This is a genomic window from Halomonas halodenitrificans DSM 735, assembly GCF_000620045.1.
Lineage (GTDB): Bacteria > Pseudomonadota > Gammaproteobacteria > Pseudomonadales > Halomonadaceae > Halomonas > Halomonas halodenitrificans.
Genome location: NZ_JHVH01000017.1, coordinates 1 through 98,580, shown reverse-complemented (window position 1 = coordinate 98,580; position 98,580 = coordinate 1). Strand labels below are relative to the sequence as shown.

The window sequence follows — 98,580 nt, the reverse complement described above, 5'->3', positions numbered from 1 at the left end:
TTCCGTGGAAGCTGCCGGGTGACCGACACTCAGCGATACCGAAGCATCGAGAGGTTCGCCTGACGCCTCAATGAGGCCTCGTCACGAGTGGCGCACATTCTACCGAATCTGCCGCGACTGTCAACCGGTGATTTTCGACGCCTTCCGAAAAACCCATTGCAGAACAGTCACTTCTGCCACATTCACCGCCTGCAACGTTTGCCCGTTGCCGGCAGCGGATGCGTACTTTACGGCTTTCCCCTCGGGCCTGCAAGCCCTCGGCGTAAAAAAGTTTCAGAAACGGCGACGCCCGCGGATGGCGGGCGTCGAATGGCAGGCAACCAGGGCAATGCATCACCCCGACGACGGGACATGGCGCAGCTTGCGCATCACGGCCAGCGTCGGCCCCGAGGCAACGTAAGCACCGAACAGCAACAGCAGCATCACCGATGGCTCCAGGCTGATCACCACGAAGCCCAGCACGATGGCCAGCAACACCACGAAGGGTACCGGGCCCTTGAGATCGATATCCTTGAAGCTGTAGTAACGAATATTGCTGACCATGAGCACTCCGGCCGCCCCCACGATGACCAGCATCAGCAGCTTGTAGCCGAAGGCCTCGGCATCGAAGCTATGGAAGGTCCAGACACTCGCCGCCACCAGCGCCGCCGCCGAAGGGCTGGGAAGGCCGATAAACCACTTCTTGTCGACGCTGCCGATCTGCACATTGAAGCGCGCCAACCGCAGTGCGGCACAGGCCACATAGAGGAAGGCCACGACCCAGCCGGTCTTGCCGATATCCTGAAGTATCCAGGTAAAGGCCACCAGCGCCGGCGCCACCCCGAAGGAAAGCATGTCCGAGAGGCTATCGTACTCGGCACCGAAGGCGCTCTGGGTATTGGTCATGCGCGCCACCCGACCATCCAGGCCGTCGAGTACCATGGCGATGAATATCGCCACGGAGGCGGCCGTGAAGTCGCCGTTGATACCGGCAACGACGGCGAAGAAGCCGGCGAACAGCGCCGAGGTGGTAAAGAGGTTGGGCAACAGGTAGATGCCCTTGCGTCTGACGGTGCGCCCGTCTTCCTGTGCCTCCTCGATCACTTCGGTCTCACGCAGGAAGACCGACGCCAGGTCTTCATCCCGGGGGCGCTCCTCCTTCCGAGGCGCCTCCTCGTCATGTGGCGAGACATCGTGCTCGTTGCCGCGTGGTTCCTGACTCATCGTTTCATCCGTTGTCTGGAAGTGATGGTGGACATTCTTGCACGACCACCCCAAAGCGCAAAGCGGCGCCCCCTCGGAGAGAGAGCGCCCCACCACGGCGACCGACGCCCCAACGACCAGGGGCGCGGTTGCCCGCGCCCCTGGTCTTGCTGCATATACGGCGCCCCTGCAAGCAGGGGCGACGGATCAGTTCTTGGTCTTGTCGACCAGCTGATTGGCAGCGATCCACGGCATCATGCCGCGCAGCTTGGCCCCTACCTGCTCGACCTCGTGCTCGGCGTTCAGGCGACGACGCGCGGTCATCGAGGGATAGTTGCTGTTGCCCTCATTGATGAACATCTTGGCGTACTCGCCGGTCTGAATGCGCTTGAGCGCATTGCGCATGGCGGCACGCGACTGCTCGTTGATCACCTCGGTACCGGTCACGTACTCGCCATACTCCGCATTGTTGGAGATGGAGTAGTTCATGTTGGCGATACCGCCCTCGTACATCAGGTCGACGATCAGCTTGAGCTCGTGCAGGCACTCGAAGTAGGCCATCTCCGGTGCATAGCCCGCCTCGGTAAGCGTCTCGAAGCCGGCCTTGACCAGTTCCACGGCGCCGCCGCAGAGCACGGCCTGCTCGCCGAACAGGTCGGTCTCGGTCTCGTCCTTGAAGGTGGTCTCGATGATGCCGCTACGACCGCCGCCGATCGCCGCCGCATAGGAGAGAGACAGCTCCTTGGCATTACCGGTGGCGTCCTGATGCACGGCAATCAGGTCCGGAATGCCGCCGCCACGCACGAATTCGGAGCGCACGGTATGTCCCGGCGCCTTGGGGGCGATCATTACCACATCCAGGTCCTGGCGCGGCTCCACCTGGTTGTAGTGGATGTTGAAGCCGTGGGCGAAGGCCAGGGTGGCCCCCTGCTTCAGGTTGGGCTCGACCTGATTCTCGTAGATCGCCTTCTGGTTTTCGTCCGGCGCCAGGATCATCACCACATCGGCACTCTGGCACGCGTCCTCGACGGAAGCGACCTTGAGGCCGGCACCCTCGGCCTTGGCGGCGGAAGAGGAACCTTCGCGCAGGGCGACGGTAACATCGACGCCGGATTCCTTGAGGTTGTTGGCGTGGGCATGCCCCTGGGAGCCGTAGCCCACGATGGTGACCTTCTTGCTCTGGATGAGGGAGAGGTCGCAATCCTTATCGTAATAAACGTGCATGTCGTGCTCCTGAAGACGTGAGAATAACGAGCGTGTCAGCGCTGATGGCCACCCGCCCCGTCTATCGCGGGGCTGGGCTTGCGGCACCCGATGGCTCAACCATACGCCAGCCCTTCCGTTGCGTAAAACGCTATATTTGCAACAATACATCCCATTTCATGCAATAATCATCGCCATGGACATGCGCCCCCTACACCACTTCCTCGCCCTGGCCGATACCCTGCACTTCGGGCGCGCCAGCGAGGCGTGTCACGTCAGCACCTCCACCCTCTCGCGCTCTATCCGCCACCTGGAGGAAAGCCTCGGCGTTACCCTTTTCGAGCGCGACAACCGTCATGTAGGACTGACCCGGCAGGGCGAGACCTTCCAGCGTTATGCTCGCGAGACCCTGGAGCGCTGGGAGGAACTTCGCCACTCGCTGATGAGCGACGCCCGCCGACTGAACGGCGAGATCAGCGTCTACTGCTCGGTCACCGCCAGCTACAGCTTCCTCTATGAGTTACTCAGCGAATTCCGCAGCCATCATCCCGGTATCGAGCTCAAGCTGCATACGGGCGACCCTGCCGAGGCCATGAGCCGAGTGCTCGCCGGCGACGAGGACATGGCGATCACCCCCCGCCCCCGCCAGCCCCCGGAGGCCCTCGCCTTCAAGTCGCTGACCCGCGCGCCGCTGGTCTTTATCGCCCCCCGGGAGGCACCGGACTGGATCCCCACCACGCCCGAGACGCCCAGCGCCGAGCAGTGGCGTAGCGTGCCGATGATCCTCTCCGAGGCGGGCCTGTCGCGCAGCCATGCCGACACCTGGTTTCGAGCCCTGGGCGTGACGCCGAGGATCTATGCCCAGGTCGCCGGTCACGAGGCGATCGTCAGCATGGTGGGCCTGAGTTTCGGCATCGGCGTGGTACCCAAGATCGTGCTGGATAACAGCCCGCTGCGCGAACGCGTTCGCGTGCTGCCGGTAAAGCCGGAACTGCCCCACTATGACGTGGGCCTCTGCGTGCTCGAGCGGCGCCTGAAGAGCCCGTTGATACGCGCCCTCTGGGATGAAGTGATGGAGAGATAGACAAAGAGCTGGCGAAAGAACAGGCTCTTCACAGACTGGTGTGAAAGCGACATCGACCCAGGGGACAGGCTGGACAGAGAAACGGCGATCAATCAGGGAAGCGCTATTGCGGATCTACCGGGTGTCGGCGCTTATCCATCGAGAGGCTCATTGTGCGTTGATCAGCGCCTCCTGGGTAGCAAAGTCCTCCTCTGCGATCTGCTCGTCCAGGAAGTCGAGAAGCGCCCGGACCGCCGGCAGCAGCCCCCGCCGCGAGGGAAAGACGGCATGCAGGATCCCGCCCTGGGGCTCCCAACCCGGGAGGACGTCAACCAGCCGCCCGGTCTGGATATCCCGAGCGCCTACCAGTTGCCCAAGCTTGACCACGCCGAGTCCCTCCAGAGCGGCGGCATGCAGGGTCTCGGCGCTGTCGGTGACCAGCCGCGGTCGATGGGAGATCTGCGCGCTGGCTCCCTCTGGCCCCACCAGGTCCCAGCAGTGGCGATTGTCGTACTGTTCGAAGTCGAGGCTCGGCAGCCCGGCAAGGTCCGACGGGCTGCGGGGCCATGGCCGGTTGCTGAACAGGGCGGGGGCGGCCATCAGCCGCTGTGGACTCGAAGCGAGTACCTTCATGGTCAGCTCGCTGTCCTCGATCGGCGGGAAGCGCACGCGGATCGCCAGATCGAAGCCTTCCTTGATCACGTCCACCCGCCGGCTGGTGGCCTCCACCTGCACCTCCACCTTTGGACAGTACGCCATGAAACGCACTAGCAGCGGCGTGATCAGATAGTGCAGCACGCTGGGCGAGCAGCTCAGCCGTACCGTGCCCCGGGGTTCGTCATGATGGCGCTGGATCAGCTCCTCGGCGGCTTCCGCCTCTACCAGCATGGCCAGGCAGTGACGATAGTAGGCCTGCCCCAGCTCGGTGACCGAGAGATGGCGCGTCGAACGGTTGATCAGTCGCGTGGCGAGGCGCTTCTCCAGCTGGGTGATGCGCCGGCTCAGCTTCGACTTGGGAATGCCCAGAGCGCGCCCGGCCGGGGCGAAGCCTCCGTGGTCCACCACCTGAACGAAGTAGTAGAGGTCGTTGAGGTCCTGCATGCTTTCGTCCCATCAGTGAAACGCTGAGTGTCAATTTCAGCGTATACAAGCATTATTGTTCAAGTAGTAGGCTTCTTGCATCGGGAGGCAAACCTCCCTCGTCATGACAGGAGCCGAAGATGAAGGCGATACAGGCAGTATACGGTGCCCCACGCGGCCATTGGGTCGGCGACGGTTTTCCGGTGCGCTCCCTGCTCAGCTATGACCGCCTGGGGGCCGAGCACATCAGTCCGTTCCTGATGCTCGATCATGCTGGTCCGCACCGCTTTAGTCCGACTCGCTACCGCCGAGGGGTGGGAGCCCATCCCCACCGGGGCTTCGAGACGGTGACGCTGGTCTACCAGGGAGCTCTTGAACACCGCGACTCGGCGGGGCATGGCGGCCAGATCGGTGAGGGCGATGTCCAGTGGATGACCGCCGGCGCAGGCATCGTCCATGAGGAGTACCACGCTCCCGCATTCGCCGAAGATGGCGGCCTTCTGGAAATGGTGCAGCTGTGGGTCAATCTGCCGGCCCGGGACAAGTCCGCCTCGCCGGCCTACCAGACCCTTCTCGACAGCGAGATTCCCCGAGTCGACCTGCCGGGAAATGCCGGCCAGCTCAGAGTGGTGGCGGGCAGTTACCTTGATCGGCAAGGCCCCGCGCGCACCTTTACTCCCATCAACGTCTGGGATCTGCGCCTGATGGCCGGTGGCGATGTCCGGCTCGATGTGCCCGAGGGCCACACCACCCTGCTGGTCGTGCTGGAGGGCACGGTACTGGTCGACGGCGAGCGCACCGTCCGCGACGAGAGCGTCGTCACCTTCGAGCGCCGCGGTGAGACCCTTCACCTGGAGGCCAGCAGCGACGCCAAGCTGCTACTGCTGAGCGGTGAGCCCATCGACGAATCGGTGGCTGGCCAGGGCCCCTTCGTGATGAATCACGAGGCCGAGCTCCACCAGGCCTTTGCCGACTTCCAAGCCGGGAAGTACGGCAACCCGGGGGGCGCATGAGTCCCCACCCTTGCTCGGCGATCATCGCCGTGCAGCCCTCTGACTGCCAATGACAGCGAAAGGAGAACGACCATGTCCTTTACCTACAATCGACTCGACAAGAATGACGTGGCCCTGCTGATGGTGGACCACCAGGCCGGCCTGCTCTCCCTGGTGCGCGACTTCAGCCCGGACGACTTCAAGAACAATGTCCTGGCCCTGGCCGATATCGCCAAGTTCTTCGATATCCCCACCATCCTCACCACCAGTTTCGAGGATGGGCCCAACGGCCCCATGGTACCGGAGCTCAAGGAGATGTTCCCGCAGGCGCCTTATCTAGCCCGCCCGGGACAGATCAACGCCTGGGACAACGAGGAGTTCGTCGCCGCCATCGAGGCCACCGGCAAGAAGCAGCTGCTGATTGCCGGGGTGGTCACCGAAGTGTGCGTAGCCTTCCCGGCGCTTTCGGCCCTGGATGAGGGCTATGAGGTCTTCGTGGTTACCGACGCCTCCGGGACCTTCAACCAGACCACACGGGAGTCCGCCTGGGATCGTATGTCCCAGGCCGGCGCCCAGCTGATGACCTGGTTCAGCGTAGGCTGCGAGCTGCACCGTGACTGGCGTAACGATACCGAAGGCTTCGGCGGCCTGCTGGCCGGCCACCTGCCCGCCTACGCCAACCTGATGCAGAGTTATAATCAGCAAGGCCAGCCGGGCTAGGGCGACGACCCGGTACGAATTCATTAAAGCCGGAGCCGCCCCACTATGTCGTGGGCCTCTGCGTGCTCGAGCGGCGCCTGAAGAGCCCGTTGATACGCGTCCTCTGGGACGAAGTAGTAAAACGCCGAAAGCAGGAAGCCGCCCCGAAGGGCGGCTTCCCGATTCAACCACAAGGCGGCAAGGCGTCAGAGCGATAGCACCTTGTCGCCCCGGGCAATCCCGGATACCCCGGTGCGCGCCACCTCCAGTATCCCTACCGGCTCCATGGCCTGCAGGAAGGCATCGAGCTTGCCGGCGTCACCGGCGATCTGCACGGTGAACAGGCTCGGACTGACATCGACGATCTGCGCGCGAAAGATATCCGCGGTCCGCTTGACCTCGTCGCGATTGGTCCCCAGCGCCCTTACCTTCACCAGCATCAGCTCACGTTCGATATGGTTGCCTTCGGTAAGGTCGACCAGCTTGACCACGTCGATCAGCTTGTTGAGATGCTTGGTGATTTGCTCGATGACCCGGTCATCGCCCACCGTCGTGACCGTCAGGCGGGACAGGGTAGCGTCTTCGGTGGGCGCCACGTTCAGCGTCTCGATGTTGAAGTTGCGCTGAGAGAAGAGCCCCACCACACGAGACAGGGCGCCCGGTTCGTTTTCCATCAGAATCGAGATGATATGGCGCATCAGGTCCGCTCCGTCTTGGAAAGCAGCATGTCACGCATGGAGCCCAGGGGCACCTGCATCGGATAGACGTGCTCATGCGGGTCGACCGCAACATCGAGGAACACCAGCTCGTGAGTATCGGCGAAGGCACGCTCCAGTGCCGGCTCGAGCTCGTCGAGGGTCTCGACCTTCAGCGCGGTAAAGCCATAGGCCTCGATCAACTTCTGGAAGTCGGGCAGTGACTCCATATAGGAGTGGGCATGACGCGACTTGTAGTTGAGGTCCTGCCACTGACGCACCATGCCCAGCGACGCATTGTTCAGATTGACGATCTTCACCCCGCCACCGAACTGCTTACAGGTGGAGAGCTCCTGCATCATCATCTGAAAGCTGCCCTCGCCGGTCACGCAGATCACCTGCTCGTCGGGGAAGTTCTGCTTGACCCCCATGGCGGCGGGGAAGCCGAAGCCCATGGTGCCAAGCCCACCCGAGGTAATGAAACGGTTGGGCTTGTCGAACTTGTAATACTGGGCCGCGAACATCTGATGCTGACCGACATCGGTGGTCACATAGGCCTCGCCCCGAGTGATACGACAGAGCGCCTCGATCACTTCCTGGGGCTTGAGCGTCTCCCCTGGCCGGGACGGCTCATAAAGCCTGCCCACCCGCTCTTCGCGCCAGCCCTCGACCTTCTGCCACCACTCCTCCAGGGCCTCGGGATAAGTGATCTCCTTGCCCTGCACCAGGCTGATCATCTCGCTGATCACGCTGCCCGCCGGCCCCACGATGGGTACATCGGCACGCACGGTCTTGGACACCGAGCTCGGGTCGACATCCACGTGGATGACCTTCGCGGTGGGGCAGAACTTCGAGGTGTTGTTGGTCACGCGATCATCGAAGCGTGCCCCGATGGCGATCACCAGATCGGCATGGTGCATGGCCATGTTGGATTCATAGGAGCCATGCATGCCCAGCCAGCCCAGGCATTGGCGATCGCTCTGGGGGTAGGCACCAATGCCCATCAGCGTGGTGGTGATGGGAAAGCCGAGGCGCTTGACCAGGTCGGTCAGCCCCTCGCTGGCACGCCCCGTAACCACGCCACCGCCGGTATAGAACACCGGACGCTTGGCCTTGAGCATCAGTTCCACGGCCTTCTTGATCTGGCCACTATGGCCCCGGCTCACCGGGTTATACGAGCGCATCTTGACCTTCTTCGGATAGACGTACTCATAGCGCTCGGTAGGTGCGGTCATGTCCTTGGGAATATCCACCACGACCGGTCCCGGTCGACCAGTGGCAGCCAGATAATAGGCCTTCTTGAGGACTTCCGGAATTTCACTCGGGTGCTTGATCGCGAAGCTGTGCTTCACGATCGGTCGGGTCACGCCAACAATATCGGTTTCCTGAAAGGCATCGTCGCCGATCAGATGACTCATCACCTGACCGCACAGCACTACCATGGGGACCGAGTCCATGTAGGCGGTGGCGATGCCGGTGACGGCATTGGTCGCCCCCGGGCCGGAGGTTACCAGCACCGTGCCGGGCTTGCCGGAAGCTCGTGCATAACCGTCGGCCGCGTGAGTGGCGGCCTGCTCATGGCGAACCAGGATATGTTTCACCTTGTCCTGGCGGAACAGGGCGTCATAGATGTGCAACGCCGCGCCACCAGGATAACCATAAATATATTCGACGCCCTCATCCTGCAGGAAGCGGGCGATCATGTCCGCGCCGGAAAGCAATTCCACGTTTTTTCTCCCCTGGAGGTCTCGAGTGCGATCCGTCACCCCACGGGCAACGGTGTCGAGTGCGGCGGTATGCCGCTGCCGGCAACGCCGGCACCTGATGCCAAACCCTGGCAAGAAGCCCTGTTAGGGCCTGCACTCTCATCACGGCGGTTGGCCGCTTCGGGGCGTTGGCCGACCCGGGCGGTGAGCCCGCAGTCGGAAGTCCTTCGGCGGGTAGAGGCCACCGGCCTACCCTTCACACGGAAATGGGGGGTCGCCCGCTGGGCCCGTGTCCGTATCAGGAGCTTCCAAGATTCCATTAGCTCGACAACGGTGTCAACCGCGCAAAAGGCGTGAGCCCCGTAGCGGGCCCAGGCAGAAGACGTAAAAAGCCCGCCCACTCGCGGAGAGGAGGGGCGGGCAAGGAGGTTACAGGACGCAACCTGTCATTCAGTCTAGCCGGGAAATTCCGGGATGCGAGTATCGCCAGCCGCCTGTGGCGGCCGGCAACATTCGCTTCATGTCATGACTGCGCGGCGGCCTCGGCGGGCACCCGGTCGAACACCAGGCGTTCCTCCTCGGCATCCACCCGGATGGTATCGCCGGGTGAGAACTTTCCGGCCAGCAGATCCTGGGCCAGAGGATTCTCGATCCGCGCCTGGATGGCTCGCTTGAGCGGCCGCGCCCCGAAGACCGGATCGAACCCCACCACCGCGAGCTGTGCCATGGCCGCATCACTGACTTCAAGGGACAGCTCATGCTCCGCCAGGCGTGCACGCAGGCGCTCGAGCTGAATCCCGGCGATACTCTGGATCTGCTCCTGACCGAGCGCATGGAACACCACGACCTCATCGATGCGGTTGATCAGTTCGGGGCGGAAATGCATGCCGACCACGTCCATTACCGAGCTTTTCATCTGGTCGTAATCGGTATCACCGCCGCCCATGCGCTGGATGATGTCGGAGCCCATGTTGGAGGTCATCACGATCACCGTGTTGCGAAAGTCCACGGTGCGTCCCTGACCATCGGTGAGGCGACCATCCTCCAACACCTGCAGCAGGATATTGAAGACATCCGGATGGGCCTTCTCCACCTCGTCGAGCAGCAGCACCGAATAGGGCTTGCGGCGCACCGCCTCGGTCAGATAACCCCCCTCCTCGTAGCCGACATAGCCAGGGGGCGCACCGATCAGACGCGACACGGAGTGCTTCTCCATGAACTCCGACATGTCGATGCGCACCATCGCCTCCTCGGTATCGAAGAGGAAATGGGCCAGCGACTTGCACAGCTCCGTCTTGCCGACGCCGGTGGGGCCGAGAAACAGGAAGGAGCCACTGGGGCGGTTCGGGTCGGCGAGCCCCGCCCGAGAGCGACGCACGGCGTTGGCCACCGCGGTCACCGCCTCGTGCTGGCCAATCACCCGCTCATGCAGCGCCTCTTCCATACGCAGCAGCTTGTCGCGCTCCCCCTCGAGCATCTTGGCCACGGGGATGCCGGTCCAGCGCGAGACCACCTCGGCGATCTCCTCCTCGGTGACATTGGAGCGCAGCAGCTGATGACCGGAGGTGTCGGCCTCGGTATCCCCGGCCTCGGCGATCCTGTTCTCGAGCTCGGGAATCACCCCGTACTGGATCTCCGACATTCGCGCCAGGTCGCCCTGACGGCGGGCCTGCTCCAGTTCCACCCGGGCACGGTCGAGCTCGTCCCTGAACTGGGCCGCCCCCTGAATGCTGGCCTTCTCGGCCTTCCAGATCTCGTCGAGGTCGGCATACTCGCGCTCGAGTTCGCCAATCTCCTCCTCCAGTGTCTCCAGGCGCTTCTTCGAGGCCTCGTCGGTTTCCTTCTTGAGGTGCTCGCGCTCCATCTTGAGCTGAATCAGCCGGCGGTCGAGTCGATCCATCTCCTCGGGCTTGGAGTCGAGCTCCATGCGGATACGCGAGGAGGCCTCGTCGATCAGATCGATGGCCTTGTCGGGCAGCTTGCGGTCGGTGATATAGCGCGTGGAGAGCTTCGCCGCGGCGATGATGGCGCCATCGGTGATATCCACGCCGTGGTGCACTTCGTAGCGCTCCTTGAGACCACGCAGGATCGCCACGGTGTCTTCCTCCGAGGGCTCATCCACCACCACCTTCTGGAAGCGACGCTCCAGGGCGGCATCCTTCTCGATATACTGACGATATTCGTCGAGGGTGGTGGCCCCCACGCAGTGCAACTCGCCGCGAGCCAGGGCCGGCTTGAGCATATTACCGGCATCCATGGCCCCTTCGGCCTTGCCGGCACCCACCATGGTATGCAGCTCGTCGATAAACAGGATGACCCGGCCTTCTTCCTGGGCGAGCTCCTTGAGCACCGACTTGAGGCGCTCCTCGAATTCGCCACGGAACTTGGCCCCGGCCAGCAGCGCTCCCATGTCCAGCGACAGCACTCGCTTGTCCTTGAGACCCTCGGGCACCTCGCCATCGACGATGCGCTGGGCCAACCCCTCGACGATGGCGGTCTTGCCCACCCCGGGCTCGCCGATCAGCACCGGGTTGTTCTTGGTACGCCGCTGCAGGACCTGGATGGTGCGACGAATCTCGTCGTCACGCCCGATCACCGGGTCGACCTTGCCACTGGCCGCTCGCTCGTTGAGATCCAGGGTGTACTTCTCCAGCGCTTCGCGCTGGTCCTCGGCGTTGGGGTCATCGACCCTTTCCCCGCCCCGTACTCCATCAACCGCGGCCTCGAGTGCCTTTCGCGAGAGCCCGGCCTGGGTCAGCAGCTTGCCGACCGCGCCCCCCATCTCCAGCGCAGCGAGCAGAACCAGCTCGCTTGCGATGTACTGATCACCACGTTTCTGGGCTTCCCGGTCGGTCAGATTGAACAGCTTGATCAGGTCGCGGGAGGGCTGTACCTCGCCGTCGAACTGGGCGACCCTCGGCAGGTCGTCGAGGTGGCCGATCAACGCCTCGCGCAACCGGGCGGCATCGCCACCGGCCTTTTGCACCAGCGCCTTGGCACCGGTATCGGTGGCGTCGAACAGCGCCAGCAGCAGATGACCAGGCTCGAGCTGATTATGCCCACGCCCCACGGCCAATGATTGGGCGTCGGCCACGGCGTTCTGCAACTTGGCGGTAAACTTGTCGAAACGCATGTCACGTCCTCCATCGGGATGGCGAGACGGTCGGACGCCCCGCTTGACCCTGTTAATGTCTTGATATCGTAAATGGCGACACGTCGAGCGGGTTTCAAGTCAGCGGCCGGGAGGGGCGTATGACAAGTTGACGCAGATCAAGGCTGGAAGCCGTAAGCCGTAAGCCGTAAGCCGTAAGCCGTAAGCCGTAAGCCGTAAGCCGTAAGCCGTAAGCCGTAAGCCAGGATATTGCCATCAAGGCTCACGACAAGGGGTGCGTATCGCGTAAAGCGTATGGCTTACGGCTCTGTTCCCCGAACGGATCAGCGCAGCCAGATTACACTGGCCATTCTGCCCGTATGGCCATCATCACGGCGGTGGGAGTAGAAGCGCGATTCGCAGGCGGTGCAGAAGTGGCCGCCGCTGATATGGGAGACGCCCAGGCGTTCCAGGCGCAAACGCGCCAGGCGATAGAGATCGGCCATGTAGTGGTTCAGGCGATAGGGGCTGGGATCGAAGGCATCGACGGCCTCGGGGTGCACGCCCACGAAGGCCTGGTAGACCTCGGGCCCGACCTCGAACTGGGCATTGGAGATCGCCGGGCCCAGCCAGGCCAGCTGTTCCTCGGGGGGAACCCCCAGTGCCGCTACCGTGGCCTCGAGCACGCCGCCGGCCAACCCGCGCCAGCCGGCGTGGGCCACCGCCACGCGCTCACCTCGGCGGTCGCAGAAAAATACCGGCAGGCAGTCGGCGGTCAGCACCACACAGCCATGACTCCGATCGAAGGCCACCGCGGCATCGGCCTCGGGCGGCTCGGCGGCGTAGGTCTGCTGCACCCGGGCGCCATGCACCTGGTTGAGCCACAGCAGTGGTCGCTGCTCATCGACCTGCTTGTTCAGCAGGCGCCGGCACAGCGCCACATGGTCGACGTTGTCACCCACGTGGTCGGCCGGATTGAAACAGGCGAAATCCCCCTGGCTGGGTCCGGTCTCACGTGTGGTGACGAAGGCTCCCACTGAGGTGGGCGCCGGCCAGTCGGGCAGGATCAAGGTGGGCCGCAGATCGGGAGCATCGCTCATGGCAGTTTCCTCGGTGCAGCTGGGTTCAACGCATCGTCTGATGGTCATCGCGCAGGTAGTCGAGCAGCGTCAGCAAGTTATCCGGCAAAGCGGCCCGAAAGCCGACCCTTTCCCCGCTTTCCGGATGTACGAACGCCAGCCGGCGAGCGTGCAGTGCCTGGCGCGGAAACTCGCGCAGGATATCCTTGAGCGTATCCGAGGCACCGGCGGGTAGCTTCAGGCGACCGCCATAGACCGGATCGCCGACCAGTGGATAGCGCAGATGCGCGAGATGCACGCGGATCTGGTGGGTACGGCCGGTCTCCAACCGACAGCGCACATGGGTATGGGCACGAAAGCGTTCCACCACCCGGTAATGGGTCACCGCCGGCTTGCCGGAGGCGGTCACCGCCTGACGCTTGCGATCCTTGGGATGCCGCCCGATCGGTGCATCCACCGTACCGCCGGCAGTCATCACCCCGACGCTGATCGCATCGTACTCTCGAGACACCGTGCGCGCCTGCAGCTGCTCCACCAACGCCGTCTGGGCGGCCAGCGTTCTGGCCACCACCATCAGGCCACTGGTGTCCTTGTCCAGGCGATGGACGATGCCGGCCCGCGGCACCGAAGCCAGCGCCGGATCATGATGCAGCAGGGCATTGAGCAGGGTCCCGTCCGGGTTGCCCGCCGCCGGGTGCACCACCAGCCCCGGGGGCTTGTTGATCACCAGTACCTGGTCGTCCTCGTGCACCACATCCAGGGGGATGTCCTCGGGTTCGAAACGGGTATCGTCCTCGACCTCGGTACAGAGGCGTAGCCATTCGCCGCCATACACCTTGTCTCTGGGGCGGGCCTGCCGCTCGTTCAGGGTCAGGTCGCCGGCCTTGATCCAGGCCTTCAGGCGCTCTCGGGAGAAATCGGCGAAAAGCTCCGCCGCGGCCTGGTCGAGCCGCTGGCCGGCCATGGCATCGGGAACACGCTGCTGTGCTTCGAGTGTCTGGGACATGAAGAGAATGACCGTTTACGAGGATCGGGATCGAGGCGCCGCCAAGCACTGCGTTTTGCCACGCAGTGCTTTATAGTGTGCGGGTTCAGAGCCGATTCTAACACGGCCCGTCCGCGTTGTTTGACACGAGGATCACGATGCGCGTTTCCAATTCCCCTACCCGTTTCGCAGCCCTGCTTCTGGCCACCGGCCTGCTGACCGGCTGCTCCCTGTTCGGCGGCGGCCCCGATGACTCTGGCGACGAAGTGGGCAGTCCAGATGCTGCTTCCCAGCGGGTTGCGGATGAAGAGGTCGAATATGCCAACCTCGATGAGCGTGAACTCTACGAAGAGGCGCGCGAATCCCTGGACAGTGGCAGTTTCACCGCCGCCGTCTCCCGACTCGAGGCCCTCGACACCCGCTTCCCGTTCGGCGCTCATGCCGAACAGGCGCAGCTGGAACTGATCTACGCCTATTACGAAATCAGCGACTGGGAAGCCACTCGTGCGGCGGCCAACCGCTTTATCCGCCTTCACCCCAGCCATCCCCAGGCCGATTATGCGCTCTACATGCGCGGGCTGGCGGCCTGGCAGGCGGGCCGCTTCAGCCTCGAGCGCCTCAAGCTGATCGATATCTCCAAGCGTGACCTGGGCGCCTCCCGCGATGCCTACGGCGACTTCCGCGAACTTATTCGCCTCTATCCCGACAGCCAGTACGCACCGGACGCTCGCCAGCGCATCGTCTACCTGCGTAATCTGCTGTCACGCCATGAGCTGCACGTGGCCGACTATTACATGCGCCGTGGCGCCTATCTCGCCGCCGTGGAGCGTGGCCGCTGGGTGGTCGAGAACTACCCCAAAAGCGAAGCCACCCGCGACGCCCTGGCAATCATGGTCGAAGGCTATCTGGGCCTCGAGATGCGCGACCGTGCCCGGGAGTCACTCCGGGTGTTGATCGACAACGCGCCGGATCACGAGCAGCTGCGTGGCCGCACCTTCGAACCAGACCGCGTGAAGGCCGAACCGATCTCTGCCTGACACTCCCGGCCGGTTTTTCGAGCGTGTAAAAACATCGGCGCTGCCTCTGGCAGCGCCGATGTTTCTTCAAGCCTTCGCGTTCACGTTTCGCCCCTTACTCCCCCGGCTGCCAGCCGTTGACGATGGGATAGCGACGGTCGCGACCGAAGCCGCGGCGAGTAACCCGTACTCCCACCGGCGCCTGGCGACGCTTGTACTCGCAGCGATCCACCAGCTTGACCACCCGATAGACATCGTCACGGTCGAAGCCCGCCTCGATGATCGCCTCGGCACTCATGTCGCCCTCGATATAGCGGACCAGGATGGCGTCCAGGGTGTCGTAATCGGGCAGCGAGTCGCTGTCCTTCTGATCCGGCGCCAGCTCCGCCGAAGGCGGACGCTCGATCACCCGCTCGGGAATTGCCGACGACTGGGTATTGCGCCAGCGCGACAGACGATAGACCCAGGTCTTGTAGACATCCTTGATGGCATTGTAGCCACCCACCATATCCCCGTAGAGGGTAGAGTAGCCCACCGCCAGCTCGCTCTTGTTGCCGGTGGTCAGCACCATCAGGCCCTTCTTGTTGGAGATTGCCATCAACAGCACGCCGCGGCAGCGCGACTGCAGGTTCTCCTCGGTGGCATCCCGGGCCGTGCCCTCGAAGATGTCGGAAAGTGTCCCCATGAAGGCCTCCACCATCGGCTCGATGGGCATGACCTCGTAGTGAACGCCCAGCATCTCGGCCTGCTCGGCGGCATCCTGCCGGGAGATATCCGCGGTGTAGTGATAAGGCATCATGACCGCCTGCACCCGTTGCGGGCCCAGGGCATCCACGGCAATGGCCAGTGACAGGGCGGAGTCGATGCCTCCCGAAAGTCCCAGCACCACGCCCTCGAACCCGCTCTTGTTGACGTAGTCACGCAGGCCGGTCACCAGGGCGCAGTAGAGGTTCTCCTCCGGTTCCACGTCGGGTTCGGTCTCGCCGGCCTGGGGGACCCAGCCATCCTGCTGGAGGATAAACTGCACCGGCATCAGACCTACTCCCCAGTGCGGTGCCTGTACCCGCAACTCGCCGGCGGCGTCCACACAGGCCGAGCCACCATCGAATACCAGCTCGTCCTGGCCGCCAATCTGGTTGACATAGACGATAGGCAGTGACACCGCGGCGGCCCTCTCCTCAAGCAGGCGCAGACGCTCGGCGGGCTTGTCCTGGTGGAAGGGCGAGGCATTGAGGCTGACCAGAATCTCGGCACCGGCCGCCTTCGCCTGCCGCGCCGGCGCCTCTTCCCAGAGGTCCTCACAGATCAGCAGGCCCAGCTTCGCGCCTCGGTGCTCGAACACCAACGGTTCGCTGCCGCGGGCGAAATATCGCTGCTCGTCGAACACCTCATAGTTGGGCAATGCCTGCTTGGCATATTCCCCCAGCCATTCGCCATCGAAGAGCACCCCGGCCAGGTTCCAGAGCCGCCCTTCGCGACGGCCGGAGTAGCCGACGATCACCAGCACGTCGCGCACCACCTTCGCCGCCATATGGGCACGCGCCTCACGCAGGCGACTCTCCATCGAGGGGCGCAACAGCAGGTCCTCCGGCGGGTAGCCGGTCAGACAGAGTTCGGGCAGCACCACGATATCGGCGCCATGCTCGATGCGCGCCTCGCGCACCGCCTCGATGGCACGATCGGTATTGCCGGGAATGTCCCCTACCAGGGGGTCCAGCTGAGCCATCACCAGCGTCAAGTCTTGCATGGGCTTGGAAATCTCTCGAGAATCAGTGGATGCCTTCATTGTCCCGCATGGGCGGCCGACTGGCAAAGCCGACCACCCCACCTGGGAGCTACCCGGATGAACCTCTTGATAATACGCCTGATCATCTTCGCCGTGCTGTTCCTGGCCGGCCTCAAGCTGTACCGCATGTACCGGGAATGGAAACTGGGCCGTGAGGAACTCCTGGAAGGCGACCGCGACGCCTCCGGGGGCAACCAGATGGTGCGCTGTGCCTGGTGCCAGGTGCATGTACCGGAGAATGACGCGCAGCGTGCGACTGGCGAATGGTTCTGCTCCAGCGCCCATCGCGATCGCTATCTTCAGGAGCAGGAACAGCGCGACGCTCAGGACAGCGACGACAGCGGCCCGCGCGCCTGAGGCACCGACACCCTCGCCGCGATACGCGCCTGGCGCTGGGCGTTCGCCCTACCCCGCCTCCTCCGCCTTGCGATAACGCCCGACATAGTCGAAGAGTTTCTCGCGCACCTGCCAGTGGCGCCCTGCCTTGCGCCCCACCACGAAGTCGGGATGGCGCAGGCGCCCGCCGTCGGCGACCACTTCCTCGGGCGTCATGGGGTTGAACGCCACCCCCGGAGCGCGCAGGTGCTGACGAAGAAAAGCGGCGGCGAAGGCCCGCCGCTGGGCCGGGGTCTCCAGGGCAAACCACTCGGCTAGCGTCGTACCGTCCTCGTCATGGTAGATCACCTTGAGGCGGGGCAGGCCGCGGCCATTGACGGTGGCCTCCAACTGCATGCCGGCCACCCGCAGCACCCGGGCGTCACGCAGGCGCAGCGCCTCCTTGAGCTTGTCATCGGCGTCCACCAGCTGGACGCCGCAGCCATGGCAGCGCCGGGCGGCGATATCATTCTCGGCGCCGCAATCGCCACATACCTTGAAGCGAAAGCGGAACTCGCACTGCTTTTTAACAGCGCCCGACGCCGCGCTAAACGGCTTAACAGCGCCCGACGCCGCGCCAAACTGCTTACCGGCGCCCGATGCCGCGCCGCGCCGCTCCTGGAAGGCAGGAGTGGCCGAGGTGCCCTCCACCAGCCCCTGGCAGCGACGCCCGAAATGCTCGACCACCAGGTCGCCATCCCGCTTGCCCCAGAACAGGTTGGCATGGCCGCAGGCCGGACACGGCACCTGTACCGGCTCGCTGTCGGAATCGGGCCTCGGCGACCCCACCTCCGGCGCATACAGATCCCAGGGGTTGCCTGCGTAGTCGAGGATCAGGCAGTCGCGCTTGCCCGGCGAGAGGCGCAGCCCACGGCCGACGATCTGCTGGTAGAGGCTCACCGACTCGGTAGGGCGAAGGATCGCGATCAGATCCACGTGCGGGGCATCGAAGCCGGTCGTCAACACCGCCACGTTGACCAGGTACTTCAGCTCGCGCGTCTTGAAGGCAGCGATGATCCGCTCGCGCTCGGCGGAGGGCGTCTCGCCGGTAATCAGCGCCGCCTCGGCCGCCGGCAGATAGCCAAGGATCTCCTCGGCATGGGCCACGCTCGCGGCGAACAGCATCACGCCCCGGCGATCCCGGGCCCGCTCGATCACTTCGGCAATGATGCCCGGTGTGGCGCGATGGCTTGCCACCACCCGGTTGAGCTCCTCTTCTCGAAAGAGCCCGCTCGTGGTCGGCGTCAGTGTCGAGAAATCATAGCGTTCCACGGCGGCATCCACCCTCGCCGGCTCGGCCAGATAGCCCTGCTTGACCATCAGCCGCAGCGGCTGCTCGAAGACACAGGCCCGAAAGAAGCAGTCGGCCTCGCCCCGCACCATGCCGTGATGGTGGCGATGATAGATGAAGCCCTGACCGAGCCGATAAGGGGTAGCCGTCAGCCCCAGCACCTTGAGCCGCGGGTTGGCCTGGCGCAACTGCTCGATCACCCGCCGATAGCTGGCATCCTCCGCCGGGGAGACCCGGTGACACTCGTCGATCACCAGCAGGGTGAAGCCCCCCTGCTCCCGGGGCGGAGAAGTGAAGCGATCCAGGCTTCGCACCACCGATTGCACCGAACCGAACACCACCTGACGCTCGGCCTCCTTGCGTCCCAGGCCGGCACTGAAGATATCGGCCTCGAGGCCATAGGCCAGGTACTTGGCGTGATTCTGCTCCACGAGCTCACGCACATGGGCCAGCGCCAGCACCCGCCCGCGGGCCAGGCGGGCCAGCTCGGCGATCACCAGCGACTTGCCGCTGCCGGTAGGCAGCACTACTACCGCCGGGTCGTCGCTTTCACGAAAGTGCTCGATGACACGGCCCACCGCCTCCCGTTGATAGGGGCGCAGGCTTGGCGCAGGCATGTCGATCATCGGCCATCTCCCACACTGACGAGGGGCGCCAGTCTACCGGGCGACGGTAGCCGCGTCAGCCCGGCCCGCAAACACGGCAAGGGCACAGCGGACGAAACCACTCTCGCGTACCGCTCTCGGTGTCGGCCAGGCACTGAGACGGCCTCAAGCCGTCGTCGAGTGCCTTGTCTCATGATGCATCGAATAAGCGAATATTGGCCTATGCTGCTGGATGAGGACTCGACTCATCCCTGAACAAGGTCCACCTATGGCCGCGATATTGCGCACGTTGACCCTCACCCTGTTGCTGAGCGGCCTGCCCCTCGACGCTCAGCCCCAGGCCGCCGAGCCCCTGATCGAGGGCCTGGAGAGCGATCATTACTCTCTACGCCTTGAGCGCATCGCCTCGGGCCTGGCACACCCCTGGTCGCTGGCCTTCCTGCCCGGCGGGGACCTGCTGGTCAGCGAGCGCCCGGGACGCCTGGCCCGCATCGACCAGGCGGGGCGGGTGACGCACGTGGAGGGAATTCCCGAGGTGAGTGCTCGCGGCCAGGGCGGCCTGCTCGATCTCAGCCTTCATCCGCGCTTCGGCGATGGTGGGCACGACTGGCTCTACTTTACCTGGAGCCAGTCCGGTAACGGTGGCAGCGCCACCACTCTCTCCAGAGCACGGCTGGCCAACGATGCCCTGACCCATATCGAGACGCTGCTGGTGCAGGACCGTTTCTCCGCTCCCGGGCGCCACTACGGCTCGCGGCTCGCCTGGCTGCACGACGGTACTCTGCTGATGAGTATCGGTGACCGTGGCCGCACACCGCCCCGCGCCCAGGATGGCGGCGATCATGCAGGCAGTGTGCTGCGCCTGACCGAAACGGGCGGCGTACCGCCCGACAACCCCTTCGTTGACGATGCCGCGGTACTCGATGAATTGTTCACCCTGGGTAACCGCAACCCTCAGGGGCTCACGGTTACCGGCGCTGGCCTCCCCTGGTCCACAGAGCATGGTCCCCGCACCGGCGATGAGCTCAACCGCCTGATCGGCGGCGAAAACTATGGCTGGCCGGTGGTCAGCCGCGGCAATGACTACGCCACCAATCGGCCCATCGGACGTAATAGTGCGCCGGGCATGCGTGACCCGCTGCATGTCTTCGAAGGACGCTTCGCCCCCTCGGGACTCGCCGAGGTCACTGGCGACACCTTTTCCGCCTGGCAGGGACACTTCCTGGCCGGTGGCCTGGCCAGTGAGCGCCTGGTCCGCCTGGCCCTGGAAGCCGATGAGGTAGTGGAGCATGAAGTCCTGCTGGAAGGCGAGGTCGGCCGCATCCGCGATGTACGCCAAGCCCCCTCCGGCGCCATCTACCTGCTCGAGGATGCCGCCAGTGGCGCCATCTACCGGCTGACACCCATGGATTCGTCGCCCTAAGCGCCCCTGCCTCGACGATGTCAGCCGCCAGACAGGCCATTGTCGGCGGTTGAAAGTGAATGACTATTCATTTATTTTACCAGCCCTCTTCGGCCTCTCCCCTCCTGCCATGCGCCCTCGCGACCAGCACAAGCAAGCCGCCCTGATCGAAGCGACCCTTCATCAGGTAACCGAACACGGCTTCGGCGCCTCCTCGGTGGCTCGTATCGCCCGTCGGGCCGGCATCTCGCCCGGCACCGTCTATATCTACTACTGCGATAAGGAAACCCTGCTGGAGGCCGCCTTCCTCCATGTCAGCGATCGGCTGATCGAGACCGCGCTGACGGCCTTCGATCCCCGGCCGGGCCTGCGCGAGGCCCTGGGTGCGGTCTGGCGCGCCATGTTTGCCCTGGCCCTGGAGCAGCCTCGGCTGTTCCGCTTCCACGAGCAGTTCACCCACTCCTCACGCATGAACCCGGCGCTGCAGGAGCGCAACGAGGCACGGCTGTCACCCGTGCTCGAGGCCATCGAGCAGGGCCAGCGGGAGGGACGGATCAAGCCCGTGGGCCTCGAGCTGATCGAGGCCTTCCTGTTACGGCCGATCCACAGCCTGGTCCATGGCCACAGCTGCCGGCCCTTCACGCCGACGCCCGAGGCCATCGACAGCGCCTTCGCCATGACCTGGGATGCCATCGCCCTGCACCCCACAACGCCCCTTGACCAGAGTGACTCATGACCACCGCCCGCCATCGCCCTACCCTATGCCTCGCCCTGTTGCTGATCCTCAGCCTGGCACTCGCCGGCTGCAACGAGGCGCCGGCATCCCTCGCCAAGCAGCAGATACACCCGGTCAAGCTGGTGACCCTGGCCAAGGACCGGGCCGGCATGCTGCAACACTACCCGGCCGTGGTGCATGCCTCCGAGCGCTCCGACCTGGCCTTCCGGGTCGGTGGTGAACTCGAGGCGCTGCTGGTGCAGCCCGGCGAGCGAGTGAGCGCCGGCCAGCCGATCGCCCGCCTCGATGACCGGGACGCCCGCAGCCGTCTCGCCAGCGCCCAGTCGAGCTTCGACCTGGCCCAGGCCACCTTCGAGCGCATGCGTTATTCCGTGGAACGCGGCGCCATCAGCCAGGCGCGCTTCGACGAGGCCCGGGCCGAGCACCTCGCCGCCCGGGCGAGCCTCGAGCAGGCCCGCGACCGGCTCGACTACACCGAGCTCGACGCCCCCTTCTCGGGCGTCATTGCCAGCGTGCCGGTGGACAACTTCCAGGTGGTGAGTGCCCAGCAGACCATCGCCACCCTGCACAAGCCGGGCAGCATCGATGTCAGCTTCCAGCTCCCCGAGCAACAGGTACGGCGCATCAGCCGCGAGGCTCGCGAGGCCAGTCGAGAGAGCGCCACCCCGATGGCCTGGGTGCGCTTCGGCGCCGACGAGACCCGTTATCCGGCCCGCTACAAGGAGCATGACACCAGCGTCAGCACAGGCTCGCTGAGCTATGCGGTGACCCTGACCCTGCCCGAGCCCGATGACCTCACCGTGCTCTCCGGCATGAGCGCCACCGTGATACTGGACATGGCGCGCCTCACCGGCACGCCAGGCGACCGCTGGCGGGTGCCGGTCGGCGCCGTGGTGACCCGTGACAGCGCCCCCGACCAGCCGGTGGTATGGCGCTACGTGCCGGATGCCGAAGGCGGCGCAAGCCAGGACGGTGAACGGCTCGGCCGTGTCGAGGCGGTGCCCGTGGAGACCGGCCCCCTCGGCGAGACGGGACTGCTGGTCAGCGGAGCGCTTTCCGCCGGCGACCGGCTGGTCGCCGCCGGTGCCCAGCGCATGGATGCCGAGCGCCGGGTGCGGCCCTGGGTCCAGGAAGAGGGACTCTAAGATGGTCGACTATTTCCTGCGTAACCGGGTGATCAGCTGGATGGTCGCCCTCCTGCTCGCCATCGGCGGCCTGACGTCCTTCTTCGGCCTTGGCCAGCTGGAATTCCCCGAGTTCACCATCCGCAACGCCGTGGTCGGCACCGCTTACCCGGGCGCCACACCCCGCCAGGTCGAAGAGGAAGTGACCCTACCCCTGGAGAAGGCGATCCAGGAGATTCCCCATCTCAAGCGGGTCAGCTCGGTGAGCAGCGCCGGGCTCTCGCAGATCACCCTGGAGCTGGAAAGCAGCGTACGGGCCTCGGAGATGCCTCAGTACTGGGATCTGCTGCGCCGCAAGGTCAGCGACGCTCAGTCACGGCTGCCCCCCGGCGCCGGCGCCTCGGTGGTCAACGACGATTTCGGCGACGTCTTCGGGTTGCTCTACAACCTCACCGGCGAGGGCTACAGCCTGCACGACCTGGAGAACCATGCCGATCTGCTGCAACGGGAGCTGGCGCTGGTCGACGGCGTGCAGAAGATCAGCATTGCCGGCACCCGCGCCGAACGGATTGAGGTGGCCCTGGATCGGGAGCGCATGCAGGCACTGAACATCTCGCCCGACCAGCTGGCGGACCTGCTCAATGCCCAGAATCTGGTCGGCGATGCCGGCCGCGTGAGGCTCGACGGTCAGTCGCTGTCGCTGCAGCCCGGCGGCGAATTCGACAGCGTGACGGACCTGGAGCGGCTGGTGGTCGGGCGCCCCGGCGACGGCCTGATCCGACTCGGCGATATCGCCACGGTTCAACGCACCGTTACCGACAGCCCGAGCCGCCTCTATCACGCCAACGGCCAGCCGGCCCTGTCGCTGGGCATCGCCTTCGAGTCGGGCGTCAATGTGGTGAAGATCGGCGAAACGGTCAGCACCCGACTAGAGGCCCTCGCCGACAGGCTGCCGGTGGGCATGGAGCTGATCCCGGTCTACGAGCAGCCCAGGGTCGTCGATGATGCCGTCTCGGGCTTCCTGATCAACCTGGCCGAGGCGATCGGCATCGTCATCCTGGTGTTGCTGCTCTTCATGGGCCTGCGCAGCGGCCTCTTGATGGGCCTGGTGTTGCTGATCACCATCCTTGGCACCTTCGTGATGATGTCGGTGCACGGCCTGCAGCTGCAGAAGATATCGCTGGGGGCACTGATCATCGCGCTGGGCATGCTGGTGGACAACGCCATCGTGGTCACCGAGGGCATGCTGATCGGCCTCCACCGGGGCAGAAGCAAGCGCCAGGCGGCACTCGAGGTAGTCAACCAGAACCGCCTGCCCCTGCTCGGGGCTACCGCCATCGCTATCATGGCGTTCGCGCCGATCGGCCTGTCGCCGGACGCTACCGGCGAGTTCGTCGGCTCGCTGTTCTGGGTACTCTGCTACTCGTTGCTGCTGAGCTGGATCACCGCCCTGACCCTGACACCCTTCTTCTTCGACCTGTTCTTCCGCGAAGCGCCCGCCGCGCAGGAAGGCGACGACCAGGATCAGGACCCCTACCGCGGCCTGCTGTTCGTGGCCTTTCGCGGCCTGCTGGCCGGCGCCATCCGCCTGCGCTGGCTGACCCTGGTAGCGGCGGTGGTACTGCTCGTCACCGCCCTGGCGGGTTTCGGCCAGGTCAAGAACGCCTTCTTCCCCGACGCCACCACGCCGCTGTTCTTCGTCGATGTCTGGCTGCCCGAGGGCACCGACGTGCTGGAAACCGACGCCCAGGTGGCACGCCTGGAGCAGGCGGTGCTCGACATGGACGCGGTCGAGAACGTGACCAGCGTGATCGGCGGCGGGGCCCAGCGCTTCACCCTCACCTATGCCCCGGAAGACAGCTACGCGAGCTTCGGCCAGCTGATCGTCGAGACCACCGACCGCGACAGCCGCGAGGCGCGCATGGAGGAGGTGATCCGCCTGCTGCGCCGGGACTTCCCGCGCATCCAGTACAAGGTCAAGGCCCTGCAGGTCGGCCCCTCGTCCAAGGCGAGCCTGGAGGCGCGCCTCTATGGCCCGGACGCCGAGGTACTCAGGCGCCTCGCCGACCGGGTACAAGGCGTCTTCGAGGCCGAGCCACTGGTCGACAGCGTGCGACTCTCCTGGAGCAACCGGGTCAACGTGATCGAGCCCGCCTTCCTCGACGAGCAGGCCCGGCGTGTCGGCGTGACCCGCGCCGCCCTGCACCAGGCCCTGCTGATCAACAACGACGGCGAGCAGGTCGGCGTCTACCGCGAGGGCAGCGAGCTGATCCCCATCCTGCTGCGCGCCGAGGAAAGCCAGCGCCACGATCTGGATGACCTGCATGCCCTCAACGTCTGGAGCGACGAACAAGCCAGCTATGTCTCCGCCGGTACCGTGCTCGGCCCACTGGAGACCCACCCGCGGGACCCGCTGATCAAGCGACGCGACCGGCAGCGCATGCTGGCGATCTATGCCGAGCCGATGCCGCTGTCCGGCGAGACCGCTGCCAGCGTGCTCGCGCGCCTGCGTCCCGAGGTCGAGGCCATCGAGCTGCCACCCGGCTATCGACTGGAGTGGGGCGGCGAGTACCAGACGTCCGGGGAGGCAAAGCAGGCGCTGTTCTCATCGCTGCCGCTGGGGCTTCTGGGCATGTTCGTGATCACCGTGCTGCTGTTCGCCAGCCTGCGTCAGGCCCTGGCGATCTGGTCGATCGTGCCCCTGACCCTGGTCGGCATCGTCGCTGGTCTGCTGCTGTTAGGTGTTCCCTTCACCTTCATGGCCCTGCTCGGCACCCTGAGCCTGGTGGGCATGGTGCTCAAGAATGCCATCGTGCTGGTCGAGGAGATCAATGTGCAGATCCACCAGCGAGGCGATCGCTATCAGGCGGTGATGCAGGCCGCGGTAAGCCGGGTAAGGCCGGTGGCGATGGCCGCCATCACCACCATGCTGGGGATGATTCCGCTATTCTCGGACGCCTTCTTCTCGAGCATGGCCGTGGTGATCGTCTTCGGCCTCGGCGTGGCGACCCTGCTGACCCTGGTGGTGCTGCCGGTCGCCTACTGCACCCTGTTCGGCATCACCGCGCCGGCCCGCCGCGGCTGAGCCCAAACCGCCGTCTCCATGGCCGACACCCAAGGCGCCGGTCATGGAGGCGGCGCCGGGCCGTACGGCCCGAGGCGAGCATATCGGCCGCACGACCGCCCTTGCGTCGAGTGATAGTATGACTATCGCATCACCGTTGAGCCGATCCCGGCTCATTCCCCGCGAAAGAATGGAGTCTGCATGTCGCAAAAGTCCCTGGCCCTGATGGGCGCCTCGCTTCTGATTGTGTCTCTTGCCGGCTGTGCCGCTACCGGTAATGGCACGTCCAGCAACAACTCTGCCAGCCATGCTGCCAGCACCTCCAGCTCCATGATGGACGTGGCCAGCGGCATGCTGAGCCAACAATCCGGAGAATCCCTGCCGGCGGCCGATCTGATGTCCAGCCTGACCTCTCAACTGGGTGTGTCATCCACCCAGGCGCTGGGTGGCTCGGCGGCCATGCTGTCACTCGCCCGGTCTCAGCTCGGTTCCGACACGACCTCCGCGCTTGCCAGCGAAGTCCCGCAGCTGTCCAGCCTGACCAGCAGCAGCTCGCTGTCCACGCTTTCCAGCCTGGCGGGCCTGGGCGGCAACGATGACACCACTGCCCTGGCCAGCACCGTAAGCGGTGTCGACGACAGCGCTTCACTGGACAGCGCCTTCTCCATGCTGGGCATGGACAGCGACATGGTGTCCCAGTTTGCCCCGGTCCTGCTGAACTACATGGGCAGCGAGGGTGTCAGCTCCAATCTGCTGAGCTCGCTGTCCAGCGTGTGGGGCACCGGCTCCTGAGGGCCATGCCTGGCACACCACGACGACCACATCACGACGAAAAAGCGCCGCCCCTGGGGCGGCGCTTTGGTATCGGCCACTGGGCCTTGCGGCCCGGTCGCTGGGCCCCTAGCCGAGCCAGACGCGGGCATTGCGGAACAGGCGCAACCAGGCCCCGTCCCGGGTCCACTCGGTCGGGCGCCAGGAGTTGGTCACCGCACGCACCACCCGCTCCGGATGGGGCATCATGATGGTCACCCGACCATCCGGCGTGGTCAGGCCGGTGATACCGGAGGGTGAGCCATTGGGGTTGGCCGGGTAGCGCGTCGTGGCCTGGCCATAATTGTCCACGTAACGCAGGGCCACTTCGCCGCTGCCCTGCATCTTGCGCAGATGGGCGCTGTCGCGGAACTCGGCGCGCCCCTCGCCATGGGCCACGGCGATGGGCAGTCGCGAGCCCTGCATGCCGGCCAGCAGAATCGAGGGGGACGCCTCCACCTGGACCATGGCCACCCGGGCCTCGAACTGCTCGGACTCGTTGCGCACGAAGCGCGGCCACGCCTCGGCACCGGGGATCAGTTCCTTGAGCTGGGCCAGCATCTGGCAGCCGTTACACACCCCCAGCGAAAAGCTGTCATCGCGCTCGAAGAAGGCCGCGAACTGGTCCCGAGCCCGCGCATTGAATAGCGCCGACTTGGCCCAACCGCCGCCGGCACCCAGTACATCGCCATAGGAGAAGCCGCCGCAGGCTACCAGGCCCTTGAACTCCTCCAGCGATACCCGCCCCGCCAGGATATCGCTCATATGCACATCCACCGACTCGAAGCCGGCGCGGTCGAAGGCCCAGGCCATCTCCACCTGGCCGTTGACCCCCTGCTCGCGTAGCACCGCCACGGCCGGCCGCGCCAGGTTGAGGTAGGGCGCGGCGATATCCTCATCGACGTCGAAGCTGGGACTGGCGGAGAGCCCGGGGTCGCGGTCGTCGAGCAGGCCGTCGAACTCGCTCTTGGCGCATTCGTGGTTGTCGCGCAGCGCCTGCAGCCGATAGCTGGTCTCGGACCAGGTACGCTGGGCGCGCAGGCGGGTCGTCTCGAGCAACGGCTCCTCGAACAGGGTCACACGCACCTGGTCGTCGTAGCGCGGGCGCGCGATGACGCCGCAGGTCTCGAGGCCCGCCGCGGCAAACTGGGCCAACACCTCCTCGGTGTGTTCGCGGCCGACCTGGATCACCGCACCCAGTTCTTCGGCAAACAGGGCATTGAAGGCCTCCACCGGCTCGTCCACCAGCCAGTCGAGCTTGATCTCGAGGCCGGCATGGGCGGCGAACGCCATCTCCAGCAGGGTCACCAGCAGGCCGCCATCGCTGCGGTCATGGTAGGCCAGCAGCTTGCCCTCGGCGTTGAGCCCCTGGATCACCGCGAAGAACGCCTTGAGGTCTTCCGGGTCGTCCAGGTCCGGACATTCATTCCCCACCTGGCCATAGACCTGGGCCAGCGCCGAGCCGCCCAGGCGATTACGACCGCCGCCCAGGTCGACCAGGATCAGATCGGATTCGTCCTGCTCCAGGTTGATCTGGGGCGTCAGAGTACGCATGGCATCGGTCACCGGGGCGAAGCCGGTAATCACCAGCGACAGCGGCGAGGTCACGCTCTTCGCCTCGGCCTCTCCCCGGGCATTGTCCTCCTGCCAGGCGGTGCGCATGGACATGGAGTCCTTGCCCACCGGCACGGCGATGCCCAGCGCCGGGCACAGCTCCATGCCCACGGCGTGAACGGCATCATAGAGGGCCTGGTTCTCGCCGGGATGGTCGGCGGCACTCATCCAGTTGGCGGAGAGCTTGATATCGGACAGCTTCTCGATGGGCGCGGCGGCCAGGTTGGTGATCGCCTCGGCCACCGCCAGGCGGGCGCTGGACGCGGGGTCGATCAGCGCCACCGGCGGGCGCTCGCCCATGGCCATGGCCTCGCCGGCATGGGTGTCGAAGCTCGCCGTGGTGACCGCCACATCGGCCACCGGCACCTGCCAGGGACCGACCATCTGGTCCCGGGCCACCTGGCCGGTGATGGAACGGTCGCCGATGGTGATCAGGAAGCTCTTGGACGCCACGGCGGGCAAGCTCAGTACCCGATCCATGGCCTCGCGCAGATCGAGATTGTCGAGCATCACGCCCGGCAGGTCATTGGCCTGACGCTGGAAGTCGCGCGTCATCTTCGGCGGCTTGCCGAACAGGATGCTCATGGGCAGGTCGATGGGCTGGCTCTCGAAATGGCCATCCTTCACCGCCAGATGGTGAGCCTCGGTGGCTTCGCCCACCACGGCATAGGGGCAGCGCTCCCGGGCGCACAGGGCCTCGAAGGTCTCGAGATCCTCGGGGGCCACGGCCAGCACGTAACGCTCCTGGGCCTCGTTGCACCAGATCTCCAGCGGACTCATCCCCGGCTCGGCATTGGGCACCGCGCGCAGGTCGAACAGGCCACCGCGTTCGCCGTCCTTGACCAGCTCCGGCAGCGCATTGGAGAGGCCGCCGGCGCCGACGTCATGGATAAAGCGGATCGGGCTGTTCTCGCCCAGGGCCCAGCAGCGATCGATCACCTCCTGGGCGCGGCGTTCGATCTCGGGGTTGCCGCGCTGCACCGAGGCGAAGTCCAGGTCGGCGCTGGAGGCGCCGGAGGCCATGGAGGAGGCCGCCCCGCCGCCCAGGCCGATCAGCATGGCCGGCCCCCCCATCACGATCAGCTTGCCGCCGACCGGAATCTCGCCCTTCTGCACGTGGCCATCGCGGACGTTGCCGTACCCGCCGGCAATCATGATCGGCTTGTGGAAGCCGCGACGCTCGATGCCGTTGGCGCCCAGTGCTTCCTGCTCGTAGGTGCGGAAATAGCCGGTCAGGTTCGGCCGCCCGAATTCGTTATTGAAGGCCGCGCCACCGATGGGCCCCTCGAGCATGATCTCGAGCGCCGAGACGATGCGCTCGGGCTTGCCGTAGTCGAAGGCCTCCCAGGGCTGGACGAATTCCGGAATGCGCAGGTTGGAAACGGCGAAACCGCCGAGCCCCGCCTTGGGCTTGCCGCCGATACCGGTGGCCCCCTCGTCCCGGATCTCGCCGCCGGCGCCGGTGGCCGCCCCCGGATGCGGGGCGATGGCCGTCGGATGGTTATGGGTCTCCACCTTCATCAGGATCTGGATCGGCTCCTGATGGCCGGCGTAGGTGGCGCGCTCCCCGGCTCGGCCGGTCAGCGGTGCCGCGAAGAAGCGCGGCGCCTCGCTACCCCGGATCACCGCCGCGTTGTCGCTGTAGGCGGAAAGGATGTCATCCGGCGATGCCTGGTAGGTATTCTTGATCATCTTGAACAGCGAGTGCGTCTGGGCCTCACCGTCGATGATCCAGTCGGCATTGAAGATCTTGTGGCGGCAGTGCTCGGAATTGGCCTGGGCGAACATCATCAGCTCGACGTCCGTGGGATTGCGCGAAAGCTCCCGGAAGGCCTCGACCAGGTAGTCGATTTCGTCGCCCGCCAGGGCCAGACCCAGCTCGGCATTGGCGGTGACCAGCGCCTCGCGTCCCTCTTCCAGCAAATCGACGCGACCCAGCGGTGCCGGTTCATGGCGCTGGAACAGCTTGGCCGCATCACTGGCATCGGTCAGCACGGTTTCCGTCATGCGGTCATGCAGGGCGGCGATGATGCGCCCGAAGGCCTTCTCGGAGAACATGCCCTTGAGCTTGACCCGGTAGGCGATGCCACGCTCGATGCGCTTCACCTGGGTCAGCCCGCAGCTGTGTGCGATATCGGTGGCCTTGGAGGACCAGGGCGACTGGGTACCGATACGCGGGACCACCAGGAAGAGCTGGCCGTCACCGGCATTGGGAGCCTGGGATTCGGCTCCGTAGTCGAGCAGCTGCTCCAGCATGGCCAGGGCCTCGCTGGACAGCTCGCCCTCATGGTCGACGAAGTGCACATACTCCGCGCCAAGTGAGGCAATATCGCCCACGCCTTCGCGCAGGGTGGCCAGCAGCTTGGCATGACGGAAGGCGGAGAGGGCGGGGGCGCCGCGCAGTTCGAGCATATCCAGGAGCCTCTGAGAATCTTCACGATCGGGGGCCGCGGCCTGCGGCACAGAGCGCACATGATACTGGAAAGCCCGTGGCGGACGAAATCCGCGGGCGAATTCACGCGGATGACAGCTACGACCCGCCTGGGTATCGTGGAGTGCCTTGCTCCGGCCCGTTACCGCATGCCCCTGACCCCGAAAGCTTCTCCGAGGCATACCGTCATTTCCCTGCTGGCGATCCTCGCACTGTGGATGCTCCCCGAGCCCCCACGCTACGACGAGCAGGACCGTCTCGAGACGATCCTCGCCCGGGAGCTGCTCAGTGTGCATACCCGCAATACCCCCACCACCTACTACGAGGGGCGGGAAGGGCCCACCGGCTTCGAGTACGAACTGGTACGTCGCTTCGCCGGGCGGCTGGGCACCAGCCTGACCATCCACACCGACCACCATATCGACAGTGCCCTGGAAGCGGTCCGCCGCGAGGGCGACATGGCCGCCGCCGCCCTGCCCCTGGACCCCGGCCTTCCGGGAGTGGTCTTCAGCCGGCCGATCATCGAGCTGCAACCGGTGGTGGTCTATCGACGCGGGCTGGCACCGGTGGAGGCGCCCGATGACCTGTCCGGCCTGACCATTGGCTCCATCGGCGGCGCTGGCATTGGTGGGGGGTTGAGCGAACGGCAGATCGACTATCGCTGGACGGACTTCCCCAGGATGGAGGTTGCCGAGCTGCTCGGACGCATCGAAGACGGCGAACTCGATGCGGCGGTCATCTTCGAGCATCAGTTTCGCCTAAACCGACTCTTCTTCCCCGACGTGGAGAGCGGCTTCCCGCTGGGCAAGCCTCTGACCATGGCCTGGGCCTTTCCGGCCGACCGCAGCCTGGCCCTGGTGGAGGCCGCCAACCACTTTCTTACCGAGTTACACGAAGCCGGAGAGTTCGACGCCCTGGTGGCCCGTTACTTCGGCCATGACGACTATCTCGAGTACGTCGGCACGCGCACCTTTCTCGCTCATGTCGATGAGCGCCTTCCCGACTACGATGAACTGTTCCGCGAGGCTGCCCGAAAGACGGATTTCGACTGGAAGCTGCTGGCCGCGATGGGCTACCAGGAATCTCACTGGGACCCCCTGGCCACCTCCCCCACCGGCGTGCGCGGCATGATGATGTTGACCAACGCCACCGCCGGCGACCTGGGTGTCGACAACCGCCTCGATCCCGACCAGAGCATCCAGGGCGGGGCACGCTATCTGCGCCAGCTGCATGAACGCCTGCCCGAATCGATCCAGGGCGATAACCGGCTCTATATGGCCATGGCGGCCTACAACGTGGGGCTGGGTCACCTCTACGATGCCCGCCTCATCACCGAGCGGCGCGGCGGCAACCCGGACCTGTGGGCCGATGTACGCGAGTCCCTGCCGCTGCTGCAGAAGCGTGAATGGCATACCCAGACGAAGTATGGTTACGCTCGCGGCGGCGAGCCGGTGCTCTATGTCCGCAATATCCGCCGTTATCACGAAATTCTCAGCCATGTCGAACGCAGCCGTCGCGAGTTTCCCCGGCTCGATGCCAGGGCTCGCGAAATGTAACCGCTCGAACCATGAGGCCTACGGCTGGCGGCGTGTGGCGAAGAACTCCCTGAGCAGGCGCGATGCCCGGGTTGCCAGCACCCCCCCTTCTACCGTCACCCGATGGTTATACCAGGGCTGGGCGAAGAGGTTGGCCTTCGACTCCGCCATGCCGCTGCGTGGTTCGACGGCGGCATAGACAACACGGGCGACCCGGGCATGGATAATCGCCCCGGTGCACATCAGACAGGGCTCCAGGGTCACATAAAGAGAACAGCCATCGAGGCGATAGTTGCCGAGCCGTGTGCCGGCATCACGCAACGCGCAAATCTCGGCATGAGCACTGGGGTCGTGGCCGCCAACCGGGGCATTGTAGCCGACACCGATGATGTCGCCGTCACCATCCACCACCACCGCACCCACCGGTACCTCGCCGGCGGCCAACCCGAGCCGGGCCTGATCCAGCGCCCGGTGCATATAGAATTCATCGCTGCGCACTGCCTGGAACTCCCGTAGACTGGAACTTTATCAGACGATCGTATGATACCGGTGGCCTCCCTGCATGCCATCACTTCGGAGGAGACACATGAAGCCCGACGCCCTTGACGACCTGGTCGGCCTGTTCGACCTGGAACCCCTGGAAGAGAACCTGTTCCGCGGCCGCAGCCAGGACCTCGGCCTGCCCCAGCTGTTTGGCGGGCAGGTGCTGGGTCAGGCGCTTTCGGCGGCCAGCCAGACCGTTCCCCCGGCGCGCCGCTCACACTCCCTGCATGGTTATTTCCTGCGTCCGGGTGATCCGCATCGACCGGTGGTCTATCAGGTGGAAGCCGTACGCGACGGCGGCAGCTTTGCCACTCGACGAATCACCGCCATCCAGAAGGGCCGACCGATCTTCTTCTGCAGTACCTCCTTCCACGATCCAGAGCAGGGCCTCACCCACCAGGCCACGATGCCACAGGTAACTTCACCGGAGCGCCTGATCGACGATGGTGCCAAGTTGGCACGATTTGATAACCACCCTATCGAATTTCTGGTCGACGGCGAGGAACAGTCAACGGGCCAGCCATCTCGAAAGCGCGTCTGGTTCCGCCTGGTCGGCGACCTGCCCGACGACCCCGCCACCCATCGAGGACTGCTGACTTACAGCTCCGACTTCAACCTGCTGACTACCGCTCTGGTACCCCACGGCATCGAATTCGGCGATTCCAGGCTACAGATTGCCAGCCTCGACCACTCCCTCTGGTTCCACTGTGACGCCAGGGTCGACGATTGGCTGCTCTACGACATGGACAGCCCCTGGGGCGGCCAATCGCGGGGCCTAGTGCGTGGCAGCATCTACGACCGCGCGGGACAGCTGATCGCTTCCAGCGCCCAGGAAGGCCTGATCCGCTTACACGACAAGCCCCGGGGCTAGTCGGCGAAACCTCCCGGCGGCGCTACCACGGCCGTATAGGCTCAGTCGATAGAGCAAAACATCCGTCATGCGTAGGCCGGAGATTCGCCTCCTCTTTGCGGTACCAGAAGCACCATGCAAGGCGGCCACTCGCGAACCATCGCGGTGGCCGTTTACATTTCTGCTACTGGATTATCATTCCACGCAGACGTTACTCCATCATGTCGCTATGCTGGAGCCAGGGCATGCACGACCAACGGAGTAATGCCAATCGCATGGTACGTCTTTTCCATTCGCCCTCGTGGCTTTGGCTGATTGCCTTCATTGGGGTAATGCTGACGCTGACCTCCGCCCAGCAGGCGCGTCGCGACGCCGAGTCCAAGGCGATGCAGCGACTGGCCTTCGGCGCCGACCAGATTACCCTGCGAGTCGAGGAGCGACTGGCGGCCTATGCGTTGATCCTTCAGGGGGCCTCGGCGTTGCTCGACGCTTCGGAAACGGTGGACCGCGGCGAGTGGCGCACCTTCGTCAAGAGCCTGCAGGCCTCGTCGCTGCTGGACAATACCGAAGGGTTAGGCTTCGCCCGCCATTTGCCGGCCGACGCACTTGACGCGCACCGGGGAACAATGCACACAGAAGGCCTGGCCGACTATGCCATCACCCCCGCCGGGGAGCGCGAGGCCTATGGCCCGGTGCACTATATCGAGCCCTTCAGCGGCCGTAACCGCCACGCCCTGGGCTACGACATGTTCGCCGAGCCCACGCGGCGCGCCGCCATGGAACGGGCCCGAGACACCGGCCGGGCGAGCCTGAGCGGGCGAGTCGAGCTTGTCACCGAGGTGGGCGAGCCGCAGCCGGCCACCCTGATGTATCTGCCCGTCTATCACCGCGGAATGCCGCGAACGAGCATCGCCGAACGACGGGACGCCCTGCTCGGCTGGGTCTACATGCCCTACCGCATGTATGACCTGATGAATGGCATCCTCGGTGATCACGACTGGAGCGACGGTCAGCCGATGACGCTGAGCCTTCACGAGAGCGAGGACGACGCCCGGGGAGCTCTGCTCTACACGAGCGATCCCGAACCCGCTCCTGCCTCGCCCTTCCGGCAGGTCCGGCACATCGATATTGCCGGCCAGACCTGGCTGCTGACCTTCAGCCATCGTGCGCCTGGCGCCGCGGTTGACCTCACCGCCGCTGGGTGGCGCCTGGCAGGGGGCCTGGCACTGACCTTCCTGCTCTGCGCCCTGCTCGCCTCGTTGCGGGGCACCCGAGCCCGCGCCTTGAGCATGTCCCGGGCGCTGACCCGCACCATCCGTCAGCGTGAGGCCCAGCTGGAGAAGGCCGTCGCGCGCCTGCGCACCATCGCCGCGCGCATCCCCGGGGTGGTGTACGAGTATCGCCTGATGCCCGGCGGTCGCTCCTGCTTCCCCTACGCCAGCGACGGCATGCGACACGTCTACGGCGTGTCGCCGGAGCAGGTACAGGATGACGCCAGCGCGGTGTTTGCTGCCATTCACCCCGATGACCGCGACGCTGTGATGGTCTCCATCGCTCGCTCCGGCGAGACCCAGACCCCCTGGCGCCAGGAGTATCGGGTACGGTTGCCGGGGGGACGAGTACAGTGGGTATTCGGTGACGCCCTGCCCCATGCCGAGGCCGATGGTGCCATCTCCTGGTATGGCGTGATCACCGATATCACCGAGCGCAAGCAGACGGAGGCCGCCCTGCACGCCGCTCACCTCGAGACTCGGCGCTTCCGCGAGGCCCTCGACCACGTCGCTTCCTATATTTACATGAAGGATCAGAACTGCCGCTATACCTACGCCAACTGCACCACCCTGGCGCTGCTGAACTGTGATGCCGACACACTGGTAGGCAGCGTGGATGACCGCTTCTTCGACGCCGACACGACGGCACGGCTCCACGCCCTGGACCGCCGGGTGCTGGCCGGTGAGCAGACCACCGAGGAGGTGGTCACGCGCGATGCCGATGGCAATCGTCATGTCTATCTGGAGATCAAGACGCCGATCCGCGACGACGAGACGATCGTTGGCCTGTTGGGCATCTCCAGCGACATCACTCTGATCAAGGAACATGAGCGCCAGCTGGAGTACCTGGCTCACTACGACGCCCTCACCGGCCTGCCCAACCGGGTGCTGCTCGCCGACCGCCTGGGCCAGGCCATGGCTCACGAGCAGCGCCTGGGGCGGCGCCTGGCCGTGGCCTACCTGGACCTCGACGGCTTCAAGGCCATCAATGATCGCTTCGGCCACTCCGCCGGGGACCACTTGTTGGTGACCCTGGCGAAGCGGCTGCGAGAGGTGATGCGCGAGGGAGATACCCTGTCGCGCCTGGGCGGCGATGAATTCGTCGCCGTGCTGATCGATCTCACCGACACTCAATTGGCCATGCCCCTGCTGCTGCGCCTGCTCGAGACCACCGCCCAGCCAGTATGGTATGAAGGCCAGTGCCTCAAGGTCAGCGCCAGCATCGGAGTCACTTTTTATCCCCAGGCCGAGGGTGTCGAGGCCGACCAGCTACTACGCCAGGCCGACCAGGCCATGTACCAGGCCAAGCTCGCCGGCAAGGGGCGCTATCATCTGTTCGACCCGGAGCATGATCGCTCGGTACGCAGCCATCACGAAAGTCTGGAGCGCCTGCAGCAAGCACTGGAAAAGGAAGAGTTCACACTCCACTATCAACCCAAGGTCAATATGCGATCGGGTGAGGTGATCGGGGTCGAGGCGCTGGTTCGCTGGTCCCACCCCGAGCACGGCCTTCTGGCCCCGAGTCAGTTCCTGCCCATCATCGAGGAACACGCCCTGGCCGAGACGCTCGGGGAATGGGTAATCCGCCACGCCCTGGCCCAGGTCGCCGCCTGGCGACGCATGGGCCTGGACCTGCCGGTGAGCGTCAACATGGCGGCCCGCCACCTGCGCCAGCGCGAGCTTCCCACGCGGCTGGCTGAGCTACTCGCCGAGCAGCCGGGTCTGCCCGCCAGTAGACTGGAGCTGGAGATCCTCGAGACCAGTGCCCTGGGCGACCTAGCACTGATCAGTGAGCTGCTGGAGGCGTGTCGGCGCCTCGGCGTGCGGGTCTCGCTGGATGACTTCGGCACCGGTTACTCGTCGCTGACCTACCTCAAGCGGCTGCCTGCCGGCACAGTGAAGATCGACCAGAGCTTCGTGCGTGACATCCTTGACGCCCCCGAGGACCTCAAGATTCTCACCGGTGTACTGGGGCTGGCCGGAGCCTTCGAGCGCCGGGTGATTGCCGAGGGGGTAGAGACCCTGGCTCATGGCCAGTTGCTGGTGCGTCTAGGCTGCGAGCTGGGCCAGGGCTACGGTATTGCCCGCCCCATGCTCGCAGAGTCAATTCCCGAGTGGTGTGCCGAGTGGCGCCCGCCAATCCAGTGGACCAACCAGGTAACACTACCGACAAACTGGCTACCGCTGTTGAGTGCCGGCATCGAGCACCGCGCCTGGTATCAACAGCTGCATCATGACCTGGATAACGAAACACAACCGACTTCCACACCGTTAGCCGACCCAAGCTGTCACTTCTGTGACTGGCTGGCTCGTGACCATGGACAGGAATACCCAGACCTGGGTCACCTGGCCATGCTACATCGAGAGGCACATCGTCTCGTGGCTATTCTGGCCACGCCCGATATCAATAGAGACGCCGACCGAGACATCTCCGAATATCGCCGCCTGCTCGATAACGCCTGCGTGACACTGCTGGCAGAGATCGAGCGTCTCCTCACGAGATAACCAGCCTCCCTCGACTTCTTGCCCTCGACTGTTACTGCCTGGCCAGAAAGTCTTTCAGGGGGAAGTGGATAATGGCAGGCCTTCGATAGGCTGTGGGCGACCGAAGAAATACCCCTGGAAACATGTGCACCCATGGGTCATCAGCCACTCACGCTGCGCCTCGGTCTCGACACCTTCGGCAATGACATCCAGCTCCAGGCTACGTGCCAGAGAAATAATGCTGGTCACAATGGCCGCCGATGCCCGACCTTCGAACAGGTCGCACACGAAGCTCTGATCGATCTTGAGCTGCGCCAGTGGCAAACGCTTGAGATAGGAGAGCGAAGAATAACCAGTACCGAAGTCATCCAAGGAGAAGCGTACGCCACGCTCGCTCAGGCGCAGCATCTTGCCCCGGGCGGCATCACGCTCCTCCATGAACAGACTCTCGGTCACCTCCAGTTTGAGACGCTCGGCCGGCGCCCCGGTATCATCCAGAATCGCCAGCACCTGTTCGACGAAGTCGGCCTCACGAAACTGTACGGGGCTTACGTTCACCGCCATGATCACATGCTGCCGTGCGGGGTCGGCGGCCCAACCGGCCAGCTGACGGCAGGCAGTCTCCAGGACCCAACTCCCCATCGGCAGGATCATGCGGTTCTCCTCGGCCAGGGGAATGAAATCACCCGGTGAGACGGCCCCTCGACTGGGATGCTGCCAGCGCAACAGCGCCTCGACACCGAATATCTCACCGGTGGCCGTTACCTGAGGCTGATAGTGGAGCCGAAGCTCTCCCCGTGGCAGCGCCTGACGCAGGTCGGACTCGAGGCGAGCTCGCGCCTGCAGGCGCGCCTGTATATCCGGGTCGAAGAAACTCAGGGTGTCTCGTCCCGCCGCCTTGGCCTGGAACAGTGCCGTATCGGCCTGTTGAAGGATGCTATCGAGGTGGGTCTCATGCCCCTGGAACAGCGCGACACCCAGGCTGGCGGTGACCACCAACTGCTCACCACCGACGACCAGAGGGGCCTGTAGGGCCGACAGCAGCTTGAGCGCGACTTCTTCGGCGTCCTTGGCGGCCGCCTCCGGACACTCCCCCAGGTCGTGCAGCAGCAGCGCGAACTCATCGCCGCCCAGCCGTGCCAGGGTATCGGGCTCGCGAATCACCGAGCTCAAGCGTTCCGTGACCAGGCGCAGCAGCTGGTCACCGCGATGGAGGCCCAGAGTATCGTTCACCTGTTTGAAATTATCGAGATCCAGGAAGATCAGTGCCGCCAAATGGCCACCGTGTTTACTGGCGCGCTGCAAGCTCTGCAGTCGATCCATCAGCAACCGCCGGTTGGGCAACCCGGTCAGGGAGTCGAAGAACGCCAATTGGTGAATCTCTTGCTCGGCGGCCTTGCGCTCGGTCAGATCGCTGATGGTCGCGACATAATGGGTCAGCTCATTCTCGGCATTGCGCACCGCGCTGATGGTCATCCACTCGGGGAACACTTCGCCGTTGCGCCGACGATTCCAGATTTCGCCCTGCCAGCCGTCATGGCGCGCAATGCGACGCCACATCTCCGCGTAGAAGGCTTGATCATGCCGCCCGGAACTCAGCAGATTCGGCCCCTTGCCCAACACCTCTTCCTCTGGATAGCCGGTAATACGGGTGAAGGTATCGTTGGCGCGCAGGATCTTGCCCTCGGCATCGGTGATTAACATGCCCAGGTGTGTCTCGAAGGCAACGGCGGCGATTCTCAGCTGGGCTTCATGTTGACGCACGTCCTCCTTCAGCCGCAGTTGGCGGAGGTAGTGGCGCAGCAGCAACCCGCCCAACCCTACCACCGCCACAACAATCGCCAGATAAAGCCATAACCTCTGCACCCAGCCCGCCAGCGCTACCGATACCTCTTCGCCGACTATCGTCACGAAAGGCAGGTCGCCGATGCGAAGCACACCATAGAAGCGCTCCTTGCCATCCAGAGCCGAGCGAGCGCGAAATTGGTCGCGCCGCTTCCTTCTATCGATCAGTCGCCGGGTCATTGAGCCACTTACCACCTTGCCTAGGCCGCCTAGATCCTGGCCCTCGCCGAAAGCAGGAAGCCGGGTAATCAGCTGCGTCTCGGTATCCAGGATGGCGGTGCTCTGGCCCGACGCCATGCTCAGCGAGGTCAGACCATGATAGAAGGCCATCGGCTTGAGCTCGACACTAATGACCCGGCCATCGACCAGACGCTGGGCGTGTACCACTCGAAACTCTCGCGTCGAGTGCGACCAGACCAACGGCGTCACGGCCTGCTCACCGGCGGACAGTGATAAAAGCCGATGATAGAAGGGCAGCCCACCCAAGGGGCGATCCGGTGAGTAATCTCTGCTGGAGGAAGCCAGAATGCGCCCCTGGGTATCCAGCACGTTGATTCTGTCAAAGAGCGCCAGCCTGGCATCCATGGCCTGCAGCCAATCGCTGGTTTGGCTCATCCCCGTCGATGTATCGAGGTGCGCCGATACACTGGCCAGCACCGCCTCACTGGAAGAAAAGATGCTGGAGACCCACTCCGCCACCAGATCGGCCCTGGCGGCATTACGCTCCTCGACAGCCTGAATATCACTCCGATACTGTTCGAGCGCAAAGCTACCGATCACTGCAAGCAACAGCAGTATGCTCACCGCATAGGCGATAATAGCGCGACGTCTGTCGCGCTGGGTATCAAGCACGATACCGAATGGCGCAAGGCCTGGAGAATGCGACATGCTATTGGCTGAATTCGCTGAACCGTTGGGTTAATCCTGGCAATAGGTTAACAGCTCTGCATGCCTTGCGGGCGCACGAAAAGACAACGCCCGTCACGATGTAGCGAGCGTCGAATGGATTGAAGGAAGCATCCGGCGGGTCTAGGGGGCTCAGTCGTTCCCGAAGTTCAGTAGAGATGCACCGCCTCGAAGTGTGCCAGGGTTTCACCCTCGGCATCGATGAGGGCCAGGGACTCGCCCTTGACCTGCCAGGTCTCGACGCTGTCGAGGGCCTCGAGGAAGGCACGCTCGAGCTCCATCACCTCACCTGGGCAGGCCATCATGGTGGTGGCCACCTGATCGAAGCTCAGCCGGTCGCCCTTGTGCTCGAACTGCCCCATCATGCGATTACACCCGGTGGAGCCGGCCAGGCGACTGTCTTCGGCATGCAGCACCAGATGCGCCTCACGCGCCTCATCGATGGCTACCGCCTCGCGATCACCCACCTTTTCCAACTTCCAGTAAGTATTCTCCAGAGGCTCGTCCACGGGACCACTGGAGGTAGCGTCGAACCCGGCACAGCCGGCCAGCGTCATGGCGCTCAGCAGCAGGACAGGTAGAGAAAGCTTGTCGGTCATCATGGTCACTCCATTGCCGTTTTCGTGAGTACATCAGACATCGCCGAATCTTATAGTTCCATAACATGCTGCATAGGATCTCACTGCCTCTTCAGCGGCGCTGGCAGTCGAGCTACGGAGAGTAGTCGTCGCAGACAACCTGCCGAGCGGCAAAATAGCCCTGTTCGCGCCTCGCCAGGTCTCGTAAAATCCTGTTCATGTTGAACTCGACAGGATAACGATATGGGCAGGGCCTTCCAGAACCGCAAGGAATCCATGGCCAAGACGGCCGACGCCAAGACCAAGGTCTACAGCAAGTACGGCCGCGAGATCTATGTGTGTGCCAAGCAGGGCGGTACCGACCCCGACGGCAACCTCAGCCTGCGCGGTTTGATCGAGCGCGCCAAGAAGGATCAGGTGCCCTCCCACGTCATCGACAAGGCGCTGGACAAGGCCAGCGGCGTGGGCGGCGAAGACTTCTCTCCGGCACGCTACGAGGGTTTCGGGCCGGGCAACTGCATGGTCATCGTCGACTGTCTGACCGACAACCCCAACCGTACCTTCGGCGAGGTACGCACCTGCTTCAACAAGACCAAGTGCAAACTCGGCACCCCGGGCAGCGTCAGCCACATGTTCGACCACTGCGCCATCCTGGCCTTCCCGGGCAGCGATGAGGAGGCGGTACTCGAGGCCCTGGTGGAGGCCGACGTCGACGTGGCCGACATCGAGAACGAGGAGGGACAGATCACCGTCTTCGCCCCTCATACCGAGTACGCCAAGAGCAAGCAGGCGCTGCTCGACGCCTTCGGCGAGCTCGATTTCGCGATCGACGAGATCCAGTTCGTGCCCCAGACCACCACCCCGCTGGAGGGTGACGATGTGGCCACGTTCAACAAGCTGGTCGACGCTCTCAACGACTGCGACGACGTGCAGAACGTCTTCCACAGCGCCGAACTCCCCGAAGAGTGAAACGGCGGGTCTCAGCGCTTGCGCTGGGACTCTTGCCATTCCGCGGCGGCTTCCTCCACGCCGGGTTCGTCACCACGCTGGTGCGACGCCTGACGCAGGGCCTCCTCCTCGCGAACATCATCGATCACCGTCATCAGCTCATCGACGTCGACGGGAGCGGTATCCTCTACAAAGCGCCCGGCCAGCTGGCTCTCCGGATGGAGCTCCCCCGCCTCGAACAGCGCCCAGATCTCCTTGGCGTAATCCGTGGCCAGCAGCTCCAGTGCGAAGTGGCCGAAGTAGCGGCGCATATTGTCCACGTCGCGCTCGAACATCCACTCGGCGCTGTTGTTGCCGGCGGCATCCACCGCCTGGGGCAGGTCGATGATCACCGGCCCGTCGGCGGCCAGCAACACGTTGAACTCGGACAGGTCACCATGCACCAGTCCGGCACACAGCATCCTCACCACGTCCCGGATGATCTTGGCGTAGTGCTCACGGGCCTCGTCGGCGCTCAGGGTCACATCGTCCAGGCGCGGCGCAGTCAGGCCCTCACCGTCACCGATCATTTCCATCAACAGCACGCCGTCGATAAAGCCGTAGGGCTTGGGGACTCGCACTTCCGCCGCGGCCAGCCGGTAAAGCGCATCGACCTCGGCGTTGAGCCAGGCCTGCTCCTGCTCCTTCTGACCGTAGCGAGTCTTCTTGGCCATGGCCCGCGAGCGGCGACTGTTGCGTCCGCGGCGTCCTTCCTGATACTGCACGGCCTGCTTGAAGCTGCGCTGTTTCGCCTCCTTGAAGACCTTGGCGCAGCGCCGCTCTCCGTGGGAACGCACCACATAGACCTGGGCCTCCTTGCCGCTCATCAGCTGGCTCTCGACCGCATCGATCAGGCCATCATCGACCAACGGCTGCAGGCGCTTGGGTATTTTCATCTTCTCTTCCTGATATTGCTGAATCGAGCTACCGAACCGGACTCACAAGCCGAGCCGCCATCAGCGACTGATGCGCCGGGCACGAAAGCTGCGCCCCTTGATCCTGCCATTGGCCAGTTGCTCGAGAGCCTTGTCGGCCGCCTCGCGCCGCACCGCGATGTAGGCACTGTTGGCCAGCACCTTGATCTTGCCCACCTGCTCGCCGGTCAGTCCTCCCTCGCCGGTGAGGGCGCCGAGGATATCCCCGGGGCGTACCTTCTGCTTCTTTCCGCCGCCGATCTGCAGCGTTGTCATGGGCGGTACCAATGGCTCGCGAGCGAGCACCGAACGCGGCGGCAAGCTGGCCTCCTCGAGGGGCTCACCGAGAAAGTCGGTGAGACGCTCCAGTCGGTACCCCTCATCCTGGCCGACCAGGGTGCAGGCGATGCCCGCACTGCCGGCCCGGCCCGTGCGCCCCACCCGATGCACATGCACCTCCAGGTCCCGGGCGATGCGGTAGTTGAACACCGCATCCAGCTCGGCGATATCCAGCCCGCGGGCCGCCACGTCGGTGGCCACCAGGATCGAGGCACTGCGATTGGCGAACAGCACCAGCAGCCGATCGCGGTCGGGCTGCTCCAGGTCGCCGTGCAATGCCAGCGCCCCGAAGCCCGCCGCGTCAAGCGCCTGGGCCACCTCGTCGGTCTCACGCTTGGTATTGCAGAACACCACGCTCGAGACCGGGCGGAAGTGCAGCAGCAGCCGGCACAGCCCTTCCAGACGCGCCTCATCGCCGTCGGCGACCCGATAGACACGCTCATGGATGCTGCTGGCATCATGGGTCTCGGCAATCTCGACCCTCAGCGGCTCATGCATCATGGCCTCGGCCACCGGCCGCACGCTGTCGGAGAATGTCGCACTGAACAGCAGCGTCTGACGGCGGGCCGGAGTGTCGGCGACGATGGCCTCCAGGCTCGCCTGAAAGCCCATGTCGAGCATGCGATCGGCTTCGTCCAGCACCAGGGTCTCGAGTCCGTCCAGCCTGAGCGAGCCCTTGCGCAGGTGCTCCTCCACCCGGCCCGGGGTGCCCACCACGATATGCGCCCCATGTTCCAGAGACGCGAGTTGCGGGCCGAAGGGCGCCCCGCCACACAGGGTCAACACCTTGACATTGGGCAGGCTGCGGGCCAGCCGGCGCAGCTCGCCGGCCACCTGGTCGGCCAGCTCCCGGGTCGGGCAGAGCACCAGCCCCTGTACCCGGAAACTTGCAAGCGTCAACCGCGAGAGCAGCCCCAGACCGAAGGCAGCGGTCTTGCCGGAGCCGGTCTTCGCCTGGGCCATCACGTCGCGGCCGGCCAGAATCGGCGGCAGGCTCGCGGCCTGGACCGGCGTCATGGCGGAGAAGCCCAGCGAGGCGAGGTTGTCGAGCAGCGCCGGAGCCAGCGGCAGCGCGGCGAAGGAGGCGTCGGAAGGAGTGTCAGACAAGGGAATATCCTGCAGAAAGGGGGCCGCCGGGAACAGCGGGCGCGCCGGAGCGTCAACGAGCGACGGCGCAGGCCGAGCGGCTGGCGTCATAAGAGCGGGGTTGGATGGCCTGCAGGATACCAGAAAGACCTATTCGGTACCGCTTGCGGCTCGCGAACCAGGCAATTATCGACTGCACTCACTGCCATGAGCCGAACAAGTCCTGGGTCGAGCTCACAGGCCCACGGCAGCCTTCGGATACTTTGTTATCATGGAAAGACACCCATCCATCATACCCCGGTAAATGCGGGGTCTCGACGCGTAGCCGTGCCCATGCCCCAGTCAGACGACGAGAATTCAACTTTTGCGCCACGGCGTCACCAACCGGCCCCACCCTTCGCGATGCCACGCACCGGCGGCGAGCTGCGTGCCAATCTCACCTCGGTTCGCGATACCTTCAGCAATCGCCACCATTCACTGGATTTCGCCTACTCCCATGCCCACTATCTGCGCAACCGCGTACTGGCCGTTGGCGTGATCTTCGTGCTGCTCACACCACTGTGGGCCCTGGTGGATGCCACCATGCTGCCCGCCGAGTTGCTGTGCATGATCCTCCTCGCCCGGGGAGGGTTACTGGCAGGCCTACTGGGGGTACTGCTGCTGGCCAAGACCAGCCGCGAGAAGATCGGCCGTATTCGCGTGAGTGCCGGCATGTTGCTGGCCCTGCCGGCGGTTTTCTATGCGGTCATACTGATTCTGCTGCCTTCCGGCGAAACCCGGCAGCTAACGGGGTATGCCTTTATTCCTTTTCTGTTGGTAGCGGCCCTCAGCATCTTCCCCTTCACCATACTGGAATCGCTTGGAGCCGGTATCGCCATGCTCTCGCTGCTCGCCTTGGCGCAGATGGTCGACGGCAGCTGGCTGACCCCGGAGGGGCTCGAGGGCGTATGGCTGCTCGCCAGCCTCCTGGTAGTCTCCCTGTCGTCCAATCATTTCCAGCTCAGCCTGCTGATGCGGGTCTACCGCCAGGCTACTCATGACCCCCTCACCGGCCTGTTGAATCGCGGTGCTCTGACCCTGCACCTGGACAAGCTACAGGCCTGGCGTCTTCAGCAACAGGTGGATGGGGGCCTCCCAGCCTGTGCGATACTGATGATGGATATCGACCACTTCAAGCAGATCAACGATACCCATGGCCACTCCGTGGGTGACCGGGTGCTCACCGAGTTTGCCCAGATATTGATAGAACAGACACGTCCGGAGGACTCCGTGGCACGCTACGGCGGTGAGGAGTTCATCGTGCTGTTGCTTAATGCCGACCCCGTTCAAGCTAGCCGGGTGGCCGAGCGCATACGCAACGCCGTCGACCAGCACCACTTCACCGACCATGAGCTTCAACGTGTGCCCCTCACTACCAGCGTCGGGGTGGCCAGCCTAAGAAACCGCGAAGCGCCCCAGGCGGCACTCAAGCGGGCCGACGACGCTCTCTATTACGCCAAACAATCGGGTCGCAACTGCGTCATGACACTGGACACGGCACCACCGATTCCCGAGTGGGCCACACGCTCACCAAGCCTCGTCTGAGCTCAGGCCAGGGCGGCACGCAGCTTCTCGGCGGCCGCCGCCAGGTCATCCGAATCGGCCATGGGCAGGTTTTCCACCTGGATATCGCTCATCGCATCCAGGGGCGTCAGATGGATATGCACATGGGGTACCTCCAGGCCAACGACCAGCATGCCCACCCGCTTGCAGGGAAAGGCCACCTTGATCGCCTTGGCCAGGCGCCGCGACACCGTCATCAGGTGCTGGTAGAGCGGCTCCGGCAAGTCATCCCAGTGGTCGACCTCATCCCGGGGGATCACCAGCACATGACCCGGCCTCATCGGCTGGATGGTCATGATGCCCGCGCACTGATCGTCCTCGTGTACGAAGTGTCCCGGGATCTCGCCCTGCATGATACGGGTAAAGATGCTGGCCATGTGGTTCTCCTGAAGATGGCAATAAAGGGAATGGATGAGACGACGATGCAATAGCCGGCGCCCGCCGTAAATAGCGACTAACGTCGCCCGCCGTGACGACGTCGGGCCGGCATGCCATCCTAGGGACTTTTTCAGCCGCCGGACCCACCTGCCATGTCGCTTGCCATCAGCCTGATCGCCCCCTCATCGGTCACCGACGACGCCGCCGTCGCGCACGGCATCCGCGGACTGGAGACGCTGGGCGTCCGGGTACACTGCCCCGGGCCATTGCAGCAACCTTGTCGCTACCTCGCCGGCACCCGCGACTGGCGGCTGGCCCAGCTGCACGCCGCCTATGATGACCCCGAGACCCAGGCGGTATGGGCGATCCGCGGCGGTTACGGCGCCGCCCAACTGCTCGATGGCATCGACTGGGAGCGATTGGCCGCCAATCCCAAGCCTCTGGTGGGCTATTCCGATGTCACCGTGCTGCTCGACCACTGGCACCGTCACGGCCTGCCGGCCATCCACGGTCCAGTGGTCAAGGCCGCCACTGGCCTTCTCGATGGCGAAAGCGAGGCCAGCCACGAAGATCGTCGGATACTGCATCGTCAGTTCACCGAGACCCTGGCGCTGATTCAGCAGCCGGCAGCACTCGATTATCCCATCGCCGCCTGGGGCAAGGCTCCCGCAACACTCTCCGGCCCCCTGGCAGGCGGCAACCTCACCACCCTGGCCAGCCTGACGGGCACTCCCCTGGCCTTCCAGGCGCCACCCGGGGCGCTGGTGATTCTCGAGGATGTCGGGGAACCCTGGTATCGCCTGGAGCGCGCCCTGTGGCAGCTGGTGCATGCTGGCGCCCTGGACCGCGCCGCCGCCGTTTGCCTGGGCACCTTCGAGGGCTGCCCACCCTGGGGCGAAGAGTGTCTCGAGGCGATCATCGCCGAGACTCTGGCGCCACTGGACATCCCGCTCTATCACGGTCTGCCGATCGGCCATGGACTCCACAACCGCCCCTGGCGATATGGTGCTACCGGACATATTCGCCAGGGGCGCCTTGGCGTCGCGGGCTGATCGCCGGCGCCATCAGCACAAGGGCTCTTGGTACCTTGCCACACCCTCCCGCTGGCGGTTATTATTTGTACAATCCAGCGGGGAGAGTCCCTCGCATCGTGCTGTCTCACGTGGCATCGTGAACGGCACGCATCGCCCAAGCGAAAACGTGAGGAATCACCCATGGGAACCCGATCACGCCTGTTGCTGACCTGCTGCCTGGCAGGCCTGCTGACCCTCGGCATGACTGCCAGCGTCCACGCCCATGATGCCAACGCCGCGACGCAGCAGGGATACGCCTCCTTTTATCATGACAAGTTTCAAGGCCGCACCACGGCAAGCGGTGTGCCGTTCGATCAGAACCAGCTCACCGCCGCCCATCGTCAGTTGCCCTTCGGCACCGAGGTCGTGGTGCAACGCCCGGACACCGGTCAGGAAGTCACGGTAGTGATCAACGATCGTGGCCCCTTTATCAAGGGCCGCATCATCGATCTCTCCAAGCGCGCCGCCAGGAAGCTGGGGTTGATCGACACCGGTGTGGTACCGGTCGTCCTCACCCGGATCAACTGATTCCCGCCATGGCAGCCGACATGCCCGCACCGCTCGCCAACTGAACCGCGATAGCGGCCATCATCACGCCGATGGCCCCATCGATGGCTCGCCACGCCGCCGGCCGCTTCAACCAGGGCGCCAGCATTGCCCCGCCCCAGGCCAGCAGGCTGAACCACAGGACCGATGCCGACCCTGCTCCGACCAGGAAACCGGAGACACTGCTCTGCTGTGCTCCTATCGCCGGAATGAGCAGCAGGGTATCCAGGTAGACCTGGGGGTTGAGCAGGGTCACCGCCAGGGTGGCCAGGATCACCCGGCGACGCCCCGGCAAGGCCTGCGCCCGGCCATCCAGCCCCTGACGACCGGCAAACGCACGCCACAGTGCCTGGGCGGCCAGCCAGCCAAGAAACACCACCCCGGCCCAGCGCATCACTTCCATCGCCTGGGGCACCGCCAGCAGCAGCGCACTGATGCCCAGCATGCCGGCACTGAGCAGCAGCAGATCACTGGTCATGCACAACCCGGCCGACCACCAGTGGTGCTGACGGCGCACCGCCAGCCCCAGCACATAAGCGTTCTGGGCACCGATCGCCATGATGATCCCCCCGCTTACCACCAGACCGGTCAGATAGCTTTCCAGCATCGCCCACGCTCCTGTTTCATTGATGATGACAGCAGGAAGACTAGCCGATGCCACCCATGCGGAAAAATCATCCTGTTAATAACTCATCAGTTTTGCTTATGATGAAACATCAACAAGGTTTCGAGGAACGACGATGCTTGACTACAAGCTGCTGGAAGCACTGGCGGCCGTGGTGGAGTGTGGCGGCTTCGAGCGTGCCGGGGACGCCCTGGGTCTATCCCAGTCGGCGATTTCCCAGCGCATCCGCACCCTGGAGATACGCCTGGGGCAACCCGTGCTGGTGCGCACTCCAGAGCTGGCCCCCACCCCGGTGGGCGGGCAGCTGCTCAACCATGCCCGACGCGTGCAGCTACTCGAGCGCGACCTGGGCCAGGCACTGCCGACTCTGGCAAGCGAGGCACCACGCCTGCGCATCGCGGTCAATGCCGACAGTCTGGCCACCTGGTGGGCCGAGGCCGTGGGGGCCCTCTGTCAGGAAGAAGGCGTGGTACTCGACCTGGTGGTCGAGGATCAGGATATTGGCCTGCGTCGACTGCGCGACGGCGATGTGGCTGCCTGCCTGTGTGCCAGCCCACAACCCATCGCCGGCGCCCGCGCCCTGTCGCTGGGCAGGATGAGTTACCTGCCGCTGGCAACGCCCGCCTATCGCCGGCGTCATTTCCCCGAGGGGCCTACCGCCGACGCCTTCCGCCACGCACCGGCCATCGTCTTCGGGCCCCACGATCAGCTGCAACACCGCTTCCTGGCCGAGTGCGGCTACCGTGGTCCCTTTCCCTACCACCTCTGCCCCGCCTCCGAGGGCTTCGTGCGGCTGGCCCTGGCCGGCATGGGTTATGGCATGGTCCCGCGAATGCAGGTGGAAGAGTGGCTGAGAGACGACAAGCTGGTCAGTATCGCCCCGGGACAGGAGCTGGAGGTGCCGCTCTACTGGCACAGCTGGCGCCACAGCGGCCAGCTGGTCGAGAGACTGACCGCGGCACTCGCCGCGGTCAGGCTGGTGTGATTCAGCGCATCTCACTCATTGTCGGCGAGCTTGTCCTGGGTGCGGGACTCGAAGTCGTCGGCAGCGTGGCGTTCGTGCAGCTGCATCTCCGGCTCACCGAAGGTGCGGTTGACCATGCGACCGCGCTGCACCGCGGGGCGCGCATCGATCTCCCGGGCCCAACGCTGCACGTTGGCGTATTCCTGGACCTGCAGGAACTCGCCGGCATCGTAGAGCCGGCCCAGCACCAGCTGACCATACCAGGGCCAGTTGGCCATATCGGCAATGGTATAAGCGTCGCCGGCCAGATAGCGGTTCTCGGCCAGGTGGCGGTCCAGCACATCGAGCTGTCGCTTGGTCTCCATGGCGTAGCGGTCGATGGGATATTCGAGCTTCTCCGGTGCATAGGCATAGAAGTGGCCGAAGCCCCCGCCCAGGAAGGGCGCGCTGCCCATCTGCCAGAACAGCCAGTTCAGGGTCTCGGTGCGGGCGACATGCTCGCTCGGCAGGAACTCGCCGAACCTCTCCGCCAGATAGAGCAGGATGGAGCCGGACTCGAATACCCGGGTGGGCGGATTGGTGGAATGATCCAGCAGGGCCGGGATCTTGGAGTTGGGATTCGCCTCCACGAAACCGCTGCCGAACTGGTCGCCATCGCCGATGCGGATCAGCCAGGCGTCGTACTCGGCGTTCTGATGACCCAGCGCCAGCAGCTCCTCGAACATCACCGTGGCCTTGACCCCGTTGGGGGTGGCCAGCGAGTAGAGCTGGAAGGGATGCAGGCCGACCGGCAGCGACTTCTCGTGGGTCGACCCGGCGACCGGACGATTGGTGCTGGCGAAGGCGCCACCGCTGGGCTGCTCCCACTTCCACACCCTGGGCGGCACATACTGATTCTGTTCGCTCATGCTGACTCCTGGTGGCGAAGCCGCCCCGGCTATCGGCGGCGGCGTGTGAGACTCCGACAAACGATAGCGGGTTAAGGTTTCGAATTCGAGCCGGCGAGACCGGTCGCCTCCCTGTTTCACTAATAAGCGTGATGGACAACGCCTACACCCGCCGTAGGAAGATGCCGATAACACCCAGGGCGCACTCGACTAGGGTGAAGGAAACACCGCGGGTCAGAGAAGACGTCCCGGGAGGGCCTCATGCGTCCCGCTTCGATACCATCGGGCAGTCGGCACAAGAAACACCTCGGCTTTACCTTGATCGAGCTGGTCGTGACCATCGCCGTGCTGGCCATCCTGGCCACCTGGGCGGTTCCCGGCTTCCAGCAGTTTAGCGCACGCAACGAGGTGGCCGCCGAGGTGATGCGCTTAAAGACGGCGCTGGCGCTGACCCGCAATACGGCCATTACTCGGCGCACCACCATTACCCTGTGCCCCAGCGCCGACGGCAGCGGGTGCGCCATCACGAACAACGCCGATGGCAAGGCGTGGCTGGCTCTTCTGGCCATTTTCGAAGGGCGCGGCGAGCCAGGCGACGTCCTGCTGCGCACGCTTGGCGAGAGCCGGCTGCCCACACTCACCTATCGTAACGATAATCGCCCGGTGCGCTACGACGCCCTGGGCCGCTCCGGCGGATATAACGGCACCTTCCGCCTATGCGGACGCCTGACGTCTGGCGCCAAGGTAATCGTCAATAATATCGGGAGGGTACGGGTGGAATCGGGCAGGCCGGGATGCTGAGCACCCCGGGGTCACTCGATCACGGTTTCCTGTTAGTGCCAGGCGCTTATTCCCGGCCGTTCGGCATCGCTTGCCCCGCCTGCACCAGGCGACGCCACCCTGACAAACACGGGTCCACCCTCCGCCATGCCCCCCTCGACGGCCCCCATGGCGATAATATAACGCCCCTCTTGCAGGCCAAGATGGCCGCCGGATACCGACACATGGCAAGCACCACCCGCGTCATCGCCCAGCATATGGCAATGACTGTCATTTCCCGTGTCGGCAGCGACCCCATGAAACGCCTTCCACCCGAAGCCGCTCGAGAGTTCATCCGCACCGAAGCCCTTCCATGCCTCTTTCACACCCAGCATGCCATAGAGCGCCGACGCCGCGTTTTCCGCATGCATCTGCGCCTCGGCCGCGGCCCTGTAGTTCCCCGCCAACCGCTCATCGATCTGCGCAGACCGCATGCTGGAAAGGCCGATCATCAGTGACACCGTCAAGAACAGGAGCACGACGATCAGCGCCGCACCGCGCTGCTTCCTTATTGCCATGCCCCCGGCGGTCTTCGTGACCCTCTCCTGCCGATGGCCTGTCCTGATATGGCCCGTCATGGCGCTAAAGCCTCGGTTCGATTGACGGCAAGGAACGTCAGGGTATCCGGTGCGACATCCTCGCCGATGGATATCAGGCGTAGCGTAATCTGCAATACCCCCTCGTCCCACCGCCTGTCATCCACGGCGAAGCCCGGGCCGGGGGTGACGGCATCGGGACCGATGAAGCCACCCACGAGCTCCCGGTACCCTCCACCGCGCGCCACATCAGCGCATCGCGCCACCTCTAACGCCATAAACCACGCGACTTCATCGGCAATCTTTCTCTCCTGAAGCTTGTAATTCTTCAGTACTTCATCGCCGGGGGCACAGTGGGTCAAGGCGTCGCCACGATTCTCGACAGCGAGGGTGAGGACGGCGTCACCGCTGGCATCCGTACTCCAGCCTGAACGACTCCAGACGGCACGGCGTATATCTCGCAGCAGCATTTCCGCCACAAGATTCACTGCCGCCTGTTTCTCACCGAGCATCTCGACATGACGGCTCGTCTGGAGGACCGTCAAGAAAATCCGACCGGCACCCAGCATGATGACCAACCCGATCACCATGGCCACCAGGAGCTCAACCAGCGAAAAGCCAGCATGGCGCTTGATCATTCCCCCTCCGGCAAGCGAACCGCATAGACGAAGGACGCTTCCGTGCTTCCAAACCGCGTCTCGTCCCAAGCCACCGTTATCTTGAACTCGCACCCGGGACCTGCCTGTCCCAGGGCGCTTTTCGTGAAGCCTGGCAGAATGACCGTGACGCCACTGCCGCCGGTCCAGTGTGCTCTCCACGCACGCTCAACATCGTCAACTCGCCCAGCGGGGCAGGCAGACACGCCGGGGAGGCCCGCCACTTCTGCCCACAACCTTTCCCGGGCATCCTGAGCCGCAAGGGAGGCGACCGAGCGCTGATAGGCGGCGTGCGCTCCCTGCAGGGCCCTAAGCTCCATGGCGGCGACACCCAGCAGCCCGATGGACAACACGACCAGCGCCACCAGCGCTTCGACCAACGTGAAGCCGGCGCTGTACCTGGCGAAGGAGCCCTTAGTCACCACCGTCCACCTCGCTGCCATTCGGGCGACCCCATCGATGCGCTGAAGACTCATCGAGACGCCTCACCAGGAAGGCTCACCAACAGTCGGCGGGTTCTCTCCTGCCCAGACCATCGAGGGTCAGGTCGGCATCGCAGCCATCGTCACGAGCCGTCTTCGCCGTGATGATAAACCCGGCACCAGCGTCTTCGGCGTAACTGATAGCATAGCTTCGATCGGGGGAAGCGGCGGTGATGGCACAGTCAGCATAATGATATTGGCGGGTATGGCAGCGCTCCAGCTCACCCGCGGCAATATTCAGACCGGCCTGGGCGTCAACACGCAGGGAGCGCGCCACATACCCCTGGTAGCGGGGCACCGCGATCGACGCCAGAACTCCGATGACAGCCACCACCAGCAGCACCTCGATCAGCGTAAAGCCGCCGATATGACCAGGGTTGCCGGCACGACGGGATCGCCTGGCACGACACCCGGCAAGGGACACGCAAGACGCCTCACGATGAGTCACGATTCTCCTCCCGACGCCACCACGCGTTTACCGCAGGCTTCAACAAGAGCGCCGCCGTGATGCATCACGGCGGCGCTCGAGTCGTTAGGCCTGGTTCGGCGCTACTCGCTGACGATCACACGCTCGCGCAATTCGCGGGGCATGGAGAAGGTGATGGTCTCCTCGCGGCCGGCGAGCTCCTCGGGGGCACTGGCACCTAGGGTCTGCAACCGCTCGATCACTCCCTTCACCAGTACCTCCGGAGCACTGGCACCGGCGGTGACGCCGATGGTCCTGACGCCGTCGAGCCAGGCCGGGTCGACCTGATCGGCGCTATCCACCAGGTGGGCAGGGGCGCCGACCCGCTCGGAGAGCTCACGCAGGCGATTGGAGTTGGAACTATTGGGACTGCCCACCACCAGCACCAGGTCCGAGCCCTCGGCCAGCTCGCGTACGGCATCCTGACGGTTCTGAGTAGCGTAGCAGATATCATCCTTGCGTGGCCCCTGGATCGCCGGGAACCGGTCCCGCAGGGCGTCGATCACCCTGGCGGTATCATCCATGGAGAGGGTCGTCTGGGTGACGAAGGCGAGCCGGCTCGGGTCCTTCACCTCGAGCCTGGCGACGTCATTCTCGTCCTCCACCAGGTAGATGGCGCCACCATCAGAGGTGTCATAGCGCCCCATGGTGCCCTCCACCTCGGGGTGGCCGGCATGGCCGATCAGCACGCACTCCTGGCCGCGACGAGCGTAACGCAGCACCTCCAGGTGCACCTTGGTCACCAGCGGGCAGGTGGCATCGAATACCTTGAGACCCCGCCGTTCGGCCTCCTCCTGGACGGCGCGGGAGACGCCGTGGGCGGAGAAGATCACGATGACGTTGTCGGGCACTTCGTGGAGTTCCTCGACGAAGACCGCCCCCCTCTCCCGCAGGCTATCTACCACGAAGCGGTTGTGGACCACCTCGTGGCGGACATAGATCGGCGGACCGAACACATCCAGGGCGCTGTTGACGATGTCGATGGCGCGATCGACGCCGGCGCAGAATCCGCGGGGATTGGCGAGCCTGATTTGCATGGTGAAGAATCCTTGATGCGTTGCGGCATCGGCATGTCTGATTGCCAGGAGAGAAACATGGCTCAGTGGGTGGTGGCCGGCGTTACCTCGATGATCTCGACCTCGAAGGTCAGGGTACGCCCCGCCAGCGGGTGATTGAAGTCCACATCCACCTGGTTGCCCTCGACGGCGCTGATCACGCCGGGCAGCTCCCCGCCTCCGGGATCGGCAAACGACATGACGGTACCGACCTCCAGTGTCTCCTCGCCGAAGTCATCGCGCTTCAGGCGCTGGATATTCTGCGGGTTATGTTGGCCGAAGGCATGCTCCGGGGTGATCTCGAAGGTATCGCTCTCGCCGGCGCACATGCCCTTCATGGGATGCTCGAAGCCAGGCGGCAGGTTGCCGTCGCCCAGCTGGAAGGTGGCCGGGGCCTTGTCGCGGGTGGAGTCCACCACGGTGCCGTCTTCCAGCTTGAGGGTGAAATGCAGGGTCACTTCCATGCCCTCGTCGATACGATGTTGGGAGCTGCTGTGATCGGTCATAAGGTCCAGAACTCGGTAAACAGAATGTCGAAAGGCTATATCAGCCTCGCTTGCGGGCGCGACGCTTCTCGCCGAACACGGACTCCCAGATCAGGCCGATGGCCCCCAGGGTAATGCCGATGTCCGCCACGTTAAAGGCGGGGTAATACCAGCCCGCCGCGTGGAACGAGAGGAAGTCGACCACGTAGCCATGCACCAGGCGGTCATAGAGATTGCCCAGCGCCCCGCCGATGATCATGGCAAGCGAGGCGGCAAGCAGCACCTCGTCGCGCTTGAGCCGTCGCATCCAGAGCGTCAGGCCGATGCTGGCCCCCACCGCGATGGCGGCAAACACCCAACGCTGCCAACCGGGATGGTCGGCCAGGAAACTGAAGGCGGCGCCGGTATTGTGCAACAGCGTCAGATTGAAGAACGGCAGCACCTCCACCGGCCGGGCATACCCCAGCCAGGCGGTGGCGGCGGCCTTGGTGGCCAGGTCAAGGGCGACCACCGCCAGCGTCAGCCATAGCCAGCGCAGCGGCCTTTCCATGGAGACTCGCTCGAGGTTGCCCGCCTCCGGGCACGCCTCGCCTCCTCTGTCACCGCGGGCCACCCTTCCCTCCTTACGCATAGTGGCGTGTCTCGCCGGGGCCATCCGGCAGGTTGCCGATGCAGCGGCCACAGAGGTCCGGGTGCTCCGGGTGGGTACCCACCTCTTCACGATGGTGCCAGCAACGCTCGCACTTGTTGTTGGGGCTTTCCACCACGGCCACCTTGAGGCCCTCGAGCTCGGTGGCCTCGGCACTGGCACCCTCGGCAAGCGGTGCCAGACGTACCTCGCTGGTCAGCATCACGAAGCGTAGCTCGTCGCCCAGCTTGGCAAGGGTGGCCTGCAGGGCGTCGTCCACATAGAGGGTAACCTCGGCGGCCAGGCTGCCCTTGATCGCCTTGGCATTACGGGCGTCTTCCAGGCACTTGTTGACCGCCTGCTTGACGTTGAGCACCCGCTCCCAGAAGTCGCGGCCCATCTCGGCATCATCGGCGAGCGTCGAGAGGCCGGTGTAATACTCCTCCAGCAGCACACTCTCGCCGCGCTTGCCGGGGATATGATCGAAGATTTCCTCGGCGGTAAAGCTGAGGATCGGTGCCACCCAACGCGAGAGCGCCTTCACCACATGATAGAGCGCGGTCTGGACACTGCGCCGCGCTACCGAGTCGGCCTGGGTGGTGTACTGGCGATCCTTGATCACGTCCAGGTAGAAGCCGCCCAGCTCCCGAGCACAGAAGCCGTGCACCTGCTGGTAGACATCGAGGAAACGATACTCGTCATAGGCGGTTGCGATCCGCGCCTGAAGCTGGGCGGCGCGGTCCACCACCCATTGATCCAGGGCCAGCATCTCGTCGAATGGCAGGGCGTCGACCTCCGGGTCGAAGCCGTTGAGGTTGGCCAGCAGGAAACGCGAGGTATTACGAATGCGGCGATAGACATCGGCGGTACGCTTGAGGATCTCGTCGGAGACCGCCATCTCACCGGAATAGTCGGTGGAAGCCGCCCACAGGCGCAGAATATCGGCGCCCAGCTTGTCCATCACCTCCTGGGGTGCCACCACGTTGCCCATCGACTTGGACATCTTGCGGCCCTGGGCATCCACGGTGAAGCCGTGGGTGAGCAGGCCGCGGTACGGCGGATGACCGTCGATGGCACAGCCGGTCAGCAGCGACGAGTGGAACCAGCCGCGGTGCTGGTCGGAGCCCTCCAGATAGAGGTCGGCGCGCGGACCGCTGTCATGACCGTGGGGATGCGAGCCGCGCAGCACGTGCCGATGGGTGGTGCCGGAGTCGAACCACACGTCCAGGGTGTCGGTGACCTTGTCGTAGTCGGCGGCCTCCTCGCCCAGCAGCTCGGCGGGGTCGAGACGGAACCAGGCATCGATGCCCTCGGCCTCGACCCGCTTGGCGGCCTCCTCCATCAACTCGACGGTACGTGGATGCAGCTCGCCGCTCGCCTTGTGCAGGAAAAACGGAATCGGCACCCCCCAGCTACGCTGCCGGGAGATACACCAGTCGGGACGATTGGCAATCATGCTGTGAAGACGCGCCTTTCCCCAGGCCGGCGTGAACCGAGTGACCTCGATGCCCTCCAGCGCGCGCTCGCGCAGGGTCTTGCCATGACTGCCTTGTATGTCCATGCCCACGAACCACTGGGCGGTGGCACGGTAGATCACCGGCGTCTTGTGGCGCCAGCAGTGCATATAGCTGTGGGTGATCGGCTTGTGGGCCATCAGTGCACCGACCTCGTCGAGCTTGGCGACGATCTTCGGGTTGGCCTTCCAGATCATCTGGCCACCGAAGAACGGCAGGCTGTCGACGTAGACGCCGTTGCCCTGCACCGGGCTCTCGATCTCATCGAAAGTCATGCCGTGGGCACGACAGGTCATGAAATCATCCACGCCATAGGCCGGCGCCGAGTGGACGATACCGGTGCTGCCCACCTCGGACTCCACGTAGTCGGCCAGGTAGACCGGTGACAGGCGATCATAGAGCGGGTGGCGAAACCGAATGCCATCGAAGGCTTCACCCCGGGCAGTGGCGATCACCTCGCCGTTCAGGCCGAAACGCTCCAGGCACGATTCCACCAGGTCTTCGGCCAGCACCAGCAGGCGCTCGCCGGTATCCACCAGGGCATAGGTGAACTCCGGGTGCATGTTCAGCGCCTGGTTGGCAGGCACGGTCCAGGGCGTGGTGGTCCAGATGACCACCGCGGTGTCCTTGGGCAGCGCCTCCAGGCCGAAGACGGCGGCCAGGCGATCCGCATCTTCCAACGGAAAGGCCACGTCGACGGCGTCGGACTGCTTGTCCTGGTACTCCACCTCGGCCTCGGCCAGCGCCGAACCACAGTCGAAGCACCAGTTGACGGGCTTCAGCCCCTTGAACACATAGCCTGCCTCGACCATGTCGGCCAGCGCTCGGATCTCGCCCGCCTCGTTGGCGAAGTCCATGGAGCGATAGGGGTTATCCCAGTCGCCGACCACGCCGAGGCGCACGAAGTCCTCGAGCTGGCCCTGGATCTGCTCGGCGGCATACTCGCGGCACAGCTCGCGGGCACGCTCCGGCGCCAGGTGCTTGCCGTGGGTGGTCTCCACCTTGTGCTCGATGGGCAGGCCATGACAGTCCCAGCCGGGCACATAGGGGGCATCGAAGCCGGCCAGGTTCTTGGACTTGACGATGATGTCCTTGAGAATCTTGTTGACGGCATGACCGATATGGATGCTGCCGTTGGCGTAGGGAGGGCCGTCGTGCAGCACGAACAGCTCCCGCCCCTGGCGCGCCTCGCGCAGGCGGTGATAGATATCCAGCTGCTGCCACTGGGCCAGCCGCTCGGGCTCACGCTTGGGCAACATGCCGCGCATGGGAAAATCGGTTTCTGGCAGGTTCAGAGTGGGCTTGTAGTCGCTCATATCCTGGGGATCAGCCGTCGTCATGGTCGGCGGACATACCCGCCGAGGAATCGAGTGTCACGGCCTCGCGCGCCAGCGGCGCCGATGCCAGAGGAAGAGAATCATCGTTACCGAAAGTCTCGGGGTACCGAGAAGAACACGCATCGGCGTCGGGATGCTGAAAAGCACGCGCATCGGCGTCGGGATGCCGAAGAGAACGTGCATCGGCGTCGGGATGCTGAAAAGCACACGCATCGGCGTCGGGATGCCGAAAAAAGTAGTCGCGGGCGCGCTGCTGATCGAGGCCGATCTGGCGCTTGAGCGCCGCGAAGTCGTCGAACTTCACCTCGCCGCGCAGCTTGGCGCAGGGCATGACCTCCAGGCGTGCGCCATAGAGATCACCATCGAAGTCGAACAGGTGCACCTCGAGCACCGGTCGCACGCTGCCGACGGTGGGCCGCCAGCCGATATTGGCTACTCCCGGCAGGCGACTACCGTCGGGCAACTCGGTCACCACCGCGTAGACGCCATGCAACGCCAGAGAGCACACCGGCTGAGGCAGGTTGGCGGTCGGCACACCGATGGTGCGACCCAGCTTCTGATCGGCCACCACGCGGCCGCCCAGCCGATAGGCCCGACCCAGCAGGCAAGCTGCCGCCGCGAAGTTGCCGCTGGCCAGCAGGGTGCGAATACGGCTGCTGGAGACCCGCTCATCGTCGACGGTAAAGGTGCGGGTATGCTCCACCTCGAAACCGCTGGCCTGGCCCACCGCGGTAAGCAGATGGAAATCGCCGCGACGGTCACAGCCGAAGCGGAAGTCATCGCCCACAACCAGATGGCGCACCCCCAGCCCCTGAATCAGCACCCGCCGAATAAAGGCCTCGGCGGTGAGGCTACGCAGGGCCTCGTTGAACGGCAGGCAGAGCACACGTTCCACGCCGGCCTCACCCAGCAGCCGCACCTTGTCGCGCAGGCGGGTGAGCCGCGGTGGCGCCTGGTCATCGGCGAAGAACTCGCGGGGCTGGGGCTCGAACACGACCACCGCCACCGGCAGACCGAGGCGGCGTGCCTGCTCGCGACACTGCTCGAGAATCGCCTGATGGCCGCGGTGGACACCATCGAAGTTGCCGATGGTGGCCACGCAGCCACGGTGCTCGTCGCGCAGGTTGTGCAGTCCTCGAATCACTTGCATGGCGTGGTAGAGCCCCGCTCGGCGTCGAATGGTGGTTAAATCATCGATTATACCGGACAGACGGCCCCTTGACAGCCGGGGCCAGTCTGGCGACACGCAGCGCCAACGAGAGGCCGTCAGCCCCTCATTCTAAAGTGTCTGATGCGCACCCCGGTAACGGCCAGCCAGGCGAAGTAGAGCACCCCGCCGCCCACCACCAGGGTTGCCAGCCAGGCGATACGCTGCCAGAGGCCCCAGCCGAGCCATGCCTGCCAGTCGGGGGAAAACCACCAGAGACCCAGCCCCATCACCCCACAACCGCCCAGCAGCTGCACCGCATAGCGGCCCCAGCCGGGCTGGAACACCAGCACACCCTGTTTTCTGAGCAGCCAGCCCAGCATGCCGGCATTCATGAACGCCGAGAGCGCCGTGGCCAGCGCCAGGCCGGCGTGTGCCAGGGGCCAGATCAGGATCAGGTTGAAGACCATATTGGCGACCATGGCAATGATGCCGACCTTCACCGGGGTCTTGGTGTCCTGGCGGGCGAAGAAACCCGGCGCCAACACCTTGATCAGCATGAAGGCCACCAACCCCAGAGAGTAGGCACGCAGGCTCATCGCCGCCATGGCGATATCACGCTCGGTCATGGCGCCATAGTGAAACAGCGAGATCAGCAGCGGCTCGGCGAGCAGGGCCAGGGCCAGGGCCGCCGGCAATCCCAGCAGCAGTACGGCACGGATCGCCCAGTCGAGCATGGCACTGAAGTGCTCGCCGGACTGCTCCGCGTGGCGACGCGACAGCGCCGGCAGGATCACGGTGCCGATGGCGATGCCGAACACGCCCAGGGGTAGCTCCACCAGGCGGTCGGAATAGTACAGCCAGGAGACGCTGCCAGCCGCCAGCAGGGAGGCGAGAATGGTATCCAGCAGCAGGTTGATCTGGGATACCGAGACCCCGAACAGCGCCGGCACCATCAGCGTCATGATCCGTTTGACGCCGGGATGCTGGAAGCTGGGCCAGGGCCGCGGCGCCAGCCCCAGCCGCACCAGGAAAGGCGCCTGAAAGGCAAGCTGAGCTACCCCGGCGATCAGCACGCCCCAGGCCAGCGCCATGGCCGGTTCGCTCATCAAGGGGGTCAGCAGCAGTGCCGCCCCGATCAGCGAGAGGTTGAGCAGCACCGGAGTAAAGGCCGGCACTGCAAAGCGGTTCCAGGTATTGAGCACGCTGCCGGCAAACGCCGTCAGCGAGATCAGCAGCAGGTAAGGGAAGGTGAGCCGCAGCATATCGGCGGTGAGTGCCAGCTTGGCCGGGTCACGACCGAACCCGGGGGCGAATACCCACACCAGCCAGGGTGCGGCAAACATGGCCACCGCAGTCAACAGGAACAGCACCGCCGCCAGGCTGCCGGATACGGCATCGAGCAGCTCGCGGACCTCGCGTCGGCTGCCTCGGGTGGCGTACTCCGAGAGTACCGGCACGAAGGCCTGATTGAAGGCGCCTTCGGCGAATAGCCGGCGCATGAAGTTGGGAATCTTGAAGGCAACGAAGAAGGCATCGGCGCCCTGCCCCGCACCAAACATCGCGGCGATGGTCACGTCGCGCGCCAGACCCATCACCCGCGAGAGCATGGTCATCATGCTGACCACGAGGCCCGAGCGCATCAACCCACCGCCCTTGGGAGCCACTACCCTGTCGTTTTCGCCCACCGCTGCCGGTGTCGCCTGTTCACGATCCGTCACGCCTGATCCTCGGCACTGTAAATGGCAGCCACAAAAAAACCGGCCGCAGCCGGTTTTTCACGAGACGCCGGCCAGCGGCCGGCTCTCGATGACATCTGACCGGCTTAGGCAGCCAGGGCCTTGATGCGCTTGTTCAGGCGGCTCTTCATGCGGGCGGCCTTCTTCTTGGAGAGCACATCCTTGTCGGCAACACGATCGATGATCGGCTGCGCCTGTTGGAAGGCGCTCATCGCCTCGGCATGGTCACCGCCGTTGATGGCCTTGATGACGCGCTTGATATAGGTGCGGACCATGCTGCGCTGGCTGGCCTTCAGGACACGACGACCTTCGGCCTGACGGGCGCGCTTGCGAGCTTGCTTGCTGTTTGCCACTTGCTGTCTCCTTGGAGATTCTTCGCCGCCCGTGTGGTGACGGCTGAAATAACGTATTGATGCGGCAGCAAGGAATACACCTTACCGCCGGCCTGGCCATCTGGCCGATCGCTGCTGATGCGGCGACCGTTCACGGGCCGTGTCTGAGAGGATGGCGCATCCTACCACAGCCAGGATGGAGCTTGCCAGCGCGTCTACGCGGCCATCGCTGTTACGAAGTATGCGATAGCCCGGAGCGTACCTACAGCACCACCAGGTTGTCGCGATTGATCAGCTCCGGCGCCTCCATGAAGCCGAGGATCGCCTCGATCTGGTGGCTAGGCCTGCCAATGATGCGCCGCGCATCCTCGACGCCATAGTTGACCAGCCCCTTGGCCACCCGGTCGCCCTGTTCGTCGACACAGAGCACCATATCGCCGCGCCGGAACTGCCCGGCCGCGGCTTTTATCCCTACCGGCAGCAGACTGGAACCCTTTTCTCGCAACACCTTGACCGCCCCGGCATCCAGAGTCAGGGTGCCACGCACCTGCAGCTGCCCGGCCAGCCAGCGCTTGCGTGCCGCCATGGGTGCCTGATCGGGGTGCAGCAGGGTGCCCAGGCGTTCGCCATCGATCAGCCGAACCAGCACATCGGCCTGGCGGCCGCCGGCGATGGCGGTAACGGCCCCCGAACGCGCCGCCAGCCGCGCGGCACGGATCTTGGTCGCCATGCCGCCGCGCCCCAGGGCCCCACTACCACCGGCCACGGCCGCCAGTGCCGGGTCATCGGCGCGCCCCTCGGCAATCAACCTAGCCTCGGGACTGGAACGCGGGTCGGCGTCGAACAGGCCCTCCTGGTCGGTCAGGATCACCAGGGCATCGGCCTGCAGCAGGTTGGCCACCAGGGCTCCCAGGGTGTCGTTGTCGCCGAAGCGGATCTCGTCGGTCACCACGGTGTCGTTTTCATTGATCACCGGCACCACCCGCAGGTCGACCAGGGTGCGCAGCGCCGAGCGGGCGTTGAGGTAGCGCTTGCGATTGGAGAGATCGTCGTGGGTCAGCAGCACCTGGGCGGTGAGCATGTCGTGGCGCGCGAAGTGGCCTTCATAGCACTCGGTGAGACCATTCTGCCCCACCGCCGCCGCGGCCTGTAGCTCATGCACCGACGAGGGACGTGCCTGCCAGCCGAGACGCACCATGCCCGCGGCCACCGCGCCGGAGGACACCACCACCACCTCGATGCCGTGCCGATGCAGCACGGCAATCTGATCGACCCAGCCGCCGATCGCCGTTTCGTCGAGGTCACGGCCATCGTTGGTCAGCAGGGCGCTGCCAATTTTCACCACCACCCGACGGGCGTCCGTCAGTGGCTCGCGACCCATCTGCTCGTTGCTTTCCATTCGCTCTTTTCCCGCGGGGTCAGGCCCCATCGACTCCCCATCGACTTCCGGTACCGGCCAGCGACGCCTCAGGGCGCGTATTCAACATCGACATCATAGTCGTCGTCATCGAAGTCATCATCATCCTGGTCAGACGACTTGCGCTTGCGACCCAGGCGCGCCTCGGTACGGGCGACCGATTCCTCCTCCATGCGCTCGCGCATTTCGCGGGCGCGCTCGGCGGCCTCTTCGTCCTCGTTCTCCAGGCGGCGCTGCTCGGTGAGCCAGCGATAGGCCGCCTGCGCCAGCGCATCGGTACCATCGCTGCCGATCGCCGAGACACGAAAGACCGGACCCTCCCAGCCCAGGCGGCGCACGATGGCGTCCGCCACCGCCTCGCGCTCTTCCTCGGGCAGCAGATCCAGCTTGTTGAGCACCAGCCAGCGCGGCAGCTCGGACAGCGCGGGTGAAAATTCGCCCAGCTCATGGATGATCGCCTCGGCGGCCTCCACCGGGTCGGTTTCGTCGAAGGGCGCCACATCCACCACGTGGAACAGCAGCCGGGTACGCGTCAGGTGCTTGAGGAAGCGCAGCCCCAGGCCGGCGCCATCCGAGGCGCCTTCGATCAGGCCGGGCACATCGGCCATCACGAAGTGCTCGTGCATGCCGAGCTTCACGACCCCCAGGTTGGGTACCAGGGTAGTGAAGGGATAGTTGGCCACCTTGGGCTTGGCCGCGGAAACGGCGCGGATCAAGGTCGACTTGCCGGCGTTGGGCATGCCCAACAGCCCGACGTCGGCCATCACCTTCATCTCCAGGCGCAGGTTGCGACGCTCGCCCTCGGTGCCCGGCGTGGTACGGCGCGGCGCGCGATTGGTGGAAGACTTGAAGTGAATATTACCGAGCCCCCGGCGGCCGGCCTGGGCCACCAGTACCACCTGGCCAATCTCGGTGACATCGGCGATCACCTCGAGGGTATCCTCGTCGATCACCGTGGTGCCTACCGGAACCTTGATGTGCAGGTCCTCGCCGGCCTTGCCGCTCATCTGTCGACCCATGCCGGACTGGCCGTTCTGCGCCTTGTAGAAGCGCTGGTACTTGAAGTCGATGAGGGTATTGAGGGCATCGTCACCGATCAGGTAAACGCTGCCGCCATGACCGCCGTCGCCGCCATCGGGCCCGCCCTTGGGCACATACTTCTCGCGCCGAAAGCTGAGGCAGCCGTTGCCTCCCTTGCCGGCTTCCACGATGATCGAGGATTCGTCGACGAACTGCATCTGTCACTCTCCAGGCGGCCTGTGCCGCCATGATACAAGAAGGCCCCGCCATGGCGGGGCCTTCTCGCGGCAAGGTTCAGGCGTCTCAGGCAGAGACGACGCTGACGAACTTGCGGTTCTTCGGACCCTTGGTCTCGAACTTGATCACGCCTTCGTCCAGGGCGAACAGGGTGTGGTCCTTGCCGATGCCGACGCCGGTACCGGCATGGAACTTGGTGCCACGCTGGCGAACGATGATGTTGCCGGCGGTCACGGCCTGGCCGCCGAAGAGCTTGACGCCAAGGCGCTTGGATTCGGAATCGCGACCGTTGCGGGTAGAGCCCGCTGCCTTCTTATGTGCCATGGAATAAACCTCCGTTCAGGGGGATGGGCCGCTTACGCGGAGATCCCGGTGATCTTGACTTCAGTGAACCACTGGCGGTGGCCCTGACGCTTCATGCTGTGCTTGCGACGACGGAACTTGATGATGTTGACCTTGTCGCCACGGCCGTGGGCAACGATCTCGGCAGAGACCTTGGCACCGTCGACCAGGGGAGCACCGACCTTGACCTCGTCATCGCTGCCAACCAGCAGCACTTCGTCGAAGTCGATGGACTCGCCGGTCGGGATCTCGATCTTCTCGAGTTTCAGGGTCTGACCTTCCTGAACGCGGTACTGCTTGCCGCCGCTCTTGATAACTGCGTACATGCTTTTCTCTCCAGGACTCATCGGGTTGGGCTCTTCGTCGGCCTGCTTCGAATGGCGCCCCTTTCGGCAACCATCTGACAGGGAGCGAGATGAGTGGGTCGCGTATTATAGCGACAGGCGACACACGACACAACCCGCTCACACAGCGCCTTGACGCCCCCGAGGGGGCCCCATAGCATGGCCGACATTCCCAGGCCAGCAGGGGGCCGCTTAGCCCCGGCCCCAACCGACTGTTGATACTGCCTCCATGCCTAGCCACGCTTCCGATACCGCCACCCCCTCCCCGATCCACGCCGTCGTGGCCGAGGACTTCGCCGCGGTCAACCGCACCATCATGACCCGGCTCGGCTCGCGGATCCCGCTGGTCGAGACCATTGGCCAGCACATCATCGTCAGCGGCGGCAAGCGTCTGCGCCCGCTGCTGGTACTCCTGGCGGCCCGCGCCCTGGGCTACCAGGGCGACCGCCACATTACCCTGGCTACCCTGATCGAGTTCATGCATACCTCCACGTTGCTGCATGACGATGTGGTGGATGAATCGCATCTGCGTCGCGGCAAGGCCACCGCCAACGATGCCTGGGGCAACGCTCCCTCGGTGCTCGTCGGCGACTTCCTGTATTCGCGCTCCTTCCAGATGATGGTCGACGTCGGCTCCATGCGCATCATGAGCGTGCTCTCCTCCGCCACCTGCGTGATTGCCGAAGGCGAGGTGCAGCAGCTCACCAACGTGGGCAACCCGGATATCGACGAGGCTGCCTATTTCGAGACCATCCAGGGCAAGACCGCCATGCTGTTCGAGGCGGCAAGCCACAGCGGCGCCATCCTCGCCGAGGCTACGCCGGAACAGGAAGCCGCTCTGCAGCATTACGGCCGCTACCTGGGCCTGGCCTTCCAGCTGATCGACGACCTGCTCGACTACCAGGGCGATGCCGAGACCATGGGCAAGAACGTCGGCGACGACCTGGCCGAGGGCAAGCCCACCCTGCCGCTGATCCAGGCCATGGCAACGGGCACTCCGGAACAGACCAGGCTGATCCGCAAGGCGATTCGCCAGGGCGGCCTGGACCACCTGCAGGAAGTCCTGGAGATCGTCAACGCCACCGGCGCCCTGGAATACACTCGCCGCCGCGCCCTGGAGATGGCCGAGCAGGCCCTGGCCCAGCTCGAGACACTACCTCGGAGCCCCTACCGCGACAGCATGACCGAGCTGACCCACCTCGCGATGGACCGCCAGGCATAAAGGCGCCAGGACGGGGTTGCATTTCACCGGCGTTGACGTAAAATACGCTGCGTCGCTCAGGGGCACCCTTGAAAACGACAACGGAGTATAGCTCAGCTTGGTAGAGCGCTGCCTTCGGGAGGCAGAGGTCGTAGGTTCGAATCCTGCTACTCCGACCATCGATTCAAATAACTTGCAGACTGCTCGCATCAGGCTGCAGGTATTTTGCATGATATCGCCCTCGGAACCCCGGGGGCTTTGTGTTTCCGGCCTTCCATTCCGACCAGGTACCGCAAGGGCGGAACCGAGCATTGTCCGGAACCAGGCGCGCACAGCGCTTTGCCATGCAGCCGCCAACTTTCGCCTTAGAACTCGAGCGAATCATCTCGCCGACGCCCCGAAACGGCCGCCCGGAATGAAAACGCCGACCGTGACAAGCGCATTGGCGGCCCACCTGCGTCATGGCCCCTACGGTCAGCGACTCACCCTTACGCAACCCAGGCCAGGCGGGGTAAGGTCAAGCTTTCGCACACGAGGACACTGTAGAGGAGTCACGACATGCAATGCGATGCCTACGTGGTCGCCGGAGGTGCGCCATGAGCACCGAGACCGCAGACACCAAGCAATCTTCGGAGCACACGAACAGGACGGCCCTTCCCCCGGTTAACTGGCCCGTATTCATCTGGGCCGCCATTGGATCAATAACGATCACCCTGTGGGCGCTCATTACCCCCGAATCCGCCCAGGAAGTGCTTGGCGCCGTGGTGGGATGGACCTCGGACTGGTTCGGATGGTTCTACGTCCTGCTCGCAGGCGCTGTGCTCGCCTTCGTGATCTACCTCGCCTTCTCCCGTTTTGGCAACACCAAGCTCGGGCCGGAAAACTCCAAGCCAGAGTTCTCCACCATCGCCTGGGCGTCCATGCTGTTCGCCGCCGGCATCGGTACCGACCTGATGTTCTTCGCCGTCGCCGAGCCCGTCACCCAGTACCTGCATCCGCCCTCGGGCGCAGCGGAAACTGTCGACGCCGCCCGGCAGGCCACCGTGTGGACCCTGTTCCACTACGGGGTCTCGGGGTGGGGAATGTATGCGCTGATGGGAATGGCCCTGGCGTATTTTGCCTACCGGATGAAGCTTCCTCTCGCCGTCCGCTCCTCGCTCGCCCCGATCTTCGGCAAGCGCATCCACGGCCCCCTGGGGGATACCGTGGACTTTGCGGCGCTTCTGGGCACGATCTTCGGGGTGGCAACCTCGCTGGGGATCGGCGTGGTGATGGTCAACGTGGGGCTAGCCACCGTGCTGGGAGTGCCGGTGAGTACCGCTACCCAGATAGCGATCGTCGTCATGGGCGTGGGTGTCGCCATCCTCTCGGCGGTATCCGGGGTTGATAAAGGCATCAAGTTTCTCTCGCTGATGAACGTGTTCTTCGCGATCGGCCTGAGCCTATGGATCCTCGTCACGGGGAAGACTCAATACCTGCTGGATGGACTGGTGCTGAACATCGGGGACTTCGTCAACATGTTCCCGAACATGATCCTGCAGACCTTTGCCTTCGAGGACACTGGCACCTGGATGAGCGACTGGACCCTGTTCTTCTGGGCCTGGTGGGTCGCCTGGGCCTCCTTCGTCGGCATGTTCCTCGCCCGAATCTCCCGGGGCCGCACAATCCGACAATTCGTCATCGGTACGCTGACCATCCCCTTCGCGTACATACTCATGTGGATCTCCATCTACGGAAACTCTGCCCTGGACATCATCCGCAGCGGGGACGCCAAGTTCGGCATAGAAACCGTGCTCAACCCCGAGGGTGGATTCTACGAACTGCTCTCGCACTACCCTGCGTTCATGTTCATCGCCGGGCTTGCAACCCTGACCGCGCTGCTGTTCTACGTCACCAGTGCCGACTCGGCCGCTCTGGTCATGGCGAATCTTTCCTCCCGCCTGCCCACCCCCCAGCACGACGGACGGGCCGCCCTGCGGATCTTCTGGGCGATTGCCACCGGTGCGCTCACGATCGCGATGCTCATCGTGGGCGGGATTGGAGCACTGCAAAGTGCCACGGTCATCATGGGGCTGCCGTTCTCCTTCGTGATGATCCTGGTAATGATCAGCCTCTACCGATCGTTGCGAGTGGAAGCCCGGCGCCTGGACAGCGGCGAGCAGGCAATGCCCGTGTCGGGACGCACCACCCGTAGCGCAGAGGTGCGCTGGCAGTACCGCCTGGGGCGGATGCTTACCTTCCCCAATGCAGGGCGGGCCCGGGAATTCGAGGAAAAGACCCTTCTGCCCACTCTCGGGGAAATCGTCGATGAGCTCGCGAGTCGGGGAATCACCGCCACGTGTGAAACGCACCTCAACGAGGAAGGGGAAAGGTACATTGAGCTCGAGATCGATCCTTCCTCCGAGCACCCTTTCCACTACCGGGTGTTCCGCAAGGAAGCGCCGGCACCGCAATTCGGCGGGCGCCCGGCCCAGGCGGCAGACAAGTTTGTGCGCATGGAGGTCTACCTCGACGTCGCCGCCTCACAAGGTTACGACATCATGGGCTATACCAGGGAGCAGCTGCTGGACGACGTGCTGGATCAGTACGGGCGCCACCTGGAATTCCTGCAAATGCAGGAGTTCGCGCTCAATGCTCACGAGGCGAATTGACGTGAACGCACGAGGAAAGCCCGCTGTCACGCTCGCCTCGACCGTGACGAGGCCTTAGAACGGCTCCAGAAAAACGGCCACTCAGCTCATTAGAGCGGTGGCCGTTTTTCGTTGCCATGCCCCCGACGGGGCTCATCGCCCCTCAGGTCACGGTGATGACACCACAATCGGCGATATGACTGACCTTGTGGGAGACGCTGCCGAATATCATGCCTCGCACATTGCTGAGCCCACGGCTGCCCATGACGATAGCGTCGGCTCCAACCTCTTCGGCCTGCTCCTTGATCCGCTGGGCCGGATACCCCTGGCACACACCCTCTTCCACCTCCAGGCCGCCGAGATCAACCGCGGCACGCGCCTGCTCGATCACCTTGCGAGCCTCATCCTTCATGCCCTGGGCCAGCTTCTCTCGCTCCTCGGCGGAAAAGGGCTCGACGGGGCCTCCCGCAAACAGCCCGATATTGTCCGGTGGATATTCCGCCACGGTCATCAGGTGCAGTTTCGCCTCTCCCCCACGGGCCAGGGAAGCGGCAACCCTGAGCGCCTTGATGGCATGCTCGGAACCGTCGAGAGGAACCAGAATCTTCGAATACATGGTGTCGCTCCTGCAGCTGAGAAGGTGATGGGCCAAGGGTACCCACTTCTCACAGCATAGCCTCACGGCGGCCCCAATACTTGCTCTATATCAAGCATGGCTCTGACTATCTTTGCCCGTGGACAAAAGTCCGAGCTGCCCGAGAGCTACAGTCGCGGCAGCATGAACCCATCGCGCAGTCCCGACGACAGAACAAGGGAGCATTCTTTAATGCTCACCCTCGTCTCGAGATTCTCCGGAATCGGCCCGCCGTTGTGCCGCCGCCCGGCGTGACTGATTGCGGCGATAGCGCCGCGCCAGGGCGATCCATAACGCGGCCACCACCATGGCGGCCAGGGTCAAGCCCTGCCAGGGGCGAGCAGCATCGCCCATTACCGTTTCCAGCGTAATGATCAGGATAAAGCCCAGCGCCTGACTGGCGATGGCCAGGGCGCGCAGGGTATCGAAGGCAGACTTGGCCATGGTGGCTCCCGGTAGCAATTGCGCAAGATGGATCGAATGCCGTGGATGACAGTCCCGGTCACCGGCAGTAGGCTTGACGGGGTCCGGAGTCGGCTGCGCCACAGTGTAACCGCTCACCCATCGCCCGCCGACCCTGCCCTCAAGGAGTCATGCTTCATGGATGCCATCGCCCTGGGCCCCGTCCTGCTTTCGTTACCCCGCCTCTACGCGCTCGTGGCGGCACTGCTTTTGCTGGGCGTCAGCGGTTGGCTACTGGGCCTGCCGCGCCGAACTCACAGCCGCTGGTTCAATGGCCTGCTGCTGGTCTGGTTGATCGGCGCGCGGGTCGGCCATGTGGCGCTCCATCTCGATGCCTACGCCACCGCCCCGCTGGATATCCTCAAGCTGTGGCAGCCCGGCTACCACGGGCTCTGGGGTCTGATGGCCGGGCTTATCTGGACCGGTTGGGCGCTGCGCGACCATCTGGGTCGACTGATCGGCGCCATGGCCATGCTGGTGGTGGTATCGGCGCTGTGGCTGGCCACCGTTACCCTGGCGCCCTTCGGTAGCGGCATGGCGCTCAAGACCCTGCCCGATACGACCCTGGAAAACCTCGAAGGCGAGCTCGTCAACCTGCGCGACCTCGAGGGCGAACGCGTCGTACTCAACCTGTGGGCCACCTGGTGCCCGCCCTGCCGGCGCGAAATGCCCCTGCTGGCTGCGGCCGATGCCCGTGAAGGCGTTACCGTGGTAATCGCCAACCAGGGCGAGTCGCTGCTGCAGGTGGTGCGCTACCTGGACGACCAGGAGCTCGACTTTCGCTATCCGCTGCTCGACCCGCACCAGGAGCTGATGGTGCTGAGCGAGTCTCCCGGGCTGCCCACCACCTTGCTGTTCGACGCTCAGGGCCGGGCCGTGGAACAACATGTGGGCGAGCTGACTCGCGCCCATCTCGACGCCTGGCTGACGCCGTCCTCCTAATCACCCCCGATCCCTAAGGGAGCTCCCCATGTACGATCCCCAGCAGTTTACGCTGACCGACCAGGTCGCCCTCATCACCGGCGCCGGCGCCGGCATCGGCCAAGCTATCGCCGAAACATTCGCCCGGGCCGGCGCCGCCGTCGTGGTCAGCGACCTGGATGCCGATTCGGCCGCCATGGTGGCGAAAGACATTGAAGACGCCGGCGGCCGGGCTATCGGCGTCGCCTGCGACGTCACCCGCGAGGCAGACCTCAGCGGGGTCGTGGCCAAGGCGGTGGATACCTTCGGCAAGCTGACACTGCTGGTCAGCAACGCCGGAGGCGGCGGCCCCAAGCCCTTCGACATGCCCATGGAAGACTTCCGTCGCGCCTACGACCTGAACGTCTTCTCGCTGTTCCGACTGGCCCAGCTGGCCGCGCCGGAGATGGAGAAGGCCGGGGGCGGCGCGATACTGGCCATCACCTCGATGTCGGCCGAGAACAAGAACAAGCGCATGGCTTCCTATGCCTCCTCCAAGGCGGCCACCAGCCATCTGGTGCGCAACATCGCCTTCGACCTCGGCCCCAGGAACATTCGAGTCAACGGCATCGCCCCGGGGGCCACCCGCACCGAGGCATTGAAGTCGGTACTCAACGACGAGGTCGAGCAGCAGATGCTGACCCATACCCCGATCAAGCGACTCGGCGAGCCCGAGGACATGGCCAACGCGGCGCTATTCCTCTGCGCGCCGGCCTCGAGCTGGATCAGCGGTCAGATCCTGACCGTCTCCGGCGGCGGCGTGCAGGAACTGGACTAATCCGATGGCGGGCGGCCCGGCATTCGCCATGAACCGCTCCGCTATATCAACCCTGAAGCTCAAGCCATAAGTACAAGGAAAGTAATGCCATGACCCACCCATTCGATGCCTTCGCCGATTTCCACATGGGCGGCCACAGCGTGATCGTTACCGGCGGTGCCCAGAACATCGGCGCGGGGATCGCAAGAACCCTGGCCGGCGCCGGGGCACAAGTGATGATTGCGGACCTCCAGGGCGACAAGTCCCAGGAAACGGCCGCCGCGATCGAGGCCGAGACCGGCAGTCGCTGCCTGGGCATGGGCTGCGACGTGACCCGCAGCGAGGATATCGATGCGGTGGTCACCGCCGCCGTGGCCGAGTTCGGCGGCCTCTCGACGCTAATCAACAATGTCGGCTGGGGGCCGCGTCACCCCGACCCCACCGCGATCAGCGACGATGAGTTGATCGAGGCCTACCGACTCAACACCATCAGCGCCTATCGCATGACCATGGCTTGCCTCCCGCATCTTCTCGAGGCGGAGAACCCCAGTGTCGTCAACTCCGGTTCATTCTCCTCTGCCGTGCCGGCCTACGACATCCTGGCCTACGGCACCGCCAAGGCGGCGCTCAACCAGATGATGGTCTCGATCGCTCACATGCTGGCTCAGAAGGTCCGAGTCAACTCGGTGCTGATCGGCACGGTGCTGACCGAGGGCTACGCCGCTGCGGGCCTGGACCCCGCCATCCAGGAAAAGCTCAAGCACCCTGACAACCTGATCGGTCGCACCGGACAGCCCCGGGATATTGCCAACGCAATGCTGTGGCTGACCTCGCCGGCCAGCGCCTGGGTCAGCGGCCAGACCATCAAGGTCCACGGCGGCGGCTCGGTCGTGCGGCTGCTCGGCAAGTAAGCAACACCTCGCCGCATGGTACAGGCCATGCGGCCACAGCCACGATCACCATGAGCCTGATTGCCGGCATCGTGGCCGGTGCCGAGTAAGCCCCTGCCTACCAGGCCCTGAACGTTCCGCTGGCACTGGCCTCGGCTGCTGGTCGACCAGGATATATTTGTCGCACCGAGACTCTCCCATAAAGGCACCATCAGGTGCCCGAGGCTTAAGCCGCGCCGGGCTTTGCTGTAAGATACCGCGCCTTTGTCCAGGCCGCCCTTCCGGGTGGCCGTGAGCGCACCCTGTTACAGCATCCTCGAGGCATCATGAGCGACTTCACCCCCGGCCAGCGCTGGATCAGCGACGGCGAGGCCGAACTCGGCCTAGGCACTATCCTCAATTGTGACGCCCGCAGCGTGACCGTGCTGTTCGGCGCCAGCCAGGAGACCCGCACCTACAGCAGCCGCCAGGCCCCGCTCACGCGGGTGGCCTTCGGCAGCGGCGACCGCATCCAGGCGGCCGAAGGCTGGACACTGACCGTCGATGACGCCAAGGAAGCCGGCGGCCTGATCGTCTATATCGGCGAGAACGACCAAGGTGAACTTACCGAGCTTTCCGAGGCCCGCCTGGCCGACAGCATGCAGTTCGACCAGGCTCGCGACCGACTGCTAACCGGCCAGGTCAATCGCAACGACTGGTTCGACCTGCGCTTTCGCACCCTGCACCACTATCATCGGGTGGAGCAGAGCCCGGCGCTGGGCCTGTCCGGCCCCCGCATCGACCTGATCCCCCATCAGCTGTATATCGCCGACGAGGTCGCTCGGCGTCATGCCCCGCGGGTCCTGCTCGCCGACGAGGTCGGCCTGGGCAAGACCATCGAGGCGGGGCTGATCCTGCACCGCCTGCTGCTCACCGGGCGCGCCGAGCGGGCCTTGATCCTGGTGCCGGACAGCCTGACCCATCAGTGGCTGGTGGAGCTGCTGCGCCGCTTCGCCCTCGAGGTTACCCTGCTCGACGAGCAGCAGAGCCAGGCCCACGGCGACACCAATCCCTTCGAGGCCGGCCAGCTGATCCTGGCCAGCCAGGACTGGTTATTCGCCAACCCCCACCGCCAGACCCAAGCCCAGGCCTGCTCCTGGGACCTGCTGATCGTCGACGAGGCTCATCACCTGGACTGGAGCGAGGAGCAGGTCGGCACCAGCTACGCCTGCGTAGAGCGCCTCGCCGCCGAGAGCGAGGGCCTGCTGCTGCTGACCGCCACCCCGGAGCAGATGGGCCTGGAGAGCCACTTCGCCCGCCTGCGCCTGCTCGACCCGGGTCGCTATCACAGCCTAGCGGCCTTCCGCGAGGAAGAGACCCACTATGTGGAGGTGGCCCAGGCGATCGATGCCCTGGAGCGCCTGCCCGGCAGCGATGAGGAGCGCGAGCGCGTGGCGGCGGTGATCGATGAACCCGACAGCCTGGCCCTGCTCGCCACCCTGGCCAACCCCGAGGCCGACGCGGCCCAGCACGATGCCGTCCGCGACCAGCTACGCGACCAGCTGCTCGACCGTCACGGCACCGGCCGGGTAATGTTCCGCAACAGCCGCCGCCACGTAGGCGGCTTCCCCGAGCGGCGCCTGCACGTCACCGAACTCGCGCCACCGGCCGCCTATCGGCGCGTGCTGCGCAAGCTGGACCGCGACGAGGATTACCTCGACGACCTGCTGATCGAGAGCGGCCTCGACCACCCCGAGGTGCTGATCTACCTGGATGCCATGTACCGCGCCCTCTCCGATGACCCGCTCAACAGCGAGCCCTGGTGGCAGATCGACCCCCGGGTCAACTGGCTGCTGGAGCGCCTGGCCGACGATGGCGAGGGCGGCCTGGCCGGTGACAAGGTGCTGGTGATCGCCCATGAGCGGGAAACCGCCGAGGAGCTGGCCGAGGCCCTGCGTGTGCTGGGCGGCTACCACGCCCCGGTGTTCCACGAAGGGCTCTCGCTGGTGGAACGCGACCGCGCCGCGGCGGCCTTCGCCGATGAAGAGGAAGGCTGCCAGGTGCTGGTGTGCTCCGAGATCGGTTCCGAGGGGCGCAACTTCCAGTTCTGCCGCCACCTGGTGATGTTCGACCTCCCGCTGCATCCCGATCAGCTGGAACAACGCATCGGCCGCCTGGACCGCATCGGCCAGCGCCACGCCATCGAGCTCCATGTGCCGGTCTTCGAGGCCAGCCCCGGCGAGAAGCTGCTGCGCTGGTATCGCGACGGCATGGACGCCTTCAGCGCCCCCCACGGCATCGGCAGCGAGATCTTCGATGCCTTCGGCGATGCCCTGGCCGACGCCCTGCTCGACGACGAGGCCATCGAGGAGGTGGTCGAGGAAACCCGAGCGCTGTTCGATAGCCGACTGGCCGAGCGCGACGCCGGTCGCAATCGCCTGCTGGAACTCAACGCCTGCCGACACGAGCGTGCCGAGGCGGTAGCCGCGGCCATCGGCGAGCTGGACGAGGACCGCGCCCTGCGCCGCTACCTGGACCTGGCGCTGGATATCTTCGGCGTCGACAGCCAGGACCTGGGCGGCGGCATCCAGCACCTGGTGGCCGGCCCCCAGATGCTCGACGGCCTGCCGGGGCTGGCCAAGGGCGAGGAAGGCTTCTCCGCCACCCTGTCGCGCTCGCGGGCGCTGGCCCGTGACGACGTACAACGACTTTCCTGGGAGCACCCGGTGGTGCGCGAGATAATGGGGCGCATCCTCGACGGCAGCATGGGCAACACCGCGCTGGCGCTGCTCCAGCACCCTTCGCTGCCGCCCGGGCGCGTCATGGTGGAATTGATCTATCGCACCCACTGTCCGGCACCCAGGAAATTGCACCTCAATCGCTTCCTGCCGCCCACGGCGGTGCGCGTGCTGCTGGACGAATCCGGAGCCAACCTGACCGACAAGATCTCCTTCACCGGGCTCTCGAAAAACCTGCAGAAGGTCAAGAAGGCGATGGCGCGGGACCTGATCCGCAGCCGCCTGGACGTGCTGCGCGAACTGCTCGACCGCGGCGAAGGCGAGGCGGAACGCGAACTGCCCACCATCGTCGAGGACGCCCAGGCCCGCATGCGCGACGCACTGGATGGCGAGCTGGCCCGACTGACCGCCCTGGCGCGCCGCAATCCGGCGGTACGCGAGGAAGAGCTCACCGCGCTGCGCGACGAGCGCACCGCGCTGGACGAGGCCATCGAAGGAACTCGACTGCGCCTGGATGCGGTACGAGTCATCGTCACGGTGGGCGAGGAAGGACGGTGAGTCCCGCCCCTCGGTTTTGGCTTGGCTATCAAGCCAGAATGTCTTCCAGGGCGCCCTCCAGCGTCTCGAACTGGAAGTCGAAGCCGGCCTCGAGTAGCCGGGCCGGGCGCATGTCGGCGCCGGTCAGCAGCAGCCGTGCCATCTCGCCGAGGGCCGTCTCCAGGGCAATGGCCGGCACCGGCAGGAAGGCCGGGCGCTTCAGGTGACCGGCCAGGGTGCGGGTGAACTCGGCGTTGGTAACCGGGTGCGGCGCGCTACCATTGAAGGCTCCCGCCAGTTCGTCGTGTTCGAGCAGAAACAGGATCGCGCGCACCAGGTCCTCGCGATGGATCCAGGGCATGTACTGCTCGCCGCTGCCGAAGCGCCCGCCCAGGCCCAACTTGAAGGGCGGCAGCATCTTCTCCAGGCTGCCGCCGCCCTGGTCCAGCACCAGCCCGGTGCGCAGCAATGCGACCCGCACGCCAAACGATTCGGCCTTGCGGGCGGCTTCCTCCCAGCGACGACAGAGGCGATGGGCAAACTCGTCGTGGGCCGTCGTTTCCTCGGTCACCTCGCGATCTCCTTGATCGCCGTAGTACCCCATCGCCGACCCGGACACCATGACCCGAGGCATCCGTGCACCGGTCTGTTGCAGCTGTTCGCAGAGGCCTACCAGTTCGCGGGTAACATTCAGCCGCGAATCCAGCAGTTTCTCCTTCTGATCGTCGCTCCAGCGCTTGGCCGCAATGGACTCGCCGGCCAGGTTGACCAGGGCCTCGGGCGGGGCATCGACGAAATCCAGCGCCGAACGCCGCACGTCCACCGACTCGGGAAGCCGCGAACGCGCCGCCTCGGGGTCCCGCGAAACGACCTGCACCCGATGCTCTGCCTCGATCAGTCGCTGGCACAGGCGCTGGCCTACAAAACCGCTTCCTCCGGTGATCAGCACGCGCATCTGGATCTCCTCGTCATTCGTGTTGAGTTATACAGCTGTTGTACACTTCTGCTAGTCTAGCGGAAAACCATCTCCGAGGGTGCCATGAACGAGCCGACTCAGCACGGTAGCGACACGCCGCTCTACCCGATTCGCGAGGTGTCTCGTCTCACCGGCGTCAACTCCGTGACCCTGCGCGCCTGGGAGCGTCGCTACGGGCTGATTCGACCGCGCCGCACCCCCAAGGGCCACCGTCTCTATGCCCGGGAGGACGTCGAGCGAGTCGAGCAGATCCTGCAGTGGCTCAACCGCGGCGTCCCCGTCAGTCAGGTGCGCGAACTGATCGACCATCCCGGCATGGCAGAGCCCGAAGTACCGCCTCCCGATCCCGGTGACTGGCCCGCCCAGCGCACTCGCTTGATCAATGCCGTGGAGGCGCTGGACACCGCTCGCCTCGAGACTCTCTACACGCAATCGCTGGCGCTCTACCCGGTGAGCACCTGCGTCACCGAACTGTGGGCGCCGGCGCTGCGCGAGCTGGAGGAGCGCTGGAACGAGCGTCTCGGCGACGAGCTGCAGCGCCGCACGCTGGAGTCCTTCCTGCGCACACGCATCGGCATGCGGCTCTATCACGGCAATGCAAGCGCCGAGGGGCCGCCCCTGCTGGCCATGCCACTTCCCGACGACCCCGGTACCCTTTGGTTACTGCTTGTCGCGCTGCTGGCCGGCGATCGCGGCCTGCACGTTTGGCTGCTCGACGCCGCGCCACCGCTGGGTGAACTGCCTCTGGCGGTGGCACGCCTGGGCGCCAGCGGCGTGTTGCTGGTCGGTAGCCATGCCGGACGCAACGACCTGATGCGCCGCCAACTACCGCGCCTGGCCGAACAGCTCGACGTCCCGCTGGGGCTCTGTGGTCCGGCGGCACGTATCCGCCAGGCCGAACTCGACGGCAGCGGCGTGGCGACCCTGGGTGACGACCTCGGCGAGGCGATCTCTCGGCTCCAGGCCCTCCTGCAGACGACGTGAAGGATCCGCTATGCCCACGACCCTGATCTGGTTTCGCAACGATCTGCGACTCCATGACAACCGCGCCCTGGCCGCCGCCGCGCGCCGCGGCCCCGTGGTAGCCGTCTACCTGCGCGCCCTGCCCCATTGGCAACGCCATGGCCATGGCGCCAACCAACTCGACTTCCGAGCCCGCGGCGTAACGGCACTCAAGGCGTCGCTGGAAGACCTGGGCATTCCGCTTCTCCACCGGGATATCGACGATTTCCGCGAGGCGCCCGAGGCCCTGCTGGCCATCGCCCGGGAGACCGGGGCCCACGGGCTGCACTTCAACCGTGAATACCCGGTGGATGAACGCGACCGGGACGCCGCGGTGGTCACAGCCTTCCAGGCGGCGGGTCTCGCCGTGGAGGGCCACCACGACGCCGTGGCGTTCGCCCCGGGAGAGCTGCTCACCGGCAAGGGCGACTTCTATGGCGTCTTCACCCCCTTCGCCAAGGCCTGGCACCGCCGGCTGACCGCCGAGCGCCTGGCACTCAGCGACATCCCGGCCCCCCAGGCACCCATCGGCATCACGAGCGACCCGTTGCCCGCCCTGCCGACACTCGCCGACACTCCCATCGACGCTGAGCAGTGGCCCGCCGGAGAAGACCCCGCCGCCGACCGCCTGGAACGCTTCCTGCGCTTTCGCGCCCGCCATTACGCCAACCAACGTGACTTCCCGGCGATCGGCGGTACCAGCGAGCTCTCGCCCTACCTCGCCCTGGGCATGATCTCCTGGCGCCAGTGTCTGCAGGCGGTGCTGGCCGACAACGACGGCGGCCTGGCCGAGGGCGATGCGGGCCTGACCGCCTGGGTCAATGAGCTGGTGTGGCGCGAGTTCTACCGGCATGTGGCGGTGGGTTTCCCACGAGTGTGCCGCCACCGCGCCTTTCAGCGTCATACCGAGTCCCTCGCCTGGCGCGATGACGAGGCGGGCTTCAACGCCTGGTGCGAGGGTCGCACCGGTTATCCCATCGTCGATGCCGCCATGCGCCAGCTGGTCGCCACCGGCTGGATGCACAACCGCCTGCGCATGGTCACCGCCATGTTCCTGAGCAAGCACCTGTTGGTCGACTGGCGCCGCGGCGAGGCCTTCTTCCTTCGCCACCTGGTGGACGGCGAGTTTTGCGCCAACAACGGCGGTTGGCAGTGGGCCGCCTCTACCGGCACCGATGCGGCCCCCTACTTCCGCATCTTCAATCCCACGACCCAGTCCCAGCGCTTCGACCCCGACGGCACCTTCCTGGCCGCATGGCTACCCGAGCTGGCAGAGCTCCCCGCCAAGGCACGCCACGCCCCGCCCCGCGACCTGCTCGGCGGCACTCGCTATCCTCACCCCATCGTCGACCATAAGGCCGCCCGCCTGCGTGCCCTGGAGGCCTTCAAGGCACTGAAAACCGACTAAACCAAGGAGCGCCCGATGTCAGCCGACCCGCAGCTGGAGGCCTTCTGTGCCTTTTTCAAAAATCTAGACAAAAGATGTACAAAAAGTCTTTACAAGTTCTATACTCCAGATATCGTCTTCCAGGACGCCTTGCACCGCATCGAAGGCACTGAATCGCTTGAGCGCTACTTTTCGAGCTTATACAGCAACGTTACAGCGTGTCATTTCGTCTTCCACGAGCGACAGCGCAACGGCCAGGAAGCCTTTACCACCTGGACACTGCACCTGGAGCACCCCCGGCTGAACAAGGGACGTGTGGTCGAGGTGGAGGGATGCTCCCACCTCCGCTTCGCGGACGACGGCAGCGGCAGAGTCGTCCGCCACCGCGACTATTTCGATGCCGGCGCCCTGCTCTACGAGCGGCTGCCCCTGCTGGGCGGCGCCATACGGCTGATCAAGCGCCAGCTAGACGCCTGAAGGCAATGGCCTCGGGCACCGCCACCACCACCCCGGAGGCCCCATGTCCGATTGTCAGCGCACCTGGCTCACCGGTGCCGGCTCGGGTATCGGCCGTGCCCTGGCCGAACGCCTGCTAGCCCGCGGTGACCATGTCGTCCTCAGCGGTCGCAACGCGGCCCCCCTCGAGGACCTGGCCGCCAACCGAACCAACGCCACGGTGTTGCCTCTCGATATTACCGACCGCGAGGCGGTGCGCGATGCCGGCCGACGGCTCGAGGCGGCCCTCGGCGGGCTCGACCTGGTGATTCTCAACGCCGGTACCTGCGAGTACTTCGATGCCGGAGGCGTCGACGTCGATATGGTGGAACGGGTATTTGCCGCCAACTTCCAGGGGGCCATCCACTGCATCGACGCGGCCCTGCCATTGCTGCGCCGCGCGCGTGCCGAAGGAGGCCGGCCGCTGCTGGCTGCCACTTCCAGCGCCGCGGCCTACCTGGCGCTGCCCCGCGCCGAAGCCTACGGCGCCTCCAAGGCCGCGCTGAGCCATTTCCTGGAGGCACTGCGCCTGGACCTGCATGCCGAGGGGATCCAAATAAGCGTCATCCATCCCGGCTTCGTTCGCACACCGCTCACCGACCGCAATGACTTCCCCATGCCGATGTGCGTCGAGGTCGACCAGGCCGCCGATGCGATTCTCGATGGCCTCGACCACCGCCGCCTGGATATCCATTTTCCGCGCCGCTTCACCTTGCTGGTCAAGCTGATGGGCATCCTGCCCGTATCACTTCGTTTTCGTCTGGGGCGGCGCCTTTCGCGATCCAGGACTGCCACGGAGGCTCGCCCATGAACGCCTGCTCATCACACGCGCCGGCGCCCAGGCGCATTGCCGTGGTCGGCGGTGGCATCGCCGGCATGGCCGCCGCCTGGTATCTATCGGGCCGTCACGAGGTGACGCTGCTCGAGGCCGACGCGCGCCTGGGCGGCCACACCGCCACCGTGGATGTGGAGGTCGAAGGCCGTCACCATGCCATCGATACCGGCTTCATCGTCTTCAACGACCGAAACTACCCACACTTCCGGCGTTTGCTGCAGCGCCTCGGCGTCACCGCACAGCCCACCGAGATGAGCTTCTCGGTGCATGAAACGGACCGAGACTTCGAGTACAACGGCCACACTCTGGCCAGCCTGTTCGCTCAGCGACGCAACCTGCTTCGCCCCAGCTTCTACGGCCTGCTGAGCGAGATTCTGCGCTTCAATCGCGAGGCGACCCGGGCCATGGATGACGGCACTCTCGACCCCACCGTCACCCTGGGCACCTGGCTGGAAGCGCGCCGTTTCGGTACCGCCTTCCAGAAACGCTACCTGCTCCCCATGGGGGCCGCGATATGGTCGGCGAGCCTCAGCGACCTGCGAGACTTCCCGCTGCAGTTTTTCGTGCGCTTCTTCCACCACCACGGCCTGCTCTCGATAAACGACAGGCCACAGTGGTACACCCTGGCCGGCGGTTCGCGCCGCTATATTTCACCGCTCACCGCGCCCTACGCCGGCCGTATCCGCCTGTCGACGCCGGTGCTCGGCATCCGCAGGCTGACCGACGGCGTGGCACTGCGCACCGCCCTCGGCACCGAGCACTTCGACGAGGTGATTCTGGCCTGTCACGCCGACCAGGCACTGACGCTGCTGGAGGACCCGAGCCCCGCCGAACACGAGATCCTCGCCGCCCTGCCCTATCAGGACAATGAGGTGGTGCTGCACACCGACACCCGCCTGCTGCCGCGCCGCCGCCGCGCCTGGGCGAGCTGGAACTACCGGCTCGACGGGCGCGACGAGGCGGCCCGGATCTCGGTCACCTACGCCATGAACATCCTGCAACGCCTGGAGGCGCCTCAGACCTTCTGCGTGACCCTGAACGACACCAATGCCATCGACCCGGCACGGATACTGGGGCGTTTCACCTACGCCCATCCACAGTTCACCCTGGCCGGCGAAGCGGCCAAGGCACGCCATGCCGAGATCTCCGGCATGCCCTTTCGCACCCACTACTGCGGCGCCTACTGGCGTAACGGCTTCCACGAGGATGGCGTATGGAGCGCCCTGCGCGTGGCCAACGACCTGGGCGGCGGCGAGGCGGGGCCCGGCGGCATCGCAGCGCCGGCGACCCCGACGGAAAAGCAGGCCCAACGCGCATGATCACCCGGCCACGCTCACGCATCTACCGTGGCGAGCTGCGTCATCGACGCTTCCTGCCGCGCGACCATGTCTTCACCTATGGGATATGGATGGCCTGGCTCGATCTCGACGAGATCCCCGAGCTCTTCGACGGCGTGCCCGGCTTCAGCGCCCGGCGTCCCGCCCTGGCCCGATTTCGAAGCGCGGACCATCTCCCAGGCGAGCCGACACCCCGGGGTCGTTCGCTGAAGCAGGCGGTGCGCGATGAGCTGACCCGCCGACTGGGTGATGCCCCCGACGGGCGCATATGCCTGCTGACTCAGCTGCGCACCCTGGGCCTGGGCTTCAACCCCCTCTCGCTCTACTACGCCTTCGATGCCCGCGGCGAACTTCGCGCGGTGCTGGGCGAGGTCAACAATATCCCCTGGGGCGAGCGCACCTACTACGCCTGCGCCGTGGACCCGAGCCGCCACTCCCACGGCGCCGAGTTCGCCAAGGCGATGCACGTCTCCCCCTTCAACCCCATGGACATGACGTATCGCTGGCGCTTCAACACCCCCGACGAGCGCCTGTTGATGCACATGGAGAACTGGGGCGAGGGCAAATGTCACTTCGACGCCACCCTGACCCTGACGGCACGTCCCGCCACCCGCCGCGTGCTGCTCGGCACCCTGGCGCGCCAGCCGTGGATGAGTATCAAGACACTGGCCGCTATCCACGTCGAGGCGCTGCGGCTGTGGGCCAAGCGTGTGCCGGTCCATGACCACCCCGGCCCCGACGCCGACCGCTCGTAGGAGAGACCGACGTGAATACGCTGCGCTCCGCCAACACCACTCGCCCCCTGGCGAACGACGCCGACCGTCCAACTCGCTGGCTACGCTCGCGCGTGCTGGCCCAGTTGGACCGGCTGGAAGGCGGCGAGATAACCCTGATCGAGGGGCATCATCGCCATTGCCTGGGCCAGGGCGGACCGCTCACCATTACCCTGGTGGTACGTGACAGCCGGATGTGGAAGCGCATGGCGTTGGGCGGCACCGTGGGTGCCGCAGAGGCCTACATGGACGGCGACTGGGATGCCGACGACCTGGTCGCCCTGATACGCCTGCTCGCCACCAACCTGGAGCGAGTCAACGGCGAGATCGAGACCGGTACCGCGCGCCTGGGCCGCTGGCTGCTGGCCGCGCTCTACCGCCTGCAGCGAAACAGCCTGTCCGGCTCTCGACGCAACGTCTCGGCCCACTACGATATCGGCAACGATTTGTTCGCCACCTTCCTGGACCGGGAACATCGCATGTACTCCAGCGCCGTCTTCCCGCATTCCGAGGCGAGCCTGGAGGAGGCCTCCACCTATAAACTGGACCTCATGCTCGAACGGCTGGACGTGCGACCCGAGCACCACCTGCTGGAGATAGGCACCGGCTGGGGCGGACTCGCCATCCATGCGGCCAGGACCCGTGGATGCCGGGTCACCACCACCACCCTCTCCAGGGAGCAATACGCCTACACCGCGCGGCGCATCGCCGAGGAGGGACTCACCGACCGCATCACCCTGCTGCAGCAGGACTACCGTGAGCTCGAGGGCCACTTCGATCGGCTGATCTCGGTGGAAATGATCGAAGCAGTGGGTCATCAATACCTGGATACCTACCTGGCCACCCTCGACCGGCTACTCACTCACGACGGACTGGCGTTACTGCAGGCGATCACCATCCGTGACCAGCGCTTCGAAGCCGCCAAGCGCGAGATGGACTTCATCAAGCGCTATATCTTCCCCGGCGGCTTCCTGCCCTCCCATCACGCCATCCTGAGCGGGGTGATGCGGAGCACCTCGCTCAACGTGCTGGCCCTGAGCGAGATTGGTCCGCATTACGCCCGCACCCTGCGCGAGTGGCGCCAGCGCTTCGAGGCCCAGCTCGAGAGCGTGCGCCAGCTGGGCTACGACGAACGCTTCATTCGCATGTGGCGCTACTACCTGTGCTACTGCGAAGGGGGCTTTCTGGAGCGCACCATCGGCACCTGCCACCTGTTGCTGGCCAAGCCCGGCGCCCGCCCGTCCATGCCGACAACGACTCCCGCCCCGGCCACTGCCTGAGGCATCCCGCCGACGCAGCCGCGTGCATTCACCTTTCACGAGCAGTAGACTACGCCCCTAATAACATTCGACTCTCGGAATGACTCTGTGACCAAGCAACACTCCTTTAACCGCGACGAATTGCTGGCCTGCTCGCGTGGCGAGCTCTTCGGCCCCGGGAACGCCCAGCTGCCGGCCCCCAACATGCTGATGCTCGACCGTATCACCTCCATTACCGAAGGTGGTGGTGAACACGGCAAGGGCGAACTGATTGCCGAGCTCGATATCCATCCCGACCAGTGGTTCTTCGACTGCCACTTCCCCGGCGACCCGGTCATGCCCGGCTGCCTGGGCCTGGATGCCATGTGGCAGCTGGTAGGCTTCTACCTGGGTTGGCTCGGCCACCCCGGCCGGGGTCGCGCCCTGGGCTGTGGCGAGGTAAAGTTTACCGGTCAGATTCTGCCCGATGCCCAGAGAGTCACCTATCGGATCAATATCAAGCGCATCATCACTCGGCGTCTGATACTTGGCATGGCCGACGGTACCGTTTCCGTCGACGGCCGGGACATCTACCAGGCCAACGACCTGCGCGTCGGCCTATTCACCTCCACCGCGAACTTCTGATCAGGAGGCTTCCATGCGACGAGTGGTAGTCACCGGCCTGGGCATCGTCTCCTGCCTGGGCAACGACCAACAGCAGGTTCTAGAGGCGCTCAAGGAAGGGCGCTCCGGCATTCGCTTCAAGGAAGAGTACGCCGAGCGCGGCTTCCGCAGCCATGTGGCTGGCGTAGTCGATATCGATCTAGATGCCCTGATCGACCGCAAGCAGCGTCGTTTCATGGGCGATGCCGCGGCCTACGCCTATGTCAGCATGGCCCAGGCCATCGAAGACTCGGGCCTGACGCCGGAGCAGGTATCCAACGACCGTACCGGCCTGATCGCCGGCTCCGGTGGCGCCTCCAGCGCCAACCAGGTGGAAGCCGCCGATGTCCTGCGCGAGAAGGGCCTGCGTCGCGTGGGGCCCTACCGGGTCACCCGCACCATGGGCAGCACCGTCTCGGCATGCCTGGCGACCCCCTTCAGGATCAAGGGCGTTAACTACTCCATCTCCTCTGCCTGCGCCACCTCGGTGCACTGCATCGGCAACGCCGTGGAGCAGATCCAGATGGGCAAGCAGGACGTGGTCTTCGCCGGCGGCGGCGAGGAGGAACACTGGACGCTGTCCTGCCTGTTCGATGCCATGGGCGCCCTCTCCACCCAGTATAACGACACGCCGACCCAGGCATCGCGTCCCTATGACCAGGCTCGGGATGGCTTCGTCATCGCCGGCGGTGGCGGCATGCTGGTGCTCGAGGAACTCGAGCATGCGCGTGCCCGTGGGGCCAGGATCTATGCCGAGGTAACCGGCTACGCGGCCACCTCCGACGGTCACGACATGGTCGCCCCTTCCGGTGAGGGCGCGGTGCGCTGCATGCGCCAGGCCATGGCCACCACCGACGGCAAGATCGACTACATCAATACCCACGGCACCTCGACGCCGGTAGGGGATATTTCCGAGCTTCGCGCCATTCGTGAGGTCTTCGGTGATAACACCCCGGCGATCGGCTCCACCAAGTCGTTGACCGGCCACTCCCTCGGCGCCACCGGCGTGCAGGAAGCGGTCTACTCGCTGCTGATGATGGAGAACGATTTTATCGCTCCCTCGGCCAACATCGATACCCTCGATGAGCAGGCCGACGGCTTCGATATCGTGACTCAGCCCCGCGACGGGGTAAGCGTAGATCGTGTGCTCTCCAACAGCTTCGGCTTCGGCGGTACCAACGCCTGCCTGGTGCTGGAGAAGTTCCAGGACTGACCCGGCGCGCGGTCCCCGCGACGTAACGAGAGAGGCGCCCCGCGGGGCGCCTCTCTCGTATCCGTGACCCGACACCATGAGCCTTCGCGACGGCTCAGTTCGCCGCCGTCTCCTGGCGTGGCCCTTCGGCCTCCCCGTCGCGCGGCCGCGCCACCTCGGATATCTCGGCCAGCCGAGCCTCGATCCAGGCCTCTGTCTCGGCGAGCACGTCTTCCGGGGTGCGTCCGGCGGTCTCGATCGGCTCGCCCACCACCAGCGTCAGCCGCCCAGGCTTCTTGACCCAGTGGCGCCCCGGCCAGCACTCGCCGGCATTATGGGCCACCGGCACCACCGGCACGCCGGCACGACAGGCAATCACCGTACCGCTCTTGTTGTAACGCTTGCGGCTACCCGGAGCAACCCGGGTGCCTTCGGGGAAGATCAGCACCGATAGCCCCTCTTCCAGGCGCTGCTTGCCCTGGGTAAGCACCTGCTTGATGGCTCGGGAGGGACGCGAGCGATCCAGGGCAATGGGATGCAGCAGCCGAAGCCCCCAGCCGAAGATCGGCAGGTTCAAGAGCTCCTTCTTGAGCACCGTACACACCGGTGGATGCAGCAGCTGCAGGTACACGGTCTCCCACTCGGACTGGTGATTGGCCAGGATCACGCAGGCCCCCTCGGGCACATTCTCTCGTCCGCGAAAGTCGTAATGTACGCCGACGACCCACCGAAACCAGCTGATGATGAAGTGGTTATAGAGGTTGAGCAGGCGATAGCGCGAGGCCAGCGGCAGAAAGGGGGCCGGCGGCAGGAACAGCACGCCGCACACCAGCATGGCGATAAAGTAGCCCAGGTAGAAGATCAGGCTGCGCAACACCCTCATGATGCGCCCTCCTCCTCGCCACACTCCGGTGCATTGGCTCGACACCAGGCATCGAGCATCTTGCTCAGCTCCAGGCGCCAGGGCTTCTGGTGCACGCCGAAGACATCCAGCACCCGTCGGCAGTTGAGCACCCGACGCAAGGGGTGATCGTGATGATGATGCAGGGCCCGCAGTGGCCCCAGCTCACGCCGGTCGCCACGCCCTTCCAGGCGAGTGGCCAGCTGGGTGCGTACCACCGAGACGAAGGTGTAGACGCTTACCGGCTCGGTACCCGCCAGGTGGTAGCTTCCCCAGGCGCCGGCACCGCATTGCTGCTGCTGCAGCATGCCGACAAGCGCCATGGCCACCGCATCTGCCGAGGTGGGGCAGCAGGTCACATCCACTTCCCCACGCACCTCCCCGGCATCGACCAGGGTATCGATCAACTCGTTGAGCCAGGCATGGCTGCCCTCGAGGGCGAACAGTGGGCCCAACCGCACGATCAGGTGCCGAGGATGCTCGGCACGGATACGATCTCCGGTCACCACCAGGCGACGCAGGCTCTCGTCTCGCGGGCGCGGAATGACATGCTCATCGATGGGCTCGGCGAAGCCATCCTCGTAGAGCTGGTCGGAGACACACCACACCAGCGGGATATCCGCCTGGCGACACACCTCCAGGCAATGTTCGACCGCTTCCGCATGGGCCGTCACCTCCGCCGGCGCGGCAATGATCGGCCGCGACAGGGGTGGAATCACCAACGCCGCCGGCGCCACCTCCGCCAACCAGGCGGGGTCCAGGGTCAGGCTCTCCTCGACGGTGAGCTCGGTGTCCGAACGGCGGCTGGCCTCCCGGACCAGGGCCAGGCTCAGGCAATGGCCAGCATCCAGTACCAGCAGATTCACTCGCGTACCTCCCTCGGCATGGCGTCAGAGGACCGCCGAATTAGAACGGAATTTCGTCGTCGAAGTCGTCGAAGCTGCCCGGATCCGGCGCGCCGAAGTTGCCGCCCTGCTGCTGGCCGCCACCCGGCTGACCACCCTGGGCGGGACGCTGGGGAGGCTGCTGCGGGGGACGCTGAGGCGCTCCGCCGCCGAACCCGCCGCCCTGCTGGGGGGCACCGCCTTGCTGAGGCGCACCGCCCTGCTGAGGCTGGGTACCATAGCCACCCTGCTGGGGGGCACCACCCTGCTGCGGCTGAGCGCCATAGCCAGCCTGCTGTTGCGGCTGACCGCCGTAGCCGCCCTGCTGCTGGCCTCCGCCGTAGCCGCCACCCTGGAAGTCGCCACCACCGGGGCGGCCATCGAGCATCTGCATGTCGTTGACCACGATCTCGGTCGTATAACGATCCTGGCCATCCTGCCCCTGCCACTTGCGGGTCTGCAGACGGCCCTCGACGTAGATCTTGCTGCCCTTCTTGAGGTACTGCTGTGCAATTTCGGCGGTCTTGTTGAAGAGCACCAGGCGATGCCACTCGGTACGCTCCTGGCGCTGGCCGCTCTGGCGGTCCATCCAGGTATCGGTCGTCGCCAGGTTGAGGTTGGCGACGGCGGTGCCGGAAGGGGTAAAGCGAACCTCGGGATCCTGTCCCAGATTGCCGATGAGGATGACTTTATTCACTCCTCTTGCCATATATATAGCCTCCAAGGTTCTGTATTTGAATGGTTTTTTCCAGCATAGCACAGCCTAGTGACTACACGGAACGCTGGCTTCCTTTATTTTCTCATGCCCGGTAGCGAAACCGTAACCCCCAACAGGTCCTGGCATAACTTTCCGGCCGCAGATTGCATCTCTTCGAGTCGCTCAGTTCCCCTGTGGGCTATTTCATACCTCCGTACGATAGAGTCCAGCACTTCATGGGAACCAGGAGATTTTTCTAAAAGAGTTTTTGCGAGCATGTAAATATCGTCATCCTTTGCTTGAGCAACTTTTTCACCTACACCTTTAAACGACTTTAACTTTATCAACTCCGACTCCTGTGTCACCACCTGATCAACAAGAGCCTGATTCTCTATCTTCAACTCCCTGATTTTTTCCTTCAACTCCACTAGAGTTTCTTTTTTAGTAGGCCTGCCTCTAGACTTTCTCTGCCTTGATGCTGCATCATCAATCTCCACAAGCAGGTCTTTGTAAAAATGCTCTTTTGTTACAGGATCCTTACGATATAGCGTAGACTTCCCAACATTCCGGCCATTATCAAATGATGCATTGTCAATAACCGCCTTTTGGGTAATTGAAACCCTTTCATCCTCAAGTTTTTTTATTGACCGCCTAATAGCATCGCAAAATATCTCACTGCTTTTGTTCACTCTCCACCCTCCCTATCGATCAGGCGAACAATACCTTCAGCTCTCTTAGCCCCTTCTGAAGCCGCCTCATACATTAACCCTTTCTCATGCTCGTGATAGCTCATAACTTTAATATGCGCATCTCTTCGGCGCATCCAATATTCCCTACGCGTACTATCAACACCGAAATTAGGACATGATGCACAAGTAACTTCACTCCTGTTTGAATAGTCTTCTTTACGCCCATTACTTGAACACTTCGCTCTCGAGCCTCTTCCAGGATTGATGAAACAGTAACCATCTGCATTAGGAATAACACGATATTTGTGTCTCGCGACAACACTATCTACAAAATCAGAAACCCTATCAGGAGAGATTAAATGAAATTTAGCATGAAAAATTCTTTTATATTTTCTCAACGTACTATTAATTCCTCCCACAACCGAAACATCTCCTACTAAAACTCGCTCAAGGTAATCATGCGTATACTCCCTAACTCCACTATCGAGAAACTCCTCCACATCCTCATCGTCAACATAAGATTTTGTATAGCGGTAATCGTTGTGGTACAAAATACTCGATAAATATTCAAGGTCCCCAACATCAAACCGCCAGCTCCACATCATAGAAAATGCTCTTCTCATCATATGGGGTCTAAGCTTGCAATCAAAGCCAGCCTCTTCTGAAAAAAAGTCAAATAATTTATATAGTTTATTTGTGCTGATAGTATCATCGTGCTTTTCACCCTTTCTTATGCCATAGCCAAAAGGAAGATCCAGCAACAACCTATCAGAATTACTTGAGACAGCACGAGTTTTATTTGTTAATTCAACAATTATAGACAGAGAGTTTATCACCTCCTTAGGCACTGGACGAGACGTTCTCTGGCCTGTCTGCGTGCCCGCAGTTTTATGTACAACCCCAGATATATAACCCTCTGAAGATATTGATGCTATAGCGTCATCATAGCTTATACTAGATGCTTCATGTTTGCGCATTGCCGTAAGAGCCATAATCACCAGAATAGCAGAGCAGTACAACAACCTGACCTCTTTCTTCAACTGGGCAACACTTACCCCAAGTTGCGCCTCAACCTTTCGGCCCCTAATTCGCCTGCTAACATTTTCACCAACAGCCAAGTACCCTCCAAGTAAATCAATCACTCGTTCTGAATCTGCAACCTTCTCCAAAGCAAAATCTATTAGGCCGAGAAAATGCTTAGGGAAAATTGTTTTTGTATGCTGCCCCTTCCTTCCTATCTTTTTTGCCACCCCAGTGATATCATTCATATAAGGTGAAAACACTAGTCCGTCTCCAACCTCTCTGCTCAACGTAAACATATAAGAAAGGACTGACAACTTTAAAGAAACAGTATTAACAGCAAGGCCTGCATTGCTAAGATATTGTTCATATGCATCAATATGCTTTCTATTCACCTCCTGCACACTGCTTAGCCCACATGAAAAACAAAACCACTCTGCGATCGCTCTAACTTCTCGACAGTAAATAGAAAGAGTAGATGTCTTACTAACATCGGTCTTATCTGACTCCATTATGGAACATGCTAACCTTTGCGAATACCCCTGCCACCATTTCCACCTATGAGCCGAAGCAGGTGTTATGTCTCTACTGACTGGAGGCCAGTTTACTGTGAAGTAAGAGGAGGATGATCCGGGGACCATTTGCTTAAGCCTCCACTTATCAGGCGTGGAGTCAGCATCTAGCCACCATATTTCCCCCTCCTTATCAAGGCTTGTTATTCCTTGCAACAGACTTCCAAAGGTTAGGGTTTTTATTTGTTCCATAGTTCAGTCCAAAAATGGGAGATGTTGCTCGATTTCAAGCGCTAAGCTATTGGCTTCTTCAACCTCTGAACGCGTACACAAAGAAATCAGGGACTCATACTCTGCAAGCCTCACCTCCCAATATCCACTCCATCTTTCAGGATTGTTATACTTCAATCTTTCAGCACTCTTTTTTATCTTACCAACCCATGCCAACCACTCAGATAGAGACCGAGTATCTTTCAAGATTATACGCTTAGCCTCACAGTTAAAACACATGTCGACACCCTTACAAGTAACAGCCTCTTCACTTTCAATACCGCAAAGGTAGCCCGTGCCTGTTCTTCTTTCTCCCTCCCTACTAGAACTCAAAAGATATTCTTGAAATTGCCTAAGCTTTATCTCAAGGGATGACTGTGTCTCAACTCGCAACGCATAACCAGCTGTTGTAGAAAAATCTGCATGATGCAGCTTTTCCCTTACTTTTGAAAGAGGCAAACCTTCAGCCACATCCATTGCCACAATAGTAGGCCTAAAAGATTTACCCGTTATCTTTTTTACCAAAGACTTCAAGATTGGATAATCTTCTGAAAGATCTCGAGCTGCATACCTAACCATATTTACAGTTGAGCTTGGATCTACCAGCTTCAAGCGGTAATCACCACCTCTCTCTCCACAATAAATCACAAACAGCTCACAACGCTCTTTTCTCAACCAGCTGGCACCACCAGAAACCTCAGAAAGTAACCTTTTTTGTCTTTTTTGCAGGTTCATAAAAGCCTTGCATAGCGGGTCTTTAGCCGACAAAGTGGCATTTACAGCTCGCCCCCTTTTTTTACCCAGAAAGACACTTACACCTCCTAGCTCATTCCCTTTTGAAAAGGAGTCTATGTAGGAATAGAATGCAACACTATCTACATTCGGCAAAAGACCTTTGTGAGTAAGCGCCGCGACTAAAAAATACTTTAAATTTCTTATGTTATTGAAAAATGCTGCAGCCAGCCTAGCTGGACCCCACCCCCTAGACTTAAGAAAGTCACTAACTCCAGGGGGCCATTCTAGAGATGTAGGGAGCAACCTGTTAAACCGCGCATATAAAACACCTATAGCGACATTAAAAGTTCTTTGCGGCACTAAATCACTTTGCCAATCACCGTGGCGCTCGCGAAAATCACTTATTCTTCCAAGCATAGCGATATCTTCTGCACCATATTCCCTTAATATTTCTTCAATTTTTTCGCAGTCCTCCTCCCACTCCCGAATTCTTTTTAGGGAACCATCATGAAATGCAGACAAAACTTCATTACCATATTTAATGATGACAGCCCCCTCTTTACCTACCCCCATTTCCTTCTGGAGCCTCTCAATTTCTTGTTCTTTCTCTTTCGCAAATTGCTCCATCTCGATGGCAGATAGCTCAAAAATACTCGGAGATGCTTTACGCTTCACTCTTTTGAAGTTTTTAGGTATGACTTCATGTGCAATGACATTAGCAGCCATCAACCGTTTGACGAACCCGGCAGCAGCTGAATACAATTGTGTTTTCGTATTGACGTTCACATCCAAGTTTCTATCGATATGTTTTTTATAACCCAAGAGGCTATGCGCACTTATTCCACTGCCTTCGCTCTCTACAAATCGCAAAAACCTAATCACACTATTGCCGACAGCTCTCTTGCTCCTTTGTCCTCTCAACAACAATGCAAGCTGCTGCTGAATTAAACGACCTCCTGCTACATTGTAGAGGAAGGATACATCTAGAGAGCTTCCAGACTCGACCTCCACACACCAATCATTCCAAGGAGCGACTTCAAGAATGTCCGCTGATCTTTTTACTTCTATCTTCTTTCTGGACAGCTTAGCCATCAACTAAAACCCTCATCATGCCGGCCAGATGAATAGCCAGTTAACGAGTCCACTGATTTATGTCTCGATGACTGCCGGACATAGTTTTCAGGATTTCTTACCTTCAACTCATCAGCAACTTTGAAGCCAAGGCTTATAAAGTTGTGTCTAAGCCCGTGAAGCCATACCCTCTCATCAGCTGTCAACTTTTCATTTTCTACTGCTGCTAGGAAGGCTTTCCTCACTGCATTTGAAAGCCCCTTGGGAGTAACATGCTTTCCAGTCGCATTTGATAAAAAGATATATTCAGGCTCCAGATAGGCCTCTCGCTTGCTTTTCTTTATCTTTTTATGCCTCCTTATTACATCCCTTCTATAAATATCTACATATTCCCAAGTTTTAGTTACAAGCAGTGGCGGCACATAAACGCTACCATCTTCACCGCCCTTAGTAACAAATAACTTTATTTTTATTTTTCTTTTATTTTCTAAAGACTTAAATGCCGATTTTTTATCCGGCAACTGCCAAATCTTTAAGTGGCATATTTCATGAGCCCTAAGACCTGCAAGGCGGCCCCAGTCGATCATCAGCTCGAATCTTCTAGCCAAATCCTCTCTCTTCGGCCCATATATTTTTATAGTTTCTATCCACTGACTCCAAGGTGCCGATATAGATCTCACATCGCTATTTTCATTTTTTATAAGGAAGTGTTTCACACCCCCTTTTCTCCCTTCATTGATTTTCACTCTATAGTTACACCCTTCGCCACACAGTGTGTCACTGAACCCCTGCTTCGTAAGCCAGGCACAATAAATAACCACTGTTCTAATTACTTGGCTAGCATAATTTTGGGTATTCTCAGGCCCTGAGCCATCTCTATGGACCAAATATTTTTTATAGGCTGACAACCAATCATCATCCACATCAAACACATCTAAGTTGCCAACTTCAAGCTGGCTATAAAAATCTGTCAAATGGACAGCATATGTTTTTACCGAACTAACAGAACTTCTTTTGAAAAGGTAAAAAATAAAATGAAGGGCTAACCAGTTTACTCTGTAGTCTTCCGTAAGGATCAAAGGAAATCCTTTGATCCTCTCCAACCCTCCCACCTGAGCCTTGCTCGTTGTTCTAAGGTAAGCCATAAATTTGACCCCAGATTTTCTAATTTAACTGGCCGACGAAATAAAAGCTCCACCAATAGAATTAATCATAAATTTTGATATCGCAAGAAAAACTTTTAAATTCTTAGAAAGCCCTGAGTGCTATATATTGCAATACATAGCATATTAGGCTTTACTTTTTTAGCAGTACACTGAGAAATGCCGCTTTCTCAGAAATGTTAGAAAGCCAGTCTGCAATTAAGTCCTCAGGTATACGCAAAAGAGAAGGTGTTGCACCTACGCACCAACACCCCCACCATATTCCTCTCAATAGACTACTGTGCTTTCATTACTGCCATGCTCCCCTCCCCCACCTTCCACTACAACTCCGACCTCATCGGCGGCTCGCTCATGGTCCGCGAAAGCCGCATCGTGGCGGAGCTGTTGCTGGCCGGCGTCGATGACGCGGCCTGGAAGGCGGCCATCATCGACGAGAATCGCCTCCAGAAGGCGCGGCCGGCCACGGCCAGGCGCATGGCCCAGGCAATTCGCAAGCGCCTTGAGCGACTTCCTGAGGCGTTCTGGCAGGTGCTGCATGATGGCGATGACCAGCTGGCCACCCAGGTGGCGTTCTGCGCGGCCCTGGCCCGCAACCTGCTTTTGGTGGAGTTTCTGGAGACGGTGGTGGCCGATGCCTTCGTGACCCAGGCCGAGCGCCTTGAGCCGTACCAGTGGGACGACTTCCTCGCCGATCGTGCCTACCGCGATCCGGCCATCAACGGCTGGACCGCCTCCTCTAGACGAAAGATGGGTCAGGTGGCCTTTCGCATGCTATCCGAAGTAGGCTTGATAGAGAGTGCGCGTAGCCGCCGGCTACGACCGCTGATGCTGCGGCCCGAGGTAGTGACCCTGCTGGAAAGGCACCACCTGATTCGGCTGCTGGACTGCCTGAGTGCCCTGGGACCGCGCTGAACGCCATGGACCCGGGCTGGCGGTAGCGTGCCCAAAAGCCCGCTATCCACTGCAGGCCGCGGCATCAAGCATTATAAGACGCTCAATCATAACGAAAAGAACGACACCGGACGCAAGGATGAGAGCCGTATGTCACCGCTCACGCAGGGGCCGTCCCACCGCGAAGATCCTCACCTGAAGGATCGCCTCAACCAGATTGCCGAGAAGATCACCAGCCCGGCTTTCCTCTCCGGCCAGGGCCTGGGCAACGAGATCGGCTTCTGGATCTTCGATTATCCCCCCGAGCACGAGCTGCAGGTTCGTGAGTACCTCACCTTCCTGGAAGGGGTACTGTCCCGTCAGCACAGCGAGCTGACGGTCGACCACGTCAACCTGCTGCGCGTGCTGCGCGACTATCTCCATGCGCGTGGCTTTCTCGACAAGGCCATCGCCATGCAGCAGACCAAGGGCGATGCGGCGCTGCTCAAGGCGCTGCGCGGCCCGCTGCACATGGACAAGTTCGCCCCCTTCCTTATCCGACACGCCCTGTCGGACGACCCCGATATCATTCTTCTGTCAGGCGTGGGTAGCGTCTGGCCGGTGATGCGTGCCCACAGTTTGCTCAATGCGCTGCACGGCAGGCTCGGCCACAAGCCGTTGGTGCTCTTCTATCCTGGCCGCTATGACGGCCAGAGCCTGACCCTCTTCGACCAGATCGCCAGTAACCACTACTACCGGGCGTTTTCTCTCGTGCCATGACCCATGGGCGCCCGGCTCGGTCAGTCCCCGGGAAACTCTCGATCTGAAGGCCAGCCGGCAGCCGCGCTGCGCTGGCACCCCCTTTGTTGACCGCCTTGCCCCACTACGGGAGCGAGGCGTTGCCCGTTAAGGAATCGATCGGACATGCGTATCCAGGACCTCTTCCAGAAACCTTTGAACCGCCCCATCAATGGCGTGGTGAAGGCCGACCAGAAGGACCGCGAGACGGTCTACCAGGAGCTCGACGAGTACGTGGTGACCAACGAGCTGGAGAAGCACTTCCGTGCCTTCTTCGAGTCCTACGCCACGCCGCTCAGTGATCCCTCCATCGCCAACCGGGTCGGGGTGTGGATCTCGGGCTTCTTCGGCTCAGGTAAGTCGCACTTCCTCAAGGCGCTCTCGTACCTCTTGGTCAACATCGAGGCCGAGGATGAGGCCGGCAACCACCGCCGCGCCGCCGAGTTCTTCGACGAGCACAAGCTCCACGATCCGATGATCCGCGCCGACGTCACCAAGGCGGTACAGCAGCCGGCCGATGTCATCCTGTTCAACATCGACAGCAAGGCGAGCTCCAACGACGGCGGCAACCCGATCCTCAACGTCTTCCTGCGGGTGTTCAACGAGTACCAGGGCTTCAGCGGCGATCACCCGCATATCGCCCACATGGAGCGCCACCTGGCCCAACGCGGTGTGCTGGAGCGCTTCAAGGCGGCCTTCCAGGAGGCCAGCGGCATGGTCTGGGAGGAGGAGCGCGACGGCTTCCAGTTCTATCAGGACGACATCGAGCAGGCGATCAGCCAGGCGCTGGATCTTTCGCCCGAGGCGGCCCACAAGTGGTTCGAGGAGGCCGAGGAGAGCTTTAGCGTCTCGGTGGAGAACTTCTGCCGCTGGGTGAAGGAGTACCTCGACGAGAAATCGCCCACCCAGCGCATCGTCTTCATGGTGGACGAAGTGGGCCAGTTCATCGGCAGCAACACCCGCCTGATGCTGACCCTGCAGACGCTGACCGAGAACCTCGGCACCATCTGCGGCGGCCGCGCCTGGATCGTGGTCACCTCCCAGGCCGACATGGACGCGGTGCTCGGCGAGATGACTGCCGCCAAGGCCAACGACTTTTCCAAGATCGCCGGGCGCTTCAAGACCCGCCTGTCGCTGTCGAGCTCCAACTCCGACGAGGTGATCCGCAAGCGCCTGCTGGCCAAGACCCCGGAGGCCAGCGGCGAGCTGGCCCAGGTGTTCGAGGCCAAGGGCGCGGTGCTGCGTAACCAGCTCACCTTCGACCGCTCCGGCCCCACGCTCAGGAACGTCGACGGGGTGGAGAGCTTCGTTGCCAACTACCCGTTCGTGCCGTACCACTTCCAGCTGGTCCAGAAGGTCTTCGAGGAGATCCGCAAGGTCGGCGCTACCGGTGCCCACCTGGCCTACGGCGAGCGCTCCATGCTCGACGCCTTCCAGATGGCCGCCAAGGCGGTGGGCGATCAGGAGGTCGGCGCCCTGGTGCCGATGCACAGCTTCTACCGCGCCGTGGAGGGCTTCCTCGATACCGCGGTGAAGCGCACCATCGACCAGGCTAGCGAGAACGCGGCGCTGGATGACTTCGACGTGGAGATCCTGCGCACCTTGTTCATGATCCGCTACGTGGACCTGGTCAAGGGCACCCTCGACAACCTGGTGACGCTCTCCATCACTCGCATCGACGATGACCGCCTGGCGATCCGCGAGCGCCTGGAGGTCACCCTGTTGCGCCTGGAGAAGGAGAGCCTGGTCACCCGCAACGGCGAGGAGTACCTGTTCCTCACCAACGAGGAGCGTGACATCACGCGCAAGATCAAGGCCACCGAGATCACCAGCAGCGACGAGAACAAGCTGCTGGCCGAGATGATCTACAAGGACCGGCTGCGCGACCGCAACAAGTACCGCTACCCGCTCAACAAGACCGATTACACCATCGGCCGCTACCTGGACGGCCACACCATCGACGGCCGCTTCGAGAGCCAGCTGCGCGTCGAGGTGGTCTCGCCGCTGGATATCGATTACACCCAAAGCTACGCCGCCCAGAACGGCGAGGCCGGTTGTATCCACCGCAGCAACGAGAACCAGGGCCAGGTGTTGATCCGCCTGGGCGACAACAAGGCCTTCTTCGACGACCTGCGAACCTGCCTCAAGACCGAGAAGTACATCCGCTTGAATGCCGCCTCCGGCGACAGCAGCGTGGAGCGCATCCTGGCCGACCGCGGCCGCGAGAACCAGGAGCGCCGCAAGCACCTGCTGGTACGCCTGGAGGACATGCTGCTGGAGGCCGACGTCTACGCCCTGGGCCAGAAGCTCGATATCAACCGTAGCAGCCTGAACACCCGCCTCGACGACGCCTGCCAGTACCTGCTGGAGAACACCTACAGCAAACTCGGTTACCTGCAGTTACTCACCCCCGACCCCATGCGCGAGCTGGTCGCCGTGATGACCGCCGACGATATCGGTCAGCAGGCCATCGAGCTCGACGGCGAGGAAGGCAACCCTCAGGCGGTGCGCGAGGTGGAGCAGTACATCGGTCTGCACGGCGGCGAGCCGGTACCCCTCAACCCGCTGCTGGAGCGCTTCAACAACCGCCCCTTCGGCTGGCCGGTGGAGGAGACCCTGCTGATTCTTGGGCGGCTGTATGCCGCTGGAAGGCTCACCTTCCACACCGCCGGCCCGGCACTGCCCGGCAAGGAGGCCTTCGAGCTACTCAACAACAGCCGGCGGCGCAGCGAGGTGCGCATCCAGAAGAAGCGCCAGACCGATGATGCCGTGCTGCGCCAGGTGCGCAACCTCACCAAGGATCTCTTCACCAAGCTCGGGCCCTCCAGCGAGACCGAGCTCTACGGCTTCTACGTCGATCAGTTCAGCACCTGGAAGAAAGACCTGGAGGCCTACCGCAGCAAGACCGAGGTGGGCCGCTTCCCGGGCCGTGCGGCCATCGACAGCACCCTCAAGGAGGTCGAACGGCTGCTACGCATCGACGACAGCTTTGACTTCTTCAAGGCGGTGGCCGACCAGCAGGAGGATCTCCTCGATCTCGAAGAGGAGTACCGCGACCTCCACGAGTTCTTCACCAAGCAGCTCACCACCTGGAAGCAGCTCGACCAGGCGCTGACCCGCTTCCAACCCAACCGCCCGGCGCTGGAGAAGGAGCCCGAGGCGAAGGCGGCGCTGGCCGAGCTGGACCGCATCTACGCCTCCGAGGCGCCCTACGGCATGCTGCAGAAGGTCTCCGGGTTGATCCAGACCGTCGATGAGACCAACACCCAGCTGCTGGAGCAGAAGCGCGAGCATGCCATCGGCCGGATCGACCAGCGTATCGCCAACGTCAGCGCCGAGATCGTCAAGAGCGGCATCGGCACCCCGGAGCTCAGCAACCGCCTGCTGCGCCCCCTGCAGCTGCTCAAGCAGGACATCGAAAGCGCGGCCAGCATCGCCCAGATCTACCTGCTGCAGGGTGATACCGCCAATGACCGCGAGCAGGAGAGCCTCGACGAGCTCCACCGCGAGCAGGAAGCCGAGGCCGAACGCCAGCGCATCGCCCGCCAGAAGGCGGATAACGGCGGCAAGCCGGACCGCGATGCCACGCCAGACGGCGAGGGTGACTCAACCCAGGGCGGCGGCAGCGGTGATACCGGCACACCGCCCGATGAAGTGCGTGAACCCGCGCCCACCCGAGTCGCCGCACCCAAGCCGGTGGCCAACGTCAGCGTCAGCCAGGTGCTCAGCCGCACCCATGAAGGGGTCTACCTGGAGAGCCAGCAGGAGGTCGATGCCTTCCTCGACGCCCTCAAGCGCGAGCTCGACGACGCCATCCAGGCCAACAAGCGCATCCGCATCCGCTAAACCGACGCTATACCGAGCAGCCCCGCCTCTCAGAGCACGGGGCCGCCATGCCTCATTTGCCAACCCCTCGGCAACCCGCGCGATCAGGAATCCAGCATGAACACAGGGAACATCAAGAAGTACGCCCCCAAGGCGCGTACCCGCTTAATCGAGACCATGACCCGCCAGGCCGCCCGCTACGGCATCACCAAGGGCCACGTGGCGCCCGCCGAGGTGCGTGGCGACGTGATGCTGATCAGTGCCCTGGATGGCCAGACCCACAGCTTCCCCAAGGCCCTGCGTGGCCCGCGCGAGGCGCTGGCCAAGTGGGTGACCCAGCTGGGCTTCGAGCAGGCCATGGAGCAGGCCGCCTACAGCTGGTTCAACCGCCTGTGTGCGATCCGCTTCATGGAGCTCAAGGGCTATCTGGATCATGGCCGCCGGGTGCTCTCCCACCCGGA

General features: G+C 63.6%; 82 protein-coding genes and 1 tRNA gene. 39 read left to right on the top strand and 44 right to left on the bottom strand.

The features are described 5' to 3' along the window. Positions 1 to 333 precede the first annotated feature (333 nt). Positions 334 to 1,203, bottom strand: a complete 870-nt coding sequence (pssA, locus tag Q358_RS0109345) for a CDP-diacylglycerol--serine O-phosphatidyltransferase (protein ID WP_027961798.1) — start codon at positions 1,201 to 1,203, stop codon at positions 334 to 336. Positions 1,204 to 1,389: 186 nt separating this feature from the next. Beyond that, positions 1,390 to 2,406 (bottom strand): ketol-acid reductoisomerase, encoded by a 1,017-nt coding sequence (gene ilvC, locus Q358_RS0109340; protein ID WP_027961797.1) that lies wholly within the window; start codon positions 2,404 to 2,406, stop codon positions 1,390 to 1,392. A 175-nt stretch (positions 2,407 to 2,581) separates the two neighbouring features. Here ilvC and ilvY point away from each other — a divergent pair, with 175 nt between their 5' ends. Then, positions 2,582 to 3,469, top strand: coding sequence for an HTH-type transcriptional activator IlvY (ilvY, locus tag Q358_RS0109335; protein ID WP_027961796.1), 888 nt, complete (start codon positions 2,582 to 2,584; stop codon positions 3,467 to 3,469). A gap of 147 nt (positions 3,470 to 3,616) precedes the next feature. On the opposite strand, the gene Q358_RS0109330 is transcribed toward ilvY, so the two are convergent. After that, the gene (locus tag Q358_RS0109330) at positions 3,617 to 4,549 is read right to left on the bottom strand and encodes a LysR substrate-binding domain-containing protein (RefSeq protein WP_027961795.1); all 933 of its coding nucleotides are present in this window, start codon (positions 4,547 to 4,549) and stop codon (positions 3,617 to 3,619) included. Between the two features lie 119 nt (positions 4,550 to 4,668). Between Q358_RS0109330 and Q358_RS0109325 the strand changes: the two genes are divergently transcribed. Both Q358_RS0109325 and ycaC read left to right on the top strand, forming a co-directional pair. Next, complete coding sequence (locus tag Q358_RS0109325; RefSeq protein WP_027961794.1) at positions 4,669 to 5,541, top strand: pirin family protein; 873 nt, start codon at positions 4,669 to 4,671, stop codon at positions 5,539 to 5,541. A gap of 72 nt (positions 5,542 to 5,613) precedes the next feature. Continuing rightward, a complete protein-coding gene (gene ycaC, locus Q358_RS0109320) occupies positions 5,614 to 6,240 on the top strand; it encodes an isochorismate family cysteine hydrolase YcaC (RefSeq protein WP_027961793.1) in 627 nt (208 codons plus the stop codon). A 185-nt stretch (positions 6,241 to 6,425) separates the two neighbouring features. Here the strand turns inward: ycaC and ilvN are convergent, their stop codons facing one another. The 5 genes from ilvN to rluD form a co-directional block, all read right to left on the bottom strand. Then, positions 6,426 to 6,917, bottom strand: coding sequence for an acetolactate synthase small subunit (gene ilvN / locus Q358_RS0109310; protein WP_027961792.1), 492 nt, complete (start codon positions 6,915 to 6,917; stop codon positions 6,426 to 6,428). Further along, the gene (locus Q358_RS0109305; RefSeq protein WP_027961791.1) at positions 6,917 to 8,641 is read right to left on the bottom strand and encodes an acetolactate synthase 3 large subunit; all 1,725 of its coding nucleotides are present in this window, start codon (positions 8,639 to 8,641) and stop codon (positions 6,917 to 6,919) included. The genes ilvN and Q358_RS0109305 overlap by 1 nt, the downstream gene beginning before the upstream one ends. Before the next feature lie 502 nt (positions 8,642 to 9,143). Beyond that, positions 9,144 to 11,753 carry an ATP-dependent chaperone ClpB gene (gene clpB, locus Q358_RS0109300; protein WP_027961790.1) on the bottom strand — a complete coding sequence of 870 codons (2,610 nt, stop codon included), beginning with the start codon at positions 11,751 to 11,753 and terminating at the stop codon, positions 9,144 to 9,146. Positions 11,754 to 12,055: 302 nt separating this feature from the next. Beyond that, entirely contained in the window at positions 12,056 to 12,811 is a 756-nt protein-coding gene (pgeF, locus tag Q358_RS0109295) for a peptidoglycan editing factor PgeF (RefSeq protein ID WP_027961789.1), read from the bottom strand. A 25-nt stretch (positions 12,812 to 12,836) separates the two neighbouring features. Continuing rightward, positions 12,837 to 13,796 carry a 23S rRNA pseudouridine(1911/1915/1917) synthase RluD gene (rluD, locus tag Q358_RS0109290; protein ID WP_027961788.1) on the bottom strand — a complete coding sequence of 320 codons (960 nt, stop codon included), beginning with the start codon at positions 13,794 to 13,796 and terminating at the stop codon, positions 12,837 to 12,839. A gap of 137 nt (positions 13,797 to 13,933) precedes the next feature. Here rluD and Q358_RS0109285 point away from each other — a divergent pair, with 137 nt between their 5' ends. Beyond that, entirely contained in the window at positions 13,934 to 14,812 is an 879-nt protein-coding gene (locus Q358_RS0109285; protein ID WP_027961787.1) for an outer membrane protein assembly factor BamD, read from the top strand. A 94-nt stretch (positions 14,813 to 14,906) separates the two neighbouring features. Here the strand turns inward: Q358_RS0109285 and Q358_RS0109280 are convergent, their stop codons facing one another. After that, a complete protein-coding gene (locus tag Q358_RS0109280; RefSeq protein WP_027961786.1) occupies positions 14,907 to 16,538 on the bottom strand; it encodes an NAD+ synthase in 1,632 nt (543 codons plus the stop codon). Positions 16,539 to 16,634: 96 nt separating this feature from the next. On the opposite strand from Q358_RS0109280, the gene Q358_RS0109275 reads away from it, so the two are divergent. Beyond that, entirely contained in the window at positions 16,635 to 16,934 is a 300-nt protein-coding gene (locus Q358_RS0109275; RefSeq protein WP_027961785.1) for a PP0621 family protein, read from the top strand. Between the two features lie 48 nt (positions 16,935 to 16,982). On the opposite strand, the gene Q358_RS0109270 is transcribed toward Q358_RS0109275, so the two are convergent. Then, entirely contained in the window at positions 16,983 to 18,860 is a 1,878-nt protein-coding gene (locus Q358_RS0109270; protein ID WP_156940879.1) for a DEAD/DEAH box helicase, read from the bottom strand. A gap of 256 nt (positions 18,861 to 19,116) precedes the next feature. Here Q358_RS0109270 and Q358_RS17040 point away from each other — a divergent pair, with 256 nt between their 5' ends. From Q358_RS17040 to Q358_RS0109245, 5 genes are all read left to right on the top strand, one after another. Next, entirely contained in the window at positions 19,117 to 20,271 is a 1,155-nt protein-coding gene (locus Q358_RS17040) for a PQQ-dependent sugar dehydrogenase (protein WP_043487992.1), read from the top strand. 55 nt (positions 20,272 to 20,326) lie between these two features. After that, complete coding sequence (locus Q358_RS17035; protein ID WP_156940877.1) at positions 20,327 to 20,986, top strand: TetR/AcrR family transcriptional regulator; 660 nt, start codon at positions 20,327 to 20,329, stop codon at positions 20,984 to 20,986. Next, positions 20,983 to 22,131, top strand: coding sequence for an efflux RND transporter periplasmic adaptor subunit (locus Q358_RS0109255; RefSeq protein ID WP_027961783.1), 1,149 nt, complete (start codon positions 20,983 to 20,985; stop codon positions 22,129 to 22,131). Before Q358_RS17035 ends, Q358_RS0109255 begins: the two co-directional genes overlap by 4 nt. 1 nt (position 22,132) lies before the next feature. After that, positions 22,133 to 25,195, top strand: a complete 3,063-nt coding sequence (locus Q358_RS0109250; RefSeq protein WP_027961782.1) for an efflux RND transporter permease subunit — start codon at positions 22,133 to 22,135, stop codon at positions 25,193 to 25,195. A 180-nt stretch (positions 25,196 to 25,375) separates the two neighbouring features. Continuing rightward, positions 25,376 to 25,966: a DUF2780 domain-containing protein gene (locus Q358_RS0109245; protein WP_051530281.1), complete on the top strand. Its 591-nt coding sequence runs from the start codon at positions 25,376 to 25,378 to the stop codon at positions 25,964 to 25,966. 108 nt (positions 25,967 to 26,074) lie between these two features. Here Q358_RS0109245 and purL read toward each other — a convergent pair whose 3' ends face one another. Beyond that, positions 26,075 to 30,010, bottom strand: a complete 3,936-nt coding sequence (purL, locus tag Q358_RS0109240) for a phosphoribosylformylglycinamidine synthase (protein ID WP_027961780.1) — start codon at positions 30,008 to 30,010, stop codon at positions 26,075 to 26,077. A 168-nt stretch (positions 30,011 to 30,178) separates the two neighbouring features. On the opposite strand from purL, the gene mltF reads away from it, so the two are divergent. Beyond that, positions 30,179 to 31,585, top strand: a complete 1,407-nt coding sequence (gene mltF, locus Q358_RS17030; protein WP_051530280.1) for a membrane-bound lytic murein transglycosylase MltF — start codon at positions 30,179 to 30,181, stop codon at positions 31,583 to 31,585. 18 nt (positions 31,586 to 31,603) lie between these two features. Here the strand turns inward: mltF and tadA are convergent, their stop codons facing one another. Beyond that, positions 31,604 to 32,062, bottom strand: a complete 459-nt coding sequence (gene tadA, locus Q358_RS0109230) for a tRNA adenosine(34) deaminase TadA (protein WP_027961779.1) — start codon at positions 32,060 to 32,062, stop codon at positions 31,604 to 31,606. A gap of 88 nt (positions 32,063 to 32,150) precedes the next feature. On the opposite strand from tadA, the gene Q358_RS0109225 reads away from it, so the two are divergent. Beyond that, complete coding sequence (locus Q358_RS0109225) at positions 32,151 to 32,978, top strand: acyl-CoA thioesterase (RefSeq protein WP_027961778.1); 828 nt, start codon at positions 32,151 to 32,153, stop codon at positions 32,976 to 32,978. Positions 32,979 to 33,202: 224 nt separating this feature from the next. Further along, positions 33,203 to 36,733: a bifunctional diguanylate cyclase/phosphodiesterase gene (locus tag Q358_RS17025; protein ID WP_051530279.1), complete on the top strand. Its 3,531-nt coding sequence runs from the start codon at positions 33,203 to 33,205 to the stop codon at positions 36,731 to 36,733. 54 nt (positions 36,734 to 36,787) lie between these two features. On the opposite strand, the gene Q358_RS17950 is transcribed toward Q358_RS17025, so the two are convergent. Together Q358_RS17950 and Q358_RS17015 are read right to left on the bottom strand one after the other, a co-directional pair. Continuing rightward, positions 36,788 to 39,445 (bottom strand): EAL domain-containing protein, encoded by a 2,658-nt coding sequence (locus tag Q358_RS17950; protein WP_051530278.1) that lies wholly within the window; start codon positions 39,443 to 39,445, stop codon positions 36,788 to 36,790. Positions 39,446 to 39,612: 167 nt separating this feature from the next. After that, positions 39,613 to 40,065 (bottom strand): META domain-containing protein, encoded by a 453-nt coding sequence (locus Q358_RS17015; RefSeq protein WP_051530277.1) that lies wholly within the window; start codon positions 40,063 to 40,065, stop codon positions 39,613 to 39,615. Positions 40,066 to 40,284: 219 nt separating this feature from the next. On the opposite strand from Q358_RS17015, the gene Q358_RS0109205 reads away from it, so the two are divergent. Continuing rightward, positions 40,285 to 41,010, top strand: a complete 726-nt coding sequence (locus tag Q358_RS0109205; protein ID WP_027961777.1) for a YebC/PmpR family DNA-binding transcriptional regulator — start codon at positions 40,285 to 40,287, stop codon at positions 41,008 to 41,010. Between the two features lie 11 nt (positions 41,011 to 41,021). Here the strand turns inward: Q358_RS0109205 and Q358_RS17010 are convergent, their stop codons facing one another. Next, complete coding sequence (locus Q358_RS17010) at positions 41,022 to 41,924, bottom strand: PA4780 family RIO1-like protein kinase (protein ID WP_043487990.1); 903 nt, start codon at positions 41,922 to 41,924, stop codon at positions 41,022 to 41,024. A gap of 60 nt (positions 41,925 to 41,984) precedes the next feature. Beyond that, positions 41,985 to 43,388, bottom strand: coding sequence for an ATP-dependent RNA helicase DbpA (gene dbpA / locus Q358_RS0109195; protein WP_027961776.1), 1,404 nt, complete (start codon positions 43,386 to 43,388; stop codon positions 41,985 to 41,987). A gap of 312 nt (positions 43,389 to 43,700) precedes the next feature. Here dbpA and Q358_RS17005 point away from each other — a divergent pair, with 312 nt between their 5' ends. Then, positions 43,701 to 44,951 carry a GGDEF domain-containing protein gene (locus Q358_RS17005; RefSeq protein ID WP_169735511.1) on the top strand — a complete coding sequence of 417 codons (1,251 nt, stop codon included), beginning with the start codon at positions 43,701 to 43,703 and terminating at the stop codon, positions 44,949 to 44,951. Between the two features lie 2 nt (positions 44,952 to 44,953). Here Q358_RS17005 and Q358_RS0109185 read toward each other — a convergent pair whose 3' ends face one another. Continuing rightward, on the bottom strand, positions 44,954 to 45,346 hold the full coding sequence (locus Q358_RS0109185; RefSeq protein WP_027961775.1) for an HIT family protein: 393 nt from the start codon (positions 45,344 to 45,346) through the stop codon (positions 44,954 to 44,956). Positions 45,347 to 45,499: 153 nt separating this feature from the next. On the opposite strand from Q358_RS0109185, the gene Q358_RS0109180 reads away from it, so the two are divergent. Both Q358_RS0109180 and Q358_RS0109175 read left to right on the top strand, forming a co-directional pair. After that, positions 45,500 to 46,399 (top strand): S66 peptidase family protein, encoded by a 900-nt coding sequence (locus Q358_RS0109180; RefSeq protein WP_027961774.1) that lies wholly within the window; start codon positions 45,500 to 45,502, stop codon positions 46,397 to 46,399. A 162-nt stretch (positions 46,400 to 46,561) separates the two neighbouring features. Further along, positions 46,562 to 46,948, top strand: coding sequence for a septal ring lytic transglycosylase RlpA family protein (locus Q358_RS0109175; protein WP_027961773.1), 387 nt, complete (start codon positions 46,562 to 46,564; stop codon positions 46,946 to 46,948). Here Q358_RS0109175 and Q358_RS0109170 read toward each other — a convergent pair. Further along, positions 46,941 to 47,573: a LysE/ArgO family amino acid transporter gene (locus tag Q358_RS0109170; protein WP_027961772.1), complete on the bottom strand. Its 633-nt coding sequence runs from the start codon at positions 47,571 to 47,573 to the stop codon at positions 46,941 to 46,943. The genes Q358_RS0109175 and Q358_RS0109170 overlap by 8 nt on opposite strands. A gap of 133 nt (positions 47,574 to 47,706) precedes the next feature. Between Q358_RS0109170 and Q358_RS0109165 the strand changes: the two genes are divergently transcribed. Then, the gene (locus tag Q358_RS0109165; RefSeq protein WP_027961771.1) at positions 47,707 to 48,576 is read left to right on the top strand and encodes a LysR family transcriptional regulator ArgP; all 870 of its coding nucleotides are present in this window, start codon (positions 47,707 to 47,709) and stop codon (positions 48,574 to 48,576) included. A gap of 11 nt (positions 48,577 to 48,587) precedes the next feature. Here the strand turns inward: Q358_RS0109165 and yghU are convergent, their stop codons facing one another. Next, positions 48,588 to 49,463, bottom strand: coding sequence for a glutathione-dependent disulfide-bond oxidoreductase (gene yghU / locus Q358_RS0109160; RefSeq protein ID WP_027961770.1), 876 nt, complete (start codon positions 49,461 to 49,463; stop codon positions 48,588 to 48,590). 240 nt (positions 49,464 to 49,703) lie between these two features. Here yghU and Q358_RS0109155 point away from each other — a divergent pair, with 240 nt between their 5' ends. Beyond that, positions 49,704 to 50,243, top strand: a complete 540-nt coding sequence (locus Q358_RS0109155) for a GspH/FimT family pseudopilin (protein ID WP_051530275.1) — start codon at positions 49,704 to 49,706, stop codon at positions 50,241 to 50,243. A gap of 32 nt (positions 50,244 to 50,275) precedes the next feature. On the opposite strand, the gene Q358_RS0109150 is transcribed toward Q358_RS0109155, so the two are convergent. From Q358_RS0109150 to rplU, 15 genes are all read right to left on the bottom strand, one after another. Continuing rightward, complete coding sequence (locus Q358_RS0109150; protein WP_084286503.1) at positions 50,276 to 50,779, bottom strand: pilus assembly PilX family protein; 504 nt, start codon at positions 50,777 to 50,779, stop codon at positions 50,276 to 50,278. Positions 50,780 to 50,835: 56 nt separating this feature from the next. Further along, on the bottom strand, positions 50,836 to 51,435 hold the full coding sequence (locus Q358_RS17000; RefSeq protein ID WP_043487989.1) for a PilW family protein: 600 nt from the start codon (positions 51,433 to 51,435) through the stop codon (positions 50,836 to 50,838). Continuing rightward, positions 51,432 to 51,929, bottom strand: coding sequence for a type IV pilus modification protein PilV (pilV, locus tag Q358_RS18185; RefSeq protein WP_245598301.1), 498 nt, complete (start codon positions 51,927 to 51,929; stop codon positions 51,432 to 51,434). Before pilV ends, Q358_RS17000 begins: the two co-directional genes overlap by 4 nt. A gap of 22 nt (positions 51,930 to 51,951) precedes the next feature. Further along, positions 51,952 to 52,383 (bottom strand): type IV pilin protein, encoded by a 432-nt coding sequence (locus Q358_RS0109135; protein WP_281172975.1) that lies wholly within the window; start codon positions 52,381 to 52,383, stop codon positions 51,952 to 51,954. Between the two features lie 101 nt (positions 52,384 to 52,484). Beyond that, positions 52,485 to 53,438: a 4-hydroxy-3-methylbut-2-enyl diphosphate reductase gene (gene ispH, locus Q358_RS0109130; RefSeq protein ID WP_027961766.1), complete on the bottom strand. Its 954-nt coding sequence runs from the start codon at positions 53,436 to 53,438 to the stop codon at positions 52,485 to 52,487. Between the two features lie 62 nt (positions 53,439 to 53,500). Next, a complete protein-coding gene (gene fkpB, locus Q358_RS0109125) occupies positions 53,501 to 53,962 on the bottom strand; it encodes an FKBP-type peptidyl-prolyl cis-trans isomerase (RefSeq protein ID WP_027961765.1) in 462 nt (153 codons plus the stop codon). A gap of 40 nt (positions 53,963 to 54,002) precedes the next feature. Continuing rightward, positions 54,003 to 54,491 (bottom strand): signal peptidase II, encoded by a 489-nt coding sequence (gene lspA, locus Q358_RS16990; RefSeq protein WP_043488000.1) that lies wholly within the window; start codon positions 54,489 to 54,491, stop codon positions 54,003 to 54,005. Positions 54,492 to 54,564: 73 nt separating this feature from the next. Further along, positions 54,565 to 57,399, bottom strand: coding sequence for an isoleucine--tRNA ligase (gene ileS, locus Q358_RS0109115; RefSeq protein WP_027961763.1), 2,835 nt, complete (start codon positions 57,397 to 57,399; stop codon positions 54,565 to 54,567). A gap of 10 nt (positions 57,400 to 57,409) precedes the next feature. Further along, positions 57,410 to 58,570, bottom strand: a complete 1,161-nt coding sequence (ribF, locus tag Q358_RS0109110) for a bifunctional riboflavin kinase/FAD synthetase (protein ID WP_027961762.1) — start codon at positions 58,568 to 58,570, stop codon at positions 57,410 to 57,412. Positions 58,571 to 58,686: 116 nt separating this feature from the next. Continuing rightward, a complete protein-coding gene (murJ, locus tag Q358_RS0109105; RefSeq protein WP_084286498.1) occupies positions 58,687 to 60,210 on the bottom strand; it encodes a murein biosynthesis integral membrane protein MurJ in 1,524 nt (507 codons plus the stop codon). A 182-nt stretch (positions 60,211 to 60,392) separates the two neighbouring features. Continuing rightward, on the bottom strand, positions 60,393 to 60,659 hold the full coding sequence (rpsT, locus tag Q358_RS0109100; protein WP_027961760.1) for a 30S ribosomal protein S20: 267 nt from the start codon (positions 60,657 to 60,659) through the stop codon (positions 60,393 to 60,395). Between the two features lie 241 nt (positions 60,660 to 60,900). Beyond that, complete coding sequence (proB, locus tag Q358_RS0109095) at positions 60,901 to 62,037, bottom strand: glutamate 5-kinase (RefSeq protein ID WP_027961759.1); 1,137 nt, start codon at positions 62,035 to 62,037, stop codon at positions 60,901 to 60,903. A gap of 68 nt (positions 62,038 to 62,105) precedes the next feature. After that, positions 62,106 to 63,293, bottom strand: coding sequence for an Obg family GTPase CgtA (cgtA, locus tag Q358_RS0109090; RefSeq protein ID WP_027961758.1), 1,188 nt, complete (start codon positions 63,291 to 63,293; stop codon positions 62,106 to 62,108). A gap of 85 nt (positions 63,294 to 63,378) precedes the next feature. Further along, positions 63,379 to 63,636, bottom strand: coding sequence for a 50S ribosomal protein L27 (gene rpmA / locus Q358_RS0109085; RefSeq protein WP_027961757.1), 258 nt, complete (start codon positions 63,634 to 63,636; stop codon positions 63,379 to 63,381). Positions 63,637 to 63,668: 32 nt separating this feature from the next. Then, entirely contained in the window at positions 63,669 to 63,980 is a 312-nt protein-coding gene (rplU, locus tag Q358_RS0109080) for a 50S ribosomal protein L21 (protein ID WP_027961756.1), read from the bottom strand. Between the two features lie 247 nt (positions 63,981 to 64,227). On the opposite strand from rplU, the gene ispB reads away from it, so the two are divergent. The 3 genes from ispB to betT all read left to right on the top strand — a co-directional run bounded on the left by ispB (position 64,228) and on the right by betT (position 67,850). After that, a complete protein-coding gene (gene ispB / locus Q358_RS0109075) occupies positions 64,228 to 65,220 on the top strand; it encodes an octaprenyl diphosphate synthase (protein WP_027961755.1) in 993 nt (330 codons plus the stop codon). Between the two features lie 81 nt (positions 65,221 to 65,301). Further along, a tRNA-Pro gene (locus tag Q358_RS0109070) sits at positions 65,302 to 65,378 on the top strand. 417 nt (positions 65,379 to 65,795) lie between these two features. Then, positions 65,796 to 67,850, top strand: coding sequence for a choline BCCT transporter BetT (gene betT / locus Q358_RS0109065; protein ID WP_027961754.1), 2,055 nt, complete (start codon positions 65,796 to 65,798; stop codon positions 67,848 to 67,850). Between the two features lie 142 nt (positions 67,851 to 67,992). Here the strand turns inward: betT and Q358_RS0109060 are convergent, their stop codons facing one another. Beyond that, complete coding sequence (locus Q358_RS0109060) at positions 67,993 to 68,445, bottom strand: universal stress protein (protein WP_027961753.1); 453 nt, start codon at positions 68,443 to 68,445, stop codon at positions 67,993 to 67,995. Between the two features lie 207 nt (positions 68,446 to 68,652). After that, the gene (locus tag Q358_RS0109055) at positions 68,653 to 68,907 is read right to left on the bottom strand and encodes a hypothetical protein (RefSeq protein ID WP_027961752.1); all 255 of its coding nucleotides are present in this window, start codon (positions 68,905 to 68,907) and stop codon (positions 68,653 to 68,655) included. 156 nt (positions 68,908 to 69,063) lie between these two features. Here Q358_RS0109055 and Q358_RS0109050 point away from each other — a divergent pair, with 156 nt between their 5' ends. The 4 genes from Q358_RS0109050 to rapA all read left to right on the top strand — a co-directional run bounded on the left by Q358_RS0109050 (position 69,064) and on the right by rapA (position 74,807). Beyond that, on the top strand, positions 69,064 to 69,867 hold the full coding sequence (locus Q358_RS0109050) for a TlpA disulfide reductase family protein (protein ID WP_027961751.1): 804 nt from the start codon (positions 69,064 to 69,066) through the stop codon (positions 69,865 to 69,867). Positions 69,868 to 69,895: 28 nt separating this feature from the next. Next, complete coding sequence (gene hdhA / locus Q358_RS0109045) at positions 69,896 to 70,663, top strand: 7-alpha-hydroxysteroid dehydrogenase (protein ID WP_027961750.1); 768 nt, start codon at positions 69,896 to 69,898, stop codon at positions 70,661 to 70,663. Between the two features lie 89 nt (positions 70,664 to 70,752). After that, positions 70,753 to 71,553 (top strand): SDR family oxidoreductase, encoded by an 801-nt coding sequence (locus Q358_RS0109040; RefSeq protein ID WP_027961749.1) that lies wholly within the window; start codon positions 70,753 to 70,755, stop codon positions 71,551 to 71,553. Between the two features lie 305 nt (positions 71,554 to 71,858). After that, a complete protein-coding gene (rapA, locus tag Q358_RS0109035) occupies positions 71,859 to 74,807 on the top strand; it encodes an RNA polymerase-associated protein RapA (RefSeq protein ID WP_027961748.1) in 2,949 nt (982 codons plus the stop codon). 28 nt (positions 74,808 to 74,835) lie between these two features. Here the strand turns inward: rapA and Q358_RS0109030 are convergent, their stop codons facing one another. Continuing rightward, positions 74,836 to 75,741 carry a TIGR01777 family oxidoreductase gene (locus Q358_RS0109030; protein ID WP_027961747.1) on the bottom strand — a complete coding sequence of 302 codons (906 nt, stop codon included), beginning with the start codon at positions 75,739 to 75,741 and terminating at the stop codon, positions 74,836 to 74,838. Between the two features lie 84 nt (positions 75,742 to 75,825). Here Q358_RS0109030 and Q358_RS0109025 point away from each other — a divergent pair, with 84 nt between their 5' ends. The 9 genes from Q358_RS0109025 (at position 75,826) to fabB (ending at position 84,705) form a co-directional block, all read left to right on the top strand. Further along, positions 75,826 to 76,746 carry a MerR family transcriptional regulator gene (locus Q358_RS0109025; protein WP_027961746.1) on the top strand — a complete coding sequence of 307 codons (921 nt, stop codon included), beginning with the start codon at positions 75,826 to 75,828 and terminating at the stop codon, positions 76,744 to 76,746. Positions 76,747 to 76,756: 10 nt separating this feature from the next. Further along, the gene (gene phrB, locus Q358_RS0109020; RefSeq protein WP_027961745.1) at positions 76,757 to 78,172 is read left to right on the top strand and encodes a deoxyribodipyrimidine photo-lyase; all 1,416 of its coding nucleotides are present in this window, start codon (positions 76,757 to 76,759) and stop codon (positions 78,170 to 78,172) included. A 15-nt stretch (positions 78,173 to 78,187) separates the two neighbouring features. Beyond that, the gene (locus Q358_RS0109015; protein ID WP_027961744.1) at positions 78,188 to 78,628 is read left to right on the top strand and encodes a nuclear transport factor 2 family protein; all 441 of its coding nucleotides are present in this window, start codon (positions 78,188 to 78,190) and stop codon (positions 78,626 to 78,628) included. 43 nt (positions 78,629 to 78,671) lie between these two features. Further along, positions 78,672 to 79,457, top strand: coding sequence for an SDR family NAD(P)-dependent oxidoreductase (locus tag Q358_RS0109010; protein WP_027961743.1), 786 nt, complete (start codon positions 78,672 to 78,674; stop codon positions 79,455 to 79,457). After that, positions 79,454 to 80,800, top strand: coding sequence for an NAD(P)/FAD-dependent oxidoreductase (locus Q358_RS0109005; protein ID WP_027961742.1), 1,347 nt, complete (start codon positions 79,454 to 79,456; stop codon positions 80,798 to 80,800). Before Q358_RS0109010 ends, Q358_RS0109005 begins: the two co-directional genes overlap by 4 nt. Further along, a complete protein-coding gene (locus Q358_RS0109000) occupies positions 80,797 to 81,573 on the top strand; it encodes a DUF1365 domain-containing protein (RefSeq protein WP_027961741.1) in 777 nt (258 codons plus the stop codon). Before Q358_RS0109005 ends, Q358_RS0109000 begins: the two co-directional genes overlap by 4 nt. Positions 81,574 to 81,584: 11 nt before the next feature. Then, positions 81,585 to 82,871 (top strand): SAM-dependent methyltransferase, encoded by a 1,287-nt coding sequence (locus tag Q358_RS0108995; protein ID WP_027961740.1) that lies wholly within the window; start codon positions 81,585 to 81,587, stop codon positions 82,869 to 82,871. An 87-nt stretch (positions 82,872 to 82,958) separates the two neighbouring features. Beyond that, positions 82,959 to 83,474 carry a 3-hydroxyacyl-[acyl-carrier-protein] dehydratase FabA gene (gene fabA / locus Q358_RS0108990; RefSeq protein ID WP_027961739.1) on the top strand — a complete coding sequence of 172 codons (516 nt, stop codon included), beginning with the start codon at positions 82,959 to 82,961 and terminating at the stop codon, positions 83,472 to 83,474. 13 nt (positions 83,475 to 83,487) lie between these two features. Further along, a complete protein-coding gene (fabB, locus tag Q358_RS0108985; protein WP_027961738.1) occupies positions 83,488 to 84,705 on the top strand; it encodes a beta-ketoacyl-ACP synthase I in 1,218 nt (405 codons plus the stop codon). Between the two features lie 94 nt (positions 84,706 to 84,799). On the opposite strand, the gene Q358_RS16985 is transcribed toward fabB, so the two are convergent. The 7 genes from Q358_RS16985 to Q358_RS18550 form a co-directional block, all read right to left on the bottom strand. Further along, a complete protein-coding gene (locus Q358_RS16985) occupies positions 84,800 to 85,567 on the bottom strand; it encodes a lysophospholipid acyltransferase family protein (RefSeq protein WP_211248323.1) in 768 nt (255 codons plus the stop codon). Beyond that, the gene (locus Q358_RS0108975) at positions 85,564 to 86,451 is read right to left on the bottom strand and encodes a sugar nucleotide-binding protein (RefSeq protein WP_027961737.1); all 888 of its coding nucleotides are present in this window, start codon (positions 86,449 to 86,451) and stop codon (positions 85,564 to 85,566) included. The genes Q358_RS16985 and Q358_RS0108975 overlap by 4 nt, the downstream gene beginning before the upstream one ends. A gap of 40 nt (positions 86,452 to 86,491) precedes the next feature. Next, complete coding sequence (gene ssb, locus Q358_RS0108970) at positions 86,492 to 87,178, bottom strand: single-stranded DNA-binding protein (protein ID WP_027961736.1); 687 nt, start codon at positions 87,176 to 87,178, stop codon at positions 86,492 to 86,494. A gap of 83 nt (positions 87,179 to 87,261) precedes the next feature. After that, positions 87,262 to 87,855 carry a hypothetical protein gene (locus tag Q358_RS18560; RefSeq protein WP_146132006.1) on the bottom strand — a complete coding sequence of 198 codons (594 nt, stop codon included), beginning with the start codon at positions 87,853 to 87,855 and terminating at the stop codon, positions 87,262 to 87,264. Continuing rightward, positions 87,852 to 89,639, bottom strand: coding sequence for a tyrosine-type recombinase/integrase (locus tag Q358_RS18180; protein ID WP_084286497.1), 1,788 nt, complete (start codon positions 89,637 to 89,639; stop codon positions 87,852 to 87,854). Before Q358_RS18180 ends, Q358_RS18560 begins: the two co-directional genes overlap by 4 nt. A 3-nt stretch (positions 89,640 to 89,642) precedes the next feature. Further along, the gene (locus Q358_RS18555; RefSeq protein WP_146132005.1) at positions 89,643 to 91,484 is read right to left on the bottom strand and encodes a hypothetical protein; all 1,842 of its coding nucleotides are present in this window, start codon (positions 91,482 to 91,484) and stop codon (positions 89,643 to 89,645) included. Continuing rightward, positions 91,484 to 92,608, bottom strand: a complete 1,125-nt coding sequence (locus Q358_RS18550; RefSeq protein WP_156940876.1) for a site-specific integrase — start codon at positions 92,606 to 92,608, stop codon at positions 91,484 to 91,486. Before Q358_RS18550 ends, Q358_RS18555 begins: the two co-directional genes overlap by 1 nt. A 249-nt stretch (positions 92,609 to 92,857) precedes the next feature. Between Q358_RS18550 and Q358_RS0108955 the strand changes: the two genes are divergently transcribed. The 4 genes from Q358_RS0108955 to Q358_RS16980 all read left to right on the top strand — a co-directional run. Further along, on the top strand, positions 92,858 to 93,538 hold the full coding sequence (locus tag Q358_RS0108955) for a DUF1819 family protein (protein WP_245598300.1): 681 nt from the start codon (positions 92,858 to 92,860) through the stop codon (positions 93,536 to 93,538). Positions 93,539 to 93,667: 129 nt separating this feature from the next. Beyond that, entirely contained in the window at positions 93,668 to 94,276 is a 609-nt protein-coding gene (locus tag Q358_RS0108950) for a DUF1788 domain-containing protein (protein WP_051530274.1), read from the top strand. A 144-nt stretch (positions 94,277 to 94,420) separates the two neighbouring features. Further along, positions 94,421 to 98,140 (top strand): BREX system P-loop protein BrxC, encoded by a 3,720-nt coding sequence (gene brxC, locus Q358_RS0108945; RefSeq protein ID WP_027961732.1) that lies wholly within the window; start codon positions 94,421 to 94,423, stop codon positions 98,138 to 98,140. A 96-nt stretch (positions 98,141 to 98,236) separates the two neighbouring features. Then, the coding region (locus Q358_RS16980) for a hypothetical protein (RefSeq protein WP_043487982.1) at positions 98,237 to 98,580 on the top strand (344 nt) is incomplete at its 3' end.

Bases quoted from the DNA above. Each gene is read 5' to 3' on its own strand.
- pssA (WP_027961798.1), bottom strand. From the start codon at position 1,203: ATGAGTCAGGAACCACGCGGCAACGAGCACGATGTCTCGCCACATGAC.
- ilvC (WP_027961797.1), bottom strand. From the start codon at position 2,406: ATGCACGTTTATTACGATAAGGATTGCGACCTCTCCCTCATCCAGAGC.
- ilvY (WP_027961796.1), top strand. From the start codon at position 2,582: ATGGACATGCGCCCCCTACACCACTTCCTCGCCCTGGCCGATACCCTG.
- Q358_RS0109330 (WP_027961795.1), bottom strand. From the start codon at position 4,549: ATGCAGGACCTCAACGACCTCTACTACTTCGTTCAGGTGGTGGACCAC.
- Q358_RS0109325 (WP_027961794.1), top strand. From the start codon at position 4,669: ATGAAGGCGATACAGGCAGTATACGGTGCCCCACGCGGCCATTGGGTC.
- ycaC (WP_027961793.1), top strand. From the start codon at position 5,614: ATGTCCTTTACCTACAATCGACTCGACAAGAATGACGTGGCCCTGCTG.
- ilvN (WP_027961792.1), bottom strand. From the start codon at position 6,917: ATGCGCCATATCATCTCGATTCTGATGGAAAACGAACCGGGCGCCCTG.
- clpB (WP_027961790.1), bottom strand. From the start codon at position 11,753: ATGCGTTTCGACAAGTTTACCGCCAAGTTGCAGAACGCCGTGGCCGAC.
- pgeF (WP_027961789.1), bottom strand. From the start codon at position 12,811: ATGAGCGATGCTCCCGATCTGCGGCCCACCTTGATCCTGCCCGACTGG.
- rluD (WP_027961788.1), bottom strand. From the start codon at position 13,796: ATGTCCCAGACACTCGAAGCACAGCAGCGTGTTCCCGATGCCATGGCC.
- Q358_RS0109285 (WP_027961787.1), top strand. From the start codon at position 13,934: ATGCGCGTTTCCAATTCCCCTACCCGTTTCGCAGCCCTGCTTCTGGCC.
- Q358_RS0109280 (WP_027961786.1), bottom strand. From the start codon at position 16,538: ATGCAAGACTTGACGCTGGTGATGGCTCAGCTGGACCCCCTGGTAGGG.
- Q358_RS0109275 (WP_027961785.1), top strand. From the start codon at position 16,635: ATGAACCTCTTGATAATACGCCTGATCATCTTCGCCGTGCTGTTCCTG.
- Q358_RS0109270 (WP_156940879.1), bottom strand. From the start codon at position 18,860: ATGCCTGCGCCAAGCCTGCGCCCCTATCAACGGGAGGCGGTGGGCCGT.
- Q358_RS17040 (WP_043487992.1), top strand. From the start codon at position 19,117: ATGGCCGCGATATTGCGCACGTTGACCCTCACCCTGTTGCTGAGCGGC.
- Q358_RS0109255 (WP_027961783.1), top strand. From the start codon at position 20,983: ATGACCACCGCCCGCCATCGCCCTACCCTATGCCTCGCCCTGTTGCTG.
- Q358_RS0109250 (WP_027961782.1), top strand. From the start codon at position 22,133: ATGGTCGACTATTTCCTGCGTAACCGGGTGATCAGCTGGATGGTCGCC.
- Q358_RS0109245 (WP_051530281.1), top strand. From the start codon at position 25,376: ATGTCGCAAAAGTCCCTGGCCCTGATGGGCGCCTCGCTTCTGATTGTG.
- purL (WP_027961780.1), bottom strand. From the start codon at position 30,010: ATGCTCGAACTGCGCGGCGCCCCCGCCCTCTCCGCCTTCCGTCATGCC.
- mltF (WP_051530280.1), top strand. From the start codon at position 30,179: ATGCCCCTGACCCCGAAAGCTTCTCCGAGGCATACCGTCATTTCCCTG.
- Q358_RS0109225 (WP_027961778.1), top strand. From the start codon at position 32,151: ATGAAGCCCGACGCCCTTGACGACCTGGTCGGCCTGTTCGACCTGGAA.
- Q358_RS17025 (WP_051530279.1), top strand. From the start codon at position 33,203: ATGCACGACCAACGGAGTAATGCCAATCGCATGGTACGTCTTTTCCAT.
- Q358_RS17950 (WP_051530278.1), bottom strand. From the start codon at position 39,445: ATGTCGCATTCTCCAGGCCTTGCGCCATTCGGTATCGTGCTTGATACC.
- Q358_RS17015 (WP_051530277.1), bottom strand. From the start codon at position 40,065: ATGATGACCGACAAGCTTTCTCTACCTGTCCTGCTGCTGAGCGCCATG.
- Q358_RS0109205 (WP_027961777.1), top strand. From the start codon at position 40,285: ATGGGCAGGGCCTTCCAGAACCGCAAGGAATCCATGGCCAAGACGGCC.
- Q358_RS17010 (WP_043487990.1), bottom strand. From the start codon at position 41,924: ATGAAAATACCCAAGCGCCTGCAGCCGTTGGTCGATGATGGCCTGATC.
- Q358_RS17005 (WP_169735511.1), top strand. From the start codon at position 43,701: ATGCCCCAGTCAGACGACGAGAATTCAACTTTTGCGCCACGGCGTCAC.
- Q358_RS0109185 (WP_027961775.1), bottom strand. From the start codon at position 45,346: ATGGCCAGCATCTTTACCCGTATCATGCAGGGCGAGATCCCGGGACAC.
- Q358_RS0109180 (WP_027961774.1), top strand. From the start codon at position 45,500: ATGTCGCTTGCCATCAGCCTGATCGCCCCCTCATCGGTCACCGACGAC.
- Q358_RS0109175 (WP_027961773.1), top strand. From the start codon at position 46,562: ATGGGAACCCGATCACGCCTGTTGCTGACCTGCTGCCTGGCAGGCCTG.
- Q358_RS0109170 (WP_027961772.1), bottom strand. From the start codon at position 47,573: ATGCTGGAAAGCTATCTGACCGGTCTGGTGGTAAGCGGGGGGATCATC.
- Q358_RS0109165 (WP_027961771.1), top strand. From the start codon at position 47,707: ATGCTTGACTACAAGCTGCTGGAAGCACTGGCGGCCGTGGTGGAGTGT.
- yghU (WP_027961770.1), bottom strand. From the start codon at position 49,463: ATGAGCGAACAGAATCAGTATGTGCCGCCCAGGGTGTGGAAGTGGGAG.
- Q358_RS0109155 (WP_051530275.1), top strand. From the start codon at position 49,704: ATGCGTCCCGCTTCGATACCATCGGGCAGTCGGCACAAGAAACACCTC.
- Q358_RS0109150 (WP_084286503.1), bottom strand. From the start codon at position 50,779: ATGGCAATAAGGAAGCAGCGCGGTGCGGCGCTGATCGTCGTGCTCCTG.
- Q358_RS17000 (WP_043487989.1), bottom strand. From the start codon at position 51,435: ATGATCAAGCGCCATGCTGGCTTTTCGCTGGTTGAGCTCCTGGTGGCC.
- pilV (WP_245598301.1), bottom strand. From the start codon at position 51,929: ATGAGTCTTCAGCGCATCGATGGGGTCGCCCGAATGGCAGCGAGGTGG.
- ispH (WP_027961766.1), bottom strand. From the start codon at position 53,438: ATGCAAATCAGGCTCGCCAATCCCCGCGGATTCTGCGCCGGCGTCGAT.
- fkpB (WP_027961765.1), bottom strand. From the start codon at position 53,962: ATGACCGATCACAGCAGCTCCCAACATCGTATCGACGAGGGCATGGAA.
- lspA (WP_043488000.1), bottom strand. From the start codon at position 54,491: ATGGAAAGGCCGCTGCGCTGGCTATGGCTGACGCTGGCGGTGGTCGCC.
- ileS (WP_027961763.1), bottom strand. From the start codon at position 57,399: ATGAGCGACTACAAGCCCACTCTGAACCTGCCAGAAACCGATTTTCCC.
- ribF (WP_027961762.1), bottom strand. From the start codon at position 58,570: ATGCAAGTGATTCGAGGACTGCACAACCTGCGCGACGAGCACCGTGGC.
- murJ (WP_084286498.1), bottom strand. From the start codon at position 60,210: ATGCGCTCGGGCCTCGTGGTCAGCATGATGACCATGCTCTCGCGGGTG.
- proB (WP_027961759.1), bottom strand. From the start codon at position 62,037: ATGGAAAGCAACGAGCAGATGGGTCGCGAGCCACTGACGGACGCCCGT.
- cgtA (WP_027961758.1), bottom strand. From the start codon at position 63,293: ATGCAGTTCGTCGACGAATCCTCGATCATCGTGGAAGCCGGCAAGGGA.
- rpmA (WP_027961757.1), bottom strand. From the start codon at position 63,636: ATGGCACATAAGAAGGCAGCGGGCTCTACCCGCAACGGTCGCGATTCC.
- rplU (WP_027961756.1), bottom strand. From the start codon at position 63,980: ATGTACGCAGTTATCAAGAGCGGCGGCAAGCAGTACCGCGTTCAGGAA.
- ispB (WP_027961755.1), top strand. From the start codon at position 64,228: ATGCCTAGCCACGCTTCCGATACCGCCACCCCCTCCCCGATCCACGCC.
- betT (WP_027961754.1), top strand. From the start codon at position 65,796: ATGAGCACCGAGACCGCAGACACCAAGCAATCTTCGGAGCACACGAAC.
- Q358_RS0109060 (WP_027961753.1), bottom strand. From the start codon at position 68,445: ATGTATTCGAAGATTCTGGTTCCTCTCGACGGTTCCGAGCATGCCATC.
- Q358_RS0109055 (WP_027961752.1), bottom strand. From the start codon at position 68,907: ATGGCCAAGTCTGCCTTCGATACCCTGCGCGCCCTGGCCATCGCCAGT.
- Q358_RS0109050 (WP_027961751.1), top strand. From the start codon at position 69,064: ATGGATGCCATCGCCCTGGGCCCCGTCCTGCTTTCGTTACCCCGCCTC.
- hdhA (WP_027961750.1), top strand. From the start codon at position 69,896: ATGTACGATCCCCAGCAGTTTACGCTGACCGACCAGGTCGCCCTCATC.
- Q358_RS0109040 (WP_027961749.1), top strand. From the start codon at position 70,753: ATGACCCACCCATTCGATGCCTTCGCCGATTTCCACATGGGCGGCCAC.
- rapA (WP_027961748.1), top strand. From the start codon at position 71,859: ATGAGCGACTTCACCCCCGGCCAGCGCTGGATCAGCGACGGCGAGGCC.
- Q358_RS0109030 (WP_027961747.1), bottom strand. From the start codon at position 75,741: ATGCGCGTGCTGATCACCGGAGGAAGCGGTTTTGTAGGCCAGCGCCTG.
- Q358_RS0109025 (WP_027961746.1), top strand. From the start codon at position 75,826: ATGAACGAGCCGACTCAGCACGGTAGCGACACGCCGCTCTACCCGATT.
- phrB (WP_027961745.1), top strand. From the start codon at position 76,757: ATGCCCACGACCCTGATCTGGTTTCGCAACGATCTGCGACTCCATGAC.
- Q358_RS0109015 (WP_027961744.1), top strand. From the start codon at position 78,188: ATGTCAGCCGACCCGCAGCTGGAGGCCTTCTGTGCCTTTTTCAAAAAT.
- Q358_RS0109010 (WP_027961743.1), top strand. From the start codon at position 78,672: ATGTCCGATTGTCAGCGCACCTGGCTCACCGGTGCCGGCTCGGGTATC.
- Q358_RS0109005 (WP_027961742.1), top strand. From the start codon at position 79,454: ATGAACGCCTGCTCATCACACGCGCCGGCGCCCAGGCGCATTGCCGTG.
- Q358_RS0109000 (WP_027961741.1), top strand. From the start codon at position 80,797: ATGATCACCCGGCCACGCTCACGCATCTACCGTGGCGAGCTGCGTCAT.
- fabB (WP_027961738.1), top strand. From the start codon at position 83,488: ATGCGACGAGTGGTAGTCACCGGCCTGGGCATCGTCTCCTGCCTGGGC.
- Q358_RS16985 (WP_211248323.1), bottom strand. From the start codon at position 85,567: ATGAGGGTGTTGCGCAGCCTGATCTTCTACCTGGGCTACTTTATCGCC.
- ssb (WP_027961736.1), bottom strand. From the start codon at position 87,178: ATGGCAAGAGGAGTGAATAAAGTCATCCTCATCGGCAATCTGGGACAG.
- Q358_RS18180 (WP_084286497.1), bottom strand. From the start codon at position 89,639: ATGGAACAAATAAAAACCCTAACCTTTGGAAGTCTGTTGCAAGGAATA.
- Q358_RS18555 (WP_146132005.1), bottom strand. From the start codon at position 91,484: ATGGCTAAGCTGTCCAGAAAGAAGATAGAAGTAAAAAGATCAGCGGAC.
- Q358_RS18550 (WP_156940876.1), bottom strand. From the start codon at position 92,608: ATGGCTTACCTTAGAACAACGAGCAAGGCTCAGGTGGGAGGGTTGGAG.
- Q358_RS0108950 (WP_051530274.1), top strand. From the start codon at position 93,668: ATGTCACCGCTCACGCAGGGGCCGTCCCACCGCGAAGATCCTCACCTG.
- brxC (WP_027961732.1), top strand. From the start codon at position 94,421: ATGCGTATCCAGGACCTCTTCCAGAAACCTTTGAACCGCCCCATCAAT.